At 59.6% G+C, this 115343-nt stretch carries 89 protein-coding genes, 1 tRNA gene and 2 pseudogenes (2 of these 92 running past the window's edge); 46 read left to right on the top strand and 46 right to left on the bottom strand.

Annotation, left to right across the window (positions count from 1 at the left end):
• A protein-coding gene (locus tag AC1Z1G_RS20790; protein WP_483622256.1) for an alpha-xenorhabdolysin family binary toxin subunit B crosses the window boundary here: on the top strand, positions 1–825 show its 3' portion. It extends 198 nt beyond the left edge of the window; 825 of the gene's 1023 nt are visible here — the last part of the coding sequence; its start codon lies beyond the left edge, outside the window; its stop codon occupies positions 823–825.
• 82 nt (positions 826–907) lie between these two features.
• Here the strand turns inward: AC1Z1G_RS20790 and AC1Z1G_RS20785 are convergent, their stop codons facing one another.
• Complete coding sequence (locus AC1Z1G_RS20785) at positions 908–1831, bottom strand: AraC family transcriptional regulator (protein WP_483622255.1); 924 nt, start codon at positions 1829–1831, stop codon at positions 908–910.
• A gap of 336 nt (positions 1832–2167) precedes the next feature.
• Between AC1Z1G_RS20785 and AC1Z1G_RS20780 the strand changes: the two genes are divergently transcribed.
• The gene (locus AC1Z1G_RS20780; protein ID WP_483622254.1) at positions 2168–2533 is read left to right on the top strand and encodes an antibiotic biosynthesis monooxygenase family protein; all 366 of its coding nucleotides are present in this window, start codon (positions 2168–2170) and stop codon (positions 2531–2533) included.
• 9 nt (positions 2534–2542) lie between these two features.
• Positions 2543–2806 (top strand): hypothetical protein, encoded by a 264-nt coding sequence (locus AC1Z1G_RS20775; protein ID WP_483622253.1) that lies wholly within the window; start codon positions 2543–2545, stop codon positions 2804–2806.
• A 3-nt stretch (positions 2807–2809) separates the two neighbouring features.
• Here AC1Z1G_RS20775 and AC1Z1G_RS20770 read toward each other — a convergent pair whose 3' ends face one another.
• Complete coding sequence (locus AC1Z1G_RS20770; protein WP_483622252.1) at positions 2810–3445, bottom strand: flavin reductase family protein; 636 nt, start codon at positions 3443–3445, stop codon at positions 2810–2812.
• 138 nt (positions 3446–3583) lie between these two features.
• Positions 3584–3919 (bottom strand): hypothetical protein, encoded by a 336-nt coding sequence (locus AC1Z1G_RS20765; RefSeq protein WP_483622251.1) that lies wholly within the window; start codon positions 3917–3919, stop codon positions 3584–3586.
• A 380-nt stretch (positions 3920–4299) separates the two neighbouring features.
• Between AC1Z1G_RS20765 and AC1Z1G_RS20760 the strand changes: the two genes are divergently transcribed.
• Positions 4300–5055, top strand: a complete 756-nt coding sequence (locus tag AC1Z1G_RS20760) for a COG4705 family protein (protein WP_483622250.1) — start codon at positions 4300–4302, stop codon at positions 5053–5055.
• 162 nt (positions 5056–5217) lie between these two features.
• Here the strand turns inward: AC1Z1G_RS20760 and AC1Z1G_RS20755 are convergent, their stop codons facing one another.
• From AC1Z1G_RS20755 to AC1Z1G_RS20725, 7 genes are all read right to left on the bottom strand, one after another.
• Positions 5218–6537 carry an MFS transporter gene (locus tag AC1Z1G_RS20755; RefSeq protein WP_483622249.1) on the bottom strand — a complete coding sequence of 440 codons (1320 nt, stop codon included), beginning with the start codon at positions 6535–6537 and terminating at the stop codon, positions 5218–5220.
• A gap of 386 nt (positions 6538–6923) precedes the next feature.
• The gene (locus AC1Z1G_RS20750) at positions 6924–8252 is read right to left on the bottom strand and encodes a sigma-54-dependent transcriptional regulator (protein WP_483622248.1); all 1329 of its coding nucleotides are present in this window, start codon (positions 8250–8252) and stop codon (positions 6924–6926) included.
• The gene (locus AC1Z1G_RS20745) at positions 8237–10012 is read right to left on the bottom strand and encodes a sensor histidine kinase (protein WP_483622247.1); all 1776 of its coding nucleotides are present in this window, start codon (positions 10010–10012) and stop codon (positions 8237–8239) included. Before AC1Z1G_RS20745 ends, AC1Z1G_RS20750 begins: the two co-directional genes overlap by 16 nt.
• Before the next feature lie 80 nt (positions 10013–10092).
• On the bottom strand, positions 10093–12921 hold the full coding sequence (locus tag AC1Z1G_RS20740) for an RHS repeat domain-containing protein (protein WP_483622246.1): 2829 nt from the start codon (positions 12919–12921) through the stop codon (positions 10093–10095).
• On the bottom strand, positions 12905–13147 hold the full coding sequence (locus AC1Z1G_RS20735; protein WP_483622245.1) for a hypothetical protein: 243 nt from the start codon (positions 13145–13147) through the stop codon (positions 12905–12907). The genes AC1Z1G_RS20740 and AC1Z1G_RS20735 overlap by 17 nt, the downstream gene beginning before the upstream one ends.
• On the bottom strand, positions 13144–17676 hold the full coding sequence (locus tag AC1Z1G_RS20730; RefSeq protein WP_483627936.1) for a SpvB/TcaC N-terminal domain-containing protein: 4533 nt from the start codon (positions 17674–17676) through the stop codon (positions 13144–13146). Before AC1Z1G_RS20730 ends, AC1Z1G_RS20735 begins: the two co-directional genes overlap by 4 nt.
• Before the next feature lie 267 nt (positions 17677–17943).
• Positions 17944–19467, bottom strand: a complete 1524-nt coding sequence (locus AC1Z1G_RS20725) for a fumarate hydratase (RefSeq protein WP_347901700.1) — start codon at positions 19465–19467, stop codon at positions 17944–17946.
• Between the two features lie 496 nt (positions 19468–19963).
• Between AC1Z1G_RS20725 and AC1Z1G_RS20720 the strand changes: the two genes are divergently transcribed.
• Positions 19964–21070 carry a GGDEF domain-containing protein gene (locus AC1Z1G_RS20720; RefSeq protein ID WP_483622244.1) on the top strand — a complete coding sequence of 369 codons (1107 nt, stop codon included), beginning with the start codon at positions 19964–19966 and terminating at the stop codon, positions 21068–21070.
• The gene (locus AC1Z1G_RS20715) at positions 21063–21998 is read left to right on the top strand and encodes an iron-sulfur-binding ferredoxin reductase (RefSeq protein ID WP_483622243.1); all 936 of its coding nucleotides are present in this window, start codon (positions 21063–21065) and stop codon (positions 21996–21998) included. Before AC1Z1G_RS20720 ends, AC1Z1G_RS20715 begins: the two co-directional genes overlap by 8 nt.
• 121 nt (positions 21999–22119) lie before the next feature.
• On the opposite strand, the gene pyk is transcribed toward AC1Z1G_RS20715, so the two are convergent.
• Positions 22120–23571 carry a pyruvate kinase gene (gene pyk / locus AC1Z1G_RS20710; protein ID WP_347901696.1) on the bottom strand — a complete coding sequence of 484 codons (1452 nt, stop codon included), beginning with the start codon at positions 23569–23571 and terminating at the stop codon, positions 22120–22122.
• 496 nt (positions 23572–24067) lie between these two features.
• Between pyk and AC1Z1G_RS20705 the strand changes: the two genes are divergently transcribed.
• From AC1Z1G_RS20705 to AC1Z1G_RS20675, 7 genes are all read left to right on the top strand, one after another.
• The gene (locus tag AC1Z1G_RS20705) at positions 24068–24442 is read left to right on the top strand and encodes a tetratricopeptide repeat protein (protein ID WP_483622241.1); all 375 of its coding nucleotides are present in this window, start codon (positions 24068–24070) and stop codon (positions 24440–24442) included.
• Between the two features lie 275 nt (positions 24443–24717).
• Positions 24718–24840, top strand: a complete 123-nt coding sequence (locus AC1Z1G_RS20700) for a hypothetical protein (RefSeq protein WP_483622239.1) — start codon at positions 24718–24720, stop codon at positions 24838–24840.
• Between the two features lie 275 nt (positions 24841–25115).
• Positions 25116–25268, top strand: a complete 153-nt coding sequence (locus AC1Z1G_RS20695; RefSeq protein ID WP_483622237.1) for a hypothetical protein — start codon at positions 25116–25118, stop codon at positions 25266–25268.
• 383 nt (positions 25269–25651) lie between these two features.
• Complete coding sequence (locus AC1Z1G_RS20690; RefSeq protein ID WP_483622235.1) at positions 25652–28267, top strand: hypothetical protein; 2616 nt, start codon at positions 25652–25654, stop codon at positions 28265–28267.
• 156 nt (positions 28268–28423) lie between these two features.
• A complete protein-coding gene (locus AC1Z1G_RS20685; RefSeq protein ID WP_483622233.1) occupies positions 28424–32137 on the top strand; it encodes a Tc toxin subunit A in 3714 nt (1237 codons plus the stop codon).
• A gap of 71 nt (positions 32138–32208) precedes the next feature.
• The gene (locus AC1Z1G_RS20680; protein ID WP_483622231.1) at positions 32209–36360 is read left to right on the top strand and encodes a Tc toxin subunit A-related protein; all 4152 of its coding nucleotides are present in this window, start codon (positions 32209–32211) and stop codon (positions 36358–36360) included.
• Positions 36353–40678 carry an Ig-like domain-containing protein gene (locus AC1Z1G_RS20675; protein WP_483622229.1) on the top strand — a complete coding sequence of 1442 codons (4326 nt, stop codon included), beginning with the start codon at positions 36353–36355 and terminating at the stop codon, positions 40676–40678. The genes AC1Z1G_RS20680 and AC1Z1G_RS20675 overlap by 8 nt, the downstream gene beginning before the upstream one ends.
• 189 nt (positions 40679–40867) lie before the next feature.
• Here AC1Z1G_RS20675 and AC1Z1G_RS20670 read toward each other — a convergent pair whose 3' ends face one another.
• The 11 genes from AC1Z1G_RS20670 to AC1Z1G_RS20620 all read right to left on the bottom strand — a co-directional run bounded on the left by AC1Z1G_RS20670 (position 40868) and on the right by AC1Z1G_RS20620 (position 55292).
• Positions 40868–42199 carry a DUF58 domain-containing protein gene (locus AC1Z1G_RS20670; RefSeq protein WP_483622227.1) on the bottom strand — a complete coding sequence of 444 codons (1332 nt, stop codon included), beginning with the start codon at positions 42197–42199 and terminating at the stop codon, positions 40868–40870.
• Complete coding sequence (locus AC1Z1G_RS20665; RefSeq protein ID WP_483622225.1) at positions 42196–43197, bottom strand: AAA family ATPase; 1002 nt, start codon at positions 43195–43197, stop codon at positions 42196–42198. Before AC1Z1G_RS20665 ends, AC1Z1G_RS20670 begins: the two co-directional genes overlap by 4 nt.
• 148 nt (positions 43198–43345) lie before the next feature.
• Positions 43346–45547 carry a hypothetical protein gene (locus AC1Z1G_RS20660; RefSeq protein WP_483622223.1) on the bottom strand — a complete coding sequence of 734 codons (2202 nt, stop codon included), beginning with the start codon at positions 45545–45547 and terminating at the stop codon, positions 43346–43348.
• A gap of 64 nt (positions 45548–45611) precedes the next feature.
• Positions 45612–46040, bottom strand: a complete 429-nt coding sequence (locus AC1Z1G_RS20655) for a TetR family transcriptional regulator (RefSeq protein ID WP_483622221.1) — start codon at positions 46038–46040, stop codon at positions 45612–45614.
• Complete coding sequence (locus AC1Z1G_RS20650; protein WP_483622219.1) at positions 46037–47935, bottom strand: site-specific integrase; 1899 nt, start codon at positions 47933–47935, stop codon at positions 46037–46039. Before AC1Z1G_RS20650 ends, AC1Z1G_RS20655 begins: the two co-directional genes overlap by 4 nt.
• Entirely contained in the window at positions 47932–49611 is a 1680-nt protein-coding gene (locus tag AC1Z1G_RS20645; protein WP_483622217.1) for a hypothetical protein, read from the bottom strand. Before AC1Z1G_RS20645 ends, AC1Z1G_RS20650 begins: the two co-directional genes overlap by 4 nt.
• Positions 49611–50759: a tyrosine-type recombinase/integrase gene (locus AC1Z1G_RS20640; RefSeq protein ID WP_483622215.1), complete on the bottom strand. Its 1149-nt coding sequence runs from the start codon at positions 50757–50759 to the stop codon at positions 49611–49613. The genes AC1Z1G_RS20645 and AC1Z1G_RS20640 overlap by 1 nt, the downstream gene beginning before the upstream one ends.
• Positions 50760–50913: 154 nt before the next feature.
• The gene (locus AC1Z1G_RS20635; protein ID WP_483622213.1) at positions 50914–52077 is read right to left on the bottom strand and encodes a DUF4350 domain-containing protein; all 1164 of its coding nucleotides are present in this window, start codon (positions 52075–52077) and stop codon (positions 50914–50916) included.
• The gene (locus AC1Z1G_RS20630; RefSeq protein WP_483622211.1) at positions 52074–53603 is read right to left on the bottom strand and encodes a DUF4129 domain-containing protein; all 1530 of its coding nucleotides are present in this window, start codon (positions 53601–53603) and stop codon (positions 52074–52076) included. The genes AC1Z1G_RS20635 and AC1Z1G_RS20630 overlap by 4 nt, the downstream gene beginning before the upstream one ends.
• Complete coding sequence (locus AC1Z1G_RS20625; protein ID WP_483622209.1) at positions 53590–54570, bottom strand: stage II sporulation protein M; 981 nt, start codon at positions 54568–54570, stop codon at positions 53590–53592. Before AC1Z1G_RS20625 ends, AC1Z1G_RS20630 begins: the two co-directional genes overlap by 14 nt.
• Positions 54567–55292: an RDD family protein gene (locus AC1Z1G_RS20620; protein WP_483622207.1), complete on the bottom strand. Its 726-nt coding sequence runs from the start codon at positions 55290–55292 to the stop codon at positions 54567–54569. Before AC1Z1G_RS20620 ends, AC1Z1G_RS20625 begins: the two co-directional genes overlap by 4 nt.
• Positions 55293–55477: 185 nt before the next feature.
• Here AC1Z1G_RS20620 and sbcB point away from each other — a divergent pair, with 185 nt between their 5' ends.
• A complete protein-coding gene (sbcB, locus tag AC1Z1G_RS20615; protein ID WP_483622205.1) occupies positions 55478–56905 on the top strand; it encodes an exodeoxyribonuclease I in 1428 nt (475 codons plus the stop codon).
• 245 nt (positions 56906–57150) lie between these two features.
• Here sbcB and mvaT read toward each other — a convergent pair whose 3' ends face one another.
• Entirely contained in the window at positions 57151–57525 is a 375-nt protein-coding gene (mvaT, locus tag AC1Z1G_RS20610; RefSeq protein ID WP_005790963.1) for a histone-like nucleoid-structuring protein MvaT, read from the bottom strand.
• Positions 57526–57875: 350 nt separating this feature from the next.
• Here mvaT and purU point away from each other — a divergent pair, with 350 nt between their 5' ends.
• Entirely contained in the window at positions 57876–58724 is an 849-nt protein-coding gene (gene purU, locus AC1Z1G_RS20605; protein WP_483622202.1) for a formyltetrahydrofolate deformylase, read from the top strand.
• Between the two features lie 81 nt (positions 58725–58805).
• Positions 58806–59003, top strand: coding sequence for a hypothetical protein (locus AC1Z1G_RS20600; RefSeq protein ID WP_483622200.1), 198 nt, complete (start codon positions 58806–58808; stop codon positions 59001–59003).
• Between the two features lie 6 nt (positions 59004–59009).
• Here AC1Z1G_RS20600 and AC1Z1G_RS20595 read toward each other — a convergent pair whose 3' ends face one another.
• A complete protein-coding gene (locus AC1Z1G_RS20595; RefSeq protein WP_437128185.1) occupies positions 59010–59774 on the bottom strand; it encodes a methyl-accepting chemotaxis protein in 765 nt (254 codons plus the stop codon).
• 93 nt (positions 59775–59867) lie between these two features.
• Positions 59868–60899 (bottom strand): annotated as a pseudogene (locus tag AC1Z1G_RS20590) (HAMP domain-containing protein); the annotation flags it as partial.
• A 189-nt stretch (positions 60900–61088) separates the two neighbouring features.
• On the opposite strand from AC1Z1G_RS20590, the gene AC1Z1G_RS20585 reads away from it, so the two are divergent.
• Positions 61089–62576: a helicase HerA-like domain-containing protein gene (locus AC1Z1G_RS20585; protein WP_483627934.1), complete on the top strand. Its 1488-nt coding sequence runs from the start codon at positions 61089–61091 to the stop codon at positions 62574–62576.
• A gap of 89 nt (positions 62577–62665) precedes the next feature.
• Here AC1Z1G_RS20585 and AC1Z1G_RS20580 read toward each other — a convergent pair whose 3' ends face one another.
• Positions 62666–63121: a DUF721 domain-containing protein gene (locus AC1Z1G_RS20580; RefSeq protein WP_008147416.1), complete on the bottom strand. Its 456-nt coding sequence runs from the start codon at positions 63119–63121 to the stop codon at positions 62666–62668.
• 306 nt (positions 63122–63427) lie between these two features.
• On the opposite strand from AC1Z1G_RS20580, the gene secA reads away from it, so the two are divergent.
• From secA to AC1Z1G_RS20560, 4 genes are all read left to right on the top strand, one after another.
• Entirely contained in the window at positions 63428–66163 is a 2736-nt protein-coding gene (gene secA, locus AC1Z1G_RS20575; protein ID WP_483622197.1) for a preprotein translocase subunit SecA, read from the top strand.
• A 124-nt stretch (positions 66164–66287) separates the two neighbouring features.
• Complete coding sequence (gene argJ / locus AC1Z1G_RS20570) at positions 66288–67505, top strand: bifunctional glutamate N-acetyltransferase/amino-acid acetyltransferase ArgJ (RefSeq protein ID WP_483622195.1); 1218 nt, start codon at positions 66288–66290, stop codon at positions 67503–67505.
• 178 nt (positions 67506–67683) lie between these two features.
• Entirely contained in the window at positions 67684–68316 is a 633-nt protein-coding gene (locus AC1Z1G_RS20565; RefSeq protein WP_483622193.1) for a glutathione S-transferase family protein, read from the top strand.
• Positions 68313–69257, top strand: coding sequence for a Nudix family hydrolase (locus AC1Z1G_RS20560; protein WP_483622191.1), 945 nt, complete (start codon positions 68313–68315; stop codon positions 69255–69257). Before AC1Z1G_RS20565 ends, AC1Z1G_RS20560 begins: the two co-directional genes overlap by 4 nt.
• Positions 69258–69406: 149 nt before the next feature.
• On the opposite strand, the gene AC1Z1G_RS20555 is transcribed toward AC1Z1G_RS20560, so the two are convergent.
• Genes AC1Z1G_RS20555 through AC1Z1G_RS20545 form a run of 3 tightly spaced genes read right to left on the bottom strand, consistent with a single transcriptional unit; the run spans position 69407 to position 72990 of the window.
• The gene (locus AC1Z1G_RS20555) at positions 69407–69988 is read right to left on the bottom strand and encodes a cob(I)yrinic acid a,c-diamide adenosyltransferase (protein WP_483622189.1); all 582 of its coding nucleotides are present in this window, start codon (positions 69986–69988) and stop codon (positions 69407–69409) included.
• 2 nt (positions 69989–69990) lie between these two features.
• Entirely contained in the window at positions 69991–72027 is a 2037-nt protein-coding gene (locus tag AC1Z1G_RS20550; protein ID WP_483622187.1) for a sensor histidine kinase, read from the bottom strand.
• 45 nt (positions 72028–72072) lie between these two features.
• Complete coding sequence (locus AC1Z1G_RS20545) at positions 72073–72990, bottom strand: putative 2-dehydropantoate 2-reductase (protein WP_483622185.1); 918 nt, start codon at positions 72988–72990, stop codon at positions 72073–72075.
• Positions 72991–73133: 143 nt separating this feature from the next.
• On the opposite strand from AC1Z1G_RS20545, the gene AC1Z1G_RS20540 reads away from it, so the two are divergent.
• Entirely contained in the window at positions 73134–73619 is a 486-nt protein-coding gene (locus AC1Z1G_RS20540) for a YajQ family cyclic di-GMP-binding protein (RefSeq protein WP_060539637.1), read from the top strand.
• A gap of 133 nt (positions 73620–73752) precedes the next feature.
• A complete protein-coding gene (locus AC1Z1G_RS20535; RefSeq protein WP_483622183.1) occupies positions 73753–74592 on the top strand; it encodes a mechanosensitive ion channel family protein in 840 nt (279 codons plus the stop codon).
• Between the two features lie 274 nt (positions 74593–74866).
• On the opposite strand, the gene AC1Z1G_RS20530 is transcribed toward AC1Z1G_RS20535, so the two are convergent.
• Complete coding sequence (locus AC1Z1G_RS20530; RefSeq protein ID WP_483622181.1) at positions 74867–76204, bottom strand: OprD family porin; 1338 nt, start codon at positions 76202–76204, stop codon at positions 74867–74869.
• 921 nt (positions 76205–77125) lie between these two features.
• Here AC1Z1G_RS20530 and AC1Z1G_RS20525 point away from each other — a divergent pair.
• The gene (locus AC1Z1G_RS20525; RefSeq protein ID WP_483622179.1) at positions 77126–77551 is read left to right on the top strand and encodes an HIT family protein; all 426 of its coding nucleotides are present in this window, start codon (positions 77126–77128) and stop codon (positions 77549–77551) included.
• Positions 77552–77554: 3 nt separating this feature from the next.
• Positions 77555–77761 (top strand): SlyX family protein, encoded by a 207-nt coding sequence (locus AC1Z1G_RS20520; RefSeq protein WP_483622177.1) that lies wholly within the window; start codon positions 77555–77557, stop codon positions 77759–77761.
• Positions 77762–77843: 82 nt separating this feature from the next.
• On the opposite strand, the gene AC1Z1G_RS20515 is transcribed toward AC1Z1G_RS20520, so the two are convergent.
• The gene (locus AC1Z1G_RS20515) at positions 77844–78446 is read right to left on the bottom strand and encodes a cold-shock protein (RefSeq protein WP_483622175.1); all 603 of its coding nucleotides are present in this window, start codon (positions 78444–78446) and stop codon (positions 77844–77846) included.
• Between the two features lie 432 nt (positions 78447–78878).
• Here AC1Z1G_RS20515 and AC1Z1G_RS20510 point away from each other — a divergent pair, with 432 nt between their 5' ends.
• From AC1Z1G_RS20510 to nadA, 19 genes are all read left to right on the top strand, one after another.
• Positions 78879–79352: a Dps family protein gene (locus AC1Z1G_RS20510; RefSeq protein ID WP_483622173.1), complete on the top strand. Its 474-nt coding sequence runs from the start codon at positions 78879–78881 to the stop codon at positions 79350–79352.
• Positions 79353–79745: 393 nt separating this feature from the next.
• On the top strand, positions 79746–80078 hold the full coding sequence (locus AC1Z1G_RS20505; protein WP_483622171.1) for a ribbon-helix-helix domain-containing protein: 333 nt from the start codon (positions 79746–79748) through the stop codon (positions 80076–80078).
• Between the two features lie 124 nt (positions 80079–80202).
• Positions 80203–80424: an FmdB family zinc ribbon protein gene (locus AC1Z1G_RS20500; protein ID WP_010457489.1), complete on the top strand. Its 222-nt coding sequence runs from the start codon at positions 80203–80205 to the stop codon at positions 80422–80424.
• Between the two features lie 108 nt (positions 80425–80532).
• Positions 80533–82308, top strand: coding sequence for an aspartate--tRNA ligase (gene aspS / locus AC1Z1G_RS20495; RefSeq protein ID WP_483622167.1), 1776 nt, complete (start codon positions 80533–80535; stop codon positions 82306–82308).
• Positions 82309–82439: 131 nt separating this feature from the next.
• Complete coding sequence (locus AC1Z1G_RS20490) at positions 82440–83186, top strand: YebC/PmpR family DNA-binding transcriptional regulator (RefSeq protein WP_347901651.1); 747 nt, start codon at positions 82440–82442, stop codon at positions 83184–83186.
• A gap of 157 nt (positions 83187–83343) precedes the next feature.
• Positions 83344–83868 carry a crossover junction endodeoxyribonuclease RuvC gene (gene ruvC / locus AC1Z1G_RS20485; RefSeq protein ID WP_008147379.1) on the top strand — a complete coding sequence of 175 codons (525 nt, stop codon included), beginning with the start codon at positions 83344–83346 and terminating at the stop codon, positions 83866–83868.
• A gap of 118 nt (positions 83869–83986) precedes the next feature.
• The gene (ruvA, locus tag AC1Z1G_RS20480) at positions 83987–84598 is read left to right on the top strand and encodes a Holliday junction branch migration protein RuvA (RefSeq protein ID WP_483622165.1); all 612 of its coding nucleotides are present in this window, start codon (positions 83987–83989) and stop codon (positions 84596–84598) included.
• Entirely contained in the window at positions 84599–85660 is a 1062-nt protein-coding gene (gene ruvB, locus AC1Z1G_RS20475) for a Holliday junction branch migration DNA helicase RuvB (protein WP_347901649.1), read from the top strand.
• 138 nt (positions 85661–85798) lie between these two features.
• A complete protein-coding gene (gene ybgC / locus AC1Z1G_RS20470; protein ID WP_347901648.1) occupies positions 85799–86266 on the top strand; it encodes a tol-pal system-associated acyl-CoA thioesterase in 468 nt (155 codons plus the stop codon).
• Positions 86256–86951, top strand: coding sequence for a protein TolQ (tolQ, locus tag AC1Z1G_RS20465; protein ID WP_483622162.1), 696 nt, complete (start codon positions 86256–86258; stop codon positions 86949–86951). The genes ybgC and tolQ overlap by 11 nt, the downstream gene beginning before the upstream one ends.
• 23 nt (positions 86952–86974) lie before the next feature.
• Positions 86975–87427 carry a protein TolR gene (tolR, locus tag AC1Z1G_RS20460; protein WP_347906261.1) on the top strand — a complete coding sequence of 151 codons (453 nt, stop codon included), beginning with the start codon at positions 86975–86977 and terminating at the stop codon, positions 87425–87427.
• Positions 87427–88506 carry a cell envelope integrity protein TolA gene (tolA, locus tag AC1Z1G_RS20455; protein WP_483622160.1) on the top strand — a complete coding sequence of 360 codons (1080 nt, stop codon included), beginning with the start codon at positions 87427–87429 and terminating at the stop codon, positions 88504–88506. The genes tolR and tolA overlap by 1 nt, the downstream gene beginning before the upstream one ends.
• Complete coding sequence (gene tolB, locus AC1Z1G_RS20450) at positions 88503–89804, top strand: Tol-Pal system beta propeller repeat protein TolB (protein ID WP_437128129.1); 1302 nt, start codon at positions 88503–88505, stop codon at positions 89802–89804. Before tolA ends, tolB begins: the two co-directional genes overlap by 4 nt.
• Before the next feature lie 52 nt (positions 89805–89856).
• Complete coding sequence (pal, locus tag AC1Z1G_RS20445; RefSeq protein ID WP_347901645.1) at positions 89857–90354, top strand: peptidoglycan-associated lipoprotein Pal; 498 nt, start codon at positions 89857–89859, stop codon at positions 90352–90354.
• A gap of 6 nt (positions 90355–90360) precedes the next feature.
• The gene (gene ybgF, locus AC1Z1G_RS20440; protein ID WP_483622157.1) at positions 90361–91191 is read left to right on the top strand and encodes a tol-pal system protein YbgF; all 831 of its coding nucleotides are present in this window, start codon (positions 90361–90363) and stop codon (positions 91189–91191) included.
• A 167-nt stretch (positions 91192–91358) separates the two neighbouring features.
• On the top strand, positions 91359–92006 hold the full coding sequence (gene queE, locus AC1Z1G_RS20435; RefSeq protein WP_483622155.1) for a 7-carboxy-7-deazaguanine synthase QueE: 648 nt from the start codon (positions 91359–91361) through the stop codon (positions 92004–92006).
• A gap of 1 nt (position 92007) precedes the next feature.
• Positions 92008–92700: a 7-cyano-7-deazaguanine synthase QueC gene (gene queC / locus AC1Z1G_RS20430; protein WP_483622153.1), complete on the top strand. Its 693-nt coding sequence runs from the start codon at positions 92008–92010 to the stop codon at positions 92698–92700.
• Between the two features lie 62 nt (positions 92701–92762).
• A tRNA-Lys gene (locus tag AC1Z1G_RS20425) sits at positions 92763–92838 on the top strand.
• Positions 92839–93110: 272 nt separating this feature from the next.
• A complete protein-coding gene (gene nadA / locus AC1Z1G_RS20420; protein WP_347901641.1) occupies positions 93111–94169 on the top strand; it encodes a quinolinate synthase NadA in 1059 nt (352 codons plus the stop codon).
• Positions 94170–94232: 63 nt separating this feature from the next.
• On the opposite strand, the gene AC1Z1G_RS20415 is transcribed toward nadA, so the two are convergent.
• The 12 genes from AC1Z1G_RS20415 to arcD (AC1Z1G_RS20360) form a co-directional block, all read right to left on the bottom strand.
• Positions 94233–94721, bottom strand: coding sequence for an RDD family protein (locus AC1Z1G_RS20415; RefSeq protein WP_483622151.1), 489 nt, complete (start codon positions 94719–94721; stop codon positions 94233–94235).
• A gap of 94 nt (positions 94722–94815) precedes the next feature.
• Positions 94816–95028, bottom strand: a complete 213-nt coding sequence (locus AC1Z1G_RS20410; RefSeq protein ID WP_007931076.1) for a cold-shock protein — start codon at positions 95026–95028, stop codon at positions 94816–94818.
• Positions 95029–95420: 392 nt separating this feature from the next.
• Positions 95421–96545, bottom strand: a complete 1125-nt coding sequence (gene gcvT, locus AC1Z1G_RS20405) for a glycine cleavage system aminomethyltransferase GcvT (RefSeq protein ID WP_483622148.1) — start codon at positions 96543–96545, stop codon at positions 95421–95423.
• Positions 96546–96665: 120 nt separating this feature from the next.
• Entirely contained in the window at positions 96666–98042 is a 1377-nt protein-coding gene (locus tag AC1Z1G_RS20400; RefSeq protein WP_483622146.1) for an L-serine ammonia-lyase, read from the bottom strand.
• Positions 98043–98245: 203 nt separating this feature from the next.
• On the bottom strand, positions 98246–101113 hold the full coding sequence (gene gcvP, locus AC1Z1G_RS20395) for an aminomethyl-transferring glycine dehydrogenase (protein WP_483622144.1): 2868 nt from the start codon (positions 101111–101113) through the stop codon (positions 98246–98248).
• Between the two features lie 11 nt (positions 101114–101124).
• On the bottom strand, positions 101125–101508 hold the full coding sequence (gene gcvH / locus AC1Z1G_RS20390; protein WP_483622142.1) for a glycine cleavage system protein GcvH: 384 nt from the start codon (positions 101506–101508) through the stop codon (positions 101125–101127).
• Between the two features lie 427 nt (positions 101509–101935).
• A complete protein-coding gene (locus tag AC1Z1G_RS20385; RefSeq protein WP_483622140.1) occupies positions 101936–103444 on the bottom strand; it encodes a sigma-54-dependent transcriptional regulator in 1509 nt (502 codons plus the stop codon).
• A 179-nt stretch (positions 103445–103623) separates the two neighbouring features.
• Entirely contained in the window at positions 103624–103983 is a 360-nt protein-coding gene (locus tag AC1Z1G_RS20380) for a DUF5064 family protein (RefSeq protein WP_483622138.1), read from the bottom strand.
• Positions 103984–104055: 72 nt separating this feature from the next.
• Positions 104056–104985, bottom strand: coding sequence for a carbamate kinase (gene arcC, locus AC1Z1G_RS20375; protein WP_483622136.1), 930 nt, complete (start codon positions 104983–104985; stop codon positions 104056–104058).
• A 190-nt stretch (positions 104986–105175) separates the two neighbouring features.
• On the bottom strand, positions 105176–106186 hold the full coding sequence (locus tag AC1Z1G_RS20370) for an ornithine carbamoyltransferase (RefSeq protein ID WP_483622134.1): 1011 nt from the start codon (positions 106184–106186) through the stop codon (positions 105176–105178).
• A 69-nt stretch (positions 106187–106255) separates the two neighbouring features.
• The gene (gene arcA / locus AC1Z1G_RS20365) at positions 106256–107512 is read right to left on the bottom strand and encodes an arginine deiminase (RefSeq protein ID WP_483622132.1); all 1257 of its coding nucleotides are present in this window, start codon (positions 107510–107512) and stop codon (positions 106256–106258) included.
• Positions 107513–107548: 36 nt separating this feature from the next.
• Positions 107549–108976, bottom strand: a complete 1428-nt coding sequence (arcD, locus tag AC1Z1G_RS20360) for an arginine-ornithine antiporter (protein WP_483622130.1) — start codon at positions 108974–108976, stop codon at positions 107549–107551.
• Between the two features lie 445 nt (positions 108977–109421).
• On the opposite strand from arcD (AC1Z1G_RS20360), the gene arcD (AC1Z1G_RS20355) reads away from it, so the two are divergent.
• Positions 109422–110849: an arginine-ornithine antiporter gene (arcD, locus tag AC1Z1G_RS20355; RefSeq protein ID WP_483622128.1), complete on the top strand. Its 1428-nt coding sequence runs from the start codon at positions 109422–109424 to the stop codon at positions 110847–110849.
• Positions 110846–110969, top strand: a pseudogene (locus AC1Z1G_RS20350) (AlkA N-terminal domain-containing protein); the annotation flags it as partial. The gene arcD (AC1Z1G_RS20355) and the pseudogene AC1Z1G_RS20350, both read left to right, overlap by 4 nt.
• 54 nt (positions 110970–111023) lie before the next feature.
• Here the strand turns inward: AC1Z1G_RS20350 and AC1Z1G_RS20345 are convergent.
• The 3 genes from AC1Z1G_RS20345 to AC1Z1G_RS20335 all read right to left on the bottom strand — a co-directional run.
• On the bottom strand, positions 111024–112373 hold the full coding sequence (locus AC1Z1G_RS20345) for a CoA transferase (protein WP_483622127.1): 1350 nt from the start codon (positions 112371–112373) through the stop codon (positions 111024–111026).
• Positions 112374–112561: 188 nt separating this feature from the next.
• Positions 112562–114700, bottom strand: coding sequence for a methyl-accepting chemotaxis protein (locus AC1Z1G_RS20340; RefSeq protein WP_483622125.1), 2139 nt, complete (start codon positions 114698–114700; stop codon positions 112562–112564).
• Positions 114701–115014: 314 nt separating this feature from the next.
• Positions 115015–115343: the 3' portion of a YbaN family protein gene (locus AC1Z1G_RS20335; RefSeq protein WP_483622124.1), read on the bottom strand. Its footprint extends 67 nt past the window's final position; only the last 329 of its 396 coding nucleotides appear in the window; its start codon lies beyond the right edge, outside the window; the stop codon is at positions 115015–115017.

Genomic DNA, 115343 nt, shown 5'->3' with positions numbered 1-115343 from the left:
GTGCAGGCCTCCCTGGGTAACATCAGTTTTGAGAGTACGCTGGCGCGTATCGTGCAGATCGAGGGGAACACCGTGGCCACGGCTGCAACACGTGCCAGAAAGATCGAGGAACTGGTGACGTATTGTGTTCAGCGGCTGAGCAGTTCGCAGGCGCCCTTGCTCGCGGCCCGGGAGCATTTATCCCGAGAGCTGCCAGAGATTGGCGGCCTCACACTGGTTCAGGAGGGCGCGCAGTGGAGCGCTCCTTATGAAGCAAGGCGTGCAGCGCAAGAACGCAAGCTCCTGCTGCTCAATACCGACCTCCGTGCGCTCGCTGAAGAGAAACGCAGTGTCGACGAGGCGCTGCAACAGTTTAAGTCCCCTACCTGGATCGACATCTTCAAGGGCATGATTCCAACCGCCCAGGAGATCGAGGCAGCGATCAAGCTGGTCAGCACGAAAAAGCCTGATCGCGAATTCCTGGAGCTTGCCTTGAAGCGGCTCAACGGCAACCTGGACGGCATCGAGCAAGGTCGTCAATACGTGAGTTTCACAGAGGCGCGAGACGCTATTTACACGCGCACCGATGGCGTACGGGTTGAGGTCAAGGCGGTTGAAAAAGAGTTGCTTGAACTGAACCGCACACTGAGCAAGCTCGATGAGATTGGCAGCCTCGACCAAAACAGACTGAGCTGGTTGCAGGAAGCGCAAAAGCTCGCCCAGGCCTATGAGCACTTCATGGTGACAACTCAACTGCACATGTTGCGCGATGCTGTGTCGATCAAAGAGATGGCGGCACGTTATTGCGCCATGCTGGATTACCTGAGCGTGATTAAAAGGGCCTGAGTGGATCAGGGGCAGTGAATTGGGGCCGTGGGGTTGGCCGCGTTTCAGGAGATCAAGCACGTGATTCGCGCCGTATAAGCGACTACGAGCGCAATCGCGCCAGATCCCGCAGCGGTGGCGCGCCAAACAATCGGCTGTACTCGCGGCTGAACTGCGAGGGGCTTTCATAGCCCACGCGGTAACCGGCCGCCGAGGCGTCGATGCCTTCGGCGAGCATCAAGCGCCGCGCTTCTTGCAGGCGCAGTTGCTTCTGGTACTGCAGCGGGCTCATGGCGGTCATCGCCTTGAAGCGGTGATGCAGGGTCGACACGCTGAGGTTCACTTCCCTGGCCAATGCTTCAATGCGCAGCGGCAGCTCGAAGTTGCCGTTGAGCCATTTGATCGCCTGGCCGATGCGATGGCTCTGGCTGTTGGCAATGGCGATTTCATACAAACGGTGGCCCTGCGGGCTGCGCAATAGGCGATACAGGATCTCCCGACGAATCAGGGGCGCGAGCATGGCGATGTCTTTCGGCGTGTCGAGCAGGCGCGCCAGGCGCAGCACCGCGTCGAGCATGGGTTGATCCAGTTGTTCAACGTAGAGGCCGCGCCCGGCGGGTCGCGAGGGGACGCCGAGCGGGCCGGCGTCGGCGATCAACGCGGTGATCTCCGCCGGGTCGATGTCCAGGCGCAAGGCCAGGATCGGATGGTCTGGCGAAACATTCACCACCCGACCACTGAGCGGCATCGAGACCGACACCACCAGGTAATTGAGTGGGTCGTAGTTGAAGAACTCGTCCGCCAGGCGAACTTCCTTGCGCCCCTGAGCCATGATGCACAGCGCCGGTTGTGCGAGCACCGGGGCGAAGTCGTGGGACTGGCTGTGGCGCGACAGATACAACGAACCGATGGCGGTCGCGTAGCTGCCGTCCTCGCGGGTATTGCGGCGAATGATTGCCGCCAGCTCCACCCGGTGTTTTTCCATGTCGGCGTCCAGCGGGGTGTGGGTGTGATCCAGAGGTGCCATGGGAATCATCCTCGGCAAGGCTGATGGGATGGGCACAGCTTATGTTTGTGCAACCCATGGGGGTAGGTAAATCCTGCGTAAAACTTGCCTGATCCTGTTCCAGGGCCGCCGACAGTCTGAAGAACATGAGCAGAGGCGGGAGAAACTTGCTTGAAACACCTCTGTCACGTTCAGCGCTCGGTTGAACTGGGGGGTAGCGTCACCGGCGTGCGGGTGCAGGATTGTGCAACAAGCCGGCAGGAATCGACTAACGGCCCGTGACGGGGGAGCTTAATCTGGGTTCCTGTCGCAGCCTCTCTCGGGCTGCTGATCGTTTACATCCAGGGAGAGTCGAACATGTCCACGCAAATCCCCGTCAGCCACATGGCGTTTGTCCGCGCCCGCGCTGGCCGTTCAACGGAGTTGGGTGCGCGCTTGAGCAGCCTGATCGAACCTTCGCGCCAGGCCAGCGGTTGCCTGCACTTTGCCTTGCAACATTCCCTGTGTGACCCTGAACTGTGGCTGGTGTCCGGATTCTGGACCGATCAGCGGGCCATGACGGACTACTTCAGCAGCCCGGCAATGGAGGTATTCAGCGAGCTGGTGCAGGAACTGGTGGTCAATAGCCTGGACTTTCACACGTTCAGCGATGTATCGGTCGCTCAGGCGCGGGACGAATATCCGTCGTTCAACGCCGCGCCGTTGCAGCAGTTGGCCAGCTGAGGGTTTAGAATGGCCGACTTTCCATTGGCCAGGATCCGCAACATGGCACGTAAAGAGTTTGCACAGTTCGAAGCCGTTTCTGCCGCCGTGCGCGGTGAGGAGGGCTATAGCGCCGCCATTGCCGTCAAGGCCCTGGGTGGTTCAGGCGCCCCGCGGTTTCACAAAATCCTTGATGACCAGACCTTCAAGACCGCCCTGGTGGCCGATCAGGCTGCAGAAGCGAAACTCGAGCAACTGAGCGACGTGACTGAAGACGGCGAACTGGTCTGGTGACGATCAGGGGGCGTTGGCCGCTCCCGGTCGGAACATTTTGAACAGGGCCTCAGGCCCCAACTGGAAGTAATCCGCCGGCCCACCGCCGCGCAGAATCGGTTCTGCCGCGGCGGTGTCGTACACCCCGTCCTTGAGCAGCCACTTGGCGATATGCACGGCGACCACTTCGCCGAGAATCAGCCAGCTTGGTACCACTTCTTTATCTGCGCGCTGCAACTGAATGATCTGCGTGACCTTGCATTCGAAGGACACCGGGCTTTCGGCGACCCGTGGCACCTGGATGATTTTCGAGGCGGCGGGCGTCAGCCCGGCCAGCTCGAATTCATTGATGTCGGCCGCAACCGTCGCGCAGCTCTGGTTCATCTGCTCGGCCAGCGGGCGGGTGGCCAGGTTCCAGGCGAATTCGCCGGTCTGCTCGATGTTGTTCAGGCTGTCTTTACGGCCAACGCTTGAGAACCCGATGATCGGCGGAATGTAGTTGAACGCGTTGAAAAAACTGTAAGGCGCCAGGTTCAGCCGGCCTTCACTGTCCTGCGAGGAAATCCAGCCGATGGGGCGCGGGCCGACGATGGCATTGAACGGGTCGTGGGGCAGGCCGTGGCCGTTGGCGGGTTCGTAGTAGTGGATGTCGTCGGGCATTGCGCAGATTCCAGAACGGTTAATGGTTGCAATAGTGCCGGGCAGGTGCGGTTTATTCCAGCGGTACTGGGGCAAAATCCGGCCCTCCAGAAATGACTAAGCCCGGCCGAAGCCGGGCTGTGATGCCACGTTCAAGTGTTAGCTGATGGAAGCCGAGCCAGTGCGGTCATAGCCGTCAGCAGCGATGGTGGCAGAGCCTGTACGGTCGTAGCCATCTTCAACCAGGCCTTTTTCTTCCAGGCGATCGCGGCCACCTTCGGCAACGGTCTGGCCTTGTGGGGTACGGTCGAAGCCATCGGCGGCGAGAGTGGCGGAACCAGTGCGGTCGAAGCCATCAGCCGCAACAGTGGCGGAACCCGTACGGTCATAACCATCGGCAGCGACAGCGGAACCGGTGCGGTCGAAGCCGTCGGCGGCGAAGGTGTTGGCAGCCAGTACGGAGAGGGTCAGGGCGAGGATCAGTTTGGTTTTCATGGTGTGTACTCCGGGTTCGTTTACGTGGTGTGCGTTGGGTATGGGGTTTATATTACGCTTGTGAAATTGATTAAAAAGCGCAAAAAATGCTTAAATCAATCGATTTATACGATGTTATGGGCGTCGCAGGAAGTTGTCAGACGCCGCTCGGTGGCCTGCATTCTGTATACGTACGAAACCTCGATATGGATTCAGAGGCCGGCAGAATGTCGCTTGGGCATTAACGGATCATTAATCTCGCCACCGCCCTTGAAGCGCCCGGATGAACGGATTTTTCATTTGAGCCTTACCTAATTTTCACCGTGCCCCGGGCAGCCTTCGCGTCGGCCAAAAACTCAAAGACAGGCCGTCTTGAATCGAGCTCTGGAGCACTGCACCGAATGAACAAACTTCCACAGATCACCCTGGCCTTCTGGGTCATGAAAATCTGCGCGACGACCCTGGGGGAAACGGCTGGGGATTTGCTGTCGATGACCTTGAATGTCGGCTACGCCATCAGCTCGATGATCCTCATCAGCGTATTTTTGCTGACCCTGGTGACACAGCTGTTTTCCAAAACCTACAGCCCGGTGCTGTACTGGATCGTGATCCTCTCGACCAGCACCGCTGGCACCACGATGTCGGACTTCATGGACCGTACGCTGGGCCTGGGGTATGCGTCGGGGTCGATGATTCTGATCGCCATCCTGGTCGCGATTTTTGCGGCGTGGCGCTTGAGCGGCGAGTCACTGAACGTGAACAAGGTCCAGAGCTTTCGTGGCGAGATGTTCTACTGGGTCGCGATCCTGTTCTCCAACACCCTGGGCACCGCGCTGGGTGACTTCCTGGCGGACGACTCGGGGCTGGGGTTTGCCGGTGGTGCATTGTTGATCGGCGCGACCATCGCGGTGGTGGTACTGCTCAAGTACTTCACGAAGATCTCGTCGGTGCTGCTGTTCTGGGTGGCGTTCGTGTTGACGCGACCATTCGGCGCGACCCTGGGCGACTTCCTGACCAAACCCCATGAAAAGGGCGGGCTGGATTTCGGGACCATTGGTTCGTCGCTGGTATTGGCGGGGATATTGGTGGTGATGATCGCTGGCGCTTCGTTTGTGCAGAACAAATACGCGGGCCGTGAGGTTGCCGAATTGTCCTGATACCGAGTCGCGGCCTTCGCGAGCACTGCGTTGCTCTTGCAGGAGCAAGGCATGCCCGCGATGACGGTTTAACATTCAACAAATAGGCCGCCTGCCAGATCGCTATCGCGGGCAAGCCTTGCTCCCACAAAGGCCTCGCACCTTTGTGGGATTTTTTGCCTGTCAGTCCGTCTCGATCCGCGAGTGTTTGCGGGTGTCTTTCATGGTGATGTACACCAGCAACGACACCGCAATGCACGCCGTCACGTACCAGTAGTAACCGGTCTCCATGCCGATGCTCTTGAACCACAGCGCGATGTATTCGGCGGTGCCGCCGAAGATCGACACGGTCAATGCATACGGCAGGCCTACGCCCAGCGCACGGATTTCGGTCGGGAACAGCTCGGCTTTGACCACGGCGTTGATCGAGGTGTAACCGCTGACGATGATCAGTGCCGCCATGATCAGGAAGAACGCGCCCCACCAGGTCTGGATGGTGTGCAGGGTCGTGAGGATCGGCACCGTGAACAGCGTGCCCAGAATGCCGAAGGCAATCAGGATCGGCCGCCGTCCGACTTTATCCGACAAGCCACCGATGATCGGTTGCAGGCACATGAACAGGAACAGCGTGGCCGCCGAAATGGTGGTGGAGTCGCTGATGCTCATGCCGACTGTGTTCACCAGGTACTTCTGCATGTACGTGGTGTAGGTGTAGAAGGCCAGGGTGCCGCCCATGGTCAGGCCGACCACGGTCATCAACTCCTTGGGGTGACGCATCAGGGTGCGCATGGCGCTTTCTTTGGACTTTTCTTTCTTGGTGAACGACTCGGTTTCTTCCATCCCGCGACGCAAGTACAGCGCCACGACCGCGCACAAGGCACCGATGGCGAACGGAATGCGCCAGCCCCAGTCGTACAGTTGTTCGGTGGTCAGGGTTTGCTGCAGAACGATCAGCACGCCCAGGGCGATGAGTTGGCCGGAAATCAGCGTCACGTACTGGAAGCTGGAGAAGAAACCGCGACGTTCCTTGGTCGCCATCTCGCTCAGGTACGTCGCCGAGGTGCCGTATTCGCCACCGACCGACAGGCCTTGCAGCAAACGGGCGAACACCAGCAGAACCGGTGCACCGACGCCGATGGTTTCATAACCCGGGCTCAGCGCGATGATCAGCGAGCCGAAGCACATCAGATACACCGAAGCCATCAACGCGGCTTTACGCCCGGCACGGTCGGCATACAACCCCATCAGCCAGCCGCCGATCGGGCGCATCAGGAAGCCCACGGCGAAAATCGCGGCGGTGTTCAACAGTTGGGCGGTGGTGTCGCCTTTGGGGAAAAAGGCTTTGGCGAAGTACAGCGAGAAGGCGGCGTAGACGTACCAGTCGTACCACTCGACCATGTTGCCGACAGAACCGCTGAAGATCGATTTGATGCGGCTGGCCGTGGTTCTTTCTTTGGCAGGCACAGCGGCCGACCCAAGAGGCAGGGTTTGTGAGTTATCCATGACGGATCCTTCATTTAATTGTTTTTGTGGAGCGCGCGTTAGCGCAGCCTGCTTGGGCTATAGCAGGAGCTGTGCCAACGGGCAGAGGGCCGGTTTAGAGGGGTTTAAGGGAGTGGGTGAGCGGATTGTTGCCTATGGATGGTTGGGGTATGAGCGGAAACTCGCTTGTGGGGGGAGGTCCACCCCTCACCCTAACCCTCTCCCCAGAGGGGCGAGGGGACTGACCGAGGTGTTTGGTAAAAATACTGTGACCTGAAAAACCGAGGCGAGCTTGGCTTTATTGAAACCTGAGAGGGACTCGATCTTTCAGGTCGCAGTATTTCTTGAGATCACTGCGCTTTGTCCCCTCGCCCCTCAGGGGAGAGGGTTAGGGGGAGGGGTGGATTTCACCCCAAAAACATCTCGCGGCTCAGCCCATGGCGCTGCATCTTTTCGTTGAAGGTGCGGCGCGGCAGTTGCAGTTCTTCGAGCACGGCTTTGATGTCGCCTTTGTGCCGGGTCAACGCGGCGCGCAGGCACTGGGCCTCGAAGGCTTCCTGCTGGGCTGCGAGGGATTGGCCGGGTTCGGGGCCGACCGGTTCCGGTTCATCCAGCCCCAGTACCTGGCGCTCGGCAGCGTTCGCCAGTTCGCGCACGTTGCCCGGCCAGTCGTGACTCAGCAAACGGCTCAAGTGCGGCCCGCTCAGCGGTGCAACACTGCGCCCCAGTCGCTCGGCGGCGGTGTGAGCGAAGTGTTCGTACAGCAACGGAATGTCCTCACGCCGCTCGCGCAATGGCGGTAAACGCAGTTCCGCGACGTTCAGCCGATAGGCCAGGTCTTCGCGAAAACGTCCGGCGCGGGCCTCATCCAGCAGGTCAGGTTTGGTCGCCGCAATGATGCGCAGGTCCACGTGAATGCTCTGGTTGGAACCCAGGCGTTCGAGTTTCTGTTCCTGTAGCACCCGCAGCAGTTTGACTTGCTGGGCCAGCGGCATGCTTTCGATTTCATCGAGGAACAGCGTGCCGCCGTCAGCGTATTCAAGCTTGCCGATGCGTTTGCCCTGCGCGCCCGTGAAGGCACCGCTTTCATGACCGAACAGCTCCGCCTCGAACAACTGCTCAGGGATGGCCGCGCAGTTCAGGGCCACGAAGGGTTTGCCGGCACGCGGGCCGAAGTCGTGCAGGCAGCGGGCGACGAGTTCCTTGCCGCTGCCGGTTTCACCACGAATCAGCACGTTCACCGGCAAGGCTGCGAGGTCCAGCACTTGTCGGCGCAAGGTCTGCAACCCTCGTGACACACCGAGCAGGCTGGCCTCGAGTTTGCTGCGGTTGTCGGCTTGTTCATGCAGCGCGCGGTTTGCCAGTACCAGGCGACGCTTGTCCAGCGCCCGGCGCAAGCTGTTTAGCAGCATCTCGGGGCTGAAGGGTTTTTCCAGGAAATCGTAGGCCCCGTCACGCATCGCTTCGACGGCCATCGGCACATCGCCGTGGCCCGTCAGCAGGATCACCGGCAGTTCGGCGTCCAGCTGTTGCAGCCGGGCCAGCAGTTCCAAGCCGCTCATGCCGGGCATGCGGACGTCGCTGAGCACCACCCCGGGAAAATGCGCCGGCAACTGCGCCAGGCAGTCCTCGGCGCGGCTGAACAGTTGCACGTCAAAACCCGACAGGCTCAACCATTGCTCGACCGCGCTGCGAATGCTCGCTTCGTCATCGACGACGATTACTGAGTTGAGCATTGAATGTGCGCCTCCAGGTCGATCGGCAGGGTGAGGGTAAACAGCGCGCCCTCACCCTGGTTGCCAGCGATCAAGCGACCACCGAGTTCATGAACAATGGCAAAGGACACCGCCAACCCGAGGCCCAGGCCATCGCCCACCGGTTTGGTGGTGAAGAACGGGTCGAAGACATTCGGCAAATCCTGCTCGGCAATACCGCCGCCGCTGTCGGCGACGGTCAGACACCAAAGCTGCTGATCGGCCTTGAGGCGGATTTCCAGGCGCTTGAGTGGTTTGTCGCGCATGGCGTCGAGGGCGTTGCGCAGCAGGTTGATCAACACCTGTTCGAGGCGGATCGCATCGCCGCGCACCCACGCCGGGCGGGTCAGGTCGAGCACGCAGCCAATGTGTTCGTCGCGAAAGCGAGCGTCGAGCAGTTGCAGGGACTGGTCGACCACGGCCGCCAGGTCCAGGCGCTCGCGCAAGCCGCTGGGGCTTTTGCGCGCGAAGGTCTTGAGGTGGCCGGTGAGGGCGGCCATGCGGGTCAGCATGTCGTCCACTGGTTTGAGCGCCTTGTAGGCATCGTCGACGCGGCCATGATCGAGCAGCAGGCGCAAGGTCGCCAGTTGCATGCGCTGGGCGGTCAGCGGCTGGTTGATTTCATGGGCCAGGGCGGCGGACATCTGCCCCAGCGCCGCCAGTTTGGCCGATTGCACGAGGCCGTCCTGGGCGGTGCGCAGGTCGCGGGTGCGCTCATCAACCAGGCGCTCCAGCTCTTCGCGGCTGCGTTGACGCAGTTTGGCCAGACGCCAGCGCTGGCTGAGGAACAACAGCAAAAACACCAGCGTCAGCCACAGCCCGGCGGCGGCCAGCCCGGCGTTACGCAGGTCTTCAAAGGCAACCTGCGGGCGACGCAGCAGGTGCAAGGTCCAGCCTTCGGTACTCAGGGGCAGCGATTCCCAGAGGTACTCGGCCGATCCGTCGGGGCCATTGACGCGGGCCAGATAGCTGTTGTCGTCAAAGTGCCGGATGGGCTGATGGTCCAGCGGCGTCAGCGGTTGTTTGTCGTACTGGCGGGTCAGTTTGAGTTCGGCGCGATCGGTGTCCGAGAGTGCGTTCAGCAGCCGATAGCGCCACCCCGGCTGATTGGCAATAAAGACGATGCCCCGGGCGTCGCTGACCAGCAGGGTGTCGCTGCCCTGGCGCCATTCGCGTTCCAGTTCCGGAAACTCGAGTTTGACCACCATGGCGCCGCGAAACTCACCGTTGTCACCGGTCACGGCGCTCGAGAGGAAGTAGCCGGGAATCCCGCTGGTCACGCCCACCGCGTAAAAACGCCCGGTGCCCTGGCTGCGCGTCTGGCTGAAGTAGGGGCGGAAACCGTAGTTGTGGCCGACGTAACTGCTGGGCAGGCGCCAGTTGCTGGCGGCAACGGCCAAGCCTGTGTGGTCCAGCAGTTCGAGCGTGGAGGACTGGGCGGCGCCGTTGATCTTCTCGAGCTTGTGGTTGAGCAGGTCTTGTTGATCCGCATTGACTGAGCCATTGAGAGCCGAGCGCAGTTCCGGGTCCAGCGCCAGCACGGCGGGCAGGGCGCGGTAGCGTTCGATCAGTGTGTGCAGGGAGTTGGCGTACAGCGCCAGTTGCTGATTGGCGCGGGCGGCGTCGTCCACCAGGGACTGGCGCTCGGTGTGACGCATGGCCAGGGTGGCGGCAATCGCCGCACCGGCGAGGATCAGCAACGAATACAACGACAGACGCAAGGTACGAGAAGTTGGCAGCATGCTGTAGAAAACAGGTGAGTGTCCGGGTGGGCACCATAGCACGCAGCAGGATCGCGTACGTGCCTTTGAGATGATTTTGCCTAGGCCGCCTCGAATCGGGAGGAGCGCGAGTGGAGGAGGGTGCGGGTATCCTCCAGAAGTGTCACGGTTCGCGAACTTTCCATTTTAAGCTCCTCGAGTTCGACACCCTTGAACGTGGCGACGCCATTGGCATGGAAGAAGTCTTCAACTTTACCCACATGGGCGTTCAAGGCGCCGATCAGATCAGTGATGTTGGCGTCCAGTCTGTCTCTCTTGCCTTCTGAGATCTCTTTCCCGGCGCCATGCACTTCATGAAGTATTTCAGGGACTGCCATTACTGCGTTGAATGAGGTGCTTGCTGCGCTACCCACTGCTGGAAGTGCTGCTTTCAGGCCTTCCCCGACTATCATCTTTGTCATGTCTTTTTGCCCTGCTGTAGTGCTTACATCCATGCCTCTCAGAAACTTTTTCAAACCTTTATTCAGCGGGCCCTTCATCTCATCTTCGGCGCGTCCGAATATTGCTCCCGGATCCAGATTGCTGGCTTTCAGTTTTACCGAGGCACTTAAACCGGTGCTTTCAGCAATTTTATCCACTGCTGCACTGACGCCTTTTTTCACTGCGAATCCCAAGCCGATGACTGCCACGTTACCGACACCCGGTGCGGCTGTCGCCAGCGGCTGGAGCCCTACGCCAACCGCTATCCCCGCCCCATAACTCAAAACGTTCCCCACCAATAACGTTGCCGTCCTACGGAAAGTCGATTTCCCATGTTCCGAGGCGGAACGATGGTTGAGAATCTGCTGTTGGGTGTCCAGCGCAGCACGATTCGTGATCCCCATGACTGCCAGGTGTTTCATGATGCTGTCGTCCAGGCCCGATCTCAAACGGCGGGATGCCAGTCGCTCGCGGCTTCTTTGATAACCGGCATTCTCTGAGGTGATGAGCCTGTCTATGCCCGCGTTGAGTGCAGCGGCACTGGGCCATTTGACTTCGCCATTTGAATCGATGAAACCGATTGGATTGTTCCCCACCATCGCATACAGATTAAGCCCATCCACATCGCCCGCCGGGTCGGCACTGACCCAGCGCTGCAACCACGGCGCGTAATACCGGGCGCCGTAGTAATACAACCCGCTGGCGTCCATTTCCTTGCCTGAGTAACGAACCGTCTTGTAGTCGGCGTCTATCGCCGAACGGGCCGACCACCACGCCGTACTGCCGAAGGGGTAATACACTTCGTGGCTGATCCGTTCGCCCTTTTCACCCAGTTCAAGGTTGCTGGAGCCCAGGTGATCGTCGAGGCTGTAGCGCAGTTGCGTTTTATCAATGCCCTCGGGTTGGCCCTTGACCCAGTGCAGGCAGCGCACGCTGCCCGGCAGGGTGATGATGTGCAGTTCTTCACTGTCGTCGAGGATGCGGACCTCCAACCCCGGCAAGTAACGGACATCACGGGTGTGGCTGACGCTCTTCGCCTGGGTTACCTGATGCTTGTACACCCGGGCGCCCTGGCTGTAGGTATAGGTTTCCTTGTCGTCGACGCCCGTTTCGCGTCGGATCAGCGTGATGTCGGCCAGTTGATCCTGGGTATTCCAGCGCAGCGGCTGGTTGTTGTTCAGCGCCTTCAGGTTGCCATGGGCATCGAAGGCGTCGTCGAACACCGGGTCGGGATCGCCTTCCTGCCACGCCAGGCCGCGATTGCTGTGGGGGTCGATGCGCATGCACCGGGTGTAGCAGTGGCCGTCGCGAACATGACGCAACCGGGTCAGGTTGCCACCTGGGTCATAGTCGTAATGCTGGGTGTAGTTGAAGCGGGCTCCGGGGGCCTCGGGCATGATCAGCTCCGGTAAACCGGGTTGCAGGTGCGGGGTTTCACCTTCAAAACCGCTGGCGCTGATGAGTTGGTACAGGGAGTCGTAGGTGAAGCTGCGATGGCCGTCGACGCGCTGGTTGGCGAAAAATACCGGGGGCATGGTGTGGTCGTCGATGTGCAGTACATTGCCCACGGGGTCGTAGGTGTAGCTGAGGTCCTGCTGAAAATCATGCCCCGCAACGCCGGACTTGAGCGCACTGAGGCGTCCATCGGCGGGGTCGTAGGTCCAGGTGCTGAGGAGGCCGTTGGCGCTGGTTTTCGTTTCGAGCTGGCCGGCGGCGTTGTAGTGCAATGCGTTGATAATGATTTGCGGCGCGCTGGCATCCTTGAGCTGGAGCCTGATGTCCTTGAGCTGCCCGGCAACATCGAATCGACTGAGTTGCCGATGCCCTGCAGCATCGGTTTGCAGGCGTAGTTGAGCGCTGGCGCTGTACTGCCAGTGGCTGGTGAAGGCGGGGCCATCGGCAAAGGTACGGGTTTCTTCGAGAGGCTGGCCGTGGAGGCTGAAGCGGTTGATGTCCAGCTCGCCGGAAAGGTCGATCAGGCGGGTCAATTGCCCACGTCGATTGAACGCCGGGTCGCCCGTGGCATCCGCGTAGGTCAGGCGCTCGAGGGTCTCAGGCGCTTGTCCGTCGGGGCGCTGGTTCACGGCGACGATACGCAGTTGATCGTCATAGTCGGTTTGCCAGTGGGTGCCGCGTGCGTCCCAGCGTTGCAGCACCTGATGAGCAATGCCGGTCAGGCTCAGGCGCTGGCCGGCGTCGACGCTGTCGACCCGCAGCGCTGTACCGGACAACCGATAGGCGCTGGTCATATTGGGTTTTGGGGCTGAGCCATACAGGCGCGGGTCCCATTGCTCGGTCAGTCGGCCGAGGGCGTCGTGGACGTGCCGGGTGGCCAGAGCCTGTGCCGTCGCCCCTGCTGTTTTGCGCCAGTACGCGACGTGGCGAACGGGCAAACCACGGCCGTCGTTGATCCGCAGTGTTGGTGTATGCCAATCAGTGGTCGGTTTCATCGGGGCTGCTCAAGTAATGCCGCGTTACTGATGTACGCCCGATAACCGTTGCGGGCGGGTCCCATTGCGCGGTCAGTCGCCCCTGGGCGTCATGGGGGTGTTGGCTGATCAACGCCAGGATGGGTGTCTTGACCTCGGTGCGCAGGTACTCGACTTGCCGGACGTGCAGGCCCCGGCCGTCGATCACCATCCGGGGCGGGGTGTTGTGATGCACCTGAAGGTTCATGACAGGTTCTCGTCCGGGACCGGATCATAGGTGTCATTGAAGTCTTCGCTGGTCTGGTACCAGGGATGGTAGTGCTCGCGGGACACATGACCTTTGGCACTGATGACCTGGATGGGCCGGCCCAATGGATCGTAAAACTGCTGGTCGTGATAGCCGAACTGGCGCAAGGACTGATCGTTGATGTAGCGCCAGGCGTTGGCAAAGTAGGGGCGATACACCCGCACCGCGAGGCCCTTGTTGTTGTACTCGACCCGTTCGCTGACCCGCCAGCGCATGGCGGCGTGGCTTTCCTTCGGTTTGCCGGTATTGGGGTCAAGCTCCAGTTCACCGCTTTCATTGACGACATAGGCCATTCCCGGCTCAACCAGTTGCTTGGTTTGCAGCGTGCGCCCAAAGCCGTCGATGCAGGTCAGTTGCATCTGGATCTGTTGGCCATTTTCCGCGTCCGGGTAGTCATCGGCGGCCAGCACCAGACTGTGCACCGGTTCTCGCGGCGTGCGGCGGATCAGTTCCAGCAGCGTTTGTTCGTCAGCGGTTCTGACCTTGAGTCGGGTCAGGCGATGGCGAGCGCAGGCGCGAATGTGCAGGGTAGGCAGCAAGTAGCCCTGGGCGATCCACCGGCCCAGGTGATCGGTGGTCAGCGCGTCAGAGTCACTGAGTCTCCCCATCCAGCTGTGCAAATCCTTGCGCATGCAACTGGCGGCTTTTTGCAAGGCGCCCACAGGGTTGCCGATGGCTGTGCCGGGGCTTGGGTCCTCGGGGCGTTGATGTTCGACAAGGGGCTTGAAACCGATGCCCACGCCGTTCTCGGTGCCGAAGAAACTGGTCGCCAAGGGCTGGCCGGAGGGTTCGTAGAGCGCTTCCTGCACATTGTCGTTGGCATCGATCACGCGTTCGGGGGCAAGCGAGTGGTAATCGTATTCGGCGCGGGTGGAACAGCCATCCGGCAACGTGACGGTAGCGCTCAGCAGGTGGTAGTCGTCGTACGTGATATGCGTGAGGCCGTGGCTGACGGTGGCGTTGAAGGCCTCCACTTTGTAGAACTTGTCGAGTTTCGAATAGCGGGTAAAGCCGTTGAGTCCCGACCACAGGTTTTCCTGCCGATCCTCTTCTTCATCAGGCTCGAGAAACAGTGTCATGGGGTGGAAATGAATTTTTCGCAGTTCCTCCCGGATGTTGAACGGCGGCGGCAGGCTGTCGTAGGCATCCAGTGCGGTCTTGTCCAGTTCGGCCAGCTCCTGCGGTCCGGCCAGCGCCTCGAAGTGAGCCTCACCGTCCGGCAGCACGCTGCCATCTTTCGTACTCAGATAGCTTTGGCGTGATAACTGGCTCAACAACCGCTGGGCGTTCCATTCGGTTGAGGCCTGGAACTGGTTGAAGCGCTCATACGAAATATCGTCAGGCTTGAGCCCGGAAGGGAGCGATCCCTTGGGCAGTACCAATGCGTTGCCGCGCTGGCGCCAGGGCAGGGCCAGTCGCCAGCCTTGCTGCGTGTCCAGGTGGATGAATTCCGCGCGAGCCTCACTCAGGTAATAGCTCTGCTGGGCGTCATCATGGGCATCGCGCCACCATTGGGCGTGATCGGGATCTTTGAACGGTGGGGCATCCCCTTCGACTTTGCGCCGGGCATAACTGATGGTGAACGAGTGGGTGGGTGTACCGAAGCGGTCCCACTGCAGGGTGATGTCATGCCGACACAGCGGGTCATCGACAAAGCGCTCGTACTGGTAGCTGATTTTTTCAGCCAGCAGCGGCATGACGATCGCGTGAGGATGATGAGGCGCCATGGGCCGAAGTTTACGCACCAGGTAACGCGATTGTTCCACCGAGTACGGCACTGCCGTGGCGGGTTCATCTTCAGTGGCGAATACCTCCACACGCAGTACCGAGCCGCTCAGGCTGCGGGCGATTTCGTGCAGCGTGTCCTGATCAACGGGTTCGAACACCTGATCGGCGCAGTCGCTCTCGTGATAAAGGCTGATCAGCGTATTGCCCAATGGCTGGGCCTGGTCATCGCCGTTGAAGTAACCCTCGCGAGGCAGGTCCACCAGGCGTCCCGTATGGAACCAGGTGCGGGACTGGACGGGGGCGGTAAAACCGGTTTCGCCTTCCTCGGGGCTGGTTTCGCTGTCGGTCTGATGCAGCAGGCCGAAGCCGCGAAATTCACGGTCATGGCTGTCGTAGTAACCCTGGAAGTAGTTGAAACGCTGAGTCAGGCAGTTGCCGGTGATTTCGTCGAGTTGGGTTTGCCGGTTGACCACTTGCACAGGGAGCGGCAGGTAACACGCCAATGGTTTTTCAGGGGTGGACCCTTGGCGTTTTTCGTCCAGCCATTCCTGCGCCGAACTGCGGTAGCGAACGGTCGCGGAGCAGCCCATGTTGTTATTGGAGGCGACCAGTGCGTAGGGTCGTGCTGCGACAAAGTCATAACGCCAGTGCCGTGGCGACATATGCGGTACGGTCAGAATCAGGCTGGCACACCCAAGCCCTTGCAGGTCGGCGAAGCTGACCTGGCTCAGGGTGTCGTAGCGAATGCCCTCGGGCCACGCCACGCGAACCGGCTCCTGCTCCAGCCTATTACCGCCTCGATTGAGGTAGATCTCGAAGTGATCCGAATCGAGGTAAATCAGTGCTGGCGCACCAGAGCCGTCCAAGTCGGCGATTCGCACCCGCGCCGAATCGAATGTGGCGTAGTCGAAGGGCAGGGGGCTCATGACGAAACCCTTGCCGAAACGCCCGTGGCCCAGGTTCGGCCAGCATTTGATTTCGTCGTGGCGAATGCGGCACAAGTCTGGCAAGTCGGTGCACAGGGTATGGCCCAGAAACACCAGCTCGCTGCGCGAGTTGCTGAACAGCGGCAGATTGTCGTCGGCCGGCAGGTGGGGAATGTCCTGTGCGGGCGCGAAACCGTCTTCGCGAAGGCTGCCATACAGGCGCACGCTTTTGGGGCCGATCAGCGCCAGTGAGTGCAGGCCGCTCCCTGTCAGGTCACCAAATTGCGCGAGGACGTTGAAGAACTCCAAAGGAAATGCAGTGAACACACTGAACGGCGACCAACTGCGGTCCGGGTTCAGGGTGTAGAAACCGCTGACGGACGGTTGGGCGACGATCCAGTCCAGGCGGCTGTCGCCGGTCAGGTCGGTGAGCGACTGTTTGATCGTTCTGCTGCCATCGGCGACCGGAATGGTCGGCAGCGCCTGCCAGGGGCTGTAGCTGATGTCGTCGGGGGTATCGGTCCCGCGTATCGGTTCGCGGTAGTACCAGCTCTGGTCGTATCGGCAGAGAAACCCCGGAACGCCTTCGCCGTAGAGATCGACGCATTGGTGGTACTGCTCATCCTGAACACCGGGCATGTGTTCGAAGGGGAAAAACGGTGTCGACTGGGTATTGAGGTCGAAGGGTGAATATTCAAACTCCATGGGCGGCATAGCTTCCAGCACACCGCTGGCGTCATAGGCGTGATAGTGCGCCGCCTGCAATTGGCTGTAGAACGCCGGTTCCGGCAGGTACTCCAGCAACAGACGCTTGACCAGCGCAGGCTTGGGTCCCAGTTCCTTGGGGAAGTGGTGAAACATCAGGACCTGGTGACAGAGGCGACGGGTACTCAATTCAAACCCGTAGCCATAGGTAAAGAATGGATCACGCCGGGTGAGCCATTCACCGTAGTGGTCTTTCGGGTCCAGAAACGGTTCGCCGTAAACCGGCCTCTCGCTCCAGTCGAGGGTCCGCTCGCCGTAGTCGAACACCAGATGGAAATGCCAGTCCACAGTGGCGGGGTTCTCCAGAGCCCAGGCATACAGATGCTCGCTGGCCTGGGCGTTGCCGTACAGCACACGGCTCAGGTAACGCTGGGCGCTGAAGTCGTGAGGTTGGCCGGGAGAGGGCGTTGCGTCGTCGGCCTTGTACTCGAAGACGATGTGTTCGCCATGGGCATTCATGCTCTCGAGCAGCAGCCAGACCCCAACCCGTAATGCGTCTTGCGGGTCAGCGCCCCGCGTTGCCTCGGTCTTGCCGTAAACATGCAAACTGCCGTCAGCCCCATGCACCAGCCAAAAGGGTGGCTGGTTGGGCTTGATGCTCGGTTGCCAGAGCTCGACCAGGTCGAAGGCGCCTTCGACCCGGGGCCAGTAACGGACCACCGAATGTGTGCCAACAGGCTCGCCGTTGTAGCTGTCTTCAGAACGGGACTTGATCTGGCCACTGTCATCGCGTTCCGGCATCCATTCATCGCCACCGGGCCCGACTATCACATCGTCGGCGAGATAACGGGGTACGCCCTTGCTGGTCTGGCGGGTAATGGCATTGACACTCAAACGCCAGCCAAAACCGCACGGGCCGTTGCCCGCCTGGCTGTTGTAGCTCAGCCCCAGCGCCGGAGCAAAGCCACGCCCCGGCGTAATCGGCAAAGGCAGTTCGAAGGATGCCTTGCCGCTGGTACCGACCGCACCCCAGCTTTTGCCGAGGGTGGTAATCGACGCACTCTTGGCAATGGACGGTGGGGTAATGCTTTGCGATGCCTGATCTTCCATGTGACGTTCCTGTTTCCAGCCATGCAGGTGCAGACGCTGCACCATGCCCTGTGACGCACGGCGAACAGGCTTCACGCTATCAACTTGCAAGGGGGACGTAACCTGTCAGATCTGACAGGTAGGAGGGGAGTTTTTAGAACATATGAGTCTGGAAAATAAGTTACTTATCGCGGATTGTTAAACGCCCGGCCCTGAAACCGGAGGCGAAAAAAAGCCGCGCTGTTTCTGCAAACAGCGCGGCTTTCGTTCAGTGGGCAGGTTGAAGGCTTACTGCACTTCTACCGCCAGGCTTTCACTGATTTTTTGCTGCCAGATGGCCGGGCCGGTGATGTGCACCGACTCGCCCTTGCTGTCGACCGCAACGGTCACGGGCATGTCTTTGACGTCGAACTCGTAGATGGCTTCCATCCCCAGTTCGGCGAACGCGACAACGCGCGATTTCTTGATGGCTTGCGCCACCAGGTAAGCCGCGCCGCCAACAGCCATCAAGTAAACCGCTTTGTGGTCCTTGATCGCTTCGATGGCGGTCGGGCCGCGTTCGGATTTGCCGATCATGCCCAGCAGGCCGGTTTGCTCGAGGATCTGACGGGTGAACTTGTCCATCCGCGTGGCCGTGGTCGGGCCCGCCGGGCCAACCACTTCTTCGCGCACCGGGTCAACCGGGCCGACGTAGTAGATGAAGCGACCCTTGAGGTCCACCGGCAAGGTTTCACCTTTGTTCAGCATCTCGACCATGCGCTTGTGCGCGGCGTCGCGACCGGTGAGCATCTTGCCGTTGAGCAGGACGGTTTCGCCCGGCTTCCAGCTCTGTACGTCTTCAGGCGTCAGGGTGTCGAGGTTGACGCGACGGGCCGATGGGCCGGCTTCCCAGACGATTTCCGGGTAGGCATCCAGCGGTGGCGCTTCCAGCGACGCCGGGCCTGTGCCATCGAGCACGAAGTGCGCGTGGCGGGTGGCGGCGCAGTTGGGGATCATGCACACCGGCAACGATGCGGCGTGGGTCGGGTAATCCATGATCTTCACGTCGAGCACGGTGGTCAGGCCGCCCAGGCCCTGAGCGCCGATGCCCAGTTGGTTGACCTTCTCGAACAGCTCCAGGCGCATCTCTTCGATACGGTTCTGCGGGCCGCGAGCCTTCAGCTCGTGAATGTCGATGGACTCCATCAACACTTCCTTGGCCATGACGGCGGCTTTCTCGGCGGTGCCGCCGATGCCGATGCCGAGCATGCCCGGTGGGCACCAGCCAGCGCCCATTTCGGGAACGGTTTTCAGTACCCAGTCAACGATCGAGTCGGATGGGTTGAGCATGGCCATTTTCGACTTGTTCTCGGAACCGCCGCCCTTGGCTGCCACGTCCACTTCCACGGTGTTACCGGGCACGATGGAGTAGTGGATCACCGCCGGGGTGTTGTCCTTGGTGTTCTTGCGAGCGCCCGCCGGGTCGGCGAGGATCGAGGCACGCAGGACGTTTTCCGGCAGGTTGTAAGCGCGACGCACGCCTTCGTTGATCATGTCGTCCAGGCCCATGGTGGCGCCATCCCAGCGCACGTCCATGCCCACGCGAACGAACACGGTCACGATGCCGGTGTCCTGGCAGATCGGGCGGTGGCCGGTGGCGCACATGCGCGAGTTGATCAGGATCTGCGCCATCGAATCGCGGGCTGCCGGCGATTCTTCACGCAGGTAGGCCTCGTGCATGGCCTGGATGAAATCCACGGGGTGGTAGTAGGAAATGAACTGCAGGGCGTCGGCAACGCTCTGAATCAGGTCGTCTTGCTTGATCACGGTCATGAGTCGCGCTCCTCTAAAAGACGGGAACATTCAATAAGGTGCTTGCAGTGGGGTGCATCGGTCGGCTGCAAACACCTTTCAAGGCACGCCGGGGTTGCTGGCGCGACGCTAAAAAGGCGCGGCAGTATACCGCGCATCAAGGGCGGGCACACCCGCCGACAGTCAAACCAAAGTCGCATAGGGTCAGGCACGTGCCTTTGTCGGCAAAGACGCTTTCTGTGGCGAGGGAGCTTGCTCGCGCTCGGTTGGGACGCGGCCGTAAATCTGGCTGGCCGGGTATGCCTGACACTTGCAGGTGGGACTTTCTGGGCCTGCTGCGCAGTCCAGCGGGAGCAAGCTCCCTCGCCACAAAGGTTTGCCTGGCCTGCATTGCATCGCGCGTGGCTTATCACCTCAAAATTGAATGGTCATTTTTGGGCTGCAACACTAAAGTGGCAACTGGCCTTTAGGGTAGGACACTCTTTTCAGCCCCTCCTTGCGCACGGTGAGCCAACGATTGACCCATAAAGCCATCCAGCGTTTGTTACTCAAGCGTTTCACCCTGGCGGCCGGCACTTACCTGTTGGCGCTGGTGCTGCTGTGGCTGGCTATTTTCAGTGGGCATTACCGGGCACCGATCAGCAGCGCGTTGATCAGCAGTGCGTTGGTGGTACTCAGCCAGTGCGTTTTGCTGGGGGTGTTCCTCAGCGGCCGTAACCTGAGTTTCGCCGACCCGAGCCTGACCGAGGTGCAGGTGTTGGTGGGGCTGGGCTGGCAAACCTGGCTGATGGCTCATCTGGACCTGGCGCGGGGCGCCTTCCTGGTGTTCTACGTGCTGATCCTGCTGTTCGGCCTGTTCCACTTGTCGCGCCAAGCCTTTGTGCGGTGTGCGTCGTTGGTGTTTTTCAGCTTCGCGGGCATCAATCTCTGGGACGGCTATCACTTGCAGTTGAGCGACCCGCCACTGGCCGCGTTGCAGGTGTGCATGCTGTTTCTGGTGTTGCTGTGGCTGGTGCTTTATGCCCGTTACGTCCAGGCTTCGCGCCAGCGCATGCGTCAACGGCGTTTCGCCCTGCAAGCGCATCAGGACACCCTGCGCGGCATGATGCGTCAACTTGAAGACCTGGTCGCCACCGACGAGCTCACGGGGCTGTTCAACCGTCGGCACTTTTTGCGCCTGGCCTCCCGCGAGCTCAATGCCATGGACGTTGGCGTGGTGCATGGCCTGGCGCTGATCGACCTCGACCACTTCAAACGCATCAACGACCTGCACGGCCATGCGGCGGGCGACCAGGTGTTGCAGGCGTTCGCCGCCGTTGCCATGGCCTGCCTGCGCAACGGTGATGTGCTGGCACGTTATGGTGGTGAAGAGTTCGTTGTGCTGTTGCCCGACTGCGACGCCGACCGGCTGACCTCCTGCTGCGAACGTTTGCGCATTGCGTTTACCGAGGTCGAGTTGATCGGCCTGAGCGTGCGCGACCTGAGCCTCTCGGCAGGCATGACGCTGCTGGCGTTGGGCGACGACCTGGACGACGCCTTGCAGCGTGCCGACCAGGCGCTTTACCGGGCCAAGCGTGACGGTCGTAATCGCTGTGCCGCCGCGTGGGAGAACGTCGATGCCTGAGTTGCGGGTGGGCGATCTTCAGTGGTCGGTAGCGGTGGGGAGCAACCTGCTCGATGCCTTGAACCAGAACGGCATGCACGTGCCTTACAGCTGCCGCGCCGGCAGTTGCCATGCGTGCCTGGTGCATTGCCTCAAAGGCGAGGTGAGCGACCGGCGTCCCGATGCGTTGAGCGCCGGGCAGCGTCAGCAAGGTTGGCGCCTGGCCTGTCAGTGTGAAGTCGTCGATGACCTGCAGGTGGCGGTGTTCGATCCACTGCGCGACGGTTTGCCGGCCACCGTCGAAGCTGCCGACTGGTTAAGCCCCAGTGTATTGCGCCTGCGTTTGCGGCCTGAGCGGCCCTTGCGCTACCAGGCCGGTCAACACCTGGTGCTGTGGGCCGGCAATGTGGCGCGGCCGTATTCGCTGGCCAGCCTGCCGCAGGATGATCGTTTTTTGGAGTTTCACCTCGACTGCCGCCTGCCGGGTGAATTCAGCGATGCGGCGCGTCAGTTGAACATCGGCGACCCGATCCGCCTGGGCGAATTGCGTGGCGGCGCCTTGCATTACGATCCCGATTGGCAAGCCCGGCCACTGTGGCTGCTGGCGGCCGGCACCGGGTTGGGGCCGTTGTTCGGGGTGTTGCGCGAGGCGTTGCGGCAGGATCACCAAGGCCCGATCCGGGTGATTCACCTGGCCCACGATGCCAGCGAGCATTACCTGGCCAAGCCCTTGGCGGCGCTGGCGGCGAATCATGAAAACCTGACGGTTGAGCTGCTGATCCCGGCCGAGGTACCAACGGCGTTGGCGCAATTGCGCCTGGGTTCACGGCAAACCCAGGCCTTGGCCTGTGGTTCGCCGGAGAGTGTCGATGCCTTTGCCCGGCGCCTGTACCTGGCCGGGTTACCACGTAATCAACTGTTGTCGGACCTGTTTGTGCCCAGGGGTTGAGCATGCAGTGGCGCACCGCAGACCTGTAGGCGCCAGGCTTGGCCTACCATCCACAGGTTGTAGAAACGCAAAAGCCCCGTCATTCACATGACGGGGCTTTCGTTTTTCAGCGGTTTGACACTCAGACCATCTTGTCGCCAACGTGCAGGATTTTCATGCCGTTGGTGCCGCCGATGGTGTGGTAGCTGTCGCCTTTGGTCAGGATGACCCAGTCGCCTTTCTCGACCACGCCGAGTTTGAGCAACTCGTCGATGGCGGCCTGGCTGACTTGTTCAGGCGGCAACGAGGCCGGGTCGAACGGTACGGTGTAGACGCCACGGAACATGGCCGCGCGGGCCTGGGTTTCGCGGTGCGGGGAGAACGCGTAGATCGGTACCGAGGAACGGATGCGCGACATGATCAACGGCGTGTAGCCACTTTCGGTCAGGGCGATGATCGCCTTCACACCGGGGAAGTGGTTGGCGGTGTACATGGCCGCCAGGGCGATGCTCTGGTCGCAGCTTTCGAACACTTTGCCGATGCGGTGGCTGGAGGTCTTGCTGGTCGGGTGCTTTTCAGCGCCGACGCAAATCCGTGCCATGGCCTGGACCGCTTCGAGCGGGTAGAGACCGGCCGCACTTTCGGCCGAGAGCATCACGGCGTCGGTGTAGTCGAGCACGGCGTTGGCCACGTCGGACACTTCGGCACGGGTCGGCATCGGGTTCTGGATCATCGACTCCATCATCTGGGTCGCGACGATCACCGCTTTATTGTGGCGGCGTGCGTGCAGGATGATCTTCTTCTGAATACCTACCAGCTCAGCGTCACCGATTTCCACGCCCAGGTCGCCACGGGCAACCATGACCGCGTCGGAAGCCTTGATCAGGCCGTCCAGGGTTTCGTCGTCGGCCACGGCTTCGGCGCGTTCGATCTTCGCCACCAGCCAGGCAGTGCCGCCAGCTTCGTCGCGCAGTTTACGGGCGTATTCCATGTCGGCGGCGTCACGCGGGAAGGACACGGCGAGGTAGTCGACTTCCATTTCTGCGGCGAGCTTGATGTCGGCCTTGTCTTTTTCAGTCAGGGCTGGAGCGGTCAAGCCACCGCCGCGACGGTTGATGCCTTTGTGGTCCGACAGCGGGCCGCCGATGGTCACGGTGCAATTCAGCTCGGTGGCGGTGGCGGTGTCGACACGCATTACCACACGGCCGTCGTCGAGCAGCAGCTCGTCGCCCACGCCGCAATCCTTGACCAGGTCCGGGTAGTCGATACCGACTATTTGCTGGTTGCCTTCGGTCAGCGGATGGCTGGTGGAGAAGGTGAATTGATCACCGATCTTCAGCTCGATGCGCTTGTTGGCGAATTTGGCGATACGGATTTTCGGGCCTTGCAGGTCACCCAGCAGGGCGACGAAGCGGCCGTGCTTGGCGGCGAGGTCGCGCACCAGTTTGGCACGAGCCTTGTGCTCGTCCGGGGTGCCGTGGGAGAAATTCAGACGGGCAACGTCCAGGCCAGCCAGAATCAGCTGTTCGAGAACTTCCGGCGAGTTACTGGCCGGGCCAAGGGTGGCGACGATTTTGGTACGACGGACGGACATGCAAAGACTCCTCAATTCAAGCGCAACGAGAGGCTACTATGGTCCGCGGCTGTAGTCATTGTTCGTTTGCACTACTTATTGTTTTCTTTATTGAACGAACATCCCTGAAACTTTCAGGACGGCCCGCCGACTCGAACTTGCCGTTCGTCGACACTGTTAGCTCTAACGCGCTTTACGATCTGCCCGAGGGTATTCATGCGATTTTGGCATTCCAAGTCTTTCCCGGCGGCGTCGGTTCGCCTGCGTCGCGGAATCGAAAATTCACGGCCAAATGACCGCAGCGTTTTCGTTCGTGTGCAAGCCCACTGAGCCTTGGCGGCCCAGTGGTTTTTTTCGTTTGCGCCAGGCGTTGGGCGTTATGCCTTCAGCCGACACACCGAAGCGGATGACTCGTTACACTCGGTCTTTTACAGCGACGACGTGCTGGATTCGATCACCCGGTTATTGAAGATTTTCGCCAACGGGTCGATACAGAACTCAAGACAGGAGAACCCCCATGCGATTCATGCTCATTGCTGCCCTTGCCCTCAGTGTCGTGGGCTGCACCCGTTGGTCGATGAACCATCATTTGAACAGCGCTTACAGCGCGTATGACCGCGGTAATTGCGAGCAGGTGATGCTCGACCTGTCCAAGGTCGACCGCGAGAGCCGCACCCGCCGTTACGTGCAGCCGGAAGTGTCGATGCTGCGCGGGCAATGCCTGGAGCGTCAGAAGCTGTTTGTCGACGCCGCCCAGACGTATCAATTCATCATCACCCAGTACCCCAGCAGCGAGTACGCGTACCGTGCCCGCGCCCGCCTCGAAACCCTGCAGACGTTGGGTCATTACCCTGCCCGCAGCACCGCGCAAGTGCGTCCCGCCGCGCTGTGATGACCCAGGTCATTTAAAGGCTGGCCGAGCGCTGAATGCCAGTCAGTTAAGGCACGTAGCCTGTGTGCGGGCTTGCTCGCGAAGAGGGCTTTGCACTCAACATCAATGTTGACTGTGACGCCGCTTTCGCGAGCAAGCCCGCTCCCACAATTAAACTCTTGACTGACTGGCATTAGGCCGAGCGCTGGCCTTGAGCCAGGCGGGCGCGCCCCTGGTTTTATCGGCCGTGTTGCCGATGACGGGCTGATGCTCATTAGCCTGTTGCCTGCTGTGCCATGAAGACGCCCCCCATCATTACAACGCCGTTTTCTGGTGCTCTGTACTTCATCGAAGTACGGGCAACGGATGAGTGCGTGCAGCAGTATTTCAGCGTGCATCCGTTGTTCTCCCCTGCCTGATCCCCCCACACTTTTGTGGTGGAGCTGCCATCACCTCGCGACTAAACCCGATCGCTGATGGGCAGCGACAGGGTTCACGTTAGCCGTGGCGGCCAAGGCGCACAAGCGGGCGGATGTGTAGGTTGCGGCGCGGGTGATGTAGCCGCTGACTGAGGGGTGTAAGGCACTGAGGAAAGTAACGGGGTGTCGGGTTACCGTTCGTCGGGACTGTCAGTTCTTACAGGTGTTTTTGTGCACTGCCTTCAGGCTACAAATGGCTTCAATGAAGTGGCTGTATGCCTCGCATCGGAGCGCCATCATGCTGGATCAACCAGATCAACCAGATCAACCAGATCAACCAGATCAACCAGATCAACCAGATCAACCAGATCAACCAGATCAACCAGATCAACCAGATCAGACCATTCTTCCTCATTATCGACCTTTGAATAGCCCAGGGGTGCTGGCAACGGTGTCGAGCCAGAATGTAAGAATCATAGGGCCTGGTGGTCAGACCGATGGCGACAGCGAGGTCGACTTACACTTCAAACTTAATGGGTCGCATCTAGACACACACGTATTGAAAAACATAAACAGGCCCTTTCGTTACACGCGAAGTTCGTTACCCAGAGGGACACACGTAATTCATTACAGATATTTCAATACACGCAGCAACCAATGGTCTGACTGGTACACGTCGGCAAACTTTTACGTTGTGGGCCAGGTGTCTATCACCACCCCCCAGGCTAACCAGGTTGTGGTTGAGCCCCTGCCTACTATTAGCGGAATCAGTCAGGGCGCACATTGGATACAAATTGTTCGTGCGGAGAATGTGGCCGACGTTCTGAGTGCGCCGGTCAGGGTTATAAATGAGAACTGGAGTGTGCGCCTCAATCAGCAATTGGCCGTTGGCGAGCATTCCATTTCAGTGGCGTACTGGGTTGAAGGCTACACGCCGGCTTATGGAGACAAAAGAACCTTCAAAATGCTTCTGGCCCCCGTCATTACAACGCCTGTCAACAATGCGGTTGTAGGGGTTAATGCAAAGGTTTCAGGGCGAGGAGGTCTGTTCCCAGCAACGGTTTACCTCTATAAAGAGGGAGACAGAGCAACCCTTCTCGGCTCGGTCATGGTGGGTACCAATGGAACCTGGGAGACCAGGCTCACGGGAAACGTGCAGCAGGGGGCATTGCGTCTTGAAGCGCTGCAAAAGCTGGTAGGGATAGAGAGTCAGTCGATGACCATTACGGTCAACATCTTGCGACAGCCCGAGATCGGAACACCTCCGGATAACACGGTGCAGGAGCGGGTGTTTACGGTCACAGGTTCGGGCGCTAATTCTGGTGCAAAGGTCAAGGTGTTTCATGACCGTGGCACAGTCCCCATTGGCGAAGCGAGCGTGGCTGCAAATGGCGGCTGGAGTGTAGCCGTGAACGTAGACCCAGGGCGTGTATTGCTGGTGGCGGCGCAATACCTGGGCGAGGAGTACTCACTGCGTGGTGTTCCACGAACGTTCAGAATCCGCCCGCCTAAACTGGCCGTCACCCTAACGCCGCTCCCCGACAATAAAATGGAACTTTCAGGTTTCGGTCACGAAGGCGCCACTGTCGAGATCACCAAGGTCAGCGGACCGGGCGAAGCCGTTTTACCCCCCATTAAAGTGGAAAACGGTACCTGGAAGGTCACCGCCACACACTGGGTACCGGGCGACTACACCCTGTCGGCGATCCAGAAGGTTTCTGACAATGCCGGTGGCTGGATTCCCTCGTTGCCGTATGAGTTTCCCCTTCGATGGGGGCCGCCCGCCCCGACAGAGGTGGTGTACACGAAGGCGTACACACCGGTCTTCTCCGGCAAGGGTTACATCGGGACCGGGGCCGGGGTGATTATTACTTTTGCAAACGGGAGCCGTGCCGCAGAGGATGCCGCAGTGGTGGGTGGCGTATGGTCCAGCCGGGCGTTGACCGAGTGGGGGCCGACGCTGGCCCGTCAGGTTTTTTTGCGACAAACGCTGGGTGAGATGATCTCCTCTGACAGTGTTGAAGTCGCTGTGACCATTGAGCCCCAAGCCCCCATCATCACGGGATTTGACGAAAACGAATTATCACCGACCATTTCCGGCACGTGCTGGCCTGGGGCCGTGGTCAGTTTCAGCTACAGCGATAATGCCACAATGCCTAGCTTAATCTCTGTCAGCGGAAGCTGGAGCTATAAACGCGACGTTCCCTTTGCACCCGATGTCGAGCACACGATTTTCGTGTATCAGACCGTCGCATGGCAAAAGTCTCTGCCCGCCACCAAGACGTTTGCTGTCAACAAGCCGCTCCACCCACCGGTCATCACTGAGCCCGAGGAAGGCCAGGAGGTTGGCCACAACCTGGTCGTGAGGGGCAAAGACGGGGTGTCGGGCGCCACGATGCAACTCAGGGATGCCCAGTACGGCTGGTCTCTGGGGGCGCCGACGTTGCTGGACGCCGATGGCGACTGGTCGGTGCCGCTCGAGGACCTGCGTTTCGGTCCGTTCTACATTGATGCGCAACAGCATATCGGCGACCGGAAGTCTGAACGCAGCGCCCAGCGCAGATTTACGGTAGTGGTGCTGCCTCCGGAAATCGAGGTGCCGACGCCCGAAGGCAACCTTCCACGGACCTCGAAGATTTGCGGCACTGGTAGGCCGGGTGGCCGTGTCGATGTGTGGTTGCAAGGCAATACGCAACCTTGGCTTAAGGATCTGCCGATCATGGACAACGGTCGCTGGGAGGCGGAGGTCAGTTTGCCTGTCGGAACGAAAACCCTCTGGGCCAGGCAGGTTTTCGAGGAGCAAGTCTCCAAAGACAGTTCACCTCGCATCTTTCACGTCGTACCTGCCGCGCCGTTCATTGAAACCCCCGCCGAGCAAGAGGCTGTGGGGCGACACTCGGTGGTTTCAGGGTTCGGGTATCCGGGCGACACCGTCACGGTGACGCTGGTTTCCAATGATGAGCCAACGGTGTTGGGGCAAGCGCCCGTGCTGGAAGACCGCACTTGGTCGATGGCCATCGAACTCAATTATCCAGGGGGTACCTGCCGGTTGAGTGCCGTGCAATCGCGAGAGGGTTTCGACTCTGTGCCGGCCACCGTGCGAACGATTCTGCCGGGGGCGGGCCTGCCGGGGGTTGACGTGCCGGCAGAAGGTGCATGGGTCACTTCACCGGTGGCGGTTGCGGGGGAGGGCGTCGGTGTCGGTACGGGGGAAGTGGTCGCCTGGTTCAACCCGGAGGTGAGGCTGGCGCCTGAGTTTGAGGTGGTGGGCGAGCGCTGGGCGCAGACCACTGATGGGCCGCTGCGCGAGGGCGGCAATCGGGTCAGCTTTCGCCAAACGTTTGAGCGCGGGGGGGCATCGATTCGTTCTGACTGGGCCGAAAGTGGCCGGTTCGAGGTTAAACCGCCGAAGCCTTCGTCCACCTGAAATGCCCTTTTCTTCCCGATGAACGGTCGCCGCTACTGTCACTTATGACAGTAGACGCCGACCTGGTTCTGACGCCAAATCCAACCATTGCCTTGAACGGCCCAGGCTTCTGGCGAACCCGTTCAACGACCCGCCACGGGTAACAGGAGCTTCATCATGGCTATCAACCAGGCTCACCCTTGTGTGCAACTGCTGCACGAAGTGTTCAGTGATACGCAGCGCGAAAACTATCAGACGCTGACCGACTACATTGAGGCAGGCGGGTCGGTGTTTCCACTGGTGGAGAAGGGCGTGGCGGGCCTGGTGGATGGCTACGGCTTGAGCCTGAGTGATGCACAAAACTTTCTGGGGCGGGCCAATGCATTGGCTCTCTACGTGCGGCGTCAGTTTATCGAGCAGACATTGGTCGGCGATAACACGGAGTCCATCAAGTCGATGAGCGGGTTGTTGTCACTGGTCGAAGGGCCGAGTTTTGAACGGTTGTTCAAGTCCTCTTTCAATATTCTTTGCCCGCCGGACGCCCTGGAGTCGGTCACTTCACCTGTTGCCTATATGATCGACCTGCTCAAGTGGAAGCGAGACCGAATGGAAGCGTATGGCGATAGCTCAAAAATGCTACTCGAGGCTAATCGGCGTACGGATCTTAAAGACCTGATCGTCGACTTCAATGCGGTTCATCAAGCAGTCTCGTCGGTCGATATCATCACCTTGGTACTGGAAGCCTTTATCAGGGCCAACAAACCGGGCACGCCTGATCTTGATGAGGGCATGAGCACCGTCCGCTATCCCAACGGGCTGCCCTATCACCGGGATTGGGCGACGATTGATTATGTCGCCCGCGAGCATGATCTGTCCGCAGGGGCCATGGCACGTCAGGTCGACCTGCTCTTTCCGTATTTTCTGCAACCCAATGCCCTGAGCAATAAGGGGGAAAGGGCGATGCTTCATGCGTCCCGGTTGGGACCTTTTCAGAGGAGCTTGCTGACTGAGGAGCCACTGGTCACCGAGCCCCCTGAAAAAGTGAATGCGTTCTATGCGCTCAACTTTGGAGTGGGGCCAGACATTGGAGTCAATCCTATAAGCAACATGCGGTGGGTGTCGTTCTTCTGTGAAAGGACAAAACTCGAGCCCCTTGACCTTGAGGCGTTGCTTTCAATTCGAAGCTTTGTACCGGTGCGGTCTGCCAATGCGCCTGTGAAAAACAATGAACCATTGATTTCAAGTGGCGCGCTGTCGGGTTCGGTCTATATCAATGCCGATTCAAGTGGCGATGCTGTAGATATTGAGCTAAGGGGGGGAGCGGATCATTCCTTCCAGCATGTTCTGAAAAACGCCCCTCACGCCCGAATCGACCGCATGAACCGCAAGCTGCGCCTGGATCAATGGCTGGGCTTGCCGCCTGAGCAGGTGGATGCACTGATCATGGCGGCGATCAGGACCGAGGCGCGCACGATCCCCGTGACTGCGGGCCCAGAGCCCGCTCATATCAACTGGATCTCCAATCACACCGTGCGGGCCATCGGCCTGTTCCAGGAGTTACGTGAGCGTTGTGGCTGTACGGTCGATGACTTTGCGGTGTATATCCATGAACTGTCGATTTTCGGTCGCGGTGAAACACTGTCGCAGTTTGATCGGGTGTTCAATCCGCCGGGGTTCTCTACTGATCCCTTGATACTGGATGGCGGTGAATTTCCGGTATTTCCTGTCCCTGGTGAGGACGCGTTGACCGTCAACCTGATCTGCCAAAGGCTGGGTATCAACCTGCACACTTACCGTCACCTGGCCGAGGTGATTGCCCCGGCTCATAGCCCGGTTGGTGGCCCGGAGCAACCGCTGAAACGCAATCTGGCGGTTCTTTCAAGCTTTTACCGCATGGTCAAGCTCCCCCTGCTGCTGGGCATCACGCCGGTGGAAGGCCTCCTTCTGCTCTTGACCCTGGGGGGCGAGAGCTGGCTCAACGCGTTGGCCGCAGCCCCACAGCTCAAGACGAACACAGAGGACGGCCCACCGGATGTGCTGAACGTGATCCACGCCCTGGACGCCTGTGTTCGCTGGTGTGCCGAACACGACATGCCTGTGGCGTGGATGCTGCAGCAGGTGTCGCCCATCACGGTGCCAGCGGCCGCGTCTACCCCTGAGCGCGCGTTGTTCGAGCAACTGCGCACTCTGTTGAGCGCTGCACTGTTTTCCGATACGGCGTTATTAATGGCGGGTGTCCCGCCGCTGGCCGGTGGCGCTGGCTGGCTGGACTTGCTGGGCGCTGTGGTCGATGACCATGGGTTGGTGCTGACGCAGACAGAGCAGGACACGCGCGATTACCCAACGTTCGCCCGTGTAGAACTCGACAAGGCCGTCCGGGCCGGGATTGGCGAGGGTGATGAGGGCTCTCGTGCCCTGATCGTCGAGAAAATGCTCGACGTACTCCTGCAAGCCCGAAGCGGCCAGATGTCAGTGGTCAAGGAGTGCGTGGCGGTCTATGCCAACCTGAGGTCGGAGCTGGTGTTGCCGGTACTCGCCTGGGCACATGGCACGGTGTATGAGGTGCTCAGGCAAGCGCTTGAACGCACGATTCAACCCGATGAGCCGGCGACCTACCACCGGCAGGAAGAGGATGAAGCGGATCCGTTTCTGGTGTTACTGGCCGATGTGCAGCGACGCAGCACCGTGGTGGTGAAACTGGACCTGAGCGTAGCGCTGCTTGAGGAGTACCTGGCTTACGGTTACCAAGTGTGGTGGAGCGCCCCTGACAAACATCAGTTCTCCTTGACCACGCTGTACTACCTGACGGTGCTGACCCAGGCCTTTGCGCTGGGAGATCAACCGTCCGTGAAGCTGCTCGATTACCTGCGCGAAGTTAACCAATTGCCTCAGCAACCCTCACAAGACGCCTTGCGTCTGGCCCAGGAGGTGGCCGCAACCCGGCTTGCGATTTTCTTTACCTGGAGTATCCAGGAAGTGCGCGAGTGCGCACTGCACATCGACCCGGCGCAAGGCCTGGTCAAAAATCTTCGTCAACTGGACCTGCTGATGCGCGTTCGTGTGCTGGCGGCACGCACGGGCATGGATGCCCGGACGATTATCCTGATGGGCACCCTCCCGGACGCTATCGAAACAGGGATTAACACGGCTGCTTACCCGATCACTGCCCGGCATGCATTGCTCAGCCTGTCCTCAACGCCCGTGCCTTTTGTTCCTCATGATGGCGAGGTCCTGGAACACATGGTCGTGCCAACGTGCACTGTGAATCGCAGAGAGTTGGTGGCTAACAATCCGCAGTTAACAGCCACATTCACGGTGATGGTCCTGGACCTGGCGGGTCAGCCCTTGAGCGGGGTCAATGTGTACTGGCAAACCGAGCTGGGAAGCATCAATGGCGGTAAGCCCACGGTTACCAACCCCAGTGGGGTAGCCATTGCGACGTTACTTCCAGGGAACGTGATGGGCACCGCCAGCCCACGTTACTGGCTGGACCTGCATGAAAAGCAACAGGCGCCCAGTGTGGTGATTGGGGTTGATAAAACAACGCTGGGCTTCCCGAGTGGTTTCATGTCTCGGGTGCCAGTGGGTGAGGTCCCGCTGGGGCAGGAGGTCGAGCTGTATGCTGTGATGATGGATGACTTTGACAATGTGGCGAGTGGCATTCCCGTGCAATGGAGCAGCCAGCCTGAGGGTGAACGGGTAGCCCAGATTCAGCCAATTATCAGGCCAAGCGAAGCGCTGACCAATCAGGAGGGGGTCACACGGGTGTCCGTCTCAAGCCTGACCGCCGGGACGTTCGTATTCAAGGTTTCCGTGACCCGTTCGAACGACGATACAAACACCGCGTACTTTGCCCCGATTACCTTCGGCGCCCCCCCGCCGGCCCCTTGAATGCACCCCAAACGGTCCGGACGCTGGCTGTCCGGTCTCGCACACCTGACCCTATCCCGGGAGCAACGGTTATGGAAAACAAGCATATCGCCGGACTGCGCGAACACTATCGCAGCGCGTTGGTTGAGTTCTGCATCGGGCAAGTGAAGAAAGACCCCGAGGACCCCTCGTTCAGCTTCATGCGAACACCCGCGGACTTGTTCGAACTCTTGCGCATGGACCCGCTGGACACCTATCCGGTGCAAAGCTCCTGGGTTGCCGAAGCCACCAGCTGTGTCCAGCAATACATCCATGCGACGTATCGCAAGCTGGAACCGGGGTATTCCGAGGTCAACTTCAATTCACGGGACCTGAAACTCTGGGAACTCTACAACAATTACCCGGACTGGGCGGCGTTGCAGATGATCGCCATTTACCCGGAAAACTTCATCACGCCTCATGTGCGCCGCCGAAAAACCAGCCTGTTCAAGACCCTCGAAAACAACCTGAACCAGACGCGACTCAGTGCCGACTCCGTGCAAGTGGCGTTGCAGGAATACCTGCAGGTGTTCGAGCAGACCTGCAACCTGGACGTCATCAGCAGCTACATGGACGGCGGCTCACCCACCCGCGCCGACTATTACTTTATCGGTCGTGAGCGCGTGCAACCGTTCCAGCACTTCTGGCGCAAGGCCGAGGTTGAGCTGACGACCAGTTGCAAGGCCATCAACCCCGCGGCCTGGAGCGAGTGGCTGCCGGTCGAGATTCCGGTGGGCGAAAAGGTACTGGATATGCGGCCGGTGTTCTGGGGCGGGCGTTTGTGTCTGGTCTGGGCTGAGTGGCGTGACCAAACGGTTGACAAGAATAAGGAGCAGGTTCAGCCCTACAAACTGGATGTGCAACTGGCGTTCATGGCGCAGAACGGTCATTGGTCACCACCCCTTTCCCTGTACAGCGACGAATATCAGCAGGACGTCTCGCCCAACAGTCGGTTGATCGCCACGGTGTTTGTCGATGACCAGCACCCCAAAGGCAAACTCGGGGTGTTGTTGACCAATCGTGACCCTCAAGAAAAGAACCCTGTCGATGTGTACCGGGTACGCGATGTCCTGTTCCGTAGCGTTGACGACGAGGATGAGGACAGCGGCTGGCTCAGCGCGTTGGCGGACTATGGTTTTGATGTTCCTGAGGTTGTGCAGCATCCGATTGTAAAACAGCGTCGCCCGACGATGAGCAACACTGATGTACCTGCCGGTAGCTTGACCCCTTTCTACTCCCTGGAGGCGGTTGTTTTTCGCGTTGCCGATAAGGACATTCTGATGGTCAGGGGCTTGTGTGCGGTGAAAAGCCCTGATGAAGGACCAGCCAGGAACTTTGATTTGACGATGGAAAACCAATCAGGGGGCGATCCGGCACCGATCACGGGTTCATTCTCCGATACGGGAGGCTGGAAAACCAAATGGATGGCCGTTTCTCGGTCGGCTGGTGGATTATTGGATCCCTTCACCTTTATGTTCGGCGGTACTGCGCCCGGTCACACGGTGTACGGACGCAAACGCTATGTGGTAACAGTTGCTTCGATGGAAGGTACGAGTTTTGCCCCGTTGTCACTGGACAAGACCAGTACCGAGGGCGCGCAGTTTCTTAAACTCAACCAGCCCGCATTGGACCTTAAATATGTACGTTTGAACTCCCTGTTTGGCCCGGAACTGGTTCAACGGGCCAGTATTTCGGTGGATGCGGTACTGGATTGGGAAACCCAGCACCTGCCAGAGCCGGGCCCTGCTGTCGGCACTCTCGATGAGCCGCTCGACACTTCCCGCGTCATCGACGAGCCGAACGGGGCATTCGATGGGGCCAATGGGCTGTTTTTCTGGGAGCTGTTTTTCCATGTACCGCACCTGGTGGCGTCTCGCTTGAGTGCCGAGAACCGCTTTCTGGAGGCGCAGCAATGGTTGCACTACCTGTTTGACCCCCAGGCCCCCATGGACTCGAGTACGACACCTGAAAAACCGCTTTACTGGCGCTGCCGGCCATTGACCGGCACCGGTAACCTGGGTTGTGAAGCGCAGGCCCCCACCGATCCGGATGCGATCGGTTACTCGGCCCCTCGGCATTTTCAGATCGTCGCGTTCACCGAATATGTAAAGAACCTGATGGCGTGGGGGGATTGGTACTATCGCCAGCTCACCCGCGACAGCCTGGTGGCCGCCAAGTTGTGTTACGTACAGGCCGGATTCCTGATGGGCAAGGCCCCCACGATGAGGTCTGTCAACCGTTGGGTGCCGACAAAAGTCAGTGACCTGATGGCCAAAACCGTTACCCGGCCTGAACTGGAAGCGTTTGAAAGGGACCTTGCCTTCACGCTGGCGGATGTACCCGCCAAGGCCGACGCAGCCCCAGTGCTCGGTATGGTGGGTACCGAACCGTTTATGTTGCCGATCAACGAGCAATTGCTCGAACTCTTTGATTTGCCCGCCCGGCGTATGGATTACCTGCGTAACAACCTGACCCTGGACGGCAAGCCGATGCTGGTTCCGTTGTTCAGCCCCATGACCGACCCCGATCAGTTGCTCCGGGACCTGGCCGCAGACGGTGCCGGCACGCCACGGCCGATGGGTGGGCAATTGGTGGTGGTGGCGTTCCGCTGGCGGGTGTGTTTCGAGGCTGCGCTGCGTGCGGTGCGAACGCTGCAGGATTATGGCAATCAGGTGTTGCGCCTGCTGGAGCAGCGCAATCGCGCGGAACTGGAGGAACTGCAGCACACCCATCTGGTGGAGTTGGGGGCGTACGCCAAGGCCGTGCAGGACCAGATCATCGAGCAGATGAAGGCGACCGAACAAGCGCTGACGCAGAGCAGGGCTGTAGCACAGGAGCGCGCCGATGCTTATGCGAAAAAGTATGAGGACAATGTGAGTGATGCAGAATATGACGTGATGGACGCCATACTGCTGGCGAAAATTTATACGGGCATGGGGATAGGATTCAAGGCGGCAGGAGCGGTTGCTACAACAGTTGTCCCGAATAAAGCCGGGACGTCATTTGGGGTGGCGAACCCAGGGGGGATACTGGAAGCCGCGGGTGGCACGTTTGATGTCTTATCTCTCAGCATGTCCTTGCATGCGGAAAGAATGGCCACCACCGAAACCTACCGTCGTCGCCGTGACGAATGGGACCTGCAACGTCATCAGGCGCTGGCCGAGGTGCGTGCACTCGATGCACAGATCGCCGCGCAGGCCTTTGCCGTCGCAGCGGCCCAGGCCAGCCTGGAGCAAACCCAGAAAGCCAACAGCCATGCGTTGGCGCTCTACACCTTCATCAAAAAGCGTGCGACCAACGCCGAGCTGTTCGGCTGGCTGCTGGGCCAGCTCAAGGCCCTGCACTATCAGGCCTATGACGCGGTTGTCGGCTTGTGCATCAGTGCCCAGGCGTCGTTGATGTTCGAGACCGGTGATTACGACTCGCAGATTCCCCTGCCACAAGTCTGGCTGGACAACCGTCACGGCCTCACGGCAGGCGATCATTTACAGGTTCATTTACTGCGCATGGAGCGTGAGTTCCTGCATCGCTATGAGCGGCGCCTGGAAGTGGTCAAGACGATTTCCCTGCGGCAATTGTTTGAGGACACCGTGGACCCGCAAGTGGGTTTTGATGACTGGGCCTCGGCACGCTCAAACCTGGTCAGCACCGGAACACTGGATTTCAAACTCACCCAATTGCTTTTTGACCGCGATCATCCGGGGCACTATTGCCGACAGATCAGCAGCGTGGAGCTGGACCTGCCGGTGCTGGTCCCGCCGTATCAGAATGTAAAGGCCACCCTGATCCAGATCAGCAGCACCACGGCGACCAAGGCGTCGATCCGTTCGCTGGAGTATTTGCACCAGCTTGTAGGCGCAATAGCCCCCGCCGATGTGCGTTTCAACCTGCGCAGCGGCCAACAAATCGCCTTGTCCGTGGGGATCGGCGACACCGGTATGGCGAGCGTGAAACCCGATGAAGGCTTGCTGAATCCGTTTGAATGCACGGGCGTGGTTTCGCGCTGGAGGCTCAACTTCCCCTGGCCAAAAAAGGAACCGCAAAAAGCCATGCTGGAATCGTTGACGGACATCATTGTGCGCATTCGTTACACCGCCAAGGTCGGCGAGCCGTCGTTTACCCGAAAAGCCGAGGAACTGGTCACCCTTGCCGAAGCGAAACCGCCGGCTAAATCGGCCAGCCAGGGAGCGGGTAATCATGAGTAACCCCGTCATTCAGGCCAATGACAGCCTGGTACGCAATGGTGCGTTTTTAAATGGCTACAAAGAATGGACGCCGACCAATGAGCTCTGGACGGGCACCGCGAGCGAGCCTTATGAAGGCGTCAATATTCGGTTCCTGACGCTGGCAAAACAGGCCTCGGTCAGCCAGCTCATCAAAGTGCCAAAGGACGTTCGCGGGGACACTCATTACACCCTCAGCTTTCTTTACGAAACGCGCAATACCTTGCCCGGCAGGCTGGAAGTCACGGTTGTCAGGACGGGGGAAAAACAGGCGATTGCGCTTGATCCAGCCCCGCCATCGGACAGCCAGCAGGATCAGTATCCTCAGGCGTTCAAACCGACTTCGTACCATGAAGAACTGAAGTTGGCGCTTGAAAAAGATGACACGATTCGTGTCAGCGTGTTCAGCCCTGATGGCAGCAATTCGCAGAAAATCTGCATCACCCGAATCCAGATTCTCTTGCACCTGGGGCCGTTGCAATTACAAACGATGAACCTCGACAACGAGGTGTTGCCTGCTGATCGCATGTTGTACCTGTGTTTGGGGGCCACGGGGGAAGGGCAGCACAAGCTCGGCTTTCAGGCTGTAACGGACAACGCCTGGCTGGATACTCAAGCGTCGCTGACCAGTGATGACAACCCGCAGGGCGCCATTGCCGCCACACCGTCTATGGGTGTGGACCAGCCACTCGGTTCGCTCTGGTCGCTTGACTGCCCGGTGATCGAGGGGGACGGGCCGCATGAGTTTTCGCTCAACCTGCTGAACCAGTACACCGCCGAAGCTTTTCCGATCATGGCTTCGCTGGGACATCACCGGCTCAAATTCGGCGCGGTGCAGGAAGCGGCTTACTTTCCGGTTCGCGAGTACCGGCAGAGTGTTCGCCTGGGTGTTCAGGTGCTGTCGTATTACACCGATCAAGCGGTCCCCAACCTGGAGGTGAGCTGGGGGCTATGGGGGCACCCGCAGAGCACAACGTCCATCACCGACGACGAGGGATGGGCCTGGTTCGACTATCTGCCGCAAATTGATGGCAAGCATCTCATTGAGGCCTCGGTCCGGAGCCTGTACTACGCCAGCGGCAGGAGCGCTCAGGCACTGGAGGTCTACGCACTGGCAACGGACCCCTGGAAAGATGTGCGGGTTGTTGTCGAGGGTAACGAGACGCCGTGGGATGAGAAAACCGGTTACCCCAATCGCGGCTCAACGTACCCCGTCACGCTGAAGCTGCCCGAAGACAGCCCATTGCGGGACACCGATCTGTGGCTAATGTGGGAGGGGGATTCCTCGCAACAGTTGGGGGTGACGGTGAGCCCGGCGCTTCATGAACGGGTGCCGGTCACAGCCTTTGAATTGACCTGGAACCTGACCTGCGAGGATCGTCGCGACGGCACGTTCGACCTGCTGCTGGGGTGCTCGAAACTGTTGCTCGACTCGGGCAAAAAACCGATGTCGCTGGCGCGTAATGTGGTCAGCGTCGGTGAGGTGCGAGGGCCGAACAAATCCCCGGTGGTGGATGAACACGAAAGCGTGCTGCTGAGGGTGCAGGTGGTGCATGTCACCAGCAACGGCCCGGGTGATCCGGTGACCAATGCCCTGGTTGACTGGGAGGTGCGCGGTAAAACGATTTCCACTGTCACGGGGGCCGGCGGTTGGGCCAGTGTTCTGGATACACCGACAGCGCACGGCACCTACATCATTATCGCTAAGGTTCGGGCCCATACCGAGATGCGGCCAATACCCCATGAGTTCGCGGTCACGGCGCTGGAGACCAGCGCCTGGAAGGACCAGGCCGGGTTTTATCTGGACGACGAACCGGTGGAGCTGAGCACCGTCGGGATCGTCTGCCAACGTGGCAAGCCGCATACCTTTCGGGTCACTCCGAAGGCCGGTGGCCCGGTGGCCGGTAAACCCATGACCTTGAACTGGAGTGCTGAGGATCCTGGCTTGGGGTTAAAGATGGGTGAGCCGGTCGAGACGCCTGCAGGTGATTGGGAGTGGTCGTTGAGCGCTGAGGCAGGCTCCAGCCTTAGTGGCTTGTTCGAGCTGAAGCTCAAGAGCGAGGGGTTGCAGGACGCTCGAGCGCTGTCCGGTCGGTTACTGTCCGCCAACCTGGAGGAGGAAGCGAATGTGCTGCTCGACCGGGTATCGGCTTCGATTGGCAGTCAGACGCTCTACCCGTGCCTGGGCGCGGTTCATGGTTTTCACTGCTTGCCTCATGCACTGAGCCCGTTGGTCGGGCTGCAGGTCAAGTTGAAGTGGTCGGGCACCTCGGCTGATGAGTTGGGGGCAATCGTTGAGCCCGCGTTAGACCAGCCTCAGATCATCAGCGACGGGGGAGCGCTCTGGGCGTTGAACTTCGTCGGCAGCGAGAAAAATGGCCGGTTCGCTTTGGCACTGGAACTGCCACAGCTCAAGCTCGCTTCTGGGGCCAATGTGATGGACTTGGGGCACAACAAACTCAGGCTCCAGGCACAGCATGACGCCGCCGTGGACCCTGTCGCCGGTCAGGATCGGGCGTGGCTGTGGGTTCAAGCAGTGTCCGCGTTCACCCGGCAACCGGTTGCGCAGGTGCCTGTGGCGTGGGCAGCTGCTGGGGCTTCGGCCGTGGTAAGTACCGATACCGAGGGGTGGTCCGGCTATGGGTTTGCGCCGCTAACCCAGGGTCAATACCCGATTGAAGCGCGGGTCGTCAGCCCTTATGACGGCTATGAGGAAAAACGTTCGCTGACGGTCAACGCGCTGGCGAGTGACCCCTGGGCGGAGCTTGAAGTCCGGTTCGATGGGCAACCTTCCCGGCGCTGGGGCTCTTTTACTTTTTTTCCGCGGCGCAAGGGCGAGCATTTCATTGAGGTGTCGGCACCACAAGGCAGTGTGTTGCTGGATCAGTTTGTCACGTTGGGGCTTACGGGCACCGGCCCTGCTGAACTTGGCGTCAGTTTTGTGCCTGCGACAGCACTCGGGGTTCCGCGCCAACTGACCTCTGAGGGGCTGAGTTACACGCTTAAGGGCGGGGACCTGAAGGACGGCAGCTTCTCGTTGCGCCTGGCGGCTGAACGGTTGCAGAACCTTTCACCGGCCAATGCGATGTCGCTGGGCGTGGGCTCTCAGGTGGTCAAGATTTCGGCAAGTCATCTCATCCTTCAGGTGCTCGACTGGGAGCAGATGCTGGAGGAACAGGTCACGGTGGTTTCTGCCGTCACCGGCAAGCCCATGGTGGGGTGGACGGTGACATGGCGCAGCCCTGACCTGGGCTCGGTTGAAAGCCGTACCGATTTTTATGGTGTGGCGCGGATTCGCTTCAAACCACTTACAGCCGGGGCCGCCGAGTTGACGGCGACGGTGGGGGATGAGGTGTATTCGGAGTCGGTGTCGTTGGCGTTTGTGGTGAACGAGCCGCGTGAAATCAAAGCATTGGTTAGCGTTGGTCAGGGTGCCTATCCGGGGGAAGAGGGCGAGGCACAGGCCACTGTGGTGTCGGCTCTTACCGGTCAGCCTTTGAGCGATGTAGAGGTGATGTGGGACTTTGCCGGTTTTTCTCTGACCCCGACGCGGACCGATGCCGAGGGCAAGGCGAGCGTTCGTTTCAGGCTAGAGATGCCGGGCGATGCGGTGCTGGTGGCTTCGGTGCGCGGGGGGCTGGGTGGCTGGGACATGGCGTCCTTGTTGTTTACGACGCTGGAGGATGCGTTGTTGCTTGACGATCTTTTTACTGAAAGGCCAACTATTTTTCTCGGTGAAACGGGCGTTTTTCGCACAAGGGCGGTGTATAGCCGTACGGGGTTTGTCGCGCAAAACATCTGGGTGAACTGGAGCTTTCCGCACTTGCAGTTGTTGCCTTCGCTCACCGATACCGATGGAGTTGCGAGCGTCGAGTTCAAACCTGCGAACATCGGGACGTTTGACCTGATCGCAACGACCAGTGGCAGTAGCCCTGCCTCAAAAAGCCTGGCGTTTATGGTGCTGGATCCACTCACGGATCCAACACATGCCAAGGTAGCTGCTGTTACTGCATCGAAGAATCCGGTTGGTGTCCGGGAATATGTGACGTTCACAGCCAGGATCGTTGCGACAGTCTCTGGGGAGACGATGCCGAACAGAGAGGTGTTTTACTCGGTGGCCGAGAGTAGCTATTTACCAGCGACGACTGATCATAAGGGGGAGCTATCGCGTATTTATAGTCCTATTGAGGCCGGGAGCTTACGTTTTGTGGTCGAACTTCGTAATCCGGGCGGGGATACCGAATCTGGTGGCGTCACCGTAACGGTGGAAAGTTTATTGGAACCGGAAAGCCGCATTTGATTGCTGGCGGGCAAGTGGATTTTTAACTGGGCTACATCACGCCTGATGCCTGTCAGTCAGGGCCCGAAACGTGTGGGAGCGAGCCTGCTCGCGAAGACGTCGGCACATTCAACATCAATGTTTGCGCACACACCGCTTTCGCGAGCAGGCTCGCGCCCACAGAGACTTCACTTAACTGACAGGCATTAGCTACATCACGCCTGCTTTTTTCCTGCTCAGATATTGCGTGACTAACCCGGCCCCCAGCTCTGCGGGCCGCACATCCAGCACTGAAACTCCCTGGGCGCTCAACCGCTCATGGAGTTCAGTCCGTGCATTCAAGTAATCCACCGTGCCGCAATAGGCCAGGGCGTCGGGCAAGGTGTGCACCGGGGCATGGCGCAGGTGGTCCAGGACTTCCTCGCGCAGGCTGGCCACCAGCACTTGATGGTATCGGCTCAGGCGTTTTACGGCGCTGAGCAGCTCGTCGTCATCTTCATCGCGCAGGTTGGTCACCAGCACCACCAGGGCACGGCGTTTCTGGCGGGTCAGCAACTGGCTGGCAGCGGCCTGGTAGTCGGCGGGTCGCTGGCTGCTGTCGAGGTTGTAGACAGTGTTGAGCAAAATATTGAGCTGGCCGCTGCCTTTGAGGGGGGAGAGGTAACGGGGGCGGTCGCTGGCAAAGGTACTCAGCCCTACGGCGTCGCCTTGGCGCAGGGCGACGTAACTGAGCAGTAGGCAGGCGTTGAGGGCGTGGTCGAAGTGGGTCAGCTCGCCGTCCTGGCTGCGCATGCGCCGGCCACAATCGAGCAGGAAGATGACTTGCTGGTCGCGTTCATCCTGATATTCCCGTGCAATCGGTGTGCGCTGGCGAGCGGTGGCCTTCCAGTCGATCTGGCGCAGGCTGTCGCCCTCACGGAACTCGCGCAGTTGATGAAACTCAAGGCCCAACCCGCGCCGTTGTCGCTGGCGCACGCCGAGGCGGCTGAGCCAGTGGTCGACGGCCAGCAGTTGGGCGCCATGCAGGCGCGAGAAATCCGGATAGACACGCGTGTCGTTCGTGACGCTCACAAAGCGCCGTGCGGTCCACAAACCCAGTGGGCTCGGGAGGCTGATCTCACACCGTTCAAAGGTGAAATGCCCACGCTTGAGCGCACGCAAGCGGTAGTGCAAACGGCTCTGCTGGCCGGGTTGCAATTGGACCTGTTGCGGCAGGTGCTCGATGCTCAAACCGTCTGCAACGTGGTCGAACACCGTTACGTTCATTGCCTGTGAACAGTCGTGTTCAATGTTCAGTTGAACCTCACCCCAACGCCCGAGTGCCAGGCTTGCGGGAACCTGCCGTTGTACCCGTGGCGACGGCATGCGCCTGAGCCTGGCGGCATCCAGTACAGCCAGCAGTAAAAGCGCCAGCAGCAAGCCCCAATTGATCGACAGCAGGTTGGGCGCGATGTCGAGGCCCAATGCCCTGCAACTGCCGAGCACGATGCTCAAACCCAACAGGACGGCGAGCCAAACCAGCAGCAGGCGAGAGGGTTTCACACTCTTGGCGCCGGGACTTGCTCAAGCAATTGCTTGAGTACCTGATCGACCTCCAGCCCTTCGATGTCCAGTTCCGGGGCGATTCGCACGCGATGGCGCAGCACCGCCAATGCACAGCTTTTGATGTCATCGGGGATCACAAACTCACCACCACGCAACAGCGCCCGGGCACGGGCACCGCGCACCAACGCGATGGACGCACGCGGCCCGGCACCCAGGGTCAGGCCGGGCCAACTGCGCGTGGCACGGGCCAGGCGCACGGCATAATCGAGCACCTGATCGTCGAGTGCCAGGTCGCTGGCAATTCGTTGCAGGGCCTGGACATCCTTGGCTTGCAGAATGATGCGCAAGGGTTGCACTTCCAGCATGTCGGCGCGGGTCGAGCGACAGACCTGACGGACCATGTTCAGTTCTTGCACAGCGTCCGGGTAATCCATGCGCACCTTGAGCATGAAGCGGTCCAGTTCGGCCTCGGGCAGGGGATAAGTGCCCTCCTGTTCGATGGGGTTTTGGGTGGCCAGCACCATGAACGGTTGGGCAATCGGCAGGGCCCGGCCTTCGAGAGTGACCTGGCGTTCCTGCATGGCTTCAAGCAGCGCAGCCTGGGTTTTGGCCGGTGCACGGTTGATCTCGTCGGCCAGCAGCAGGTTGGTGAACAACGGGCCTTTGCGCAGCTTGAATTGCTCGGTGTGCAGGTCGTAGACCGCATGCCCGGTGACATCGCTGGGCATCAGGTCCGGGGTGAACTGAATCCGCGCGTACTCGCCACCAAAGCAGCGTGCCAACGCCCGCACCAGCAGGGTTTTACCCAGGCCGGGCACCCCTTCGAGCAGCACATGACCGCCGGCGATCAGTGCCGTGAGGACGTCGTCGATCACGGCGTTTTGACCGATCACGACTTTTTGCAGTTCCAGGCGCACCGCCTGCGCCAATTGGCTGGCCCGTTGCCGTTGTTGGGCGGCGTGGCTTTGGCTGGTGGGCTCGATCTGTTCACTCATAAGTTCCGGAGCCTTGCTAACTGTTAAATCTGCTTTATCTTCCATAAATCAAGTATTTACCGAATCTAATTTTTTTGGCTTTTTACGTGTGGAACGTATGAGCAAATTACCCTAGGTCTGGACGACGCTTAATCATACTGGAGCCAGATTAATACCCCTGACTCCGCTTGGCGTGAAACTCTTTCACCTCGTCCCATGTCATCTTCATCACAATGTTCATCGCCGACGACTCATCGATCACGTAGACCTCTATTTCAGGATTGTTGATAGGAGGCCTATTCCTAAAGGGGTGTTCCAAACGGCCAGTACCTACCACTCCATCTTGGCTGAAGACGACAGCTGGGCAATGATCTCCGTTTTCAAATAAAGCCTTCACCCCAGACTTGAGCCACTCCCAATCAACCCACGCAGGAAAGGGGGAGCGGGTCGTATGGAGGACAACCGGGATAATCGAATCCACGCCATTGACAATGACGCCGGAGAATTGGGAAAGAAGCACTTCGTCAGTGATTGCATCAATCGAAACGTTTATTGCCTCAGCATCTGCGTGGTGGACGTTAGAGCCTAATTGTGGCTCTAGAAATTCCATGAGCCGGAGGAAACCTTCGGATTGAAACGCCTTTCCCTGGCTACCGTCTGCCCGTGCCAGTGTTCCCTTGAGAATACTGCGCGCGATAGAAGCCGCCGCCCTGACCTCATCCGCACTGAGGCGGTCAATTGCTTGCTCGCTCACTAGGCTGAAGAGTAATGCGTGACGGTAACCAAGGTCGAAGCACGCCTGATGAAATGGATGTCGTTTACTGATTAGGTCTGTCCTGACCCACTGAGCAAGCTCTTCTGTGGCCTCCATTCGTTTAGCCGGATCATTGGATAGCATCGGCATTGGCGTAACGACCTCTTCAGTGATGTCGTACATTTGCTTCATCTCAATCGCAAAGCGCAGCGCCTCCAACTGAGCCCACTCGACCATGGGCTCAATCCTCAACGCATGCACTTTGTCCGGAGCGGCGTTGAAGGCAGCGACGGCCAGGTCCCCAAGCACACGGCCAGTTAAAAACGCATCACTACACTTGATCAAACCTCTAGGGAATGGTGCTCCCAGCGAGAGGTTCGCTACTAACGTCATTGCAACTGCAGGATCAGTCCAATCTAGCTGATTGAGACCAACGAATGGCATGTAATTATTTCGAACGGCCGGGTTAGAAACAAATTCCCGAGCATGCTGCCCGAGAGTCCCCCAGAAATCGAACCTAGTCGGCACGACTCGATTTCGGTACTGACGAGTCTTCAACTGCCAATGGAAATCTCCGTCAAATTCAGGATCGAAATGCTCTTTAAGCAGAGGAAATGCAGCCTTAGCAATGTCGTACACCGTCTGCGGTGTCTGGCCTAGAAGGTCATCCCTTCGATTGTGCAGGAAGGTCGCCGCCTCGGACTCCCTCTGCGGCAGGCCATGATCACGGCACCATGCATGCATTGCATACGGATCAATGGCAGTAAGAGTAATGCACCATCGACCACGGCCAAAGCCGTTGACATCACGCGAGAGCATCATAAAGCCATGCGAGCCTGCCCTGTCCCCTTCTCGAGCAATTACATCCATGGCGGTAAGCACTATCCTCGGAGGCCAGCGCTCATCGTCTTCATTTCCCTCAACGGAATCGATATCTCCTTGCTCGCTTTCGAAATCGTCGATCCCTTTGTAGGCGAGGTAAAGATCGATTGACGGAAGCGCTTCGACTGGGAGATTGGTACTGCCGGTCAGATGCCAAGCCTCTGGGAGGTGTGCTAGCAGACCAAACCCAGACTCATCGTTGGTCAACTTGAGTGCCAAATACTGCTTACCCGACCATGCGTTCATGCTGCCAACGGCATGCACGAGAAGCGTCGACCAATCAGCCGCGACTACCACGAAGCAAACGTCGAAGTTGCCCAAAAAAGGGAGCATATTCCGAAGCTCCTGCTCGTAGCCGGCAAGCTCTGTGACAGTCTGTCGCTCGGTTTCGCTGGCCCTTTTGACCTCAAAAACCACGAGCGTCTTCGTCTCAGGGTTGAAACAAAGGATGTCTGGGCGCAGCACCTCCCCTGTGGTCAGTGAGATGCTGGTGTTGATCGAGATGATCTCCAGCAAGCCCAAACGACTCAGCACATGGTCTGCCGCCTCCGCTGAAGCACGTCGAGAGATGTAGTCGATACCAAAGGATGGAAGGAAATACTCCTGGTCTACCGCGTCCGTTAAGGAGGTGATCGCCTCTTGCCCCTGGATCGACTCAAGCAGTTCCTCCTTCTCAATAAGCTGTTGTAGCCAGGACACTACTTCGGATTCTGGGGGAAGCTTGATCTTGGACATAATTCTTCCTTGAGTTGATAGCAGACGATTGTAGCGGTCACCCAGTTTCTACAGGCAAATCGACCTAACCATGTGGCTTCCTTGAAGCCAGGTCAACCACCTTACGGTCGCTCACCTTGGCCTTGAGCACACGGTTCTCGTCCAATAGCATCTCATTGACGGACGCGAGATTGGCGACCTTGGCCCGCAGTTCCTGTATCTCCCGACGGTAGGCTGCGGACTTCATGCGCTCGGCAATCAAGTCTTGGTGCTTCATATCACGCTTGGTGCGACTGGAGCGCCCCTGAGCCTCGCGAATAGCCTCGGCAATTCCTGGGTAGTGGTTGTGGATCAGCGCCGTCGATACGCCTGCTTCGCGGGCGACTGCGGCAATGGTAACTTTTGTTTCTCCAGTGTGGGCACGGCCCTTCTGGATGCGGTAGAGGGCGAGCTTCAGATCCTTCTCACGATCCTCGGCCAGCTTGTAGTTGATTGCCTTGTCCTTGGGTTTCATGCGATCAGAGTCTCCGAGGGCATGCCCAACTGGACCAGTACATCTCGGCAGCGATTCAGGTCGCGCTCAACACGCTGCCGGCCGCCCTCGCCAATGTCCGGGCAATGCAGCAGCTCTTTCAGATCATCGTAGAGTCGCTGGTAGATGGGCGCGTGGCCGGGTCCGATAACGGCATTGTTGCAGTTGCCGCAGCGGGTACGCTCAAGGGTATTGCCGACGCAACCGTCATTGTCCGCCGTGCACCAAGCATGGCCGTTGCTGCGAATCGCGGTGCTTTCGGCAATGGACTTCAGCATCGAGGTGTGGTCCTTGAAGATCAGTAGGTTTTGCGGCTCCCGCTGCCACTGCTTTATCGAGCGGCCATAGCCGCCGGCCAAGGGGGCGTCACCCAGCCAGTTATCGACGACACCGAGCTTGATGTCTTCCAACTCCGCCTGAATATCGTCGTACAGTTCAAGGTCAAGGTGCTGCCCCCAACTGTCGTCCATGGCATAGCCCAAGGTCATGTCCAGCGACCAGTGTGCGTAATGCTCCTTGAGGTAGCGCAGGTCGCCGAAGCGGCTGTGTGCGGCGTAGTTAGCGAACTTGCGGCGAAACTGATGGCTGGCGAGATCCCAACTCAGTCCGCAAGCCTTGGAGAATGCTTTGAGGTGGTAACACCAAGTGCTATTTGAAAGCGTGCGTACCTGATTGCCTCCCATAGCTACGCCGAGAAATAGCGCATGGCGGTGCTTGAGAGCCTCGGCGATTTGCGGATCATGCGAGCTGGTACGCCGGCGCTGCACGATCTCGGCGGCGATCATGGCCTGATAGGGGGCGGCCCAGCGCTCCATCAGGCGCAGGGCTCGTACGGCAGCTTCGGGGATCATCCAGTCATGGATACCGGCATCCGTCTTATCCGACCGCGAGCGCATCCAGTGGTAGACGGTGCCTTCATCGTCCTGGGTACGGCGGTGCGCGCCCGACAGCACGTTGGCCAGCTCGTGGTTGCGGCAGCCGGAGGTGCTGGCTAAGACGATGTAGCAGGCCGTGCGCAGGTGGGTCAGAGCCTTGAGGAATGCTCTCAGGCCACCCTCCCAACCAAGGGTGTCCAGGTGACTGTTCTTCGCCCAAATACCCCCCCAGATACTCCGCCCCTTACGCTGCACTGTAAGGGCATCTAGCGCGTCGCGCAGGTCAAGCAGTTGCTGGCCTCGCTCAACCTGCTGGCAGGCCTGTTCGAACAGCGCGCAGAACACATCATCGGGGATCAGCGGTGTCTTGCCGCCCAGCTTATGGGGGGCTCCGCTGCCAGTAAGTCCCGCCATCGCCATCGCGGAAGTCTCTGGCCAGGGATGTTGAGGCATCCGGTCGTCGGTGTACTGGCTGAGTTCATGGAGCGCTTCGACGGCCCTGAAGCGGCCGCGCAGCCCATTCTGCGACAGCGGCTTGTCCTTGGAACGGTGGGGCTGCCGGTGTGCTTTGCAGGCGGCCACATAGGTCGCGCAGACCATGGGCGTCACCGCGCCCAGGTGGTCGAGCTTGAGCACTTCCAGATAGCGCAGGAATGGCCTGGCATCAGTGAGAGTTTGCCGTAACACGTTGCCTTTAGGCCGCCCCATCCCGCGCCCACGCCCACGCCGCAGGTAACGGTACAGGATTGCCTTCATCACCGCTTGAAACGCCTGCGGCACGGTGCTGAAGTCCAGCCGTTTATGACCGGCTTGTGTGTTGCTCGTGAAGCCGTCGAGTTGCCAGATGTCGTCGCCGTAGCGGCTGAGGATGACCCACTGCTCATCGACCTGAGTAGCGCTGATGATCAGGGCGTCGCGTTCGGATTCGGGGAGTCCACGTACATCGCCCGGCTGGGCGGCAAAGGGGGGGCAGGATCGCTCTGCCAGGGTGTTGTCGCTCATGCAAAGACCTCCAGGCTTTCGATCAGATCAATCGACCAGAACGGATGCGGCTGGGTGCGGGCGCGCTCACGGGTGGCCTCTATGGCTGCGGCCTTGAAGGTGCCGCGCCGCAGTCCCTCGGCAACGATGTAGTTGTCAATCAAGCGGGGGATGTGGGCGTACTCCCGTGCCCAGCGTCGCTTGTCCATGCGCGAGCGCTCGGCCAGCACACGAAAGTAGAAGCTGAACAACTTGTACAAATCCTCGGCGGTCACCGCGTAGTGCTTGCAGCGCAGGCAGTTCATGAAGTTCATGCAAGTTGCGCCCTCACGCCTCGGGGCGTATTGACCATTTTCTGGGTCGGCGCAGTGGCCCATAGGAGTGTCTTTATAGGTCGCGCCGATGCTCCGAGTCAGCAACTCCTGCACCAGTACCTCGCCCATGAACTGCCAGTTGCGACGGGAGTTCTCGTTGGGCTTCAGGTAGTTTTGGTCGGCCACCGGCAGGGTATTGCCGAGGGCCGCGGCGGTGGTCGCTAGATCGCCGTCGGTTAGCTCGAAGATTCGGTTAGCGAAGGTCTTGCGCAGGCGAGAGACATTGATGCGCAGCGGTTTTCCGTTGCTGTCGGTTAGACCATGCTCGGCTACAAGGCGGTTTGTCGCCCGTGCCAACGTTTCTGTGTTCAGCGCCGTGATACGACTGAGGCCTTTGCTGTCGCGAGCGCGATACAGCCATACGCGGCCTTTGAGGTCGTCCGGAGTCTCTGCATCCAGGGGGGCAGTCAGAGCCATCACATGGCGGATCAGGCGCTCCACGTTGGTTCTCACGCTCGGCGTAGACTCCAGAAGGCGCTCGGCGTCCGACTCGGCGCGCAGAGCCACTTTGCTGGTGTTGTAGCCGCGCCGCTTCCACAGCACCAGGAACACGGTGTTGTCCTTGGGATGCGGGCGCAGGCAGTCGCGACCCATTTCCAACAACGGCGTGGTATTGCGTCCGGTGTGTAGCGCCACGACCAGCAGGGCGCAAGCCAGTAGTTCGCTGGTCACAGGCGCGTCGTCGGCCCAGATCGGTGTGATTGCCCGCCGCAGAGCCACAGCGAACGCTTGCCGCTCGAGCTTGGACAGCGCCGTCTCACTCTTGTACTTGCGGTTGCTGTTTGGGAAGGGGTTACGTGGGAAGGTAGCCGCATCGCCGGAGGTGACCAGGGGGATCAATCCACGCCGCTCCAAGGCAAGCAGTACGGGCTTGGTCTGTGTGTAGATGGTCTTCTGAGCTGTAGTCGCCACGCCCAGCCCGGCCAGATGACCGAGGTAGCCGTCGATCAGGTCCCGGCTCACATCGGTCAGGGCCAGGTCACGGCCAAAAGCCGTAGCGCGCAAAACGCAGCAGTCGAGGAAATTGCGAAGCCCATTTTTGCAGTAGCCAACCACGGTGCTGGCCGTGACGGCACCGTCCTGGCCGACGAGGAAGCGTTCTATCTGACGTTGGCAGGCGTAGGTGATGGGGTCGATGCCGGAGTCGTACCAGCGGGCAAAATCGAAGCGCCGGAGGCTAGAGCTGCTCCGCCCGAACTCGACCGTGGTGTTCTTCGGAGGGATGGCCTCGGGCAGGATGACTACATTTCCTACCGCGTCGTGGCTGTGCTCGACTTGAGGGATGCTGAGGTCGGTCTTGGCAAATACCTTACGCTTGCCCATCAGGCCGCCCCCGCCAGTGCATTCAACTCGTCGTCATAGGTCAGCACCGCCTCGTCGGCCATTTCATTGACCAGATGCAGGTACACCATGGTCGTCTGAATCGAACTGTGACCGAGTTGTTGTTGGACGAACACCAGGGGCTCCAGCCCGCTCGCAGGGTTGCGTTGAAGGCTGACCAGGGTATGGGTGGCATAGGTATGTCGGAGCATGTGCGTATGGACCTTGATCCCCGCCCGCTTGCCGGCCTCGCTGATGATCCTGTTGAGGCTCTTGCCGTCCTCACCGTAGGGTTGCCCGAACTGGTTGAGGAACAGCGCCCTTTGCGGGGTCTTGCTCAGTGAGGCACGCTCACCGCGCAGCTTCGTCACATAGCGATAGAGTTCGGCCATGAACTGACGACTGACGCGAATCTCTCGCGGCGTGCTGCCTTTGGTCACCATGCCGCTACCATCAAACGGATCGAGGCGAATGCGGAGGTTGCGCTCGGTTCGTACCGCCTTGTCCGGGTCGAAGACATAGGCCAACGGGAAGGCGGCGATTTCCTCACGGCGCAGACCTGTATGCAGCGCTAGGCGCATCATCATCCGGTGATGGGGGTTCTCCGCTGCTGCCAGGAGCGCCTTGACCTCGGCCATGCTCAAAAACTTGGGCAAGGCCTTGGGGCGACGCGGCATCACATCGTTTGCCATGGCCTTGCCGCCGCTGGCATCGACATGCGCAAGGAAGCCTGTTTCTCGCTTCACGGTGCGTTCTTCGTAGGCGAAGGGCAGGCGCTTCACCCACCCCTCCTTCAGCGCGAACTCGTAGAATTTGCAGATGTAATGCAGGCGCTGGCGAGTGGTGTTGGGTGCCAGTTCGCACGCTACCAGGCAGTAGTCCCGATAGGCCGCAACAAGGCTCTTGGCCTCGCCACGATCAACGTCGCGCCAGTCCAGTTCATGAGCTTGGATGAAGCTAAAGAAGTCGTACAGCGCGCGCCCGGTGCTGGGCCAGGAGCGCTTAGAGCCAATGGCTCCGCGAAGCAGGTAGTGACGGAAGAATTGATTGGCCGGGACGCAACTCTCCATCGTGTCCCACAGGAGGATGGGGAACCCAGGATAGGGTTGCCCAGAGATCATCAACTCCTTAGTAGCCCACACAAGCTCCATCTGCCATCCCTTGCACTGACCAGACACCCAATCCCTTTGTCTGCTCTGGCAGATTTAGGGCTATTAGATTGCCCCTCGAACATCACCTCAAGCTATGAGTTCGTAAGGGCCTGTTTCTAATACAATGGGAATCTAACCTTTGCAAGGTGCCAGATCATAAGGCATTCCTGAGGGTTTGCAGGTGGGCGACCTGACGGGCGAAGTCAGCGCTGGACAGCCGCTGTTTTGGCCGTGGGCTGAGGGCCTGGCTGATGGCGCTGGTAGGTTGGCGGGTCAGGCGTGCGAGCACCTGCCATTGTTCGGCAACGCCGAGGTGTTCGAAGCCTGGGTGACGGTGCCGAGCCCGTCGCAGAAGGTCTTGCTGCAATGCTTGCAACAGGCGCTCCTGCCCGTTGCGCCGCAGCAGAAAATCGGCGCTGGCCCGCACATGTTCCTGAAGTTGCCGACGTGCCTTGGGCGGCGGTGCCTGTAGAGGGCCCTGACGCAACGCCACATGCCAGATCCACAAGCCGATCAACGCGGCCAGCGCCACCAGCGCCTGCGCAAAATAGCGCAGCAGCAAGGTCAGCAGGTCATCGTGATCCGTATTGAATACCAGCGTCACGTCGGTGCCCGAATGCAAGTACCAGAGCAGCCAGGCGTTGTCGTAGCGCCCGATGTCCGGGGTTTTCCAGAGGTCCGCATCGGTGACCACGGTGATCGAACCCTGGCCGTAACTCAGTTGCATCAGGTGCGTGGCCAGGGCGCTGTTGGCCCAGGCGTCAGCAAGGTTGTTCGGGTCTTCGAGGTGGAACGCGGTGTCGAAGCTGGCGTAGGCCGGGGCGTCTTCGTCTTCCAGATACAGTTTGGTGAGGTTGGGGTACGGGTCTTCGCCGATGTCGGGCGGCGGTGCTTTCAGGTCTTTGCTCAAGGATTGGTGCAGTTGCACCCGGTCGAGCAACAGGTCGCCGCTGCTGGCGGTTCTCTCATCCCAGAGCGCCTCGGCAACCATCAGCACCCGGCCGCCGGCCCGCGCCCAGTTCAGCACCTGATCGGCCTGGCGTGGGGTCATGTTCGAACGTTCGCCCAGCAGCAACAGGCTGTGCCCGCTTGGTTCCAGGCTCGACAAAATGCTCAGGCTGTTGGCGTGGCTGACATTCAGCCCCTGTTTGCGCAGGAAGTGTTCGGCTGCCAGATACGGATTGGCCCGGGCTTCGGGCGAGGGGCCGTAATCGATAACCTCCTGATAAGGCGTGGCATTGAAATACACAGACACGCCCAGGGCGGCCAGCAAACCGATTACCGGCATGCCGAGCAGCCACCACCGTCGACGGTTCAATGCACCGCTCCCGGACCGAACACATCGCGCCAGCCCTGGCAGAGTTGCTGTTGCAGAAGGGGCGGTGGCAAGCGATGCCCGTAGGCCATGTTTTGCCAGTGCCTGGTCAGCTCGGTGCTGAAGGCCAGCAGGGCGGGTTGTTGCAATTGCCTGATCCGTTCCAGCACCTGGCCTTCGGTGTCGGCGGGGCTGAGGGGCAGGGCGAAGTCATGCTGCACGCGGCTGAGCAGGGCGCGATACAGCAACCCGAGCGCTTCCCGAGGCTGGGTTTGCCAGAGGCGTTCAGCGTGGGCGGCCACGTCGTCGGGCCAGGTCTGGATGTTGGGGGCTGTGTGCGTGGCCACGGTAGGTGAAGGTGTGCGGCGGGCCAGTGGTTGTCGACCGACAAAGGCCTGCACCCCATCGCGATAACGCCAGATCAGCCAGGCTGCGGCGCTGATCACGCTGGCCCAGAGCAGAATCTCCAGCGCCTTGGCGATGTGGCTCAGCGTGTGACTGTCGAGCCAGTCAAAGAGGCGTTTCAGCCAGCCCGGTGCCTGTTCATCGCCTGACGCTTCGGGCTGCTCCTCGCCGAAGCGATAGCGGGTAACGGTTTGCGTGTTCTTGAAGGGCGGGGCGTCAAGAATGACGTTGATGCTGTTTCTGGATGCCTGGCTGGTCAGCGGTTGTGTCAGCAGGCGCGGGGTGTCGGGTGAGGCGAGAGGTTCGTCGGCCCAGAGTGGCTGGGCGCCGGTTATCAGTAACAGGGTGCCCAGCGCCAGAGTGATGGCAACGTTGCTGAGCCGTTGGCGCAATCGGCGGAACACCCGCTCGATGTCCCAGGCTTCCAGTACAGTGCGCCGGTTCAGGTAGAGGCTGAAACCGCAGGCGACGTAAACCGGTTCCCAGATGATCAGCACCAGGGCGTAAAAGGCGTTGCTCAGGTGTTCCAGCCACAACCAGTCCTGCTCGGATGCGGCGATCAGCGTCTGCCAGTCCCACTCGAATTCGATCTGTAGCGGCAACATCAAGTAGAACAGCGTCATCAAGCCGATCCACAGCACGCTTTCCAGGTGTACGCCGATCACCGTCAGCCAGCGGGCGGCGCTGGTGTTGTGCTGTTGCAGTACCCGCAAACGTTGTTGCCGTGCCTGCCCGCCCAGGCACTCCAGTTGCATCACGGGCATCACGAAGCTGCGGCTGAGGCTGAACCGGCGCCAGGTCAGGCTCGCCAGCAGTTGCGGTGTGAGCAGGCGTGGCCATTGGCGAAGCGCCTGTTTCAGGCTGGGGGGCTCCTGGAACAGGGCGGTTGAAAGGATGTACAGCGGCAGCCGTTCGAACGCCGGTTTCAGCCACCAGAATATCAGCAGGGCCAGAGACGGTGAGTCCCACAGCAACAGGCTCAACAGGCCAAATACCGGCAGGGTGACGATGGCCCAGCTGAGCATCAGCAACCGGCGATGTTGCTGGCTCAGCAGCACCCCCAGGTCCATGGCTTCCCATGGCGTACGTGGACGGATTACGACGCTGGCGTCACTCAGGTGCATGGGGCGTTCGTCCGGCCAGGGTCAGGTAAGCGGCGACCAACAACCATAGCCCGGCGCCGACCCGGAACTTGGTCTGCGGTGAGGGGCCGGACAGGGATGACCAGTAGGCCTCGATGAAGGCCGCAATCAGCAGGAACAGCATCACCCCGGCAATCAGTTGCACGCTCGTGCGGGCGGCCAGTTGCAGGGCTTCGCCCCGCGAAAGGCGCCCCGGTGCAATCAGCGCCCACCCCAGTTTCAACCCGGCCGCCCCGGCGAGCACGATGGCGCTGAGTTCGAACGCGCCATGGCCAATGACGAATGACCAGAAGCTTTGCCCGAAACCCACGTGCGTCAGGTGACCGGCGACGGCGCCAATCATCAGGCCGTTGAAGAACAGGAAGAACACGCTGCCCAGACCAAAGAGCAGGCCACTGGCGAAGGTCTGAAAGGCAATCGTGATGTTGTGCATGATGTAGTAGCCGAACATCAGCCAGTTCTGGCTGGACGCTTGTTCGGTCGTGCGCCCCATTTGCCCGGTGGCAGGGTCGTAGAGGTTTTGGATGGCACTCACCTGTTCCTCCGGCATCAGGCTGTAAATCAGTGGCGGAAACAGGTAGACCAGCAATCCGATACCCAGCAGGCTGCCCAGGAACACCAGGCTGGCCAGCAGTACACATCGCCATTGTTCACGTACCAGCCGGGGGAACCCGGCGAGGATGAAGCCCAGCAGGCTGGCGCCGAGGCGGGTGCGATGCCGATAGAGTTGCTGATGGCCCCGGAGCACGAGCTGTTGCAGCGGGTCGATCAGAAAACTGCTGTAGCCGCGAGCTTCGGCCAGCGCCAGATGCTGGCAGATACGACGGTAGTCCTTGGGAAAATCGGTGTAATCGGCGGTGCGAGCCTTTGCGCGTTCAAGCCGCTGCAAACATCGGGAGAATTGCTCCCACTCGGTGTGATGACGGGCTTCGAAGAGGCTTTGCTTCATGTCGGCCCCAGCAAGCCATGGGCGATGCCGTTGAGCTCTGTGACCGCTTGGGCGGCCGGTACCTTTAGCGGTTCGGCGAGGAGGGCGGCCAGTTCACTGACGCGGTCGGGGGACAGTTCACTTTGGCGTTCGGCAAAACCGAGGATGGCGCGCTGCTCTATCAGGCTGAGGGCAAACGGGGCGTGTCGCGCCTGTGCTGCGGGCAATTTTGGGCGGGTGAGCGGTTGCTCGCGGTAGATCACCAGGGTGCCGGCAGCCAGGTCGCCGAGTCGCTTGAAGGTCGGGTGTTGCAGGCAACTGAGCGCGCCGAGGAAGTAACCGAAGGGCAGCATGTCGACAAACCGCAGCAGGTTGCGGGTCAGCGAAGGTCCCCAGTCGATGGGCGTGCCGTCATCCCGTACAACGCGCAATCCCATGATCTGCTTGCCGGGTGAGCGGCCCTGGTTGAGGACCTCGAACAGCACCATGTACAGCCAACTGACCACCAGCAGCAGAATCGAACCCAGGCCCACCCCCAGCTCACCGAGAAGCGTCAGGGCAATAAACAGCAGGCCGAGAATCAGCCCGCGAAACGCCAGGTCGATCGAAAACGCCAATGCACGCGGCATCAACCCGGCCGGTCGCAGGGGCAGGTCGACACCTTCAGGCGTTTCGACCTTGTACCCGGTGTCCAGTGGCGGGTGCAGCGGTGCAGTCCGTGGCAGTGCTGGGGTCTCGAACATGGGCAACCTGATGATGTGGCCGGAACGGGATTCAATACCCGCTCGATGCTAGCAGCCTTGCGGGGACGAACAACATAACTATGTATGACAAGGTAGCAGCCCGAAAATGTTTGAATGGCAAGAATGCTGGTCGACGCGGGTAGTGAGCGCCTAGACTTCGCCGGTCTTCAGTTCAGGAACAGCCCGTGACCTCCATCTTCTGGTACGACTATGAAACCACTGGGATCAACCCGCGCTGCGATCGCCCCTTGCAGGTGGCGGGGATTCGCACCGATTTCGATCTCAATGAGATAGACGCGCCGGTCAATCTCTATTGCCAGCCCAGCGACGACATCCTGCCCCATCCGGTGGCGTGCATGATCACCGGCATCACCCCGAGCCGCCTCGCCGAGCAGGGCCTGAGCGAAGCTGATTTCATGACCCGGGTGCACGCGCAACTGGCGGCCCCCGGCACCTGTGGCGCCGGTTACAACACCCTGCGCTTCGATGATGAGATGACCCGCTACAGCCTCTATCGAAACTTCTTCGACCCTTACGCCCGCGAATGGCAGGGCGGTAACAGTCGCTGGGACTTGATCGATGTGGTGCGCGCTGCGTATGCGTTGCGCCCGCACGGCATTGTCTGGCCGGAGGAGGACGGTCGCGTCACGCTGAAACTCGAACGCCTGACGGCCGCCAACGGCATCGACCATGGCCATGCCCACGAGGCCTTGTCCGATGTGCGTGCGACCATCGCCCTGGCGCGGCTGATTCGTGAAAAACAACCCAAGCTCTATGACTGGCTGTTCCAGTTGCGCAGCAAGCAGCGGGTGATGGACCAGGTGCGTTTGTTGCAACCGATGGTGCACATCTCCGGTCGCTTCTCGGCGGCCCGGCATTACGTTGGCGTGGTTCTGCCGCTGGCGTGGCATCCGCGTAACCGCAATGCGCTGATTGTCTGCGACCTGCACCTCGATCCCCAGGGCCTGCTCGATCAGGACGCCGAGACCTTGCGTCAGCGGTTGTATACCCGCCGTGACGACCTGGCCGATGGCGAACTGCCGGTGCCGCTCAAACTTATTCACGTCAATCGTTGCCCGGTGGTGGCACCGTTGTCGGTGTTGCGTGCCGAAGATCAGCAGCGTTTGCAGTTGGACATGGCCGAGTATCAGGCGCGGGCGCTGCGGCTAACTGACGCACAGGAAGTGTGGGGGCATAAACTTCAGGCGATTTATGCCAGTGATGACTTCGCGGCAAGTCTGGACCCTGAACAACAGTTATACGACGGTTTTCTAGGTGACCGGGATCGCCGTTTATGCGAACGCGTCAGGACCGCCGAACCGATGCAATTAGCACAAGAGCAATGGCCGTTCGATGACGAACGTTTGCCTGAATTATTATTTCGTTATCGTGCCCGTAACTTTCCCGATACGTTGAGTGGTGAGGAGCAAGAACGCTGGCAATTATTTTGTCAGCAGCGTTTGTCAGAGGCTGAATTGGGCGCCCCGAATACCTTGAGTTCTTTTAATGAGGCGCTGGCAGAGTGCTCGCTTAGTGCTTCATCGATTCAGCGACTGGTACTGGACGAGTGGCAAGACTATGCGCAATCTTTACGCAAACGTTTGAGTCTTTAAAAGCTGGCTGTGCTAAGGACTGTACGAAAAGTTGCCGAGTGGCGATCAGGCAAGGCAAAAACAGGCGAGGAAGCGGAGTTTACGGGTTGTAAATGAGCATTCCGAGCCTGTTTTTAACGCAGCATGATCGACACGCAGGCAGTTTTCGTACAGAGCCTAATACCCGAATCACAGGCATAAAAAACGCCAGCGAATGCTGGCGTTTCTGGGTGATCGCAGCGTGTGCTGCGATCACAGGTTGCGGCTTAGCCCAGCAGGGTAGCCCAGCCTTCAACCACGTCACCGCCCCACTTGGCTTTCCACTCTTTCAGCGTCTTGTGGTTGCCACCTTTGGTTTCGATGACTTCGCCGTTGTGCGGGTTTTTGTATTGTTTAACCTTGCGAGCACGTTTGGTGCCGGTAGTTTTCACAGCGCCGCGTGGTGCTTTAACTTTCGACTCTGGATCCAGCAGCGCGATGATGTCGCGCAGGGACTTGGAGTACTCGCCCATCAGGGTGCGCAGTTTGCCTTCGAATTCCAGCTCGGTTTGCAGTTTGTCGTCTTGGGACAGGTTCTTCAAACGGGCTTGCAGCTCTTTGATAGCTTCTTCTGTGGCGCGGTATTCGTTGATCAGGGACATGAGGACTACCTTATGTTGGGCGCTGGATGACAGGTTACAGTGCGGCAATAATAGTCAGACAGTTTCATCAAGTAAACATTTAGACGGGCTTTTATTTAATTTAATTAGTGTGGTTAGCGCAAAAGGCGGGTGTGCAGTTAAATACGCTGATGTAGCCAACACAGATATTCACAATTGTGTGCTTGTGTAATGAACCAAACAGCGGTCTCGACGTTGTCGGGTAAAGCCGCCCGAGCGGCTTCTGCACTCCAGGGTGAGTTCATCCTGTGACCCGGGCGTCAGGAGTACTGCAGATTTGCCGCACAATCGCTAGAATGGCGGCCTTTGCGAAGTTCTGGAGTTTCCCCCTCATGCGCACTTTTCGGCTAGTGATTGCTTGCCCGGACCGCGTCGGCATCGTTGCTAAAGTCAGTAACTTTCTGGCGTCACATAACGGCTGGATCACTGAAGCGAGCCATCACTCGGACAATCTCAGTGGCTGGTTTTTCATGCGTCACGAAATTCGTGCCGATTCGCTGCCTTTCGGTATTGAAGCTTTTCGCGAGGCGTTTGCGCCTATCGCCGAAGAGTTTTCGATGAGTTGGCGCATTACCGACACCGAGCAGAAGAAACGCGTGGTGTTGATGGCCAGCCGTGAATCCCACTGCCTGGCTGACCTGCTGCACCGCTGGCACAGCGATGAGCTGGACTGCGAGATTTCCTGCGTGATTTCCAACCACGACGACCTGCGCAGCATGGTCGAGTGGCATGGCATTCCTTACTACCACGTGCCGGTCAATCCTCAGGATAAAGAACCGGCGTTTGCCGAAGTGTCGCGCCTGGTCAAGCAGCACGACGCCGAAGTGGTCGTGCTTGCCCGTTACATGCAGATTCTGCCGCCGGCGTTGTGCACCGAGTACGCGCACAAGGTCATCAACATTCATCACAGCTTCCTGCCGTCGTTCGTCGGTGCCAAGCCGTATCACCAGGCGTCGATGCGCGGTGTGAAGCTGATCGGTGCGACGTGCCACTACGTGACCGAAGAGCTGGATGCCGGCCCGATCATCGAGCAGGACGTGGTGCGCGTCAGCCACAGCGACAGCATTGAAGACATGGTGCGTTTCGGCCGTGACGTCGAGAAGATGGTGTTGGCCCGTGGCCTGCGTTATCACCTTGAGGACCGGGTGCTGGTCCACGGCAACAAAACCGTCGTGTTCTGATCGCCGACGTGACGATTGAAAAAACAAGGGCCTGAGCGTTCAATCGCTTCAGGCCCTTTTTTTCAGAGTGAGGTAGGTGAGATGGCTGATCCACTGGACAAAGCGGCTTCCAGGGCGCCAGCAACCCTGGGCGAAGGCTGTCTGAGTCGTTACGACCCGGATGACCTGAGTGCCGAGGACGGCACAGACTTCCCTGACGCAGCCGAGCTCTGGAAGCAATTGCAGGAGAAGCCCGCACCTACGCCTGTAGGCGCGGACTTACCTGCAAAGAAGCCCTGAGGGGCGTTAGATTCGGAAACTGCCTACCAACTGCTTCAGGCGTGCAGCTTGCTGTTCCAGGTCGGAGCAGGCACGCAGTGTCGATTGCAGGTTCTCTACCCCTTCCTGATTGAGCGTGTTGATCTCGGTGATGTCGATATTGATCGACTCCACCACGGACGTCTGTTCCTCGGTAGCGGTGGCCACCGACTGGTTCATGCCGTCGATCTCACCGATACGCAAGGTCACGCTGTTGAGGCGTTCACCGGCCAGGTTGGCGATTTCCACGCTGTCCTGGCTGTGACGCTGGCTTTCGCTCATGGTGCTGACCGACTCGCGGGCGCCCACTTGCAGTTCCTCGATCATCGTTTGTACTTGCTGTGCCGACTCCTGGGTGCGGTGTGCCAGGTTGCGCACTTCATCAGCCACCACCGCGAAACCGCGCCCGGCTTCACCGGCCCGTGCCGCTTCAATCGCCGCGTTGAGTGCCAGCAGGTTGGTTTGCTGGGAGATGCTGGTGATCACTTCCAGAATCTGCCCGATGTTCACGGTTTTGCTGTTCAGCGATTCAATGTTGGTGCTCGACGCGCTGAGCATGCTCGACAGTTGGTTCATCGCTTTGATGCTGCGATCCACCACTTGCTGGCCGTCTTCGGCCAGGTTGCGGGCGTCGCTGGCCTGATGGGAGGCCTGAGCGGCATTGCGGGCGATTTCCTGGGCGGCGGCCCCCAGTTGATTGATCGCGGCGGCCACGCTGTTGGTACGGCTTGATTGCTCGTCAGAGTTGAGCATCGAGGAGTTGGACGCGCTGACCACCCGCAAGGCGACTTCGTTGACATGCTCGGTGGCCGAAGATACCTCGCGGATCGAGCCGTGGATGCGCTCCACGAAACGGTTGAACGCGTTGCCGAGGATGCCGAATTCGTCCTGGTTTTGAATGACCAGGCGTCGGGTCAGGTCGCCTTCACCGTCGGCGATGTCCTGCATGGCGCGGGTCATCACGTTCAGCGGCTGAAGCAGGATGCGGATCAACATGCCCAGCAGGGCGATGATGATGGCCACGGCAATGACGGTGGCGATAATCGCAGAGGTGCGGAAATTGCTGAGCATGGAAAAGGCTGTGTCCTTGTCCACGGACAGACCGATGTACCAGTTGACCGATGGCAGGCCTTTGATCGCGGTGAAGGTGATGATGCGGGTTTTGCCGTCGACTTCGACTTCGGCAACGTCGCCATTGATGCGCGGGGTGTTCTGCGGGTAGGCCTCGCTCAGCGATTTCATCACCAGCGCTTTGTCCGGGTGAACCAGGATCTTGCCGTCGGCGCTGACCAGGAAGGCATAGCCCATGCCGTCGAAGTCCAGGGCCTTGAGGTTGTCGATCAGGGTTTGCAGGCTCAGGTCGCCGCCGACTACGCCGACGCTCTGGCCGGCTTTTTTCGAGGCGATGGCGATGGAAATGATGGTCTGGCCAGTGGCCGCGTCGATGTAGGGTTCGGTCAGCGTGGCAGTGGCGTTATTTTCAGCGCCCTTGTACCAGGGGCGAACACGGGGGTCGAAACCGTCCGGCATTTTCGCATCCGGGCGGATGGTGAAACTGCCACGGGCATCACCCAGGTAAGACGCCATGAAGGTCGACGTCAGGGCTTTCTGTTCCAGCAAGCTGGCAACGTTGGCCTGTTCCGGGTTGATGGCGATGTTCTGGGCCAGGTTTTCGATCAGCAGGATGCGTCCCGACAACCAGGTTTGAATATTGCCCGCAGTGACATCACCCATTTCATGCAGGTAATTGTCCAGATCATTGCGAATCGCATTGCGCTGTAAGTAGTCGTTGTACAGCGTGAAAGAGGCGAAGGCGGCAATGACGATGAGGGCGGCGGCAAGCAGGATTTTATGGCTGAAGCGCAGATTTTTGTTCATGGCTTGTGGTGTCCGCTAAGGTCTTATTGTCCAGGGCGCGCGGTTGGAAATACGCGCAAAATGGGCATTATTGAAAGTAAGCTGATATTTCCATCTCTCCTTAGGGAATTATCTGACCTAATTTTCAGTCTGGTCTCTCGCTTAACTCTATCGGCCGTGCAGGACTAAAGATTAACCATGGGTGACAAAATGCCTGACTCCTCGCAACTCGTTATCGGTGCTGACCTTGAGGGGCAACCGATCGCTCAGGCCATGCGCCTGGCGAACCGACACGGTCTGGTGGCAGGGGCCACCGGCACCGGCAAAACCGTGACGCTGCAACGGCTGGCCGAAGCGTTCAGCGACGCTGGCGTGGCAGTGTTTGCCGCGGATATCAAAGGTGACCTGTGCGGTCTGGGCGCGGCGGGCAACCCTCAGGGTAAAGTTGCCGAGCGAATCGCCGGGATGCCTTGGCTCGACTACAAGCCTCAGGCGTATCCGGTGACCTTGTGGGATATCCACGGTCAGAGCGGTCACCCTTTACGCACGACCTTGAGTGAAATGGGCCCGCTGTTATTGGGTAGCTTGCTGGAATTGACCGACAGTCAGCAGTCGACGTTGTACGCCGCGTTTAAGGTCGCCGACCGTGAAGGTCTGTTGCTGCTGGACCTCAAGGACCTGAAAGCACTGCTCAACCACCTCAAGGATCACCCCGAGCTGCTGGGTGATGACGCCGCGCTGATGACCACCGGTTCCAGTCAGGCGTTGTTGCGACGGCTGGCGACTCTGGAGCAACAGGGCGCCGAGGCCTTGTTTGGTGAGCCGGCGCTGCAACTGCAAGACATCCTTGCACCGGCCAGCGACGGTCGCGGGCGGATCCACTTGCTGGACGCAAGTCGACTGGTGCACGAAGCGCCCAAGGTTTACGCGACGTTCCTGCTGTGGCTGCTGGCAGAACTGTTCGAGCAATTGCCGGAGCGCGGTGATGCGGAAAAACCGTTGCTGGCGCTGTTCTTCGATGAGGCACATTTACTGTTCGCCGGTACGCCCAAGGCGTTGCAGGACCGTCTGGAGCAGGTTGTGCGGTTGATCCGTTCAAAAGGCGTTGGCGTGTATTTCGTCACCCAGTCCCCCGGTGACTTGCCGGATGACGTCCTGGCTCAGTTGGGGCTGCGCGTGCAGCATGGCTTGCGGGCGTTTACCGCCAAAGAGCAGAAGTCCCTGAAAGCGGTGGCGGACGGTTTTCGGCCGAACCCGGCGTTCAGCACCCTGGGCGTGCTGACGGAACTGGGCATCGGTGAAGCGCTGGTCGGCACCTTGCAGGAAAAGGGCACCCCGCAAATGGTCCAGCGTGTGCTGGTGGCACCGCCGCAATCGCGTATAGGGCCGTTGAGTGAGGCCGAACGTGCAGCACTGATCAGCAGTTCGCCGCTGGTCGGTCGTTATGACAAACCGATTGATCGCGAGTCGGCCTATGAAGTGCTGATGCAGCGTAAAGGCCTGGCACCGGAAGCAGAAGCCGCACCGGGTAAGCCGGAAGCCGAAGAACCGAGCCTGGTCGACAAGGCGGGCGAGTTCCTGGGCTCCGCCGCCGGGCAGGCATTGAAGTCGGCCATGCGCCAGGCCGCCAATCAATTGGGCCGACAGCTGGTGCGCGGGTTGATGGGCTCGTTGCTCGGTGGCAGCAAGCGCCGCTAGTGAGTGGGCACACTCAAAAATGTGGGAGCAAGCCTGCTCGCGAAAGCGGCAGATCAGACAACATCGATGTTGAATGTCTGACCCCGCTCCTACGTTTTGGGTTTGGCGTGCGCCGCCAGGCGCTCCAGCGCCGCCCGCAGGTTCGGATCGCTGATCCCGTCGGCGGTGGCCTGAATGGTCGCGCCGGCATCGGTCGACAAACTGATGGTATGGCCGGCGGCGCCCTGTTGCACGGTTGGCGGCTGCACCTTGAACAGAATCCGCGTCAGGCTGGCGAACTCGTCGAACATCTGCAACTGCCGTTGCAGACGCTTTTGTTGGTAGCGCAACCGGGTCGCCCAATGACCGTCCGTGACGATCAGTAACAAACTGCCCTCGCGCCACGAAGCCACGTGGCAATGCTCGCGAGCGGCGGGTTGCAGTTGGCTTTCCAGCAGGCGCTGTAAATGCCCCAGGCGTTGTGCATGGCCGAAAATGGCTTTCAGCGGCTTGGCTTCGCGAAGCAGGACAGCGGGTGCCCTGGCCGTAAGAGGGCGAAATGCCATGATCGAACACCTGAAGTAACAGAGTCGCCATGGTAGCAGAAAGCATCCGATGCGCCTGACCCATTGCTTTGTTACCGCTTTACCCATTAAATCAACGGGTAACTTCTGCCTAGGACGGCTTGAAGTTCAGCAAAATGCCCTTATTTTAAGTGAGCCCCGTCACAGCGCTGTGCATGCATCGTGGAATAACGCCACTTTCCTCACCATCGTTTCCGGGTAGAATGCTCGTTCGCATGCGGCCATGAGGGCTGCACGGGCGACTCACGGGGCCGCCCTCCATCCCTTTGTGTGGAAGATCCTGCCGATATGTTTGCGCCTTTGTTAAAGAAACTTTTTGGAAGCAAGAACGAGCGCGAAGTCAAACGCATGCTCAAGACGGTACAGATCGTCAATGCCTTCGAAGAGCAAATGGTGGCCCTTTCGGACGATCAGCTACGCGCCAAGACCGAAGAATTCAAGGCCCGCATCGCCAAAGGTGAAACCCTCGACAAACTGCTGCCTGAAGCCTTTGCGGTTGCCCGCGAAGCCGGCAAGCGTGTCATGGGGATGCGTCACTTCGACGTCCAGTTGATCGGTGGCATGACCTTGCATGAAGGCATGATTGCCGAAATGCGTACCGGTGAAGGCAAGACCCTGGTGGCAACACTGGGTGTTTACCTCAACGCACTGTCGGGCAAGGGCGTACACGTTGTTACCGTGAACGACTACCTGGCGCGCCGCGACGCCAACTGGATGCGTCCGCTCTACGAATTCCTCGGCCTGACGGTCGGTGTGGTCACCCCGTTCCAGCCGCCGGAAGAAAAGCGTCTTGCCTACGCTGCCGACATCACTTACGGCACCAACAACGAATTCGGTTTCGACTACCTGCGCGACAACATGGCGTTCAGCATGGAAGAAAAATTCCAGCGCGAACTCAATTTTGCCGTGATCGACGAAGTCGACTCGATCCTCATCGACGAAGCCCGTACCCCACTGATCATCTCAGGGCAGGCCGAGGACAGCTCCAAGCTGTACATCGAGATCAATAAACTGATCCCGCAGCTTGAGTTGCACGTCGAAGAAGTCGAAGGCGAAGTCACCAAGGCCGGTCACTACACCGTTGACGAGAAGACCCGTCAGGTCGAACTCAACGAAGCCGGTCACCAGTACATCGAAGAGGTGCTGACCCGCATCGGCCTGCTGGCCGAAGGCGAGAGCCTGTACTCGGCGCACAACCTGGGCCTGTTGACCCACGTTTATGCCGGTCTGCGTGCGCACAAACTGTTCCATCGCAACATCGAATACATCGTTCAGGACGGTCAGGTTGTACTGGTCGACGAACACACCGGCCGTACCATGCCGGGTCGCCGTTTGTCCGAAGGCCTGCACCAGGCCATCGAAGCCAAGGAAAACCTGAACATCCAGGCTGAGAGCCAGACCCTGGCCTCGACCACGTTCCAGAACTACTTCCGTCTCTACAACAAGCTGTCCGGCATGACCGGTACGGCAGACACCGAAGCGTTCGAATTCCATCAGATCTACGGTCTGGCGGTGATGGTCATTCCACCGAACAAACCGCTGGCACGTAAAGACTACAACGACCTGGTGTTCCTCACCGCGGACGAGAAATACGCTGCCATCGTTGCCGACATCAAGGAAAGCATGGCCCAGGGCCGTCCGGTGCTGGTGGGTACTGCCACCATCGAAACGTCCGAGCACATGTCCCGACTGCTTGAGCAGGAAGGCATCGAACACAAGGTTCTGAACGCCAAGTTCCACGAAAAAGAAGCCGAAATCATTGCTCAGGCCGGTCGCCCGGGCGCACTGACCATCGCCACCAACATGGCCGGTCGTGGTACTGACATCCTGTTGGGCGGTAACTGGGAAGTGGAAGTCGCCTCACTTGAAGACCCGACGCCAGAGCAGATCGCCCAGATCAAGGCCGACTGGCAGAAACGTCACCAGCAAGTGCTTGAGTCGGGCGGTTTGCAGGTGATTGCGTCCGAGCGCCACGAATCGCGCCGTATCGACAACCAGTTGCGCGGTCGTGCGGGTCGTCAGGGCGATGCCGGTTCCAGCCGTTTCTACCTGTCGCTGGAAGACAGCCTGATGCGCATCTTCGCCTCTGACCGGGTGAAGAACTTCATGAAGGCCCTGGGCATGCAGCCGGGCGAAGCGATCGAGCACCGCATGGTGACCAATGCCATCGAAAAGGCTCAGCGCAAGGTTGAAGGTCGTAACTTCGACATTCGTAAGCAACTGCTCGAGTTCGACGACGTCAACAACGAACAACGTAAAGTGATCTATCACATGCGTAACACGTTGCTGGCTGCCGACAACATTGGCGAAACCATCGCGGACTTCCGTCAGGACGTACTCGACGCTACCGTCAGCGCTCACATCCCGCCTCAATCGTTGCCTGAACAGTGGGACGTTTCCGGTCTGGAAGCCGCTCTGCAGAGCGACTTCGGGGTGAAACTGCCGATCCAGCAATGGCTCGATGAAGATGATCATCTGTACGAAGAAACCCTGCGCGAGAAGCTGATGGCCGAGCTGATTGCCGCGTACCACGAGAAAGAAGACCAGGCGGGCGTCGAAGCGCTGCGCACTTTCGAGAAACAAATCGTTCTGCGCGTTCTGGATGACTTGTGGAAAGACCACCTGTCGACCATGGACCACTTGCGTCATGGCATCCACTTGCGTGGCTATGCACAGAAGAACCCGAAGCAGGAATACAAGCGCGAGTCGTTCACGCTGTTCTCCGAGCTGCTGGATTCGATCAAGCGCGACTCGATCCGTGTGCTGTCGCACGTTCAGGTTCGCCGCGAAGACCCGATCGAAGAAGAAGCACGCCTGCGTCAGGAAGCCGAGGCACTGGCTGCGCGCATGCAGTTCCTGCACGACGAGGCCCCAGGTCTGGAGCAGCCGGAGTTGCTGGGTGAAGAGGTTGATGTTGCCCTCGCCGCCGCGCCGGTACGCAACGAGCAGAAGCTGGGCCGCAACGAACTCTGCTATTGCGGTTCGGGCAAGAAGTTCAAGCATTGCCACGGGCAGATCCAGTAACACCCGTTTCATACGCTGATATACCCGCGCCGCGACCGGCTTCAGCCGTCGCGGCGTTTTGCCATTTAAACCACCGTCCCTTGTGATGACGGTGCAGACATCACACCTATTGAGGAGCGCATTCATGGCTGTTGGTCTTGGTCCTTTGCCTACGTTGCACCCGGTTGCCGGTTTTGAACTCGGTATCGCCTCGGCTGGCATCAAGCGTCCTGGGCGCAAAGATGTCGTGGTCATGCGCTGTGCCGAGGGCTCGACGGTTGCGGGTGTGTTCACCTTGAACGCCTTTTGTGCCGCGCCGGTGATCCTGGCCAAGCAACGCGTGCAAGGTCCGGTGCGTTATCTGTTGACCAACACCGGCAACGCCAACGCCGGGACCGGTGAGCCTGGCCTGGCCGCCGCCGAGCGCACCTGCGCCAAGCTGGCTGAACTGACCGGCGTCGATGCAAGCCTCGTGCTGCCGTATTCCACTGGTGTGATCGGTGAGCCGCTGCCGGTCGAGAAGATCGAAGGCGCGCTGCAAGCGGCACTCGACGACCTGTCGGTGAACAACTGGGAAGCTGCGGCTACTGGAATCATGACCACCGACACCTTGCCAAAGGGTGCGAGCCGTCAGTTCCAGCACGATGGCGTGACCATCACTGTCACTGGCATCAGCAAAGGCGCCGGGATGATTCGTCCGAACATGGCGACCATGCTGGGTTACATCGCCACCGATGCCAAAGTGTCACGCGATGTGCTGCAAAACCTGCTGCTGGACGGCGCCAACAAGTCGTTCAACCGTATTACCATTGATGGCGACACCTCGACCAACGACTGCTGCATGCTGATTGCGACCGGCCAGGCTGCACTGCCGGAAATCACCGAGGCCAGCGGCCCGCTGTTTGCTGCACTGAAACAAGCGGTGTTTGAAGTGTGCATGGACGTGGCCCAGGCCATTGTTCGCGACGGCGAAGGCGCGACCAAGTTCGTGACCGTTGAAGTCAACGGCGGCGGCAATCATCAGGAGTGCCTGGATGTCGGTTACACCGTGGCGCACTCGCCGCTGATCAAGACTGCGCTGTTCGCCTCCGATCCGAACTGGGGCCGCATCCTGGCCGCCGTGGGGCGTGCCGGTGTGCCGAACCTGGACGTGAGCAAGATCGACGTGTTCCTCGGCGAAGTCTGCATTGCCAGCCGTGGCGCGCGCGCAGCGACTTACACCGAAGCCCAGGGCTCGGCCGTGATGCAGCGTGAGGAAATCACCATCCGTATCGAGTTGGGTCGCGGCGATTGCAGCGAAACCATCTGGACCACCGACTTGTCCCACGAATACGTGAAGATCAACGCCGAGTACCGTACATAAACCACGGCTCAAGACCGAGTCGCCCCATTCGCGAGCAAGCCCGCTCCCACAGGAGATCTTCAGTGAACACAGAATTTGTGTACGGCAGGATCAAATGTGGGAGCGGGCTTGCTCGCGAAGACGGACGACCAGACGCTAGATATTTTAGATTGTTCCCCTGACGAGAAGGCACCAAAACATGAGCCTCCACCTGATCATCGGCGACAAACTGTATTCTTCCTGGTCCCTGCGCGGTGCCTTGGCACTGGAACTGGCTGGTGCGACCTACACTGAAGAACTGATCAAGCTGAACCAGCCGGACACCCGTGAGCGCCTGCTCAAGCATTCGCCGACCGCCAAGGTGCCGCTGCTGAAAACCGAACACGGCACCATTGCCGATTCGCTGGCCATTGCCGAATACCTGGCCGAGTGCTTCCCGAACGCCAACCTTTGGCCAAAAGACGTTGCCGCGCGGGCCCAGGCGCGTTCCGCCTGCGCACAGATGCACAGCGGTTTCTTCGCCATGCGCGGCAACATGCCGTTCGACCTGAGTCACGACGCAGCGCTGTCGCCGATGCCACCTGAGGTGAAGGTGGAAATCGAGCGGATGCTGGCGTTGTGGGCTGAATGCCGTGCAGTAGCCACCGAAGCCGGCCCGTTCCTGTTTGGGCGGGCCAGCCTGGCGGACGCGTTCTTCGCACCGATTGCCGTACGCCTGCGCACCTATCAAGTGGCGTTGCCGCCCGCGGACGCAGCGTATGTCGAAGCGATTTATCAATGGCCAGCCTTCAAGGCCTGGCAAAAAGCCGGTTTAGAGGAAGCAGTGCGGTGAAACGAGTCCATGTAGCAGCAGCCGTTATCCGCGATGCCAACGGCAAGATCCTGATCGCCCGCCGTGCCGACACTCAGCATCAGGGTGGCTTGTGGGAGTTTCCCGGTGGCAAGGTCGAGGCTGACGAGTCCGTCGAAACCGCCCTGGCCCGTGAACTCCATGAAGAGCTGGGCATCGTGGTCAGCGCTGCGCGTCCGTTGATCAAGGTTCAACACGATTACCCGGACAAACAGGTGTTGCTGGATGTCTGGGAGGTTTCGGCGTTTACCGGCGAACCTCACGGCGCAGAAGGCCAGCCGTTGGCCTGGGTGACGGCGCGTGAGCTGGCGGACTACGAGTTCCCGGCCGCCAACCAGCCCATTGTTGCGGCTGCGCGGTTGCCGAGCGAGTACCTGATCACCCCTGAAGGCCTGGAAACACCGGCCTTGCTGCGAGGTATCCAGAAAGCCGTTGCCAGCGGGATCAAACTGATTCAACTGCGTGCGCCGAATGGCTACGACCCGCAATACCGGGATCTGGCGGTGGACGCGGTGGGGTTGTGTGCCGGCAAGGCGCAACTGATGCTCAAGGGGCCGTTCGAGTGGCTGGGGGACTTCCCGTCTGCCGGTTGGCACATCACGGCGGCGCAGTTGCGCAAATACGCCAGCGCCGGGCGACCGTTGCCGGCGTCGCGCTGGTTGGCGGCGTCGTGTCACAACGCCGAGGAGCTGAGCCTGGCCGAGCAGATGGGCGTGGATTTCGTCACGCTGTCACCTGTGCAACCAACCCAGACTCATCCCGACGCTCAGCCATTGGGTTGGGCGCAGGCGTCGACCTTGATCGAAGGCTTCAGCAAACCGGTGTTCCTGCTCGGTGGCGTTGGTCCGGCCGAACGGCAGAAGGCCTGGGAAAGCGGCGCGCAAGGCGTGGCGGGGATTCGGGCGTTCTGGCCTGAGGCTTGATTCTACGGTGTCGCCACTGACCTCTTCGCGAGCAAGCCCGCTCCCACACTGGATCTTCAGTGCGCACATTTTTTGTGAACACCAAAAATCAATTGTGGGAGCGGGCTTGCTCGCGATGGCGGCCTGACAGGCGACAATTTCCTCCCGGATTAAACGCTCGGTTTGGCGGCGGCCTGCCACAGAATCTCCGCAATGCCTTGGCGCTTGGCAATCAACCGCGCCGCCACAAACAGCAGGTCCGACAACCGATTGATGTACGCCAGGCCCACCCCGGCCAACGGCTCAACCGCGTTCAAATGCTGGCAACGCCGCTCGGCGCTGCGGGCGAGGCTGCGGCAGACGTGAGCCTGGGCAATCAGGGCCGAGCCACCGGGCAAAATGAAGTTCTCCAGCGGCCCCAGTTCTTCGTTCCACAGATCAATCGCCGCTTCCAGCCGTTCGACTTCAGCCCCGTTCAACGCCTGATACACCGGCATCGCCAATTCGCCACCCAGGTCGAACAATCGGTGTTGGCAAGGCTCAAGCACTTCGATCACCTCGATCAGGCCCGGGTGTACGTGGCGCTGTTCCGCCAACCCGGCCAGCAGCAAGCCCAGTTGACTGTTGAGCGTATCGACTTCGCCAATGGCCTCTACCCGAGGATGGTCCTTGGGGACGCGACGACCGTCGCCCAGCCCGGTTTCGCCTTTGTCCCCGGTGCGGGTGTAAATCTTCGACAAGCGAAAACCCATGCTTAGCTCTCCAGTGGATTGAGTTCTTGAGGGGCGAGCGGGGTGCTCGCCAGTGGCAGGCGCAGCGTGAAGCAAGTGCCCTGGCCCAGCGTCGACTGCACTTCCATCTGCCCCTTGTGGTTGTTGGTGATGATGAAATACGAAACCGACAACCCAAGGCCGGTGCCCTGGCCGATTTCCTTGGTGGTGAAAAAGGGCTCGAAGGTGCGTTTTCGCACGTTTTCACTCATGCCCACGCCGTTGTCTTCCACCTGGATTTCCGCCCACGGTGGATTCAGCCGTGTGCGCAGGATGATGCGTCCGGGTTCGCTCTCGTCCTCGCGTTGGTGGATCGCCTGCGCGGCGTTTTTCAGCAGGTTGAGCAGCACTTGTTCCAATTCGTTGGCCGTGCCGGGCACCGGGCCCAACTGCGGATCGAATTGGCGCACAATCGCCTGGCCCTTGAAGTCGAAGCCGACAATCAGGTCGAAGTCGTTACCGGCGATTTCCACTGCTTGATCGATCAACGCTGGCAGGTCGCACGGTGCCATTTGCCGGTTGCTGCGGCGACTGAAACTCAGCATGTGGGTGACGATCTTCGCCGCCCGACCACCAGCCTGTTGAATGCCGTCGAGCAGTTGCGGGACTTCACGGCTTTGCAGGTAGCGGTTGACGCTATCGAGTTCGATACCGGCCTGCTCCGCGGCTTCAAGGTTCTTCGGCAGTTCAGAAGAAAGTCGACGGCGGATGTTCTGTACGTTATGCAGAATCGCCCCCAGCGGGTTGTTGATCTCGTGGGCCATACCGGCCGCGAGGCCGCCCACCGAGAGCATTTTCTCCGATTGCACCATCATCTCTTCCAGGGACAGGCGCTGGGTGATGTCGTCGATCCGGATCACCACGCCCCGTCCGGCACCGCCCATCAATGGGTAAAACGTCAGTGCGTAGTGCTTGGCTTCGTCGTCCTTGACCCAGGTCACGCGCTCGATCTTGGCGACCGTGTGTTGCTCAACGGTTTCCTTGAGCTGCGGCAAAAAGGGCTTGAGTGGTTCGAACGCCAGGAAGATCGGCTGGTTCAGGGCTTCATCCAGGCGCGTGCCGGAAAGCGCACTGGCTTCCTGGTTCCACTGAGTGACGTAGAGCTGTTCGTCGAGGGCGATCAAGGCGGACGGCATGGAGTCGATGATGCTGTTCAGGTAGTTCTGGAACCCGGTGAGTTTTTTCTCGATCTTGCTGCGAACCTGGACTTCCAGCTCCAGTTTCCGGTTGGTGTGACGGGTTTCTTCAGCCAGCCCCTGAGCCTGGTCGTAGGCGGCCTGGGAGTCGTCCCGCGCACGTTTGAGTTGCTGCTCGCGAGCTTCGATGCGCGAGAGCATGGTGTTGAAGGCCTCGGCGAGGCTACCGATTTCGTCGTAGTTGCCGCGTGATGCGCGTAATGAGTAGTTTTCTTCGCGGGTGACCTGCCGCGACAGCTCTTCAAGTTCATGGATCGGTCGGGTGATCAGGCGTTTGATCTGCCGGGCAATCACCAGCCACAACAACACGCTGAAAATCAGGATGCCCAGGCTGGCGGTCAGGGTGCCGGTGTAGAACGCCATCGGCAGTTCGCTGCTGGCCACCAGTAACAGATGGCCGGGCGCTTCGCCGGGGCGGGGCAGGGTGATCAGTTGATTGCTGCGAAACTCGGTGGCTTGCCAGGCTTCAATGTGTCGGTAGCGCTCGGGCAGTTGCAGTTTGTCGCCATGCTGCACCTGGGCCAGCCGCACGCCTTTGCCGTCGTACAGGGCAGCGGCGCGCAGGGGGGAATAGGTGTTGAGTTCATCCAACAGCCTTTGAGCCGCTTGTGGCGATTCAAGTGCCTGGGCGGCAATGGCCGGGTTGGTCACCAGTCGGCCGATGGTTTGCAGGGCCTGCGGGGCCATGCTTTCCTGGGAGATCCAGTACGCGGCGCTGATAAAGGTCAGGTTGGCCACCAGCAGTACGGTGGTCAACAGCACCAGCAGGGCGGCCAGCAGTTTCTGGCCGACCGGCAGGTTTTCAAGGCGCTGGCGCAATGGCATCGGGGTCGTCGCTAAAAAGGAACAGGAAGGCAGCGTAGCCGCTGCTCAGTCGCTGGGCAATCCGCGTGTGTGCAAGTGGGCGATCAGGCGCTGTTGCAGCTGGGCAAGGTGCGGCAGCACCAGTTGATGCCTCGACGCGACCGTGCAGGCGTGCCCCAGCAAGTAGCTGATCTCGGTCCGGCGCTGGTTGGCGACGTCCTGGTACATCGAGGAGTAATTGGCCGCTGTCGCCTGGATCACCCGTTCGACTTCCTGTTGCAGGTCCTGCGCGGCGGCGGGTTGACCGCATTGTTCCAGCAACTCGGTCAGTTCGGCGCACAAGGTCGCGACTTCGCAATGATGCTGCTGCAAGCCGCCGTTGCGGCAGTCGTGCAGCACGGTCAGCGGGTTGATTGCGCAATTGAGCGCGAGCTTGCGCCACAGGCGCGTGAGGATGTCCGGGGTCCATTCATGGGGAATGCCGGCGGCGCTCAGGTCATCCAGCCAGAATGGCGCGACAGGGTGGCTGGCGTCGCCCAGCCAGGTGTAACCGTGGCCGGCGAACACCACGCGCCAGTCTCCGTCGCGAAACGCGCCCTCGGTGCTGGAGGCAAAGATACAGCGCGCTTGTGGCACCTGCGCCGCTACCGCCTCCTGGCTGCCGAGGCCGTTTTGCAGCAACACCAGCTCGGCATCGGGTGTGAGGCGCGACGCCAGTTGGGCGACGGCGGTTTGCGCGTCGTAGGCCTTGCAAGCCACCAGCAAGCGCTTGATCGGCTCGACACTGTCGAAGGTTTCGCCGGGCACGGCGTACACGCGTGCTTCGCCCTGTTCGACCAGTGTGAGTCCGCCTGTCGCCTGATAGGCCTGCAATCGCGCGGCGTCGCGCAGGATCAGTTTTACCGGGAGCCCTGCCCGTGCCAGGCGCGTGGCCCAGAGGGTGCCGAGGCTGCCGGCGCCGAGGACATGCCAGGTGGTCGACATCAGCTTTTTACTCGGATTGTCAGGTGCATGTGAGGCTCGCCGCTTCGAATGAGAAAGACCCGTTATAATCAGCGCGGATTTTAACCGCAAGCCAGGTGTGCTCCATCTCTATCGAGCGCACCCTTTTTTATTGGAGAGATTACATGCCGTCGTTCGACGTGGTATCCGAACTGGACAAACACGAAGTCACCAACGCGGTCGAGAACGCCGTCAAGGAACTCGACCGTCGTTATGACTTGAAAGGCAAAGGCAGCTTCGAGTTCAAGGAGAAGGACCTGACCGTCAACCTGACCGCCGAGGCCGACTTCCAGCTTGAAGCAATGATCGAGATCCTCAAGCTGGCCCTGGTCAAGCGCAAGATCGACGTGCAGTGCCTGGAAGTGAAAGACGCCTTCGCCTCGGGCAAGCTGATGAAGCAGGAAGCTGTGCTCAAGGAAGGCATCGACAAAGAGATGGCGAAAAAGATCGTCGCCCACGTCAAGGACGCCAAGCTCAAGGTTCAGGCCGCCATTCAGGGCGAGCAGGTGCGTATCACCGGCAAGAAGCGCGATGACTTGCAGGAAGCCATTGCGGCCCTGCGCGCCAAAGAGTTCGGCATGCCGCTGCAGTTCAATAACTTCCGCGACTGATCGATCTGAGGGAACCTGCGGGCATTATTGACGTCCCAGGCCCCAGCAACGGCAGAAATGAGCGAGCCCCATCGGCCCGGTCTTTCTGCCGTTCAGTTTTTACAAGCCGGGTACCCGGAATCAGGAGAGTGGAATGGATTTGAATGCTGAAGTAGACAACCTGGTCAAGGCGTCCCAGGCGTGGATTCCAATGATCATGGAATACGGCAGCCGGGTGCTGCTGGCAGTGCTCACCCTGGCCATTGGCTGGTGGCTGATCAACAAGCTGACGCACAAGGTTGGCAAACTGCTGGCCCTGCGTAACGCCGATCAGGCGTTGCAAGGGTTTATCAGCAGCCTGGCGAACATCATTCTCAAGGTCCTGCTGATCGTCAGCGTGGCTTCGATGATTGGTGTCGAAACCACTTCATTTGTAGCAGCGATTGGTGCTGCCGGCCTGGCCATCGGCCTGGCCTTGCAAGGCAGCCTGGCGAACTTTGCCGGTGGCGTGCTGATTTTGCTGTTTCGTCCGTTCCGCATTGGCGACGTGATCGAAGCGCAGGGCATCACCGGTACGGTCGATAGCATCCAGATCTTCCATACCTTGCTGCGCACCGGTGACAACAAGACGGTCATCGTGCCCAACGGCAATCTGTCCAACGGCATCATCACCAACCACAACCGTCAGCCGACCCGTAAGGTGGTGTTTGACGTGGGCGTGAACTACGAGGCCGACCTGCAAAAGGCCCGTGAAGTGCTGCTGGACCTGGCCAGGGATGAGCGCGTGCTGGCCGAGCCTGCGCCCGTGGCGGTGGTGTCGATGCTGGGCGACAGTTCGATCACCCTTTCCCTGCGGGTGTGGGTGAAGACGGCGGATTATTGGGACGTGATGTTCCAGTTCAATGAACATTCCCGCGACCGCTTGAAAGCGGCGGGTATTGATATTCCGTTTCCGCAACGGGTTATTCGCGTGGTTCAAGAAGCAACGGCCTGACGGTGTTGTTTCCATTACTTGGCTGTTCGGTCAAGTATCGGTGGTGAACTCAAGGGGCGATAAGCCTCTTGGGTGTTTACTCTTCCCTGCGTATTGATCACGTGTGTGAAGGGTATCGGCCATTGTCGAGATGAAGTGCGTATGTTGTTAGCGTGCTATCAATTAACTTGAAGGCACCGTCATACATACGGACACAAAAAAGCCGCTCACCTGAATAAGGTGAGCGGCTTTTTGTTAGAGCGCAGTGCTATGACGCTATCGAACGACTGAACAATTACAAGATGTTCAGTGGGTACTCGACGATCAGACGGGTGTCGTTCAGGTCGTTGTAGTTCGAGGCGGAGTAGTTGCTGGTCGAACGGTAGATCGCGTTACGCAGGCGCAGGGACAGATCCTTGGCCGGGCCTTCCTGGACCACGTACTTGGCTTCGAAGTCGAATTCGTGTTCCTTGCCTTCGCCAGCAGAAGCGCCGGTGCGAGCGCCATCAACGTGAGTGGTCACGTTGTCGCCCTTGACGTAGCGAGTCATGAAGCTCAGGCCAGGCACGCCGTAGGAAGCCATGTTCAGGTCGTAGCGAGCCTGCCAGGACTTCTCGTCTTCGCCGACGAAGTCGGAGATTTGCACGGAGTTGGCCAGGAACACAGTACCGCCGCCGTCTACACCGTAGACGTAGCCGGTTTTGCCGCTCGACTGCTGGTGAGCAAGGGTGAACTTGTGCGCGCCGATGGAGTAGGCTGCCGCGAGGCTCCATACCTTGTTGTCGATGATGCCGGAACGCTTCTGGCCGTCATCTTCACTTTTGTACGCGTTCAGGTCGAAGTTCAGTGCCTGACCTTCGGTGACCGGAATGGTGTAGTTCAGGTTGAGGTACTGCTTCTTGAAGTGGTCTTCAACATCGGAAGCAGCAACACCGCCCACCAGGTTGTCGGTGAACTGATAGGTCGCGCCAGCGATGTTCGCGGAGGTCAGACCCTGGTTCTTACGGCCACTGCTGTCGCGACCGTTGATGCTGTCATTGTACTGACCGGTCTGGGAGCGCATGGCGGTGAAACGACCTGCACTCAGCTCCAGGCCTTTGATTTCCTTGCTGGTAATCAAGGTGCCGGTAGCAACTTCTGGCAGCAGACGGCTGTCGTCTGTCGAGAAGACCGGGCTGGCAACGAACTGGTTGCCGTACTTCAGCACAGTGTCGGAAACGCGGAATTTGACTGCGCCGCCTACTGCCGAGGAAGTGTCTTCAGGTTCGCCGCGGCTGTTGTTGGCAGCCAGGCCGTTGCCCGAGCGACCCGCGCCGCCGTCCAGTTTGATGACGCCCATGGCGTAAGCATCAAGACCGAAACCTACGGTGCCTTGAGTGAAGCCGGATTCGTAGTTGAGCAGTTCGCTGAGGCCGGTGTCCTGACGGTAGCCGCTCTTGAAAGTACCGTCAGCGCGCTGATGGTTACCTGCACCGTTCTTGAAGTCACGGTTCATGTACTCAAGGCGAGTCTTGGCTTTCAGGCTACTATCTTCGATAAAGCCCTTGGCGTCGTCCTGGGAGGACGCGATTGCGAACTGCGAGGTGCCTGCTGAAACAGCCAGTGCGATCATGCTCCACTTCATCACGCGCATCGTGATTTGCTCCTTTGGTTTTTAGGAAGAGTACTGCCGTCCCACCTGTTTTATTATCTGGGCGGCTCTTTCTTTTTGTGTCGGCGCAAACTTATATCACGCTGACAATGTTGGCGATACTTGCCTATCTATCCTTTCAGCTTCTTTACGGCCCTGTCGCAATTGGCTTGACTCAGGTCGTAAATCCACAATCCGGTGCAATACGGGCTGACAACTTCAGTACTGTTTTTCAAGGCTTGAGCATTGATAAAAAGTTTCCCTGTCCCAGCACTCGATCTCCGTCGGGCAACCCTGCCTCTGTTTTTTGCCTGAAGGCGTTCGCTTCCAGCGACGTTTCCTTCAGGTCATGTGTGTATGAATGCAACAAGCGTGCACAAAGTAATGAATCGTTGACGTTTTTTTCATGTTCACCGGATAAAACTGTAAAGGCCTCGTAAAACCGGGTGCTTCGCGGTGCTCTGGTTTGAGCTTGACGCCAAGGCTTTCCTGGTGTTGCCGGTTGGATAATCGGCCAAATAATTCAAAACGTTACCGGTCCACCCTGAAAAGTGAGTAGTTGGCGGATGCCTGACGCATTGAGCGTAGACGCGATGTGCGGTTTTGGTGCAAAAAAATTACAAGATTGTGCGCGGCCGACGAATGCATAGCGTCGCTATATCAGACGAATCAGTGAGTTGCGGTCACGAGGTGGCAGATTTTGTGCTGATGGCTCTGTCTGTGGGCAGTGAGCCTGGAAGTGTCTCAATGAGGGGCGTGCAAGCGTGCAGCGTCGCCTTAAGCGTGTTGTCGCAGGTTCTGCCGAGGCTGTTGGCCGTGAATGCACAGGCATTCGAAGGTATGCTGCGCGCCTGTCGCTTGGTGGGCAGCCGTGCCGGCTGAGCGCTAAGCTGAATTTTGATGAGCTGAGCGGGAGTGTGCACGGTGTTCGCTTTAGATCCACGGCTTCAACAAGACACGTTGCCGATTGGGGACTTCCCCTTGTGCCGGTTGCTGCTGTCCAACGATTCGAATTACCCCTGGTTCATCCTGGTGCCTCGTCGTGAGGACATCAGCGAGCTGTTTCAACTCGATGCGGCTGATCAGCAGCAGTTGTGGCAGGAAACCACGGCCCTGGCTGAAATGCTCAAGGACTCGTTCGACGCCGACAAGCTGAACGTCGCGACGTTGGGCAATGTGGTGAGTCAGTTGCACATGCATGTGATTGTGCGCAAACGTGACGATGCGGCATGGCCGGCACCGGTCTGGGGCAAACTTGCGGCCAAACCCTACACGGGCGAACAGGTTGCGGTGATTCGCGAGCGGTTGCGCTTGGTGTTGACCGTCGATTTCAACTTTCTGGAGGGCTGAAGCATGAGCCTTGAAGAGCGAGTCATGGAGCTGGAAAGCCGTTTGGCGTTTCAGGATGACACCATCCAGGCGCTGAATGATGTGTTGGTGGCCCAACAACGTGTTGTCGAGCGTTTGCAGCTGCAAATGGCGGCACTGCTCAAGCGTCAGGAGGAAATGGTCGGGCAGTTCGAATCGTTCGAAGAAGAAGCTCCGCCACCGCACTACTGAGGCTGTTGGTATTTAGCCAATGTGCAGGCAATAAAAAAACCGCGAGCAGCCAGGCTGCATCGCGGTTTTTTTGCGACTTGAATCAGCGGCGCGGCAGGGCCGCAATCACGTCTTCGGCTTGCAGGCCTTTGTCACGGTTCATGACCGAGAACTCCACACGCTGGCCTTCGACCAGAACGCGGTGCCCTTCGCCCCGGATCGCCCGGAAGTGCACGAAAATATCGTCGCCGGAGTCGCGGGAAATGAAACCGAAACCTTTAGAGGTGTTGAACCACTTGACGGTGCCGGTATCGCGGTTGGTCATGTCGTAGTTTTGTGGAGCAGCAGCAGGTGACGATTTGTAGAAGCTGACGGCCAGGTGCAGAAGAACGGCGGTCAGGGCAACGATGAGGCTCAGCAGGACAGCCGGTTGGCCGCCAATCACCGGCATTGGTGCCAGCAATGTCAGGGTTTGCAGGACAACCGCCAGCACCAGCAGGGCACTGACCAGGTTTTGCAGTTGATGACGAGGGCCTTTGTTCCAGTAAGGGATAACCGGAGCAAGGGTCAGGTTGAGCAAGCCGAAGAACGCCAGGTACAGCGCGTCAGGTTGTTGCAGGTAAGGAGCGGCTTCGGATCGCAGGCTAGGGATGAAGGACAGCAGCAGGGCAGCTGCGCCCATTAGCAGGTGGACGATTTTCAACATTTTGATTAACTCACGTTAAGACGGATCGCAAGGAAGAGCTGACGGGGTACGGTTCGCTTCTGAACAATGGGAGGCGTTGGGCACGTACCGGGTATCAGCCTATGCGCTGCGCCGCAGAAATAGGCGACAGCGACACACTGCCTATTTAACAGCAAAGCCTGTGGCTTCTCAAATCAGCTGATTGGGTGTGATGCGTTGCCAGGCCGGGGCCTGATGTAAGTGTTGCTGCAAAGCCTTGATCTAGACGATCAAGGCGGTTTTTCTGGAGGCTTGGAGGTTTTCAGGGGCAGGGGGAGAGTCTTTGGTGGTGGTGCCGGACGGTGGCGCTTTTGTCGCAGCGCGAAGAGTCAGGGGCGGCTGTCAGGTGCGTCGGGTCTTGCTAGAGTGGTCCTGCCCCCGTGGGATGAATTCCATCGCATCAAGGAGATAAACATGGCAATTGATATCGGTATCAGCGAAGAAGATCGCAAGTCCATTGTCGACGGACTTTCGCGTCTGTTGTCGGATACGTATGTGCTTTATCTGAAGACCCATAACTTCCACTGGAACGTGACAGGTCCGATGTTCCGGACGCTGCACTTGATGTTCGAAGAGCAATATAACGAACTGGCGCTGGCAGTAGACTTGATCGCCGAGCGGATTCGTGCACTGGGGTTTCCGGCGCCGGGTGCCTATTCTGTTTACGCTCGACTTTCTTCTATCAAGGAAGAAGAGGGTGTGCCCAGTGCCGAGGATATGATCAAACAACTTGTCCAGGGGCAGGAGGCCGTCACCCGGACGGCGCGCGGGATCTTCCCGTTGCTGGATAAAGTCAGTGACGAGCCTACTGCCGATCTGTTGACGCAGCGTATGCAAGTACATGAAAAAACCGCATGGATGCTGCGCTCGCTGCTGGATCACTCATAACGTCATTTCGCGGGCGGCTTCCTGAGGGGGCTGCCCGTGTCCCCGCCCGGCGAGGGCGGTCGAGGGTGCATTGAACTCTTGCTTCTATTTATAGTCATTGATGGCACCTTCTTCTTCGAGGCTGGATTGTCGCTGGCGTATCGTCAGGCCCCGGAAGTTGTCTTTTGGATAGTGGCAATTTGATTATTAAATACTGAGTCACCAAATTCGTAATAACGTTATGCAAAAAACAATGGAAGTGTAGGACGGCGCAAAGGGTCGTCCCGCTGTTGTTGGCTTGTCCTACGTTGATGGTCATAAAGTCATCTGGATATAACTATCTGGTTACGCTTTTATATGGAGACAGATTGTTGCTCTTATTGAAAGCAAGTATGGCAAAGGAGTGTCAGTGGGATGATTCAGGAAGTAAGCAGGGGGGCGAAGGATATCGCCCGATTTCACGATATAAAGGTAGATCCGTTTGTCAGGGAGTTCGATATGGGCCTGGCCCGGCCATTGTCCAGGTCGGTGCGCCTGAATGGTTTTGCCACGTGCCTCAGGCTTGAGCAAGTCTATTGGGACATTCTCGGCGACATGGCCAGGGTCAATTGTTGCTCGGTCAGTGCGTTGCTCTCCTATGTTGACCGCGAGGTCCATTTGCGCCACGGCGGCGTGAAGAATTTCAGCGGCCTGGTGCGTGTTGTCTGCGTCGTGCACAGCTTGAAAGAGGGCGCCTGCGCCTCGTAACCGGGCCGAGTTCCAGCCTGCGCTGTCATACGGCTGCACAGGCTGCATTTAATGGATATAATCGCGCTCTTTGCCGCCAGGCCCGAGGTTTGCGCGGTAATCATCCGAGCGCCGAGACAACCCCATGCCGATGTACGACTATCAATGTGCTTCCTGTGGTCATCAGTTGGAAGCCATTCAAAAGATCAGCGCAGCACCGCTGGTCGACTGCCCTGCATGCCAGGCGCCTGAACTGAAAAAGATGCTCTCCATGCCGGGTTTCCGCCTCAGCGGTACCGGTTGGTACGAAACCGATTTCAAAACCGGTTCGAAGAAGAATCTGGCCGGCGGCGACAAAGCTGACTAAGTTGAACTCTACGCGCGAGTTCTTGCATCATCAGGCGCCTTATTCAGGTGCGGTGGTGCGGCAAGGCCTCCCATCGAATTTCGAATTACGAGAAGTGAAACCACTACCATGATGCGCAGCCATTATTGCGGCCAACTGAACGAAAGCCTGGAAGGTCAGGAAATTACCCTTTGCGGATGGGTCCACCGTCGTCGTGACCACGGCGGGGTGATTTTCCTCGATATCCGTGATCGTGATGGTCTGGCCCAAGTGGTGTTCGACCCGGATCGCGCTGAAACCTTCGCCGCTGCCGACCGTGTGCGCAGCGAATACGTGGTCAAGGTCACCGGCAAGGTACGCCTGCGTCCAGCCGGTGCCGGCAACGCGAACATGGCTTCGGGCATGATCGAAGTCCTGGGCTACGAGCTGGAAGTGCTGAACGAAGCGGAAACCCCGCCGTTCCCGCTCAACGAGTTCTCTGATGTTGGCGAAGAGACGCGCCTGCGTTATCGCTTCATCGACCTGCGTCGTCCGGAAATGCTCGAGAAGCTGCGCCTGCGTTCGCGCATGACCACCAGCATCCGTCGCTACCTGGACGAAAACGGCTTCCTGGACGTTGAAACACCGATCCTGACCCGTGCTACCCCGGAAGGCGCGCGTGACTATCTGGTGCCGAGCCGTACTCACGCAGGTAGCTTCTTTGCACTGCCGCAATCGCCGCAGTTGTTCAAGCAACTGCTGATGGTGGCCGGTTTTGATCGTTACTATCAGATCGCCAAATGCTTCCGTGACGAAGACCTGCGTGCCGACCGCCAGCCGGAGTTCACCCAGATCGACATCGAAACCAGCTTCCTCGATGAAAAAGACATCATGGGCCTGACCGAAGGCATGATCCGCAACCTGTTCAAGGAAGTGCTGGATCTGGAATTCGGTGATTTCCCGCACATGACCTGGGAAGAGGCCATGCGTCGTTACGGTTCCGACAAGCCGGACCTGCGTAACCCGCTGGAACTGGTGGACGTGGCCGACCAGCTCAAGGAAGTCGACTTCAAGGTGTTCAGCGGCCCGGCCAACGACCCTAAAAGCCGTATCGCCGCACTGCGCGTCCCGGGTGGGGCGAGCATGCCGCGCAGCAAGATCGACGACTACACCAAGTTCGTCGGCATCTACGGTGCCAAGGGCCTGGCGTACATCAAGGTCAACGAGCGCGCCAAAGGTGTTGAAGGCCTGCAGTCTCCAATCGTCAAGAACATCCCGGAAGCCAACCTCAATGTGATCCTGGATCGTGTTGGTGCGGTTGACGGCGACATCGTGTTCTTCGGTGCCGACAAAGCCAAGATCGTCAGCGAAGCCCTGGGCGCGCTGCGGATCAAGGTCGGTAACGACCTGAACCTGCTGACCTGCGAATGGGCACCGATGTGGGTTGTCGATTTCCCGATGTTCGAAGAGAACGACGACGGCAGCTTCACTGCCTTGCACCACCCGTTCACCGCGCCGAAGTGCACCCCGCAAGAGCTTGAAGCCAACCCGGCGACCGCTCTGTCCCGTGCCTACGACATGGTATTGAACGGCACCGAGCTGGGTGGCGGTTCGATCCGTATCCACCGCAAAGAGATGCAACAGTCGGTGTTCCGTCTGCTGGGCATCAGCGAAGCGGAACAGGAAGAGAAATTCGGCTTCCTGCTCGACGCCCTGAAATACGGCGCGCCGCCTCACGGTGGCCTGGCTTTCGGCCTGGACCGTCTGGTCATGCTGATGACCGGCGCCCAGTCGATCCGTGAAGTGATCGCGTTCCCGAAAACCCAGAGCGCTGCGTGCGTCATGACCCAGGCTCCAGGCCTGGTGGATGCCAAGGCACTGCGTGAGCTGCACATTCGTCTGCGCGAACAGCCAAAGGCTGAGTAAGGCTTGATCACAGTGGCGCATCACTCGATGCGTCACTGCATCAGAGCAGATTTTGTTGCCCGCTCGCCTTCATGGGTGTGCGGGCATTTTTTTATAGAGAGTTGTTTTAAAGAGAATTCGGAGCGAGTGTTATGGCGGGTCATTCCAAGTGGGCGAACATCAAGCACCGCAAAGAACGTCAGGATGCCAAGAAGGGCAAGATTTTCACCAAGTGGATTCGTGAGCTGACTGTCGCGGCCCGTCAGGGTGGCGGTGATCCGGGTTCCAACCCGCGTTTGCGTCTGGCGCTGGACAAAGCCCTTGGCGCCAACATGAGTCGTGACATCATTGATCGCGCAGTGGCCCGTGGCGCTGGCGCGGCCGACACCGATGACATGGTCGAACTGAGCTACGAAGGTTATGGCCCGGGTGGCGTGGCGGTGATGGTTGAATGCATGACCGACAACCGCAACCGTACCGCCGCAGCGGTGCGTCATGCGTTCAGCAAGTGCGGTGGCAACCTGGGGACCGACGGTTCGGTGGCGTACCTGTTTGAGCGCAAGGGGCAGATTTCCTTCGCGCCGGGCGTTGACGAAGACGCGCTGATGGAAGCAGCCATGGAAGCCGACGCCGATGACGTGGTGACCCACGAAGACGGTTCCATTGACGTATTCACCTCGTTCGCCGGTTTCTACACCGTGCGCAATGCGCTGGAAGCTGCCGGTTTCAAGGCTGATGACGCGGAAATCGTCATGCTGCCGACCACCAGTGCCGAGCTGGACCTGGACGGTGCGCAGAAGGTGCTCAAGCTGATAGACATGCTCGAAGACCTGGATGACGTGCAGAATGTCTACTCCAACGCGGACATTCCCGAGTCGGTGGCTGAACAGCTCGGTTAAGGGCGACTAAGATCCAGAGTGGGAGCGAGCCTGCTCGCGAACGCGGATTTTCAGGCAGCATCGTTGCTGAATATGAAACCGCTTTCGCGAGCAGGCTCGCTCCCACATTTGTTATTCGTGTATTGAATATCGTGTTTTTACTTAACCCGCAGGCGTTATGACTTTAATTCTTGGCATCGACCCCGGTTCGCGCATTACCGGCTATGGCGTGGTCCGCGATACCGGTCGTGGCTGCGTGTACGTGGCCTCTGGCTGCATTCGTACCGGCTCCGGCGAGTTGCACGAACGTCTGCAAATCGTCTATCGCGGCGTGCGGGAAGTCATCCAGACCTACGGCCCGGTGACCATGGGCATTGAAAAGGTCTTCATGGCGCGTAACGCCGATTCTGCCCTCAAGCTGGGGCAGGCACGCGGTGCCGCCATTGTTGCGGGTGCCGAAGAAAGCCTGGAAATCGCCGAGTACACGGCAACTCAAGTGAAACAAGCTGTGACCGGAACCGGCGCGGCGAATAAAGAGCAGGTGCAGATGATGGTCATGCACATGCTGAAACTGACCAGTAAACCGCAAATCGATGCCTCGGACGCCCTGGCTATCGCCATTTGCCATGCCCACACCCGCTCCAGTCTGTTACCCCATGGCCTAGGGACAGCACGCAGTCGTGGCGGTCGCCTTCGCCTCTGATCTGATAGCATCAGCCCACTCATTTTGTTCGCTGAGCGTTTTGCGCCTGTCCTGTCGGCCACCACGCTCAATTTGTGAATCGTCAGCCGTCTCTGGCCAACGCTTAAGGATTTGAAACGTGATTGGACGTTTGCGCGGCACCTTGGCTGAAAAACAGCCGCCGCACCTGATTCTCGATGTAAACGGCCTGGGCTATGAGCTGGAAGTGCCGATGACCACTCTCTACCGACTGCCGTCGGTCGGTGAACCGATCACTTTGCACACCCATCTGGTCGTGCGCGAAGACGCCCAGTTACTCTATGGCTTCATCGGCAAGCGTGACCGGGACTTTTTCCGTGAGCTGATCCGGTTGAACGGCGTAGGGCCGAAACTGGCGCTGGCGCTGATGTCGAGCCTGGAAGTCGATGAGTTGGTACGTTGCGTGCAGGCCCAGGATACCTCGGCCCTGACCAAGGTTCCGGGCGTCGGCAAGAAGACGGCCGAGCGTTTGCTGGTGGAGCTCAAGGACCGCTTCAAGGCATGGGAAGCTGTGCCAAGCATGTTCGCGCTGGTGCCGAATCAGCCTGACGCCCCGGCACAACCTGTGGCGTCGGCTGAAAGTGATGCGGTCAGTGCGTTGATTTCCCTGGGCTACAAACCGCAGGAAGCCAGCAAGGCAATTTCTTCCATCAAGGAGAAGGGCTTGAGCAGTGAAGACCTGATTCGTCGTGCCCTGAAGGGAATGATTTAAGTGATTGAAGCTGATCGTCTGATCGCCGCCACGGGCGGCCCTCGTGACCGCGAAGAAGTCCAGGACCGGGCGATTCGTCCGGTCAGCCTGGCCGAGTACATCGGCCAGCCGACCGTTCGCGAGCAAATGGAGTTGTTCATCCAGGCTGCCCGTGGGCGCAATGAATCCCTCGATCACACGCTGATCTTCGGCCCGCCGGGCCTGGGTAAAACCACGCTGGCCAACATCATTGCCCAGGAAATGGGTGTGTCGATCAAAAGCACCTCGGGACCGGTTCTTGAACGGCCGGGTGACCTGGCGGCATTGCTGACCAATCTCGAGCCCCATGATGTGCTGTTCATCGACGAAATCCACCGTTTGTCGCCCATCGTCGAAGAAGTGCTGTACCCGGCGATGGAGGACTTCCAGCTCGACATCATGATCGGCGAAGGACCGGCGGCACGCTCGATCAAACTCGACCTGCCACCGTTTACCCTGGTCGGCGCGACCACTCGCGCCGGGATGCTGACCAACCCGTTGCGCGACCGTTTCGGGATTGTCCAGCGCCTGGAGTTCTACAGCACCGCGGACCTGGCTACGATTGTCAGCCGTTCGGCGGGTATTCTGGGGCTGCCGCTGGACCCGGAAGGGGCGTTCGAGATTGCTCGCCGGGCGCGCGGCACGCCGCGAATCGCCAACCGCTTGCTGCGCCGGGTGCGCGACTTCGCCGAAGTCCGCGCCAAGGGCCACATCACCAAGCCGATTGCCGACCTGGCGCTGAACCTGCTGGATGTCGACGAGCGCGGCTTCGATCATCAGGACCGGCGTCTACTGTTGACCATGATCGAGAAGTTCGATGGCGGTCCGGTCGGGGTGGACAGTCTCGCGGCGGCCATCAGCGAAGAACGACACACCATCGAAGACGTGCTTGAGCCTTATTTGATTCAGCAGGGCTATATCATGCGAACCCCGCGCGGGCGCGTGGTGACCCGGCATGCGTACCTGCATTTTGGTTTGAACATTCCATCGCGCATGGGCGAGATGCCCGTGGTAGACGAGTTTCTCGACGCGGTGGACGATTAATAGACGGTCTGCGCCGATTTATTCGGGTTTTGTGCGGTCCTAGGTGGCTGTCGCGACCCTTCCCTGGCAGGAAAGGCGCAGAAGAATGAAAAACAGTTGCCTGGCCGGATTGGCAACCTGAGGAGTAAGCACTAGAGTATGCGCGCGCAAAACGGGCTAGAGTCGTTCGCACATCGTTGTCGCGTTTATTACGAGGACACCGATGCCGGCGGCATCGTGTATTACGTTAATTACCTCAAGTTTATGGAACGGGCTCGAACCGAGCGGCTTCGTGAACTGGGCTTTGCCCAGTCGCAGCTTGCCGGGGAGGACCTGTTGTTCGTTGTGCATTCCAGCGAAGCGCGCTACCACGCGCCGGCGCGACTGGACGACGAGCTTTTGGTAAGTGCACAAGTAATCGAATTGAACCGTGCCAGCCTGCGCTTTAAACAGCAGGTCAGGCGGGCTACGGATAATGTGCTGCTCTGCGAAGGGCAGTTTTTGGTGGCCTGCGTGCGCACCGACAGTTTGAAACCCCGGGCCATTCCCGAAGCTCTACGTGCGGCTTTTGCCGACGTGAGCGGCGCGGGTACACACTCAGAGCAGGAGATAAAGCGTGGAAGCTAACGTCGTCGACCATTCCTCCATGTGGAGCCTGGTCAGCAATGCCAGCGTTGTTGTGCAGTTGGTAATGCTGACCCTGGTAGCCGCATCGGTGACCTCATGGATCATGATCTTTCAGCGCAGCAATTTGCTGCGTGCCGGTCGACGCGCCCTGGAGAGCTTTGAAGAGCGCTTCTGGTCGGGTATCGACCTGTCCAAACTCTACCGCCAGGCGGGCAGCAACCCGGACCCGGACTCGGGCGTCGAGCAGATTTTCCGTGCCGGCTTCAAGGAGTTCTCCCGTCTGCGCCAGCAGCCTGGCGTTGACCCCGAAGCGGTCATGGAAGGCGTGGCACGTGCCATGCGCGTGGCCATCTCCCGTGAAGAAGAAAAGCTGGAGCAGAGCCTGCCGTTTCTGGCCACTGTTGGCTCCGTCAGCCCGTACATCGGTCTGTTCGGTACGGTCTGGGGCATCATGAACTCCTTCCGCGGCCTGGCCACTGCCCAGCAAGCGACCCTCGCCACTGTGGCGCCAGGTATTGCCGAGGCACTGATCGCTACCGCTATCGGCCTGTTCGCAGCAATTCCCGCAGTAATCGCTTACAACCGTTTCGCCGCTCGCAGCGAAACGCTGATCAGCCGTTACTACACCTTCGCCGATGAATTCCAGGCGATCCTGCACCGCAAAGTGCACACCAGCGAAGAATAAGCAGGTAATTCCCAATGGCTTTAATCGCTCGAGCTCGCAAAAAGCGCAAGCCGGTTGCCGAGATGAACGTGGTGCCCTACATCGACGTGATGTTGGTACTGCTGGTCATCTTCATGGTGACCGCGCCGATGCTCAATCAGGGCGTGAAGGTTGATCTGCCCAAGGTTTCCAGCGAAGCCTTGCCGCAGGACAACAACACCCAGGTCCTGACCATTTCGATCAAGTCTGACAAGACCTATTACTGGAACCTTGGCAGCGAAGTCGACACCGAAAAGCAGCAAGACAAGGCCATGACCTTGCCACAGATGACCGACGCGGTGACCAAGATCATTCGCGCCGGCAACGAAGGCGGCAAGCACACCCAGGTGTTCATTCGCGGCGACAAAACCGTCGATTACGGCTCCGTCATGGGGGCCATGGGCGGGTTGCAGAAGGCCGGAGTCGGTAATGTTGGCTTGATTACCGAGGCGCCCTGATGCAGCAACAACGAGAGCCAACAGCCTCGGAAAGCTACTTCTGGCCTAGTGTCTGGGCGATTGGCTTGCACGTGCTGGTGTTCGGCATGCTGTTTGTCAGTTTTGCCCTGACGCCGGAGTTGCCGCCGGCCAAGCCGATTGTCCAAGCGACCCTGTACCAACTGAAATCGAAAAGTCAGGCGACCACCCAGACCAATCAGAAGATTGCGGGTGAGGCGAAGAAATCTGCCGCGCGCCAGACCGAAGTCGAACAGATGGAACAGAAAAAGGTCGAGCAGGAAGCGGTGAAGGCTGCGGAACAAAAGAAAGAAGAAGCGGCTCAAAAGGCCGAGGAAGCCAAAAAAGCTGACGAGTCCAAGAAAGCGGATGAGGCAAAGAAGGCTGACGAAGCCAAGAAAGCCGATGAAGCCAAAAAGACTGCGGAAGCCAAAAAGGCCGAAGAGAAACAATTGGCTGATGTAGCCAAGAAGAAAGCCGAAGAAGAAGCCAAGAAAGAAGCTGAAGAAGAGGCCAAGAAAAAGGCTGCTGAAGAAGCGAAGAAGAAAATCGTCGAAGACGCGAAGAAGAAAGCCGCCGAAGACGCCAAGAAGAAAGCTGAAGCAGACGAGGCGAAGAAGAAAATCGCCGAGGACGCGAAGAAGAAAGCGGCTGCCGATGCTGCGAAGAAAAAGTCGCAGGAAGCAGCACGTAAATCCGCTGAAGAGAAAAAGGCCCAGGCCCTGGCAGATTTGCTTTCCGACACGCCGCAGCGTCAGCAGGCCTTGGCCGATGAGCAGGGCGATGAAGTCGCCGGCAGTTTTGACGATCTGATTCGTGCTCGTGCAGCGGAAGGCTGGGCTCGTCCTCCTTCAGCCCGCAAAGGCATGACGGTTGTGCTGCAAATAGGCATGTTGCCTGATGGTACGGTGACTTCGGTCAGCGTGGCCAAGTCCAGTGGTGATGGTCCGTTTGACGCTTCGGCTGTTGCGGCGGTCAAGAACATTGGTCGATTGACAGAAATGCAGGGAATGAAACCGAGCGATTTTGCTCCCTATCGTTCATTCAAGATGACATTCACACCTGAGGATCTAGCCTTGTGAGAAACCTTCTTCGAGGAATGCTTGTCGTTATTTGCTGCCTGGCAGGGATAGCGGCGGCGGATGAAAAAAACATTCTGGTCACCAGCGGCAGTGATCGGGCAACGCCGATCGCGGTAGTACCGTTCGGCTGGCAGGGCGGCAGCGTACTGCCGGATGACATGGCGGAAATCATCGGTAACGACCTGCGCAACTCGGGTTACTACTCGCCGATTCCAAAGCAGAACATGATCAGCCTGCCCACCCAGGCCAGCGAAGTCATCTACCGTGACTGGAAGGCCCTGGGCGCCCAGTACATCATGGTCGGCAGCATCGTTCCGGCCGGCGGTCGCCTGCAGGTGCAGTACGCACTGTTCAACGTCGCTACCGAACAGCAAGTGCTGACCGGCAGCGTGTCGGGCAGCGTTGATCAACTGCGCGACATGTCGCACTACATCGCGGACCAGTCGTTCGAAAAACTCACCGGTATCAAAGGTGCGTTCTCGACGCGGATGCTCTACGTGACAGCCGAGCGCTTCTCCGAGAAGAACACGCGCTACACGCTGCAACGTTCCGACTATGACGGTGCGCGCGCCGTGACCTTGCTGCAATCGCGTGAGCCGATCCTGTCGCCGCGTTTCGCGCCCGACGGCAAGCGCATTGCCTATGTGTCGTTTGAACAGAAGCGTCCGCGCATCTTTGTTCAGCACATCGACACCGGTCGCCGTGAGCAAATCACCAACTTCGAAGGCCTGAATGGCGCTCCAGCCTGGTCGCCGGATGGTTCTCGCCTGGCTTTTGTACTGTCCAAGGACGGTAACCCGGATATTTATGTGATGAATCTGGGGTCGCGTCAGATCAACCGCGTGACCGCAGGTCCTGGCATTAATACCGAGCCTTTCTGGGGTAAAGACGGGTCGACCATCTACTTTACGTCCGACCGTGGCGGTAAACCGCAGATCTACAAAACCAGCGCAAGTGGCGGCGGGGCTGAGCGCGTGACGTTTATCGGTAACTACAACGCCAACCCGAAGCTCTCGGCTGACGAAAAGACGCTGGTGATGATTCACCGGCAGGAAGGCTTCACTAATTTCAAGGTGGCGGCTCAGGATTTGCAGCGCGGAAGTGTAAAAATCCTTACAGATAGCACACTTGATGAGTCACCTACTGTTGCGCCCAACGGCACCATGGTAATCTACGCCACCCGCCAGCAGGGCCGGGGAGTCTTGATGCTCGTGTCCATTAATGGACGCGTAAGGCTCCCGCTTCCTACCGCTCAAGGCGAAGTCAGAGAACCTTCCTGGTCCCCTTACCTGAACTGACGCGGCGCTACACGTTTTACTTAACACATTGGGGTTCATTAGGAGTTTCACGATGGAAATGCTGAAGTTTGGTAAGTTTGCTGCGCTGGCTCTGGCCATGGCTGTAGCTGTAGGTTGCTCGTCCAAAGGCGGCGACAATGCCGGTGAAGGCAATGTTGATCCAAACGCTGGTTACGGCGCTAACACTGGTGCTGTTGATGGCTCCCTGAGCGAAGAAGCTGCTCTGCGCGCAATCACCACCTTCTACTTCGAATACGACAGCTCGGACCTGAAGCCAGAAGCCATGCGCGCTCTGGACGTTCACGCCAAAGACCTGAAAGCAAACGGCGCTCGCGTTGTTCTGGAAGGCAACACCGACGAACGTGGTACTCGTGAGTACAACATGGCACTGGGCGAGCGTCGTGCGAAAGCCGTTCAACGCTACCTGGTACTGCAAGGTGTTTCCCCAGCTCAGCTGGAACTGGTTTCCTACGGCGAAGAGCGTCCAGTTGCTACCGGCAACGACGAGCAGTCCTGGGCTCAAAACCGTCGCGTCGAACTGCGTAAGTAATTCGTCATGCGAACGTGCCGTCGTGCTGTAACTGTTTTGGCTCTCAGCCTCGCGCCGCTTGCGGCGTGGGCTGCGGTTCCTGTGGTCGATGACAACTCCGGTTATAACAATAGCGGGAGCAGTTATCCGCCTGCGGGTTACGGTACGAACGGCGCCTATGCCGGGGGAGGGGTTTCGGCCCCTGTCTCGGCACAGGGCGAGCTGTTCAACCAACTGCAACAAATGCAGGAACAGATTTCGCGCCAGCAGGGTGTGATCGAAGTTCTGCAAAACGATGTTTCGCGCATGAAGCAGGAAAGCCTGGAGCGATACCAGGATCTTGATCGGCGCATTGGATCCGGCGGTGCTCCTGCCGTGGCTCCTGAAAATTCTTCTGCCGGTGGCGATATGAATGCCGCCGGTGCAGCAGCAGGCGCGGGTGCAGCTACCCAGGCGCCAGCCGCCAGCAGCGAACCGGGTGACCCGGCGAAGGAAAAGCTCTATTACGATGCTGCCTTCGACCTGATCAAAGCCAAGGATTTCGACAAGGCCAGCCAGGCTTTTTCGGCATTCCTGCGTAAATACCCGAACAGCCAATACGCGGGCAATGCTCAGTACTGGTTGGGTGAAGTGAACCTGGCCAAAGGCGACCTGCAAGGTGCAGGCCAGGCGTTCGCCAAGGTTTCGCAGCTGTATCCCAAGCACGCCAAAGTGCCGGACTCGCTGTACAAGCTCGCTGATGTAGAGCGTCGACTGGGTCATACCGACAAGGTCAAAGGCATTCTGCAACAGGTGGTTGCCCAATACCCGGGGACTTCCGCCGCTCAGTTGGCCCAACGCGATCTGCAGCGCATGTAAGCCTGCTTGACCCGTTTACAAGAAACCCGCGCTAGTCGCGGGTTTTTTCGTTAGAATTCACGCCCTTTTTATGAAACACCGCTTTTTGGGGTCTACGCGTTGGCGGGGTTCCAGAAAGTGCCTGACGGAGGCGGACAGCCTGTTTAGCTGTTACGCCCGTGGCGACTATGCAAGACACATTGAGAATTACCGAAGTTTTTTACTCGTTGCAGGGTGAAACGCGCACTGCCGGGCTGCCTACAGTATTTGTACGCCTGACCGGTTGCCCACTGCGCTGTCAATACTGCGACAGTGCCTATGCGTTCAGCGGCGGCACCATCAGGCCCCTCGACGATATCCTTGAGCAGGTTGCAGGCTTCAAGCCCCGTTACGTCTGCGTGACGGGCGGCGAGCCGCTGGCGCAACCCAATGCGATTCCTCTGCTTAAGCAATTGTGTGACGCCGGTTACGAAGTGTCGCTGGAAACCAGTGGCGCTTTGGATATCAGTGCCGTCGATCCACGGGTCAGCCGAGTGCTCGATCTGAAAACGCCAGGGTCGAAAGAGGCCCATCGCAACCTTTATGAGAACATCGAGCTGCTGACGCCAAACGATCAGGTCAAGTTCGTGATCTGTTCTCGTGAAGACTATGATTGGGCGGTGTCCAAGCTGATTCAGTACGGCCTCGACCGGCGTGCTGGTGAAGTCTTGTTTTCACCGAGCCACCATGACTTGAATGCACGCGACTTGGCTGACTGGATTGTCGCGGACAATTTGCCGGTGCGTTTGCAATTGCAGCTGCATAAATATCTTTGGAATGACGAGCCGGGGCGCTGAAATGACGGAACAACTTAACACTGCTGAAAAACGTGCGGTCATCCTGCTGTCCGGTGGCCTGGACTCGGCGACTGTCGTGGCCATGGCTCGCGCAGAAGGTTACACCTGCTACACCATGAGCTTCGATTACGGCCAGCGGTCCCATGCCGAGTTGCACGCCGCCGCGCGCGTCTCCCGAGACCTGGGCGCGGTTGAGCATAAAGTGATTGGTATAAACCTGAACGGTATTGGCGGTTCGGCGTTGACTGACAGCAGCATCGACGTGCCTGAGGTTGCTGGTGAAGGTATTCCGGTGACTTACGTCCCTGCACGCAACACGGTGTTTCTATCCCTGGCGCTGGGCTGGGCCGAAGTGCTGGGAGCGCGTGACATCTTCATCGGCGTAAACGCGGTGGATTATTCCGGATACCCGGATTGCCGTCCCGAGTTCGTCGAGGCGTTCGAGCGTATGGCTAATCTGGCGACCAAGGCCGGAGTAGAGGGGAATGGTTTCCGCATCCAGGCGCCTTTGCAGAACCTGAGCAAGGCCCAGATCGTTCAGGCGGGCGTGAAGCTCGGTGTCGACTATGGCCTGACGGTGTCCTGCTATCAGGCGGACGATAACGGCTATGCCTGCGGCAAATGCGACAGCTGCCGTTTGCGTGCCGAGGGCTTCGCGGCGGCCGGTATCAGCGATCCAACACCTTATTTTTGATTTATTTTAAATTAGGTGTTGAATAGTCCTTAAAAATCAGTATTATACGCGCACCACACAGCGGGTCGTTAGCTCAGTTGGTAGAGCAGTTGGCTTTTAACCAATTGGTCGTAGGTTCGAATCCCACACGACCCACCATTTTTGGCGGTTTAGAAAATCCGGAAGGCCCACGTAAGTGAGGATTTCCGGGTTTTTTTTTGCCTGAAATTTGAGCCTGGCTCAAGCGGGCTGTTCCATCGCGTGACGCAGGTCAGAATGATCTTTTGCATCCGAGGGATATTCTGTAGCCTTGCGCAGCTTCAACACTGTCTGTGCCTGATGAATACTCACTCTCCCGGCGGTACCCCGAGTGGTCCGGAGCCGGGTGTATACTCGACTTTCGCGCGAAAGCGCCCGCAGGTCTTGCGATCATGACGCAAATTTCCGAACGCCTTCTGGTACAAGCCCACCTCGACGCCAAGCAGCCCAAGCCGCTGAGTGCTGAAGAGCAGGCTCATTACCGCGCTGCCATCGCCGCTGAGCTCAAGGCTCAGGATGCGGTGCTGGTTGCCCACTTCTATTGCGACCCGATCATTCAGGCCCTGGCTGAAGAAACCGGTGGCTGCGTTTCCGATTCTCTGGAAATGGCTCGCTTCGGCAATGCTCACCCGGCCAAGACCGTTGTGGTCGCCGGCGTGAAGTTCATGGGGGAAACCGCCAAAATCCTCAATCCCGAAAAGCGCGTGCTGATGCCAACTCTGGAAGCGACCTGCTCGCTGGACTTGGGTTGTCCGGTGGAGGAGTTCTCGGCGTTTTGCGATCAGCACCCCGAGCGCACGGTGGTGGTGTATGCCAATACCTCGGCAGCGGTGAAGGCGCGGGCGGATTGGGTGGTAACCTCCAGTTGTGCACTGGAAATCGTCGAGAGTCTGATGGATAACGGCGAGACGATCATCTGGGGGCCGGACAAACACTTGGGCACTTACATTCAGCGCAAGACCGGCGCTGACATGCTGCTCTGGGACGGTGCCTGCATCGTTCACGAAGAGTTCAAGGCCAAGCAGTTGGAAGACATGAAGGCGCTGTACCCGGATGCTGCCATCCTGGTGCACCCTGAGTCGCCGACGGCGGTGATCGAGTTGGCTGACGCGGTAGGCTCCACCAGTCAGTTGATTGCCGCTGCGCAAAGCCTGCCGAACAAAACCCTGATCGTGGCGACCGACCGCGGCATTTTCTACAAAATGCAGCAGCTGTGCCCGGACAAGGTCTTTATCGAGGCGCCAACCGCCGGTAATGGCGCGGCGTGCCGCAGTTGCGCGCATTGCCCATGGATGGCGATGAACACCCTTGAGCGCACGTTGCAGTGCCTGCGTGAAGGCTCGGGCGAGATTTTTGTCGACCCGGCACTGATCCCGCAGGCGATTCGCCCGCTCAAGCGCATGCTCGACTTCACAGCGGCGGCGCGGATGAAGCTGGCAGGCAACGCCTGATCGCGATTATTCAGCGCATACAAAAACGCCCCGATCATTCGGGGCGTTTTTGCATCTGGGGAGTTATTTTTTCTTCTTCGGGATCCGTACCAGTTGGCTGTCGGAATAGATGTCGTGCCAGCTGCGTTTCTGTTTGTCGAAGAGCATCCAGAAGAAACCCAGGCCGGCGCACAGCAGGGAGGCGATCGACACCACAAAGCGCAGTAGCGCTTGCCACAGGCTGATGGCCGAGCCGTCGGCGTTCTGGACGCGGATGCACCACACCTGCATGCCCAGCGTCTGCCCCGACCAGGTCCAGAACCTGGCGAAGAAGCCAAACAGCACAAACAGCAGAATGGTCGAGAACAGTGGGTCGCCGTCCAGTGCGCCCGCGTCGGTCATGGCGCGCATTCTTTCTTCGCCGAGGATTGCCATCTGCACCATCTTGTAGAGGCCGCCCGTCACGATGAGTAGTGCGGTGCACAACAGAAAATCATAGAACATCGCGGCCAGGCGACGACCCAGGCCGGCGACGGGAAATTCGCCCTGGGGGTTGAGCAGGTGTTTCGACATGGCACGGCTCTCGGAGAAAAAGAAGCCATTTTACGGAATTACGCGCATAAAAAAGCCCCTGATGTCAGCATCAGGGGCTTTTTGCCGCAGAAGATCAGCCTTCTGCTTGTACTTCGTCAGCCTGCATGCCTTTTTGGCCCTGCACAGCGATGAAGGTGACTTTCTGGCCTTCTTTCAGGCTCTTGAAGCCGTTGCCTTGAATGGCACGGAAATGCACGAACAGATCCGGGCCGCTTTCTGGAGTGATAAAACCAAAACCTTTCTCGTCGTTAAACCACTTGACGGTGCCGCTCTGACGTTGGGACATTTCTTATTTCCTTTGACGCAAAAATTGATGACAGCCTCTTTCTCATGAAAGAGTACTGGGGCTGGTTGCAGGAAAGTAGAAAGACGTCGAACGGGTTGTAGCAAACTTGTTGGCTACTGCCCAGGTCACGATTCCAAGCGACCCATGCAAACACAGTGAACAAACTCTACGCCAACTACGGGAGAAAAAACAAGCCCCCGCGAAGCCCCGGTTTTACTCAGGTTGCGGGTACTTAGTGAGTCCGTTATGGCGGACTTATGCGATAGCGTTGTTCAATTGTTTTCGATCGTTATAAGTAAGGTTCATATTCGAAACGGCGCACTGTTTTATGGCGGTTGCGTTACAGATTAGTGCACGCTTAACGCAACCGCGTTACTTATAGGAACAGTCAATCAACCACGATAGTAGCGTTGTGGAACAAATGGCATTTTGCTTACAAGCAAAGGCACCTTTTTCCCACGCACTATTGCCCAAACTTGGGTATCCAGTGCCATGTAGGCGCTGTCGAGGTAACCCATGGCCAAAGGGCCGCCCAAGGTGGGACCGAAGCCGCCGCTGCACACGGTGCCGATGATTTCACCTGCATCGTTGACGATTTCTGCGCCTTCGCGAACCGGCGTGCGTTCCTGCGGCAACAAGCCGACGCGTTTGCGGCTGACACCGTTCTGCTGTTGTGCGAACACGGTTTCGGCACCCGGGAAACCACCCGCACGCACACCCTCGGCACGGCGCGGCTTGGAGATGGCCCACAGGAGGCTGGCTTCAATCGGCGTGGTCTCGGTGTTCATGTCGTGGCCATAGAGGCACAGGCCGGCTTCCAGGCGCAGTGAGTCGCGGGCGCCGAGGCCGATGGCGGCGACTTCCGGCTCGGCCAGCAGGGCGCGGGCAAGGGCTTCAGCGTTGGCGGCCGGCACGGAAATTTCGAAACCGTCTTCGCCGGTGTAGCCCGAACGGCTGACGAAGCAGTCGATGCCCAGCAGCGTCACACGGGCGAACTGCATGAATGTCATCTTCGCAACGGCAGGTGCCAGGCGCGCAAGCACGGTGACCGCTGCCGGACCTTGCAGGGCAAGCAGGGCGCGTTCTTCAAACAGTGGCTCGATGCTGCACTGAGCGCCAATGTGCGTGCGCAGGTGTGCCAGGTCCTGATCCTTGCAGGCGGCGTTGACCACCAGGAACAGTTCGTCGTTGCCCAGGTTGGCGACCATCAGGTCGTCGAGGATGCCGCCGTTTTCGTTGGTGAACATCGCATAGCGTTGCATGCCTACCGGCAAGTCGATGATGTCCACTGGTACCAGGGTTTCCAGGGCCTTGGCAGCATTGGCGCCGGTCAGGTGGATCTGGCCCATGTGCGAAACATCGAACAACCCGGCCTGATCACGAGTGTGCTGGTGTTCTTTCATCACGCCCAATGGGTACTGCACCGGCATGTCGTAGCCGGCGAACGGCACCATGCGGGCGCCGAGTTCGAGGTGCAGTGCGTGGAGCGGGGTTTTCGACAGTTGTTCGGTGGACATGCGTAGCTCCTTGAAAATGTGGTTCGGGATCAGGATCAAAAGCCCCTCACCCCAGACCTCTCCCGGAGGGAGAGGGGGCTAGTTACGTTCTCTCCCGCAAGAGAGAAGAAAAATCAGTGATCAGCATTCGATAATGTTGACCGCAAGACCGCCACGGGCGGTCTCCTTGTATTTGCTTTTCATGTCGGCGCCGGTCTGGCGCATGGTACGGATGACCTTGTCCAGGGAGACAAAGTGCTGACCGTCGCCGCGCAGGGCCATGCGTACCGCGTTGATGGCTTTGACCGAGCCCATGGCGTTGCGCTCAATGCACGGCACTTGCACCAGCCCGCCAATCGGGTCGCAGGTCAGGCCAAGGTTGTGTTCCATGCCGATTTCGGCGGCGTTCTCCACCTGCTGCACGGTCCCGCCGAGGACTTCGCACAGGGCACCGGCTGCCATGGAGCACGCCACGCCGACTTCACCCTGACAGCCGACTTCCGCACCGGAGATCGAGGCGTTTTCCTTGTACAGAATGCCAATGGCAGCGGCGGTCAGCAGAAAGCGCACCACGCCGTCGTCATTGGCGCCGGGGATGAAGCGCATGTAGTAATGCAACACCGCCGGAATGATCCCGGCCGCACCGTTGGTGGGCGCCGTGACCACGCGCCCGCCGTTGGCGTTTTCTTCGTTGACCGCCAGTGCATACAGGTTGACCCAGTCCAGCACCGACAGCGGATCGCGCAGTGACGATTCGGGGTTCTTGCACAGTTGTCGATGCAGTGCCGCCGCACGGCGCTTGACCTTCAGGCCACCAGGCAGGATGCCTTCGTTGCGGCAGCCGGCGGCGACGCAGTCCTGCATCACTTGCCAGATTTTCAGCAGCCCGGCGCGGGTTTCGGCTTCGGGACGCCAGGCACTTTCGTTGGTCAGCATCACCTGGCTGATGGACAGCCCATAGGTGGCGCAATGCTCGAGCAGGTCCTTGGCGCTTTTGAACGGGAAGGTCAGGGGCGTGGCGTCTTCGACGATGCGGTCGGCGCCGGCGGCGTCTTCATCGACCACGAAACCGCCGCCTACCGAGTAGTACTCGCGGCTACGAATCTGGATGCCAGCAGCGTCAAAGGCGCGAAAGATCATGCCGTTGGGGTGATAGGCCAATGGCTTGCGGATCATCGCCAGGTGGAGTTTTTCATTGAATTCGATGATGTGCTCACTGAGCAGGTTCAGGCGGCCGCTGCTGCGAATTTCATGCAGGCGGGCGGCGATGTTCTCGGTGTCCACGGTGTCCGGGTGTTCACCTTCCAGGCCCAGCAACACAGCCTTGTCGCTGCCGTGGCCTTTACCGGTGGCGCCGAGCGAGCCGTAAAGCTCGACTTTGACGCAGGTGGTGTCTTTGAGCAGGTTTTCACGGCGCAACCCTTCGACGAAGCGCGCAGCGGCACGCATCGGGCCGACAGTGTGGGAACTGGAGGGGCCGATGCCAATCTTGAACAGGTCGAACACGCTTAACGACATGGTTGTTCTCCGGTTTCTTGTTATAGGTATTAGCGGAATCTGAGGCTTGGCACAGATCCCTGTGGGAGCGGGCTTGCTCGCGAAGGCGGTGTGACAGACAGCACATTTGGTGGCTGACACACTGCCTTCGCGAGCAAGCCCGCTCCCACAAGGGATATGTGGTGTTGTCGATAGTGGGGCGAGCGAACCCGCCCCCCACATTTTTAAGCGTAGCTTTCGATCGACGGGCAGGCGCAGATCAGGTTGCGGTCGCCGAACACGTTGTCGACCCGGCCGACCGGTGGCCAGTACTTGCCTTCGATCAACGACGCCACTGGATACACCGCTTGCTCACGGCTGTAGGGATGGCTCCACTCGCCGACGATTTCGGCCGCGGTGTGCGGGGCGTTTTTCAGCGGGTTGTCGTCCTTGTCCAGGGTGCCGTTTTCCACTGCACGGATTTCTTCGCGGATGCGAATCATGGCGTCGCAGAAGCGGTCCAGCTCTTCTTTTGATTCGCTTTCGGTCGGCTCGATCATCAGCGTGCCGGCCACCGGGAACGACATGGTCGGGGCGTGGAAACCGAAATCGATCAGGCGCTTGGCGACGTCTTCGACGCTGATGCCGCTGCTGTCTTTCAACGGGCGCAGGTCGAGGATGCATTCGTGGGCGACCAAACCGTTGCTGCCGGTGTAGAGAACCGGGTAGTGCTCTTCGAGGCGACGGGAAATGTAGTTGGCGTTGAGAATCGCCAGTTGCGAAGCACGCTTGAGGCCCGCGCCGCCCATCATCCGAATGTACATCCAGGTGATCGGCAGAATACTCGCGCTGCCAAACGGTGCTGCGCAGACTGCGCCTTCCTTGCGTTCCATGGCCGCGTGCCCCGGCAGGAACGGCGTCAGGTGGGATTTCACGCCAATCGGGCCAACGCCCGGGCCGCCACCGCCGTGGGGGATACAGAAGGTTTTGTGCAGGTTCAGGTGGGATACGTCGCCGCCGAACTTGCCCGGCGCACAGAGACCGACCATCGCATTCATGTTGGCGCCGTCGATGTACACCTGGCCGCCGTTGTCATGAATGATCCCGCAGATTTCGCGGATGCCTTCTTCGAACACGCCGTGGGTCGAGGGGTAAGTGATCATCAGTGCGGCGAGGTGTTCGCGGTGCTCGATGGCTTTGGCGCGCAGGTCTTCGATGTCGACGTTACCGCGTGCATCGCAAGCCGTCACGACCACCCGCATGCCAGCCATGTTGGCGGTGGCCGGGTTGGTGCCGTGGGCCGACGAGGGGATCAGACAGATGTCGCGACGTTCTTCGCCACGGCTCTGGTGATAGGCGCGGATCGCCAAGAGACCTGCGTATTCACCCTGGGAGCCGGCGTTCGGTTGCAGCGAGATCGCGTCGTAACCGGTAGCGGCGCAAAGCATCGCTTCCAGTTCATCGGTCAGTTGCTGGTAACCGGCGCTTTGCGCAGGCGGAGCGAATGGGTGCAGGGCACCGAACTCGGCCCAGGTCACCGGGATCATTTCGCTGGCGGCGTTGAGTTTCATGGTGCACGAGCCCAGCGGGATCATGGTGCGATCCAGGGCCAGGTCCTTGTCGGCGAGCTTGCGCAGGTAGCGCATCAGCTCGGTTTCCGAATGATAACGGTTGAACACCGGGTGGCTGAGGATCGGCGATTGACGCACCAGCGCGGTCGGGATCGTGCTTTGAACGGAGGCGGCAAGGGCGGCGAAACCTGGCAGCGCTTTGCCATCCGCCAGAAGACCCCACAGGGTTTCGACATCGGCCTGGTTGGTGGTTTCGTCCAGGGACAGGCCCAGGCGTTCACTGTCGACCACACGCAGGTTGATGCGCTGGGTGTGGGCCTTGTCGTGCAGCGCAGCGGTTTGCGCGCCGGTTTTCAGGGTCAGGGTGTCGAAGAAGCTTTCTTGCTCAACCTCAAGGCCCAGCGCGCTCAAGCCTTTGGCAAGGATCGCGGTCAGGTGATGAATGCGGTTGGCGATCTGTGTCAGGCCTTTGGGGCCGTGGTACACGGCGTACATGCTGGCGATGTTGGCCAGCAGTACTTGGGCGGTGCAGATGTTGCTGGTGGCTTTCTCGCGGCGGATATGTTGCTCGCGGGTCTGCATGGCCAGGCGCAGGGCCGGCTTGCCGAAGCGGTCCACGGAGACACCGACCAGACGGCCAGGCATGTCGCGCTTGAACGCATCGCGGGTGGAGAAGTATGCCGCGTGCGGGCCACCGAAGCCCAGCGGGACGCCGAAGCGTTGGGCGCTGCCGATGGCCACGTCGGCACCGAACTCGCCCGGCGGGGTCAGCACGGTCAGGGCCAGCAGGTCTGCGGCTACGGCCACCAGTGCGTTGGCGGCGTGGAGGCGTTCGGTCAGTTCGCGGTAATCGAACAGCTCACCGTTGCTCGCCGGGTATTGCAGCAGGGCACCGAAGAAGGCGCTGACGTCGGTCAGTTCACGCTCGTCGCCGACCACCACGTCAATGCCCAACGGCTCGGCACGGGTGCGCAGCACGTCGAGGGTTTGCGGGTGGCAATGGACGGAGGCGAAGAACGCATGGCTGCTTTTGTTCTTGCTCAGGCGTTTGCAGAAGGTCATGGCTTCGGCAGCAGCGGTGGCTTCGTCGAGCAGGGAAGCGTTGGCGATCGGCAGGCCGGTGAGGTCGCTGATCAGGGTCTGGAAATTCAGCAGTGCTTCGAGGCGACCCTGGGAGATTTCTGGCTGGTACGGGGTGTACGCGGTGTACCAGGCCGGGTTCTCCAGCAGGTTGCGCAGGATCGGCGACGGCGTGTGGCAGTTGTAGTAGCCCTGGCCGATGTAGGTCTTGAACAGTTGGTTCTTGGCGGCGATGGCTTTGATCGACGCCAGGGCGTCGGCTTCGCTCAAACCAGCGCCCAGGTCCAGCACGCTGGTGCCTTTGATGCTGTCGGGGATGACGCTGGCGCTCAGGGCTTCCAGGGAGTCAAAGCCCAGGCTGTTGAGCATGGCTTGCTCGTCGCCAGAGCGCGGGCCGATGTGGCGCGCGATGAATTCGTTGGCGGTGCCCACATTTACAGAAACAGGAGGTACTTGAGTCATGTCGGCGCTCCTCAGGCTTCGGCTTGGGCTTTGATCAGGCGGTCGTAGGCGTCCTGATCCAGCAGTTGACCGACAGCGGCGGCATCGGCCGGGATGAAGCGGAAGAACCAGCCTTCACCCAGTGGCGCTTCGTTGACCAGCTCCGGGTTGCCTTCGAGCGCCGAGTTGGTTTCGACCACTTCACCGGTCAGCGGCATGTACACGCCGCTGGCGGCTTTTACCGATTCAACGGTGGCGGCTTCTGCGCCTTGCTCGTAGGTCTGCAGTTCCGGCAGTTGCACATACACCACGTCGCCCAGGGCGTTCTGTGCGAAGGCGGTGATGCCGACGGTCACGCTGCCGTCAGCTTCGGTGCGCAGCCATTCGTGATCTTCAGTAAAACGCAACTCGCTCATGGAAACTCCTCGGGGGCCAGATTCGTCTGGTGGACGCGATTGAATGCTCGTGCAGGGCAGAGCTGTTATGGATAAAGACATAGCAAAAACGCGGCCAATGTTTTTTATTCTTTATAAATCAATGAGTTAATTCGTTTTGTGGCTGTGGTGTAAGGCGGGGCTGTAGCGAAAACGCTACAGCGCGGGGCCGAGAGAAAAGACGAGGGGGATCAAAGCCTTGCGTAGCGCAGGCGAAACGGCTATGTATCGAAATCGTTCCGCTGTAGCGCTTTCAGTACAGATGCAGGTCGTTTTTGAAGTGAGTCATGCAGTAGTGGCTAACCCTGTGGGAGCGGGCTTGCTCGCGAATGGCGCGCCACGGTCATTCAGATACACCGCGTTATCGTTCTTCGCGAGCAAGCCCGCTCCCACATTTGACGCGTCAGGTTCAGGCCTTGCCGGGAATGCCGTATTTGCGCAGCCGGTGGGCGATGGCGGTATGGGAGGTTTGCAGGCGGCTGGCCAGTTGGCGGGTCGAGGGGTAGTTGACGTAGAGCTTTTCCAGCAGGGTTTTCTCGAAGGTTTCCATGGCTTGTTCGAGGCTGTCGACGTCGGTGTCGCTCTGGCGCGCCACGGAGGTGCCGGCGATGTCCAGGTCGCCGATGTCCACCAGGCTGCTTTCGCAAATGGCGGCGGCGCGGAAGATCACGTTCTGCAATTGCCGTACGTTCCCCGGCCAGCGGTTGCCGAGCAGGGCCGGGTAAGTGCCGGGCGCCAGGCGGCAGACCGGGCGCTGGATTTGCGCGCAGGCCTGCTGCATGAAGTAGCGCGCCAGCAACAGGATGTCCTGGCCGCGCTCACGCAGCGGCGGCACGGCGACGTTAAGCACGTTGAGGCGATAGAACAGGTCTTCGCGGAAGGTGCCTTCGCTGACCATTTTTTCCAGGTCACGGTGGGTTGCACTGAGGATCCGCACGTTGACCTTGACCTCACGGTCGCCGCCCACGCGCCGGAAGCTGCCGTCATTGAGAAAGCGCAGCAACTTGGCTTGCAAGTACGGCGACATTTCGCCGATCTCGTCGAGAAACACCGTGCCTTGGTTGGCCAGTTCCATCAGCCCCGGTTTGCCACCGCGTTGAGCGCCGGTGAAAGCGCCGGGGGCGTAGCCGAACAGCTCGCTTTCGGCGAGGTTCTCCGGCAATGCCGCGCAGTTCAATGCCAGGAACGGCGCACTGTGCCGGGCACTGATGGCGTGGCAGGCGCGGGCCACCAGTTCTTTGCCGGTGCCGGTTTCGCCCTGAATCAGCAGCGGCGCATCCAGCGCCGCCACCCGTTGCGCACGGGCCTTGAGGGTGCGGATGGCGGCAGATTCACCGAGCAGCGCATCAAAACCTTCAGCGTGGTCATGGTGCAACGCCGACAGTTGCTCACCGATGCGGTTTGGCTGGTACAGGGTTAGCAGGGCGCCGGCATCGGTGATGGGCGTGGCATCGAGCAGCAAGGTCTGGCCGTTGACGGTGATTTCGTGCAACGGCAAGCGAAAGCCCTGCTCCAGCAAGGTGTCCAGCAACGTCGGGTCGGCAAACAGCTCGGCGACGCTTTCCCCGGCCGGTTCGCGGCCATACAAGGCAATCAGTGCCGGGTTGGCCAGCAACACGTTGCCGGCGCTGTCGAGGGCCAGCACCGGGTCGGTCATCGCCGCCAGCAGTGCGTCGAGTTGCAGGTGTCGACGTTGACCGGGAAGGATGTCGACCACCGTCACCGCTTGCACGCCGCGCACGCTGAACAACGCATCGCGCAGTTCGTCGAGCACCTGGGGACTGAGGGTCGGGGCGTCGATGTAGACGTTGGGTGGAACCATTTCCACCGCATCCAGGTTGAGATTGCGCCCGCCGAGCAAGGCCAGGACTTCCTGGGTGATGCCGACGCGGTCGATGAAGCTGACGTGGATACGCATGGGGCGGTTCAGTGTTCTGGAATGCGGAGGGTGGCCAGTATGCCTTGGAGGAGGGGGGCAGGTGAAATTCGCAATCAAATTGTAGGAGCAAAGCTTGCTCGCGATGAACGATAACGCGTTGTATCAGTGACACCGCGGTGCCTGCATCGCGAGCAAGCTTTGCACCTACAGGTTATGGGTTATTCCAGGTGTTCGGGTTTGACCGGGTCGCCGGGTTTCACATCGAGTTGTCGGCGGACGTCTTCGAACATCTTGTCGTAGTAGCCGTGCATGGCACGGATGTCGGCGGTTTTCGGGATGCCGTACTTGACCCCGATATGGAAAGCTTCACTGGCAAAGTTGTAAGCCATGTCTTTGGGCAGGGTGAAGCTTTCCTTGAAGTCCTTGTTGTTGATTTGCCCATGCATGGTGAACTGCATGGCTGGGCCTTCCTTGGGATCGTGGATGACTTCATAGTCGATCTTGATGTCGTACCCAAAATCGCCAGGCTGCAACGGTGCGCGATGGATGTGCAGGTGACCGGGCTCGAACGTGGCCATAGGCATTTCTCCTTCAAGGCATGAAGAAAGGGCAGGCGCCGGGCCCGCCCCGAGGTTCTTATAGCAAGCGTCTTACAGGTAGGTGATGCCAGGTTGTGCCGTGCTGATGCGGGTACCGGCCTTGCCCTGGACAATCGCTTCGATGTCCGAGAGTGAACCGATGACCGCGACTTTGCCAGTGTTGCGGGCGAACTCGCAGGCGGCCTGGACTTTCGGGCCCATGGAGCCGGCAGCAAAGCCGAGTTTTTCCATTTCGTCGGGGTGAGCCTGGGCAATGGCTTTCTGGGTGGGCTTGCCGAAGTCGATGAAGGCTGCGTTGACGTCGGTGGCGATCACCAGCAACTCGGCATCCAGCTGTTCGGCCAGCAGCGCCGAGCACAGGTCTTTGTCGATCACCGCTTCGATGCCCTTGAGCTTGCGGTTTTCGTCGTACATGGTTGGGATGCCGCCACCGCCGGCGCAAATCACGATGCTGCCTTTGTCCAGCAGCCACTTGATCGGGCGGATTTCGAAGATGCGTTTGGGTTTCGGGCTGGCCACCACGCGGCGGAATTTGTCACCGTCCGGGGCAATCACCCAGCCTTTTTCAGCCGCCAGCGCTTCGGCTTCGACCTTGGAGTAGACCGGGCCGATAGGCTTGGTCGGGTGCTTGAAGGCCGGGTCGTTGGCGTCGACTTCCACCTGGGTCAGCAGGGTTGCGAACGGCACTTCGAAGTCCAGCAGGTTGCCCAGTTCCTGTTCGATGATGTAGCCGATCATGCCTTCGGTTTCGGCGCCGAGCACGTCCAGTGGGTAAGGGGAAACCGAGGTGTAGGCTGCTGCTTGCAGCGACAGCAGGCCGACTTGCGGGCCATTGCCGTGTGCGATCACCAGTTGATTGCCGGGGTGAATCTTGGCGATCTGTTCGGTGGCGATCCGGATATTGGCGCGTTGATTGTCCGCGGTCATGGGTTCACCACGGCGCAGAAGGGCGTTACCGCCCAGTGCAACGACGATACGCATAATGCAGTCCTTCTAGACAGAGAGGTTGCGGGCGACGCGGTCTCCCTGTCGGAACCGGCCTGAGTGTGGGAGCGGGCTTGCTCGCGAAAGCGGTGTGTCAGTCGACATCAATGGTGCATGTCAGTCCGTCTTCGCGAGCAAGCCCGCTCCCACATTGACCGTGTTCCGTTAGTGGGAGCCGGGTGTGCCGTTAGATATCAGCCAGTGCCGACACCAAAATCGCCTTGATGGTGTGCATGCGGTTTTCCGCTTGCTCGAAGGCGATGTTGGCCGGCGACTCGAAGACGTCTTCGGTGACTTCTACGCCGTTGGCCAGGTGCGGATAACGTGCGGCGATGTCCTTGCCGACCTTGGTTTCGCTGTTGTGGAACGCCGGCAGGCAGTGCATGAATTTCACCCGTGGGTTGCCCGAGGCTTTCATCATTTTCGCGTTGACCTGGTACGGCAGCAGTTGCTCGATACGTTCGTCCCACGCTTCGACCGGCTCACCCATCGATACCCAGATATCGGTGTGGATGAAGTCCACGCCCTTGACCGCTTCTTTCGGGTCTTCGGTGATGGTGATGCGGCCGCCACTTTCTTCGGCGAAGGCTTTGCACTGATCGATGAAGTCCTGATGTGGCCAGAGCGCTTTCGGCGCGCCGATGCGCACGTCCATGCCCAGTTTCGCGCCGATCATCAGCAGCGAGTTGCCCATGTTGTAGCGGGCATCGCCCAGGTAGGCGTAGCTGATGTCATGCAGCGGCTTGTCGCTGTGCTCGCGCATGGTCAGGGTGTCGGCGATCATTTGGGTCGGGTGGAATTCAGCGGTCAGGCCGTTGAACACCGGCACGCCGGCGAACTTCGCCAACTCTTCGACAATTTCCTGCTCAAAGCCACGGTATTCGATGGCGTCGAACATCCGGCCCAGAACGCGGGCGGTGTCTTTCATGCTTTCCTTGTGGCCGATTTGCGACGACACCGGGTCGATGTAGGTGACGTGAGCCCCCTGGTCGTGGGCGGCCACTTCGAAGGCGCAACGGGTGCGGGTCGAAGTTTTTTCGAAGATCAGCGCGATGTTCTTGCCTTTGAGGTGCGGCTGTTCGGTGCCGGTGTACTTGGCGCGTTTCAGGTCGCGGGACAGGTCCAGCAGGTAGTGCAGCTCGCGATTGGTATGGTGCATCAGCGAGAGCAGGCTGCGGTTGCGCATGTTGAAAGCCATTTTGGATCTCCTTAGGTTTCGGTTATCCCCTTGCCTCGCGCTTTATAAGGGCGAGGCAAGGCACACTCATTAATAGTCGATTGGGTCGCGGATGATCGGGCAGGTCATGCAGTGGCCGCCGCCACGGCCCCGGCCGAGTTCGCCGGCGCTGATGGTGATGACCTCGATCCCGGCCTTGCGCAGCAGGGTGTTGGTGTAGGTGTTGCGGTCGTAACCGATCACCACGCCAGGCTCCACGGCCACCACGTTGTTACCGTCGTCCCACTGCTCGCGCTCGGCGGCGAAGCTGTTGCCGCCGGTTTCCACCACGCGCAGGGCCTTGAGGTTCAGGGCCTTGGCGACGGTGTCGATGAAGCTGGTTTCTTCGCGGCGAATGTCGATGCCGCCCGGTTTGCTTTCATCCGGGCGCAGGGTGAAGGCGACGATCTGGTTCACGACTTCCGGGAATACCGTCACCAGGTCTCGGTCGCAGAAGCTGAACACGGTGTCCAGGTGCATCGCGGCGCGGGATTTTGGCAGGCCGGCGACGATCACGCGTTCTACCGCATTGTGTTTGAACAGGCTGATTGCAAGCTGGCCGATGGCCTGACGGGACGAGCGTTCGCCCATGCCGATCAACACCACGCCGTTACCGATGGGCATCACGTCGCCGCCTTCCAGCGTGGCGTTGCCGTGTTCCTGGTCCGGGTCGCCGTACCAGACCTGGAAGTCGGCGTTGGTGAACTCGGGGTGGAACTTGTAGATGGCGCTGGTCAGCAGGGTTTCCTGACGTCGCGCAGGCCAGTACATCGGGTTCAGCGTCACGCCACCGTAGATCCAGCAGGTGGTGTCGCGGGTGAACTGGGTGTTCGGCAGCGGCGGCAGAATGAAGCTGGTGTGGCCGAGGAAGTCGCGGAACATCTCGATGGTCTTGCCACCGAAGCTGCTCGGCAGGTCGTCGGCGGACACACCGCCGATCAGGAACTCGGCGACCTTGCGCGGCTCCAGGCTGCGCAGCCATGAACCGACTTCGTTGACCAGGCCCAGACCGACCTGGTTGGCGGTGATCTTGCGCTCCAGGATCCAGTCCAGCGCTTCGGGGATGGCGACGATGTCGGTCAACAGGTTGTGCATTTCCAGCACATCGATATCGCGCTCACGCATCTTGGTGACGAAGTCGAAGTGGTCGCGCTTGGCCTGGGCGACCCAGAGCACGTCGTCAAAGAGCAGTTCGTCGCAGTTGTTCGGGGTCAGCCGCTGATGGGCCAGGCCTGGGGAGCAAACCATGACTTTGCGCAGTTTGCCGGCTTCGGAATGTACGCCGTACTTAACTTTTTCCGTGGTCATTACAGTGATCCTCCAGATGACATAACAGAACGGGTGTTACAGGGTCAGGAAGCCGTCGTAGAGTCCGTAAGCCGCCACTAGGGCGCCCACGACCACTGCGGCGAAAATCAGCTTCTCGACGTTGGTGAAAATCGGTTTGCCCAACTCCAGCTTGGCCTTGGCGAACAGGATCGCGCCGGGGGCATACAGCAGGGCGGACAGCAGCAGGTATTTGACCCCGCCGGCGTAGAGCAGCCAGATCGCGTAGATCAGGGCAATGCTGCCGATGACCAGGTCTTTCTTGCGCTCGGCCAGGGCTTTTTCGTAGCTTTCGCCACGCACCGCCAACAGCACCGCATACGCCGCCGACCACAGGTAAGGCACTAGGATCATCGAGGTGGCGAGGTAGATCAGCGACAAGTAAGTGCTGGCCGAGAACAGGGTGATGATCAGGAAAATCTGCACCATCGCGTTGGTCAGCCACAGGGCATTGACCGGCACGTGGTTGGCGTTTTCCTTACGCAGGAACTCCGGCATGGTGTGGTCTTTGGCGGCGGCGAACATGATCTCCGCACACAGCAGCACCCACGACAGCAGCGCGCCGAGCAAGGAAATGATCAGGCCGACGCTGATCAGCACCGCGCCCCAGTGACCGACCACGTGTTCCAGCACAGCGGCCATCGACGGGTTCTGCAGTTTGGCCAGTTCAGGCTGAGTCATGATGCCCAGCGACAGTACGTTCACCAGCACCAGAAACAGCAGCACGGTGATGAAGCCGATGACGGTGGCCTTACCCACGTCCGAGCGTTTTTCGGCGCGGGACGAGAAGATGCTCGCGCCTTCAATGCCGATGAACACCCACACGGTGACCAGCATCATGTTGCGCACCTGGTTCATCACGCTGCCCAGGTCCGGGTTTTTGATGCCCCAGATGTCGGCGGTGAAGATCTCCAGTTTGAAAGCGAAGATCGCGATCAACACAAACAGCAGCAGTGGCACGACCTTGGCGACGGTGGTCACCAGGTTGATGAACGCCGCTTCCTTGATCCCGCGCAGCACCAGGAAGTGCACCGCCCAGAGCAGCACGGAAGCGCCCACCACGGCCGCCACGGTGTTGCCTTCGCCGAAGATCGGGAAGAAGTAACCCAGGGTGCTAAACAGCAGGACGAAGTAACCGACGTTACCCAGCCAGGCACTGATCCAGTAGCCCCAGGCGGATGAGAAACCCATGTAGTCGCCAAAACCGGCCTTGGCGTAGGCGTAGACACCGCCATCGAGGTCAGGCTTGCGGTTGGCCAGGGTCTGGAAGACGAATGCGAGGGTCAACATGCCGACGGCGGTGATGGCCCAACCGATGAGGACTGCGCCGACATCGGCGCTGGCAGCCATGTTTTGCGGCAAAGAGAATATCCCGCCACCAATCATCGAGCCGACAACAAGGGCGACTAACGCACCCAGTCGTAGTTTTCCGGGGGATTCAGACATTGCATGACTCCAATGCAGGAGAAGAGAGACAACAGCGTAGAACTGTTAGCAAATCAATCAGCTGACTTAGATCAGTGCATGGGCACATTCCATTGTTAATGAATGACTTGTGGGGCTCTCCGGGGCGAAACTGTTATGCCCGGAAAGACCGGAGCAGAGCGGTCCGTTAATAACAAACGGGAATAACTCGTATTGCCGAGAGGGTTGAAGCTAGTTCCTTTTCACGAATGTGCAAATTTTTGACATCTGTTTTCAGTACAGGATTGATTTATCGCGACTCGCACACAAAACTGGCCAATTGCTAGTGACTCGTGGGTTCATCAGTTCTAAATAAAAGGTATTTGTTGGCGTTATCTAATAAACGTTATTTGCCTTTAGCTATTTAGTTGAACGCACCGTTGTTACGGTTTCGCAGGCGTGACCCGATCGGGATGGAGAAACAACAATGTCGCAACCGGCGCAAAAGCTTCGACTCAGTGCGTTGATCGCCCTGGTGGTGGGTTCGATGATTGGCGGGGGGATCTTTTCCCTGCCGCAGAACATGGCCGCCCGGGCCGATGCCGGGGCGGTGCTGATCGGTTGGGCGATCACCGCCGTCGGCATGTTGACCCTGGCGTTCGTGTTCCAGACCCTGGCCAACCGCAAGCCGGAACTCGACTCCGGGGTGTACGCCTACGCCAAGGCCGGGTTTGGCGATTACATGGGGTTTTCGTCGGCCTGGGGTTACTGGATCAGCGCCTGGCTGGGCAATGTGGGTTACTTCGTCCTGTTGTTCAGCACCCTGGGTTATTTCTTTCCGGTGTTCGGGCAGGGCAATACGCCTATCGCCATCGGCTGTGCCTCGGTGTTGCTGTGGGCGGTGCATTTTCTGGTGATGCGCGGGATCAAGGAGGCGGCGTTCATCAATCAACTGACCACCGTGGCCAAGATCGTGCCGCTGGTGATGTTCATCGTGATCGCTGCGGTGGCGTTCAAGGCCGACATCTTTACCCGCGATATCTGGGGCCGCAGCAACCCGAATTTCGGCGGTGTGATGGATCAGGTGCGCAACATGATGCTGGTCACGGTGTTCGTGTTTATCGGCATCGAGGGCGCCAGCGTGTATTCGGCCCGCGCCGAGAAACGCTCGGACGTTGGCCGCGCCACGGTCATCGGGTTTCTCGGGGTGCTGGCGCTGCTGGTGCTGGTGAACGTGCTGTCGCTGGGGATCATGAGCCAGCCTGAGCTGGCCAAATTGCAGAACCCGTCGCTGGCGGCGGTGCTTGAACACATCGTCGGGCCGTGGGGCGCGCTGCTGATCAGCATTGGCCTGGCGGTGTCCTTGCTTGGTGCGTTGCTGTCGTGGGCGCTGCTGTGTGCCGAGATTCTGTTCGCCACGGCTCGGGACAAGACCATGCCGGCGTTCCTGACGAAGGAAAACGCCAACCATGTGCCGGTCAATGCCCTGTGGCTGACCAACGTGATGATTCAGATTTTCCTGTTGATCACCCTGGTTTCCGCTGGCACCTACACCAGCCTGATTTACCTCGCCTCGTCGATGATTCTGGTGCCGTATCTGTGGTCGGCAGCCTATGCGGTGCTGTTGAGCGGGCGTGGGGAAACCTATGAACACGCGTCGGCCGAGCGCACCAAAGACTTGCTGATTGGCGGCATCGCGCTGAGTTATGCGGTGTGGCTGTTGTACGCCGGTGGGGTGAAATACCTGCTGCTGTCGGCGCTGCTCTATGCGCCGGGAGTGATTCTGTTCGCCAAAGCCAAGCGGGAGCAGGGCGAACCACTGTTCACTCATGTAGAGAAGGGTATTTTCAGCTGTGTCGTCGCCGGGGCCGGGTTGGCGGCGTATGGGTTGTACAGCGGGTTGTTGTCGTTGTGAGGCTGTTGCTCGACTATCGGCCGCCCTATGACTGGCCGGCGATGCTCGGTTTTTGATCGGCGCGGGCGATTGTCGGGTTGGAGGCGGTGGTCGACGGTGTGTACTCGCGCAGCATCACAGACATTCGGCACAAATCCTGTGGGAGCGAGCCTGCTCGCGAAAGCTATCTGAAAGTCACCACCACTGTGCCCGATGGGAACCCAATTCTCCGGCCGGGATGGCCCACTGCAACGGTGTGCCGGTGATTCTCAGCGGGACATGCAAGCGCTGCGCGGGCCCCCAGGCTGTCTGTTCAAGCAGCATTCCTTGATCGTTCTGATCTTCGGCCCGCAGCGGCTCATCCGTCCCCGGGCCATTCTCAATCAACACTTTCGCGGTACGCGCCAATGACAACTGCGCCGACCCACCACGACCACTGCGCAACCGTTCAGCCAACAACCTGAGCGCACTGGCCGCCATCAAATACCCGGTAGCGTGATCGAGGGCCTGCACGGGCAAAGGCGTCGGTTTGTCAGCCTGCTTCCAGCCCATGCCGGCCTCGGCGATGCCGCTGCTCATCTGCACCAGGCTGTCGAAACCCCGGCGGTTTTGCCACGGGCCGCTCCAGCCATAAGCGTTGAGGCAGACATCAATCAAGCCGGGGGCGAACACCTGTCGTTCTGCGGCACCATAACCGAGGCGTCCGAGGGCATCGGCGCGGTAGCCGTGAAGCAGAATGTCGGCGTCCTTGAGCAAGGACTCGAACACCGCCCGGTCTGTCGCGTTGTGCAGGTCGAGGCGGGCGCAGCGTTTACCGAGTGTCACTTCCGGGACCACGCCCGGTTCGTTCCAGTGCAGCGGGTCGATGCGCAACACGTCGGCGCCCATTCCCGCGAGGAAGCGGCTGGCAATCGGGCCGGCGAGTACGCGGGTCAGGTCCAGTACCTTGAGGCCGGCCAGCGGTTGCGCGACCGAGCCCAGCCAGGTGATCGAGGACTCGCCGTTGTGCGTCGCGAAGTGAATCAGCGGTTCAGCGTTGACGGCCAGACCTTGCGGATGGGAGGTCCATTGTTGCCATGAGCGCATTTCGGCGGCGCAGCCACCGGCCTCGACCACCGCGTGTTCCAGATCGCTTTTGGCCCATCGGGCGACCTTGGCAGCCATGGCGCTGCGATCAAAACTGTGCCCCAGCACCTGTTCGGCGGCGCTGCGGTGATGGGGCGCATTGGTGTGCAGGCGAATCCAGCCGTCACGGGTTTCGTAGTCGCCGGCAATCTTGTCCCACAGCGGCGGGGTGCTCCAGTCGATGGGGCGAAGCGAGGTGGCGAACCAGAAAGAGGCGAGGCGGCGGTCGACTTCCAGGGCTGGCAAACGACCGGTCTGCTGGTGCAGCAATTCGCTGATGGCCTGGCCGGCCGCCGCCATACTGGCGCAAGCCAGGTCTGTCACGGCAAACGCCGAGGGCAGGGCGCCGCTCGACGTGAACGGAATCGGGGTGTGGGGCAAGCCGAGCGCGGCTTGTATGGAGGTGAGTAGATCAGTCATCGAAGGCCCTCCGGAAGAGAACTCGAGCATAGATCAATTGTGGCGAGGGAGCTTGCTCCCGCTGGGCCGCGGAGCGCCCCCCAAACCAGGCACCGAGTCCTGCCAGAAGGACCGCAATGGCCGTGTTTACGGCTGCTGCACAACCGAGAGGGAGCAAACTCCCTCGCCACAGGGGAGGTGTTTGGTCACTACACCCGGAATTGATCCATCAGTTTCATCTGGTGGGTGGCCAGGGCGTTGAGCTGGCTGCTGATTTGCGCCGACTCGGTGGCTTGCCCGGTCAGGGTTTCAGTGACCGTGCGGATCGCCGAGACGTTGCGGTTGACCTCTTCGGCCACGGCACTTTGCTGTTCGGCGGCGCTGGCGATTTGCAGGTTCATGTCGCTGATCACCGTGACCGCGTCGCTGATTTTGCCCAGCGCCTGCACCGCTTGCTGGATCTGCCCGGCATTGTGGTGGGCCTGGGTTTGGCTCGAATGCATGGTGGCGACCACGCCGCGAGTACCGCTTTGGATGCGTTCGATCACCAGGCGGATTTCCTCCACCGAGTCCTGGGTACGTTTGGCCAGGTTGCGCACTTCATCCGCCACCACCGCAAAACCGCGACCACTTTCGCCGGCACGGGCCGCTTCGATGGCCGCGTTCAGCGCCAGCAGGTTGGTTTGCTCGGCAATGCTGCGGATCACTTCCAGTACCGAACCGATCTGCTCGCTGTTGACCGCGAGGGCTTCGACTTCACCCACTGCTTTGCTGACCTCCTCGGCCAGTTGGTTGATGTCGCGGGTGCTGCGCTCGATGATCGACATGCCGTCGCGGGCCGACTGGTCGGCACCTTTGGCGGCATTGGCGGCATTCGAAGCGCTGTTGGCGACCTCATGGGCAGTGGCGCTCATTTCGTTGGACGCGGTGGCCACCTGGTCGATTTCGCGGAACTGCACTTGCATGCCTTCACTGGTCTGGCGGGCGATTTCCGAAGACTGGTCGGCGGTGCCGCGGGCGTCGGTAATGCTCTGTTTGATCTGCGCGATGGTCGGTTGCAGCTTGTCGAGGAAGCGGTTGAACCAACTGACCAGTTCGCCCAGTTCATCCTGCTTGCTGTAGTTCAGGCGTTGGGTCAGGTCGCCGTCACCGCTGGCAATCGCCTTGAGCATCTGCGCGACGCTGTTGATCGGCCGGGTCACGCCGGACGCCGTGAGCCAGATCAGCAGCAGGCCAAACAGGCCGGCCGCAATGGCCACCAACAGGGTTTTGAATGTGCCGGTTTCCTGGGCGTCATCGAGCACTGCTTGCAGTTTCACCGAGTCAGCCAGCAATACCTGTTGCGGCAAATCGATCACCACCCCCCAGGCTTTGGCGTCGTTGATCGGGCTGACCGGGTAGACCGCCCGGATCAACTCGCCTTGCTTGAGGATCTTCGGTGCGCTGGCGCCGAGCAGTTGCAGCACGTCCTTGCCGTCGGCACCGAGGGTCTCGGCGATGCTTTTGCCGACCTTGCCGGCGTCGGCACTGTAGGCGGCGACCACGCCACTGCCGGAGACGATCAGCATGTGCCCGGCGTTGTTGAAGAGGTCACGCTGGGAATCGTTGGCGGCGGCTTGCAGCGCGTCGAGGGCGATGTCCACGCCGACCACGCCGATGGCTTTGCCGTCCACCAGCAGCGGCACGGCAATGGTGGTCATCAGCATCAGCTTGCCGGCAACGGTGTCGGCATACGGGTCCAGCAGGCAAGTGCGTTTGCTGTCGCGCGGGCAGGTGTACCAACTGTTGTACGGAGTGCCGCTGAGGCTGAGGGTGGTTTTGGTCATGTCGTCCTCGACCATTACCGTGTTCACGCCGGGGCCGGCCGCGCGGCTCCAGTAGCTGGCGAAGCGCCCGGCTTCGTTGGATGCACGCACCGCGTCGTTGGCGAACTCGCTGTCCTTGCCGTCCAGGGCGTTGGGCTCGAAGGCCAGCCAGATCCCCAGCACTTTGCCGTTGCGCTCGAACGCGGTTTTCAGGCTGTGGTTGAGCTCTTCGCGCAGGGCCGAGGCGTCCAGTGAGCGCTTGCCGGCCATGACCCGCATGTCGTTGATCTGGTCGGCGAGGGCGGTGACCACCAGCAGGCTTTCGCCGAAGGTTTTCTGCACGCGCACTGCTTGCTCGGCGGCCTTGGCCTGGAGCAGGTTTTCGACGCTGCCAGTCAGCATCTTCGTGCTGGACGTGCTGACGAGTTGGTCGTTTTGATTGGTCTGGTAGATGTTCATGCCGACGATCAGGCCGACCACGCCGAGCAGGCACAGTCCGGACAACAGCACGATTTTCAGGCGGATGGACAGAGAGTCGAACATGGGGGCGATCTCGCAAATGAATGAAGAGTTGGCTGCGAGTCGGGAACAACTCGTCTCGCCAAATCCATTCAGCGCCATGCCCGAAACATCGGCTTACAACCCTGCCGCATGAGGGCGAGCCGATGAATGGTCAGCGCAAGCGTTTGCGCGGGGGGAAATGCTGTTCCTGTGGCGAGGGAGCTTGCTCCCGTTCGGCCGATCCGCGTCCGGGTGCACAGACGTGAGTCAGGTGTAGGCGGTGGGGCTGGATTGTTTTGGGGCCGCTTCGCAGCCCAGCGGGAGCAAGCTCCCTCGCCACAGGGGATACAGGCGTATCAGGACGGTTGTGGCAAGGATTCGGGGCGAGACCAGATCCACAGGTTGCCCAGGCTCATGCCCGCGATGGCCAGGTAGATCGGCCAGCCGTGATCAAGCATCACCAGCATCAGCGTGGCGCACAGCAGCATGCTGACGGTGGCGCTGACTTTGGCCCGGCGGGCGATGATTCTGCCGTTACGCCAATTGCTCAGGATGGGCCCGAACAGGCGATGGTTTTCCAGCCAGGCACTCAGGCGTGGCGAACTTTTGGTCGCCGCCCAGGCGGCCAGCAGAATGAATTCGGTGGTCGGCAGGCCGGGCACGACAATGGCGATCAGGCCCAGCG

Source organism: Pseudomonas sp. JL27(2026) (genome assembly GCF_056933555.1).
The sequence above is the reverse complement of the archived record's forward strand: the minus strand, read 5'-3'. Positions and strand labels throughout refer to the sequence as shown.

Bases quoted from the DNA above. Each gene is read 5' to 3' on its own strand.
- AC1Z1G_RS20785 (WP_483622255.1), bottom strand. From the start codon at position 1,831: ATGGCACCTCTGGATCACACCCACACCCCGCTGGACGCCGACATGGAA.
- AC1Z1G_RS20780 (WP_483622254.1), top strand. From the start codon at position 2,168: ATGTCCACGCAAATCCCCGTCAGCCACATGGCGTTTGTCCGCGCCCGC.
- AC1Z1G_RS20775 (WP_483622253.1), top strand. From the start codon at position 2,543: ATGGCCGACTTTCCATTGGCCAGGATCCGCAACATGGCACGTAAAGAG.
- AC1Z1G_RS20770 (WP_483622252.1), bottom strand. From the start codon at position 3,445: ATGCCCGACGACATCCACTACTACGAACCCGCCAACGGCCACGGCCTG.
- AC1Z1G_RS20765 (WP_483622251.1), bottom strand. From the start codon at position 3,919: ATGAAAACCAAACTGATCCTCGCCCTGACCCTCTCCGTACTGGCTGCC.
- AC1Z1G_RS20760 (WP_483622250.1), top strand. From the start codon at position 4,300: ATGAACAAACTTCCACAGATCACCCTGGCCTTCTGGGTCATGAAAATC.
- AC1Z1G_RS20755 (WP_483622249.1), bottom strand. From the start codon at position 6,537: ATGGATAACTCACAAACCCTGCCTCTTGGGTCGGCCGCTGTGCCTGCC.
- AC1Z1G_RS20750 (WP_483622248.1), bottom strand. From the start codon at position 8,252: ATGCTCAACTCAGTAATCGTCGTCGATGACGAAGCGAGCATTCGCAGC.
- AC1Z1G_RS20745 (WP_483622247.1), bottom strand. From the start codon at position 10,012: ATGCTGCCAACTTCTCGTACCTTGCGTCTGTCGTTGTATTCGTTGCTG.
- AC1Z1G_RS20740 (WP_483622246.1), bottom strand. From the start codon at position 12,921: ATGAAACCGACCACTGATTGGCATACACCAACACTGCGGATCAACGAC.
- AC1Z1G_RS20735 (WP_483622245.1), bottom strand. From the start codon at position 13,147: ATGAACCTTCAGGTGCATCACAACACCCCGCCCCGGATGGTGATCGAC.
- AC1Z1G_RS20730 (WP_483627936.1), bottom strand. From the start codon at position 17,676: ATGGAAGATCAGGCATCGCAAAGCATTACCCCACCGTCCATTGCCAAG.
- AC1Z1G_RS20725 (WP_347901700.1), bottom strand. From the start codon at position 19,467: ATGACCGTGATCAAGCAAGACGACCTGATTCAGAGCGTTGCCGACGCC.
- AC1Z1G_RS20715 (WP_483622243.1), top strand. From the start codon at position 21,063: ATGCCTGAGTTGCGGGTGGGCGATCTTCAGTGGTCGGTAGCGGTGGGG.
- pyk (WP_347901696.1), bottom strand. From the start codon at position 23,571: ATGTCCGTCCGTCGTACCAAAATCGTCGCCACCCTTGGCCCGGCCAGT.
- AC1Z1G_RS20705 (WP_483622241.1), top strand. From the start codon at position 24,068: ATGCGATTCATGCTCATTGCTGCCCTTGCCCTCAGTGTCGTGGGCTGC.
- AC1Z1G_RS20700 (WP_483622239.1), top strand. From the start codon at position 24,718: ATGAAGACGCCCCCCATCATTACAACGCCGTTTTCTGGTGCTCTGTAC.
- AC1Z1G_RS20695 (WP_483622237.1), top strand. From the start codon at position 25,116: ATGCCTCGCATCGGAGCGCCATCATGCTGGATCAACCAGATCAACCAG.
- AC1Z1G_RS20685 (WP_483622233.1), top strand. From the start codon at position 28,424: ATGGCTATCAACCAGGCTCACCCTTGTGTGCAACTGCTGCACGAAGTG.
- AC1Z1G_RS20680 (WP_483622231.1), top strand. From the start codon at position 32,209: ATGGAAAACAAGCATATCGCCGGACTGCGCGAACACTATCGCAGCGCG.
- AC1Z1G_RS20675 (WP_483622229.1), top strand. From the start codon at position 36,353: ATGAGTAACCCCGTCATTCAGGCCAATGACAGCCTGGTACGCAATGGT.
- AC1Z1G_RS20665 (WP_483622225.1), bottom strand. From the start codon at position 43,197: ATGAGTGAACAGATCGAGCCCACCAGCCAAAGCCACGCCGCCCAACAA.
- AC1Z1G_RS20660 (WP_483622223.1), bottom strand. From the start codon at position 45,547: ATGTCCAAGATCAAGCTTCCCCCAGAATCCGAAGTAGTGTCCTGGCTA.
- AC1Z1G_RS20655 (WP_483622221.1), bottom strand. From the start codon at position 46,040: ATGAAACCCAAGGACAAGGCAATCAACTACAAGCTGGCCGAGGATCGT.
- AC1Z1G_RS20650 (WP_483622219.1), bottom strand. From the start codon at position 47,935: ATGAGCGACAACACCCTGGCAGAGCGATCCTGCCCCCCCTTTGCCGCC.
- AC1Z1G_RS20645 (WP_483622217.1), bottom strand. From the start codon at position 49,611: ATGGGCAAGCGTAAGGTATTTGCCAAGACCGACCTCAGCATCCCTCAA.
- AC1Z1G_RS20640 (WP_483622215.1), bottom strand. From the start codon at position 50,759: ATGGAGCTTGTGTGGGCTACTAAGGAGTTGATGATCTCTGGGCAACCC.
- AC1Z1G_RS20630 (WP_483622211.1), bottom strand. From the start codon at position 53,603: ATGCACCTGAGTGACGCCAGCGTCGTAATCCGTCCACGTACGCCATGG.
- AC1Z1G_RS20625 (WP_483622209.1), bottom strand. From the start codon at position 54,570: ATGAAGCAAAGCCTCTTCGAAGCCCGTCATCACACCGAGTGGGAGCAA.
- AC1Z1G_RS20620 (WP_483622207.1), bottom strand. From the start codon at position 55,292: ATGTTCGAGACCCCAGCACTGCCACGGACTGCACCGCTGCACCCGCCA.
- mvaT (WP_005790963.1), bottom strand. From the start codon at position 57,525: ATGTCCCTGATCAACGAATACCGCGCCACAGAAGAAGCTATCAAAGAG.
- purU (WP_483622202.1), top strand. From the start codon at position 57,876: ATGCGCACTTTTCGGCTAGTGATTGCTTGCCCGGACCGCGTCGGCATC.
- AC1Z1G_RS20600 (WP_483622200.1), top strand. From the start codon at position 58,806: ATGGCTGATCCACTGGACAAAGCGGCTTCCAGGGCGCCAGCAACCCTG.
- AC1Z1G_RS20595 (WP_437128185.1), bottom strand. From the start codon at position 59,774: ATGCTCAACTCTGACGAGCAATCAAGCCGTACCAACAGCGTGGCCGCC.
- AC1Z1G_RS20585 (WP_483627934.1), top strand. From the start codon at position 61,089: ATGCCTGACTCCTCGCAACTCGTTATCGGTGCTGACCTTGAGGGGCAA.
- AC1Z1G_RS20580 (WP_008147416.1), bottom strand. From the start codon at position 63,121: ATGGCATTTCGCCCTCTTACGGCCAGGGCACCCGCTGTCCTGCTTCGC.
- secA (WP_483622197.1), top strand. From the start codon at position 63,428: ATGTTTGCGCCTTTGTTAAAGAAACTTTTTGGAAGCAAGAACGAGCGC.
- argJ (WP_483622195.1), top strand. From the start codon at position 66,288: ATGGCTGTTGGTCTTGGTCCTTTGCCTACGTTGCACCCGGTTGCCGGT.
- AC1Z1G_RS20565 (WP_483622193.1), top strand. From the start codon at position 67,684: ATGAGCCTCCACCTGATCATCGGCGACAAACTGTATTCTTCCTGGTCC.
- AC1Z1G_RS20555 (WP_483622189.1), bottom strand. From the start codon at position 69,988: ATGGGTTTTCGCTTGTCGAAGATTTACACCCGCACCGGGGACAAAGGC.
- AC1Z1G_RS20550 (WP_483622187.1), bottom strand. From the start codon at position 72,027: ATGCCATTGCGCCAGCGCCTTGAAAACCTGCCGGTCGGCCAGAAACTG.
- AC1Z1G_RS20545 (WP_483622185.1), bottom strand. From the start codon at position 72,990: ATGTCGACCACCTGGCATGTCCTCGGCGCCGGCAGCCTCGGCACCCTC.
- AC1Z1G_RS20540 (WP_060539637.1), top strand. From the start codon at position 73,134: ATGCCGTCGTTCGACGTGGTATCCGAACTGGACAAACACGAAGTCACC.
- AC1Z1G_RS20535 (WP_483622183.1), top strand. From the start codon at position 73,753: ATGGATTTGAATGCTGAAGTAGACAACCTGGTCAAGGCGTCCCAGGCG.
- AC1Z1G_RS20530 (WP_483622181.1), bottom strand. From the start codon at position 76,204: ATGCGCGTGATGAAGTGGAGCATGATCGCACTGGCTGTTTCAGCAGGC.
- AC1Z1G_RS20520 (WP_483622177.1), top strand. From the start codon at position 77,555: ATGAGCCTTGAAGAGCGAGTCATGGAGCTGGAAAGCCGTTTGGCGTTT.
- AC1Z1G_RS20515 (WP_483622175.1), bottom strand. From the start codon at position 78,446: ATGTTGAAAATCGTCCACCTGCTAATGGGCGCAGCTGCCCTGCTGCTG.
- AC1Z1G_RS20510 (WP_483622173.1), top strand. From the start codon at position 78,879: ATGGCAATTGATATCGGTATCAGCGAAGAAGATCGCAAGTCCATTGTC.
- AC1Z1G_RS20505 (WP_483622171.1), top strand. From the start codon at position 79,746: ATGATTCAGGAAGTAAGCAGGGGGGCGAAGGATATCGCCCGATTTCAC.
- AC1Z1G_RS20500 (WP_010457489.1), top strand. From the start codon at position 80,203: ATGCCGATGTACGACTATCAATGTGCTTCCTGTGGTCATCAGTTGGAA.
- aspS (WP_483622167.1), top strand. From the start codon at position 80,533: ATGATGCGCAGCCATTATTGCGGCCAACTGAACGAAAGCCTGGAAGGT.
- AC1Z1G_RS20490 (WP_347901651.1), top strand. From the start codon at position 82,440: ATGGCGGGTCATTCCAAGTGGGCGAACATCAAGCACCGCAAAGAACGT.
- ruvC (WP_008147379.1), top strand. From the start codon at position 83,344: ATGACTTTAATTCTTGGCATCGACCCCGGTTCGCGCATTACCGGCTAT.
- ybgC (WP_347901648.1), top strand. From the start codon at position 85,799: ATGCGCGCGCAAAACGGGCTAGAGTCGTTCGCACATCGTTGTCGCGTT.
- tolA (WP_483622160.1), top strand. From the start codon at position 87,427: ATGCAGCAACAACGAGAGCCAACAGCCTCGGAAAGCTACTTCTGGCCT.
- pal (WP_347901645.1), top strand. From the start codon at position 89,857: ATGGAAATGCTGAAGTTTGGTAAGTTTGCTGCGCTGGCTCTGGCCATG.
- ybgF (WP_483622157.1), top strand. From the start codon at position 90,361: ATGCGAACGTGCCGTCGTGCTGTAACTGTTTTGGCTCTCAGCCTCGCG.
- queE (WP_483622155.1), top strand. From the start codon at position 91,359: ATGCAAGACACATTGAGAATTACCGAAGTTTTTTACTCGTTGCAGGGT.
- queC (WP_483622153.1), top strand. From the start codon at position 92,008: ATGACGGAACAACTTAACACTGCTGAAAAACGTGCGGTCATCCTGCTG.
- nadA (WP_347901641.1), top strand. From the start codon at position 93,111: ATGACGCAAATTTCCGAACGCCTTCTGGTACAAGCCCACCTCGACGCC.
- AC1Z1G_RS20415 (WP_483622151.1), bottom strand. From the start codon at position 94,721: ATGTCGAAACACCTGCTCAACCCCCAGGGCGAATTTCCCGTCGCCGGC.
- AC1Z1G_RS20410 (WP_007931076.1), bottom strand. From the start codon at position 95,028: ATGTCCCAACGTCAGAGCGGCACCGTCAAGTGGTTTAACGACGAGAAA.
- gcvT (WP_483622148.1), bottom strand. From the start codon at position 96,545: ATGTCCACCGAACAACTGTCGAAAACCCCGCTCCACGCACTGCACCTC.
- AC1Z1G_RS20400 (WP_483622146.1), bottom strand. From the start codon at position 98,042: ATGTCGTTAAGCGTGTTCGACCTGTTCAAGATTGGCATCGGCCCCTCC.
- gcvP (WP_483622144.1), bottom strand. From the start codon at position 101,113: ATGACTCAAGTACCTCCTGTTTCTGTAAATGTGGGCACCGCCAACGAA.
- gcvH (WP_483622142.1), bottom strand. From the start codon at position 101,508: ATGAGCGAGTTGCGTTTTACTGAAGATCACGAATGGCTGCGCACCGAA.
- AC1Z1G_RS20385 (WP_483622140.1), bottom strand. From the start codon at position 103,444: ATGCGTATCCACGTCAGCTTCATCGACCGCGTCGGCATCACCCAGGAA.
- AC1Z1G_RS20380 (WP_483622138.1), bottom strand. From the start codon at position 103,983: ATGGCCACGTTCGAGCCCGGTCACCTGCACATCCATCGCGCACCGTTG.
- arcC (WP_483622136.1), bottom strand. From the start codon at position 104,985: ATGCGTATCGTCGTTGCACTGGGCGGTAACGCCCTTCTGCGCCGTGGT.
- AC1Z1G_RS20370 (WP_483622134.1), bottom strand. From the start codon at position 106,186: ATGGCTTTCAACATGCGCAACCGCAGCCTGCTCTCGCTGATGCACCAT.
- arcA (WP_483622132.1), bottom strand. From the start codon at position 107,512: ATGACCACGGAAAAAGTTAAGTACGGCGTACATTCCGAAGCCGGCAAA.
- arcD (WP_483622130.1), bottom strand. From the start codon at position 108,976: ATGTCTGAATCCCCCGGAAAACTACGACTGGGTGCGTTAGTCGCCCTT.
- arcD (WP_483622128.1), top strand. From the start codon at position 109,422: ATGTCGCAACCGGCGCAAAAGCTTCGACTCAGTGCGTTGATCGCCCTG.
- AC1Z1G_RS20345 (WP_483622127.1), bottom strand. From the start codon at position 112,373: ATGACTGATCTACTCACCTCCATACAAGCCGCGCTCGGCTTGCCCCAC.
- AC1Z1G_RS20340 (WP_483622125.1), bottom strand. From the start codon at position 114,700: ATGTTCGACTCTCTGTCCATCCGCCTGAAAATCGTGCTGTTGTCCGGA.